Source organism: Stenotrophomonas sp. S4, from assembly GCF_054187805.2.
Genome location: NZ_CM196188.1, coordinates 3,094,626 through 3,205,338, shown reverse-complemented (window position 1 = coordinate 3,205,338; position 110,713 = coordinate 3,094,626). Strand labels below are relative to the sequence as shown.

105 protein-coding genes, 2 tRNA genes and 2 pseudogenes (2 of these 109 only partly in view) are annotated in these 110,713 nt (G+C 67.0%); 45 read left to right on the top strand and 64 right to left on the bottom strand.

Features of this window, described 5'->3' with window-relative positions; all coding sequences use genetic code 11:
* Window positions 1–708, top strand: partial view of a glutamate 5-kinase gene (gene proB, locus ACUZUJ_RS15070; protein WP_049442784.1) — the 3' portion only. The gene continues 450 nt to the left of window position 1, outside the view; 708 of the gene's 1,158 nt are visible here — the last part of the coding sequence; its start codon lies beyond the left edge, outside the window; the stop codon is at window positions 706–708.
* Complete coding sequence (locus ACUZUJ_RS15065; protein ID WP_049442785.1) at window positions 705–1,976, top strand: glutamate-5-semialdehyde dehydrogenase; 1,272 nt, start codon at window positions 705–707, stop codon at window positions 1,974–1,976. The genes proB and ACUZUJ_RS15065 overlap by 4 nt, the downstream gene beginning before the upstream one ends.
* A 95-nt stretch (window positions 1,977–2,071) precedes the next feature.
* Here ACUZUJ_RS15065 and pgaD read toward each other — a convergent pair whose 3' ends face one another.
* From pgaD to ACUZUJ_RS15015, 10 genes are all read right to left on the bottom strand, one after another.
* The gene (gene pgaD, locus ACUZUJ_RS15060) at window positions 2,072–2,542 is read right to left on the bottom strand and encodes a poly-beta-1,6-N-acetyl-D-glucosamine biosynthesis protein PgaD (RefSeq protein WP_049442786.1); all 471 of its coding nucleotides are present in this window, start codon (window positions 2,540–2,542) and stop codon (window positions 2,072–2,074) included.
* A complete protein-coding gene (gene pgaC / locus ACUZUJ_RS15055; RefSeq protein WP_049442787.1) occupies window positions 2,539–3,795 on the bottom strand; it encodes a poly-beta-1,6-N-acetyl-D-glucosamine synthase in 1,257 nt (418 codons plus the stop codon). The genes pgaD and pgaC overlap by 4 nt, the downstream gene beginning before the upstream one ends.
* A 1-nt stretch (window position 3,796) precedes the next feature.
* Complete coding sequence (gene pgaB, locus ACUZUJ_RS15050; RefSeq protein ID WP_049442788.1) at window positions 3,797–5,683, bottom strand: poly-beta-1,6-N-acetyl-D-glucosamine N-deacetylase PgaB; 1,887 nt, start codon at window positions 5,681–5,683, stop codon at window positions 3,797–3,799.
* Window position 5,684: 1 nt separating this feature from the next.
* The gene (gene pgaA, locus ACUZUJ_RS15045; protein WP_049442789.1) at window positions 5,685–7,712 is read right to left on the bottom strand and encodes a poly-beta-1,6 N-acetyl-D-glucosamine export porin PgaA; all 2,028 of its coding nucleotides are present in this window, start codon (window positions 7,710–7,712) and stop codon (window positions 5,685–5,687) included.
* A 341-nt stretch (window positions 7,713–8,053) separates the two neighbouring features.
* The gene (locus ACUZUJ_RS15040) at window positions 8,054–9,259 is read right to left on the bottom strand and encodes a CynX/NimT family MFS transporter (RefSeq protein ID WP_014037847.1); all 1,206 of its coding nucleotides are present in this window, start codon (window positions 9,257–9,259) and stop codon (window positions 8,054–8,056) included.
* 221 nt (window positions 9,260–9,480) lie between these two features.
* Window positions 9,481–9,557 (bottom strand) — tRNA-Pro (locus tag ACUZUJ_RS15035).
* Window positions 9,558–9,697: 140 nt separating this feature from the next.
* A tRNA-Pro gene (locus ACUZUJ_RS15030) sits at window positions 9,698–9,774 on the bottom strand.
* Window positions 9,775–9,829: 55 nt separating this feature from the next.
* The gene (gene cydX / locus ACUZUJ_RS15025) at window positions 9,830–9,946 is read right to left on the bottom strand and encodes a cytochrome bd-I oxidase subunit CydX (protein ID WP_005410354.1); all 117 of its coding nucleotides are present in this window, start codon (window positions 9,944–9,946) and stop codon (window positions 9,830–9,832) included.
* A gap of 58 nt (window positions 9,947–10,004) precedes the next feature.
* Window positions 10,005–11,156 (bottom strand): cytochrome d ubiquinol oxidase subunit II, encoded by a 1,152-nt coding sequence (gene cydB / locus ACUZUJ_RS15020; protein WP_014037846.1) that lies wholly within the window; start codon window positions 11,154–11,156, stop codon window positions 10,005–10,007.
* Between the two features lie 15 nt (window positions 11,157–11,171).
* Window positions 11,172–12,761 (bottom strand): cytochrome ubiquinol oxidase subunit I, encoded by a 1,590-nt coding sequence (locus tag ACUZUJ_RS15015; protein WP_014037845.1) that lies wholly within the window; start codon window positions 12,759–12,761, stop codon window positions 11,172–11,174.
* Between the two features lie 227 nt (window positions 12,762–12,988).
* On the opposite strand from ACUZUJ_RS15015, the gene cydD reads away from it, so the two are divergent.
* Together cydD and cydC are read left to right on the top strand one after the other, a co-directional pair.
* Complete coding sequence (gene cydD / locus ACUZUJ_RS15010; RefSeq protein ID WP_049442790.1) at window positions 12,989–14,734, top strand: thiol reductant ABC exporter subunit CydD; 1,746 nt, start codon at window positions 12,989–12,991, stop codon at window positions 14,732–14,734.
* The gene (cydC, locus tag ACUZUJ_RS15005) at window positions 14,731–16,404 is read left to right on the top strand and encodes a thiol reductant ABC exporter subunit CydC (protein ID WP_458220749.1); all 1,674 of its coding nucleotides are present in this window, start codon (window positions 14,731–14,733) and stop codon (window positions 16,402–16,404) included. The genes cydD and cydC overlap by 4 nt, the downstream gene beginning before the upstream one ends.
* Window positions 16,405–16,502: 98 nt before the next feature.
* Here cydC and ACUZUJ_RS15000 read toward each other — a convergent pair whose 3' ends face one another.
* The 11 genes from ACUZUJ_RS15000 to ccmA all read right to left on the bottom strand — a co-directional run bounded on the left by ACUZUJ_RS15000 (window position 16,503) and on the right by ccmA (window position 25,051).
* On the bottom strand, window positions 16,503–16,847 hold the full coding sequence (locus ACUZUJ_RS15000) for a DUF1294 domain-containing protein (RefSeq protein ID WP_101765807.1): 345 nt from the start codon (window positions 16,845–16,847) through the stop codon (window positions 16,503–16,505).
* Window positions 16,848–17,960, bottom strand: coding sequence for a homoserine O-acetyltransferase MetX (gene metX, locus ACUZUJ_RS14995; RefSeq protein WP_119006534.1), 1,113 nt, complete (start codon window positions 17,958–17,960; stop codon window positions 16,848–16,850).
* A gap of 152 nt (window positions 17,961–18,112) precedes the next feature.
* The gene (locus tag ACUZUJ_RS14990; protein ID WP_119006533.1) at window positions 18,113–19,102 is read right to left on the bottom strand and encodes a tetratricopeptide repeat protein; all 990 of its coding nucleotides are present in this window, start codon (window positions 19,100–19,102) and stop codon (window positions 18,113–18,115) included.
* Complete coding sequence (locus tag ACUZUJ_RS14985; protein ID WP_014037839.1) at window positions 19,096–19,545, bottom strand: cytochrome c-type biogenesis protein; 450 nt, start codon at window positions 19,543–19,545, stop codon at window positions 19,096–19,098. Before ACUZUJ_RS14985 ends, ACUZUJ_RS14990 begins: the two co-directional genes overlap by 7 nt.
* Before the next feature lie 4 nt (window positions 19,546–19,549).
* Window positions 19,550–20,167 (bottom strand): DsbE family thiol:disulfide interchange protein, encoded by a 618-nt coding sequence (locus ACUZUJ_RS14980; RefSeq protein WP_458219959.1) that lies wholly within the window; start codon window positions 20,165–20,167, stop codon window positions 19,550–19,552.
* Between the two features lie 8 nt (window positions 20,168–20,175).
* Entirely contained in the window at window positions 20,176–22,095 is a 1,920-nt protein-coding gene (locus ACUZUJ_RS14975; RefSeq protein WP_458219958.1) for a heme lyase CcmF/NrfE family subunit, read from the bottom strand.
* Window positions 22,096–22,557 carry a cytochrome c maturation protein CcmE gene (gene ccmE / locus ACUZUJ_RS14970; protein ID WP_014647764.1) on the bottom strand — a complete coding sequence of 154 codons (462 nt, stop codon included), beginning with the start codon at window positions 22,555–22,557 and terminating at the stop codon, window positions 22,096–22,098. It abuts the gene before it with no gap.
* The gene (locus tag ACUZUJ_RS14965) at window positions 22,554–22,742 is read right to left on the bottom strand and encodes a heme exporter protein CcmD (protein WP_049442657.1); all 189 of its coding nucleotides are present in this window, start codon (window positions 22,740–22,742) and stop codon (window positions 22,554–22,556) included. The genes ccmE and ACUZUJ_RS14965 overlap by 4 nt, the downstream gene beginning before the upstream one ends.
* On the bottom strand, window positions 22,739–23,509 hold the full coding sequence (ccmC, locus tag ACUZUJ_RS14960) for a heme ABC transporter permease CcmC (protein WP_049442658.1): 771 nt from the start codon (window positions 23,507–23,509) through the stop codon (window positions 22,739–22,741). The genes ACUZUJ_RS14965 and ccmC overlap by 4 nt, the downstream gene beginning before the upstream one ends.
* 43 nt (window positions 23,510–23,552) lie before the next feature.
* A complete protein-coding gene (ccmB, locus tag ACUZUJ_RS14955; protein WP_006456616.1) occupies window positions 23,553–24,248 on the bottom strand; it encodes a heme exporter protein CcmB in 696 nt (231 codons plus the stop codon).
* Window positions 24,245–25,051, bottom strand: a complete 807-nt coding sequence (gene ccmA / locus ACUZUJ_RS14950) for a heme ABC exporter ATP-binding protein CcmA (RefSeq protein ID WP_458219957.1) — start codon at window positions 25,049–25,051, stop codon at window positions 24,245–24,247. The genes ccmB and ccmA overlap by 4 nt, the downstream gene beginning before the upstream one ends.
* Before the next feature lie 10 nt (window positions 25,052–25,061).
* On the opposite strand from ccmA, the gene ACUZUJ_RS14945 reads away from it, so the two are divergent.
* From ACUZUJ_RS14945 to ACUZUJ_RS14935, 3 genes are all read left to right on the top strand, one after another.
* Window positions 25,062–26,210, top strand: coding sequence for a pyridoxal phosphate-dependent aminotransferase (locus ACUZUJ_RS14945; protein ID WP_458219956.1), 1,149 nt, complete (start codon window positions 25,062–25,064; stop codon window positions 26,208–26,210).
* A 14-nt stretch (window positions 26,211–26,224) separates the two neighbouring features.
* A complete protein-coding gene (locus ACUZUJ_RS14940; RefSeq protein ID WP_049442659.1) occupies window positions 26,225–27,031 on the top strand; it encodes an amidohydrolase in 807 nt (268 codons plus the stop codon).
* Window positions 27,032–27,134: 103 nt separating this feature from the next.
* On the top strand, window positions 27,135–27,569 hold the full coding sequence (locus ACUZUJ_RS14935) for a hypothetical protein (protein ID WP_014037831.1): 435 nt from the start codon (window positions 27,135–27,137) through the stop codon (window positions 27,567–27,569).
* Here the strand turns inward: ACUZUJ_RS14935 and ACUZUJ_RS14930 are convergent.
* Both ACUZUJ_RS14930 and ACUZUJ_RS14925 read right to left on the bottom strand, forming a co-directional pair.
* Window positions 27,556–27,849: a hypothetical protein gene (locus tag ACUZUJ_RS14930; RefSeq protein WP_014037830.1), complete on the bottom strand. Its 294-nt coding sequence runs from the start codon at window positions 27,847–27,849 to the stop codon at window positions 27,556–27,558. The genes ACUZUJ_RS14935 and ACUZUJ_RS14930 overlap by 14 nt on opposite strands.
* 95 nt (window positions 27,850–27,944) lie before the next feature.
* Window positions 27,945–29,072 carry an MFS transporter gene (locus ACUZUJ_RS14925; protein ID WP_049442660.1) on the bottom strand — a complete coding sequence of 376 codons (1,128 nt, stop codon included), beginning with the start codon at window positions 29,070–29,072 and terminating at the stop codon, window positions 27,945–27,947.
* A gap of 90 nt (window positions 29,073–29,162) precedes the next feature.
* Here ACUZUJ_RS14925 and ACUZUJ_RS14920 point away from each other — a divergent pair, with 90 nt between their 5' ends.
* Entirely contained in the window at window positions 29,163–29,951 is a 789-nt protein-coding gene (locus tag ACUZUJ_RS14920; protein WP_049442661.1) for an AraC family transcriptional regulator, read from the top strand.
* A gap of 122 nt (window positions 29,952–30,073) precedes the next feature.
* Here the strand turns inward: ACUZUJ_RS14920 and ACUZUJ_RS14915 are convergent, their stop codons facing one another.
* The 3 genes from ACUZUJ_RS14915 to ACUZUJ_RS14905 are packed head-to-tail and all read right to left on the bottom strand — an operon-like array spanning window position 30,074 to window position 33,498.
* On the bottom strand, window positions 30,074–31,711 hold the full coding sequence (locus ACUZUJ_RS14915; protein WP_075677275.1) for a pseudouridine synthase: 1,638 nt from the start codon (window positions 31,709–31,711) through the stop codon (window positions 30,074–30,076).
* Window positions 31,704–32,579, bottom strand: coding sequence for an SMC-Scp complex subunit ScpB (scpB, locus tag ACUZUJ_RS14910; RefSeq protein WP_049442662.1), 876 nt, complete (start codon window positions 32,577–32,579; stop codon window positions 31,704–31,706). The genes ACUZUJ_RS14915 and scpB overlap by 8 nt, the downstream gene beginning before the upstream one ends.
* Window positions 32,580–32,592: 13 nt before the next feature.
* Window positions 32,593–33,498 carry a segregation and condensation protein A gene (locus tag ACUZUJ_RS14905; RefSeq protein WP_006456456.1) on the bottom strand — a complete coding sequence of 302 codons (906 nt, stop codon included), beginning with the start codon at window positions 33,496–33,498 and terminating at the stop codon, window positions 32,593–32,595.
* Between the two features lie 376 nt (window positions 33,499–33,874).
* Between ACUZUJ_RS14905 and ACUZUJ_RS14900 the strand changes: the two genes are divergently transcribed.
* From ACUZUJ_RS14900 to ACUZUJ_RS14855, 10 genes are all read left to right on the top strand, one after another.
* Complete coding sequence (locus tag ACUZUJ_RS14900) at window positions 33,875–34,174, top strand: YciI family protein (RefSeq protein ID WP_049442759.1); 300 nt, start codon at window positions 33,875–33,877, stop codon at window positions 34,172–34,174.
* Window positions 34,171–34,446 (top strand): BolA family protein, encoded by a 276-nt coding sequence (locus ACUZUJ_RS14895; RefSeq protein WP_014647753.1) that lies wholly within the window; start codon window positions 34,171–34,173, stop codon window positions 34,444–34,446. Before ACUZUJ_RS14900 ends, ACUZUJ_RS14895 begins: the two co-directional genes overlap by 4 nt.
* A gap of 148 nt (window positions 34,447–34,594) precedes the next feature.
* A complete protein-coding gene (locus ACUZUJ_RS14890; protein WP_042358849.1) occupies window positions 34,595–35,632 on the top strand; it encodes a LacI family DNA-binding transcriptional regulator in 1,038 nt (345 codons plus the stop codon).
* Window positions 35,633–35,708: 76 nt separating this feature from the next.
* Window positions 35,709–38,765: a TonB-dependent receptor gene (locus ACUZUJ_RS14885; protein WP_049442663.1), complete on the top strand. Its 3,057-nt coding sequence runs from the start codon at window positions 35,709–35,711 to the stop codon at window positions 38,763–38,765.
* 250 nt (window positions 38,766–39,015) lie between these two features.
* Complete coding sequence (locus tag ACUZUJ_RS14880) at window positions 39,016–40,620, top strand: glucoamylase family protein (protein ID WP_049442664.1); 1,605 nt, start codon at window positions 39,016–39,018, stop codon at window positions 40,618–40,620.
* Window positions 40,621–40,624: 4 nt separating this feature from the next.
* Window positions 40,625–41,965, top strand: coding sequence for a sugar ABC transporter substrate-binding protein (locus tag ACUZUJ_RS14875; protein WP_458219955.1), 1,341 nt, complete (start codon window positions 40,625–40,627; stop codon window positions 41,963–41,965).
* Entirely contained in the window at window positions 41,962–42,843 is an 882-nt protein-coding gene (locus tag ACUZUJ_RS14870) for a carbohydrate ABC transporter permease (protein WP_005410323.1), read from the top strand. Before ACUZUJ_RS14875 ends, ACUZUJ_RS14870 begins: the two co-directional genes overlap by 4 nt.
* A complete protein-coding gene (locus ACUZUJ_RS14865; protein WP_008264935.1) occupies window positions 42,840–43,676 on the top strand; it encodes a carbohydrate ABC transporter permease in 837 nt (278 codons plus the stop codon). Before ACUZUJ_RS14870 ends, ACUZUJ_RS14865 begins: the two co-directional genes overlap by 4 nt.
* A complete protein-coding gene (locus ACUZUJ_RS14860; RefSeq protein WP_458219954.1) occupies window positions 43,673–46,840 on the top strand; it encodes a discoidin domain-containing protein in 3,168 nt (1,055 codons plus the stop codon). The genes ACUZUJ_RS14865 and ACUZUJ_RS14860 overlap by 4 nt, the downstream gene beginning before the upstream one ends.
* A gap of 2 nt (window positions 46,841–46,842) precedes the next feature.
* Window positions 46,843–47,730: an endonuclease/exonuclease/phosphatase family protein gene (locus ACUZUJ_RS14855; RefSeq protein WP_101765800.1), complete on the top strand. Its 888-nt coding sequence runs from the start codon at window positions 46,843–46,845 to the stop codon at window positions 47,728–47,730.
* A gap of 184 nt (window positions 47,731–47,914) precedes the next feature.
* On the opposite strand, the gene ACUZUJ_RS14850 is transcribed toward ACUZUJ_RS14855, so the two are convergent.
* Complete coding sequence (locus ACUZUJ_RS14850) at window positions 47,915–51,178, bottom strand: Rne/Rng family ribonuclease (protein WP_119006525.1); 3,264 nt, start codon at window positions 51,176–51,178, stop codon at window positions 47,915–47,917.
* 407 nt (window positions 51,179–51,585) lie between these two features.
* Between ACUZUJ_RS14850 and ACUZUJ_RS14845 the strand changes: the two genes are divergently transcribed.
* Window positions 51,586–52,560: an RluA family pseudouridine synthase gene (locus ACUZUJ_RS14845; RefSeq protein WP_049401092.1), complete on the top strand. Its 975-nt coding sequence runs from the start codon at window positions 51,586–51,588 to the stop codon at window positions 52,558–52,560.
* 87 nt (window positions 52,561–52,647) lie between these two features.
* Here the strand turns inward: ACUZUJ_RS14845 and zupT are convergent, their stop codons facing one another.
* The 3 genes from zupT to ACUZUJ_RS14830 form a co-directional block, all read right to left on the bottom strand.
* On the bottom strand, window positions 52,648–53,457 hold the full coding sequence (zupT, locus tag ACUZUJ_RS14840) for a zinc transporter ZupT (RefSeq protein ID WP_014037815.1): 810 nt from the start codon (window positions 53,455–53,457) through the stop codon (window positions 52,648–52,650).
* A 98-nt stretch (window positions 53,458–53,555) separates the two neighbouring features.
* Complete coding sequence (locus ACUZUJ_RS14835; RefSeq protein WP_014037814.1) at window positions 53,556–53,972, bottom strand: energy transducer TonB; 417 nt, start codon at window positions 53,970–53,972, stop codon at window positions 53,556–53,558.
* On the bottom strand, window positions 53,969–54,319 hold the full coding sequence (locus ACUZUJ_RS14830; RefSeq protein WP_100440645.1) for a 4a-hydroxytetrahydrobiopterin dehydratase: 351 nt from the start codon (window positions 54,317–54,319) through the stop codon (window positions 53,969–53,971). Before ACUZUJ_RS14830 ends, ACUZUJ_RS14835 begins: the two co-directional genes overlap by 4 nt.
* A gap of 90 nt (window positions 54,320–54,409) precedes the next feature.
* Between ACUZUJ_RS14830 and ACUZUJ_RS14825 the strand changes: the two genes are divergently transcribed.
* Both ACUZUJ_RS14825 and ACUZUJ_RS14820 read left to right on the top strand, forming a co-directional pair.
* Entirely contained in the window at window positions 54,410–55,009 is a 600-nt protein-coding gene (locus ACUZUJ_RS14825) for an NfuA family Fe-S biogenesis protein (protein ID WP_014037813.1), read from the top strand.
* Window positions 55,010–55,019: 10 nt separating this feature from the next.
* Window positions 55,020–56,780, top strand: a complete 1,761-nt coding sequence (locus ACUZUJ_RS14820) for a hypothetical protein (protein WP_458219953.1) — start codon at window positions 55,020–55,022, stop codon at window positions 56,778–56,780.
* A gap of 132 nt (window positions 56,781–56,912) precedes the next feature.
* Here the strand turns inward: ACUZUJ_RS14820 and ACUZUJ_RS14815 are convergent, their stop codons facing one another.
* On the bottom strand, window positions 56,913–57,326 hold the full coding sequence (locus ACUZUJ_RS14815; RefSeq protein ID WP_053495370.1) for a barstar family protein: 414 nt from the start codon (window positions 57,324–57,326) through the stop codon (window positions 56,913–56,915).
* Window positions 57,326–57,778 carry a guanyl-specific ribonuclease gene (locus ACUZUJ_RS14810; RefSeq protein WP_458219952.1) on the bottom strand — a complete coding sequence of 151 codons (453 nt, stop codon included), beginning with the start codon at window positions 57,776–57,778 and terminating at the stop codon, window positions 57,326–57,328. The genes ACUZUJ_RS14815 and ACUZUJ_RS14810 overlap by 1 nt, the downstream gene beginning before the upstream one ends.
* Before the next feature lie 219 nt (window positions 57,779–57,997).
* Between ACUZUJ_RS14810 and ACUZUJ_RS14805 the strand changes: the two genes are divergently transcribed.
* Entirely contained in the window at window positions 57,998–58,609 is a 612-nt protein-coding gene (locus ACUZUJ_RS14805; RefSeq protein WP_101765797.1) for a superoxide dismutase, read from the top strand.
* Between the two features lie 103 nt (window positions 58,610–58,712).
* Here the strand turns inward: ACUZUJ_RS14805 and ACUZUJ_RS14800 are convergent, their stop codons facing one another.
* The gene (locus tag ACUZUJ_RS14800) at window positions 58,713–59,561 is read right to left on the bottom strand and encodes an endonuclease/exonuclease/phosphatase family protein (protein WP_101765796.1); all 849 of its coding nucleotides are present in this window, start codon (window positions 59,559–59,561) and stop codon (window positions 58,713–58,715) included.
* 162 nt (window positions 59,562–59,723) lie between these two features.
* Between ACUZUJ_RS14800 and ACUZUJ_RS14795 the strand changes: the two genes are divergently transcribed.
* Together ACUZUJ_RS14795 and ACUZUJ_RS14790 are read left to right on the top strand one after the other, a co-directional pair.
* On the top strand, window positions 59,724–61,289 hold the full coding sequence (locus tag ACUZUJ_RS14795) for a POT-type proton-dependent oligopeptide transporter (RefSeq protein ID WP_014037808.1): 1,566 nt from the start codon (window positions 59,724–59,726) through the stop codon (window positions 61,287–61,289).
* A 7-nt stretch (window positions 61,290–61,296) separates the two neighbouring features.
* Entirely contained in the window at window positions 61,297–61,923 is a 627-nt protein-coding gene (locus tag ACUZUJ_RS14790) for a rhomboid family intramembrane serine protease (RefSeq protein ID WP_014037807.1), read from the top strand.
* 43 nt (window positions 61,924–61,966) lie between these two features.
* On the opposite strand, the gene ACUZUJ_RS14785 is transcribed toward ACUZUJ_RS14790, so the two are convergent.
* Complete coding sequence (locus tag ACUZUJ_RS14785; RefSeq protein WP_014037806.1) at window positions 61,967–62,128, bottom strand: hypothetical protein; 162 nt, start codon at window positions 62,126–62,128, stop codon at window positions 61,967–61,969.
* A gap of 209 nt (window positions 62,129–62,337) precedes the next feature.
* Between ACUZUJ_RS14785 and ACUZUJ_RS14780 the strand changes: the two genes are divergently transcribed.
* From ACUZUJ_RS14780 to cfa, 3 genes are read left to right on the top strand one after another with little or no spacing between them, the layout of a single operon-like run.
* Entirely contained in the window at window positions 62,338–62,640 is a 303-nt protein-coding gene (locus ACUZUJ_RS14780; protein ID WP_005417588.1) for a GNAT family N-acetyltransferase, read from the top strand.
* 37 nt (window positions 62,641–62,677) lie between these two features.
* Window positions 62,678–63,559: a PdaC/RsiV family protein gene (locus ACUZUJ_RS14775; RefSeq protein ID WP_049444810.1), complete on the top strand. Its 882-nt coding sequence runs from the start codon at window positions 62,678–62,680 to the stop codon at window positions 63,557–63,559.
* A 19-nt stretch (window positions 63,560–63,578) separates the two neighbouring features.
* Entirely contained in the window at window positions 63,579–64,694 is a 1,116-nt protein-coding gene (gene cfa, locus ACUZUJ_RS14770) for a cyclopropane fatty acyl phospholipid synthase (protein ID WP_119006523.1), read from the top strand.
* A gap of 175 nt (window positions 64,695–64,869) precedes the next feature.
* Here the strand turns inward: cfa and ACUZUJ_RS14765 are convergent, their stop codons facing one another.
* Window positions 64,870–67,038 carry a M3 family metallopeptidase gene (locus ACUZUJ_RS14765; RefSeq protein WP_119006522.1) on the bottom strand — a complete coding sequence of 723 codons (2,169 nt, stop codon included), beginning with the start codon at window positions 67,036–67,038 and terminating at the stop codon, window positions 64,870–64,872.
* Between the two features lie 130 nt (window positions 67,039–67,168).
* Here ACUZUJ_RS14765 and ACUZUJ_RS14760 point away from each other — a divergent pair, with 130 nt between their 5' ends.
* Entirely contained in the window at window positions 67,169–67,648 is a 480-nt protein-coding gene (locus ACUZUJ_RS14760) for a glutathione peroxidase (RefSeq protein WP_458219951.1), read from the top strand.
* A gap of 80 nt (window positions 67,649–67,728) precedes the next feature.
* Here ACUZUJ_RS14760 and ACUZUJ_RS14755 read toward each other — a convergent pair whose 3' ends face one another.
* The 4 genes from ACUZUJ_RS14755 to ACUZUJ_RS14740 form a co-directional block, all read right to left on the bottom strand.
* Window positions 67,729–68,508 (bottom strand): ferredoxin--NADP reductase, encoded by a 780-nt coding sequence (locus ACUZUJ_RS14755; protein ID WP_049444779.1) that lies wholly within the window; start codon window positions 68,506–68,508, stop codon window positions 67,729–67,731.
* 80 nt (window positions 68,509–68,588) lie between these two features.
* Window positions 68,589–70,460 (bottom strand): ABC transporter ATP-binding protein, encoded by a 1,872-nt coding sequence (locus ACUZUJ_RS14750; protein ID WP_101765793.1) that lies wholly within the window; start codon window positions 70,458–70,460, stop codon window positions 68,589–68,591.
* A 237-nt stretch (window positions 70,461–70,697) separates the two neighbouring features.
* The gene (locus ACUZUJ_RS14745) at window positions 70,698–71,147 is read right to left on the bottom strand and encodes a carboxymuconolactone decarboxylase family protein (protein WP_014037799.1); all 450 of its coding nucleotides are present in this window, start codon (window positions 71,145–71,147) and stop codon (window positions 70,698–70,700) included.
* A 36-nt stretch (window positions 71,148–71,183) separates the two neighbouring features.
* The gene (locus ACUZUJ_RS14740) at window positions 71,184–72,080 is read right to left on the bottom strand and encodes an RNA polymerase sigma-70 factor (RefSeq protein WP_049444775.1); all 897 of its coding nucleotides are present in this window, start codon (window positions 72,078–72,080) and stop codon (window positions 71,184–71,186) included.
* Window positions 72,081–72,227: 147 nt separating this feature from the next.
* Between ACUZUJ_RS14740 and ACUZUJ_RS14735 the strand changes: the two genes are divergently transcribed.
* The 3 genes from ACUZUJ_RS14735 to ACUZUJ_RS14725 all read left to right on the top strand — a co-directional run bounded on the left by ACUZUJ_RS14735 (window position 72,228) and on the right by ACUZUJ_RS14725 (window position 74,896).
* Window positions 72,228–73,745 carry a fumarate hydratase gene (locus ACUZUJ_RS14735; RefSeq protein ID WP_008268808.1) on the top strand — a complete coding sequence of 506 codons (1,518 nt, stop codon included), beginning with the start codon at window positions 72,228–72,230 and terminating at the stop codon, window positions 73,743–73,745.
* 122 nt (window positions 73,746–73,867) lie between these two features.
* Window positions 73,868–74,203, top strand: coding sequence for a hypothetical protein (locus tag ACUZUJ_RS14730; RefSeq protein WP_135966650.1), 336 nt, complete (start codon window positions 73,868–73,870; stop codon window positions 74,201–74,203).
* Between the two features lie 57 nt (window positions 74,204–74,260).
* A complete protein-coding gene (locus tag ACUZUJ_RS14725) occupies window positions 74,261–74,896 on the top strand; it encodes a glutathione S-transferase family protein (RefSeq protein ID WP_049444771.1) in 636 nt (211 codons plus the stop codon).
* A gap of 73 nt (window positions 74,897–74,969) precedes the next feature.
* Here ACUZUJ_RS14725 and arsC read toward each other — a convergent pair whose 3' ends face one another.
* The 3 genes from arsC to ACUZUJ_RS14710 form a co-directional block, all read right to left on the bottom strand.
* The gene (gene arsC / locus ACUZUJ_RS14720) at window positions 74,970–75,311 is read right to left on the bottom strand and encodes an arsenate reductase (glutaredoxin) (RefSeq protein ID WP_049444769.1); all 342 of its coding nucleotides are present in this window, start codon (window positions 75,309–75,311) and stop codon (window positions 74,970–74,972) included.
* Window positions 75,311–76,465, bottom strand: a complete 1,155-nt coding sequence (locus ACUZUJ_RS14715) for a phospholipase A (protein WP_014037794.1) — start codon at window positions 76,463–76,465, stop codon at window positions 75,311–75,313. The genes arsC and ACUZUJ_RS14715 overlap by 1 nt, the downstream gene beginning before the upstream one ends.
* A gap of 118 nt (window positions 76,466–76,583) precedes the next feature.
* Window positions 76,584–77,069 (bottom strand): DUF456 domain-containing protein, encoded by a 486-nt coding sequence (locus ACUZUJ_RS14710; protein WP_014037793.1) that lies wholly within the window; start codon window positions 77,067–77,069, stop codon window positions 76,584–76,586.
* A 235-nt stretch (window positions 77,070–77,304) separates the two neighbouring features.
* Between ACUZUJ_RS14710 and ACUZUJ_RS14705 the strand changes: the two genes are divergently transcribed.
* Window positions 77,305–77,514, top strand: a complete 210-nt coding sequence (locus tag ACUZUJ_RS14705) for a cold-shock protein (protein WP_014037792.1) — start codon at window positions 77,305–77,307, stop codon at window positions 77,512–77,514.
* 72 nt (window positions 77,515–77,586) lie between these two features.
* Here ACUZUJ_RS14705 and ACUZUJ_RS14700 read toward each other — a convergent pair whose 3' ends face one another.
* Both ACUZUJ_RS14700 and ACUZUJ_RS14695 read right to left on the bottom strand, forming a co-directional pair.
* Window positions 77,587–78,081: a glycine zipper 2TM domain-containing protein gene (locus ACUZUJ_RS14700; protein WP_005410289.1), complete on the bottom strand. Its 495-nt coding sequence runs from the start codon at window positions 78,079–78,081 to the stop codon at window positions 77,587–77,589.
* A gap of 136 nt (window positions 78,082–78,217) precedes the next feature.
* Complete coding sequence (locus ACUZUJ_RS14695; protein ID WP_049444767.1) at window positions 78,218–78,652, bottom strand: cytochrome c; 435 nt, start codon at window positions 78,650–78,652, stop codon at window positions 78,218–78,220.
* Between the two features lie 79 nt (window positions 78,653–78,731).
* Between ACUZUJ_RS14695 and ACUZUJ_RS14690 the strand changes: the two genes are divergently transcribed.
* Window positions 78,732–79,559 carry a tRNA threonylcarbamoyladenosine dehydratase gene (locus ACUZUJ_RS14690; protein ID WP_049444765.1) on the top strand — a complete coding sequence of 276 codons (828 nt, stop codon included), beginning with the start codon at window positions 78,732–78,734 and terminating at the stop codon, window positions 79,557–79,559.
* Window positions 79,560–79,636: 77 nt separating this feature from the next.
* Here ACUZUJ_RS14690 and ACUZUJ_RS14685 read toward each other — a convergent pair whose 3' ends face one another.
* Together ACUZUJ_RS14685 and ACUZUJ_RS14680 are read right to left on the bottom strand one after the other, a co-directional pair.
* On the bottom strand, window positions 79,637–80,410 hold the full coding sequence (locus ACUZUJ_RS14685) for a TatD family hydrolase (protein WP_119006515.1): 774 nt from the start codon (window positions 80,408–80,410) through the stop codon (window positions 79,637–79,639).
* A complete protein-coding gene (locus tag ACUZUJ_RS14680) occupies window positions 80,407–80,622 on the bottom strand; it encodes a DUF6116 family protein (RefSeq protein WP_014037787.1) in 216 nt (71 codons plus the stop codon). Before ACUZUJ_RS14680 ends, ACUZUJ_RS14685 begins: the two co-directional genes overlap by 4 nt.
* 163 nt (window positions 80,623–80,785) lie before the next feature.
* Between ACUZUJ_RS14680 and ACUZUJ_RS14675 the strand changes: the two genes are divergently transcribed.
* The 11 genes and pseudogenes from ACUZUJ_RS14675 (at window position 80,786) to ACUZUJ_RS14625 (ending at window position 94,469) form a co-directional block, all read left to right on the top strand.
* On the top strand, window positions 80,786–81,631 hold the full coding sequence (locus ACUZUJ_RS14675; RefSeq protein WP_014037786.1) for a glycine zipper 2TM domain-containing protein: 846 nt from the start codon (window positions 80,786–80,788) through the stop codon (window positions 81,629–81,631).
* Window positions 81,632–81,757: 126 nt separating this feature from the next.
* Window positions 81,758–82,300 carry a GNAT family N-acetyltransferase gene (locus ACUZUJ_RS14670; protein WP_458219950.1) on the top strand — a complete coding sequence of 181 codons (543 nt, stop codon included), beginning with the start codon at window positions 81,758–81,760 and terminating at the stop codon, window positions 82,298–82,300.
* Between the two features lie 176 nt (window positions 82,301–82,476).
* On the top strand, window positions 82,477–83,133 hold the full coding sequence (locus ACUZUJ_RS14665; RefSeq protein WP_049444808.1) for a glutathione S-transferase family protein: 657 nt from the start codon (window positions 82,477–82,479) through the stop codon (window positions 83,131–83,133).
* A gap of 78 nt (window positions 83,134–83,211) precedes the next feature.
* A pseudogene (locus ACUZUJ_RS14660) lies at window positions 83,212–85,490 on the top strand (thiamine pyrophosphate-dependent enzyme).
* Between the two features lie 3 nt (window positions 85,491–85,493).
* Window positions 85,494–87,434 carry an asparagine synthase (glutamine-hydrolyzing) gene (asnB, locus tag ACUZUJ_RS14655; RefSeq protein WP_119006512.1) on the top strand — a complete coding sequence of 647 codons (1,941 nt, stop codon included), beginning with the start codon at window positions 85,494–85,496 and terminating at the stop codon, window positions 87,432–87,434.
* A 66-nt stretch (window positions 87,435–87,500) separates the two neighbouring features.
* The gene (locus ACUZUJ_RS14650; protein ID WP_101765781.1) at window positions 87,501–88,061 is read left to right on the top strand and encodes an NADPH-dependent FMN reductase; all 561 of its coding nucleotides are present in this window, start codon (window positions 87,501–87,503) and stop codon (window positions 88,059–88,061) included.
* Window positions 88,062–88,407: 346 nt separating this feature from the next.
* Window positions 88,408–89,838 carry a replicative DNA helicase gene (locus tag ACUZUJ_RS14645; RefSeq protein WP_075677331.1) on the top strand — a complete coding sequence of 477 codons (1,431 nt, stop codon included), beginning with the start codon at window positions 88,408–88,410 and terminating at the stop codon, window positions 89,836–89,838.
* Between the two features lie 173 nt (window positions 89,839–90,011).
* Window positions 90,012–92,255, top strand: coding sequence for a TonB-dependent receptor family protein (locus tag ACUZUJ_RS14640; RefSeq protein WP_188485321.1), 2,244 nt, complete (start codon window positions 90,012–90,014; stop codon window positions 92,253–92,255).
* Window positions 92,255–93,844 carry an alkaline phosphatase D family protein gene (locus ACUZUJ_RS14635; protein ID WP_458219949.1) on the top strand — a complete coding sequence of 530 codons (1,590 nt, stop codon included), beginning with the start codon at window positions 92,255–92,257 and terminating at the stop codon, window positions 93,842–93,844. The genes ACUZUJ_RS14640 and ACUZUJ_RS14635 overlap by 1 nt, the downstream gene beginning before the upstream one ends.
* A 167-nt stretch (window positions 93,845–94,011) precedes the next feature.
* Window positions 94,012–94,224, top strand: a complete 213-nt coding sequence (locus ACUZUJ_RS14630; protein WP_049438118.1) for a hypothetical protein — start codon at window positions 94,012–94,014, stop codon at window positions 94,222–94,224.
* Entirely contained in the window at window positions 94,221–94,469 is a 249-nt protein-coding gene (locus ACUZUJ_RS14625) for a hypothetical protein (protein WP_101765777.1), read from the top strand. The genes ACUZUJ_RS14630 and ACUZUJ_RS14625 overlap by 4 nt, the downstream gene beginning before the upstream one ends.
* Window positions 94,470–94,494: 25 nt before the next feature.
* On the opposite strand, the gene gstA is transcribed toward ACUZUJ_RS14625, so the two are convergent.
* Window positions 94,495–95,097 (bottom strand): glutathione transferase GstA, encoded by a 603-nt coding sequence (gene gstA / locus ACUZUJ_RS14620; RefSeq protein ID WP_101765776.1) that lies wholly within the window; start codon window positions 95,095–95,097, stop codon window positions 94,495–94,497.
* A 123-nt stretch (window positions 95,098–95,220) separates the two neighbouring features.
* Between gstA and ACUZUJ_RS14615 the strand changes: the two genes are divergently transcribed.
* Window positions 95,221–96,117: a LysR family transcriptional regulator gene (locus ACUZUJ_RS14615; protein ID WP_458219948.1), complete on the top strand. Its 897-nt coding sequence runs from the start codon at window positions 95,221–95,223 to the stop codon at window positions 96,115–96,117.
* A 353-nt stretch (window positions 96,118–96,470) separates the two neighbouring features.
* Here the strand turns inward: ACUZUJ_RS14615 and ACUZUJ_RS14610 are convergent, their stop codons facing one another.
* The 17 genes and pseudogenes from ACUZUJ_RS14610 to ACUZUJ_RS14530 form a co-directional block, all read right to left on the bottom strand.
* Complete coding sequence (locus ACUZUJ_RS14610) at window positions 96,471–96,716, bottom strand: DUF2274 domain-containing protein (RefSeq protein ID WP_104656775.1); 246 nt, start codon at window positions 96,714–96,716, stop codon at window positions 96,471–96,473.
* Window positions 96,713–97,984 (bottom strand): TraB/TrbI/VirB10 family type IV secretion system protein, encoded by a 1,272-nt coding sequence (locus ACUZUJ_RS14605; RefSeq protein ID WP_104656776.1) that lies wholly within the window; start codon window positions 97,982–97,984, stop codon window positions 96,713–96,715. The genes ACUZUJ_RS14610 and ACUZUJ_RS14605 overlap by 4 nt, the downstream gene beginning before the upstream one ends.
* A gap of 2 nt (window positions 97,985–97,986) precedes the next feature.
* Window positions 97,987–98,991 carry a P-type conjugative transfer protein TrbG gene (trbG, locus tag ACUZUJ_RS14600; protein WP_104656777.1) on the bottom strand — a complete coding sequence of 335 codons (1,005 nt, stop codon included), beginning with the start codon at window positions 98,989–98,991 and terminating at the stop codon, window positions 97,987–97,989.
* Window positions 98,988–99,692, bottom strand: coding sequence for a conjugal transfer protein TrbF (gene trbF, locus ACUZUJ_RS14595; protein WP_104656778.1), 705 nt, complete (start codon window positions 99,690–99,692; stop codon window positions 98,988–98,990). Before trbF ends, trbG begins: the two co-directional genes overlap by 4 nt.
* Before the next feature lie 18 nt (window positions 99,693–99,710).
* Complete coding sequence (gene trbL, locus ACUZUJ_RS14590; protein ID WP_104656779.1) at window positions 99,711–101,063, bottom strand: P-type conjugative transfer protein TrbL; 1,353 nt, start codon at window positions 101,061–101,063, stop codon at window positions 99,711–99,713.
* Entirely contained in the window at window positions 101,060–101,374 is a 315-nt protein-coding gene (locus tag ACUZUJ_RS14585; RefSeq protein WP_104656780.1) for a hypothetical protein, read from the bottom strand. Before ACUZUJ_RS14585 ends, trbL begins: the two co-directional genes overlap by 4 nt.
* A gap of 11 nt (window positions 101,375–101,385) precedes the next feature.
* Complete coding sequence (trbJ, locus tag ACUZUJ_RS14580) at window positions 101,386–102,141, bottom strand: P-type conjugative transfer protein TrbJ (RefSeq protein WP_059400476.1); 756 nt, start codon at window positions 102,139–102,141, stop codon at window positions 101,386–101,388.
* Window positions 102,138–104,597 (bottom strand): conjugal transfer protein TrbE, encoded by a 2,460-nt coding sequence (gene trbE, locus ACUZUJ_RS14575; protein WP_104656781.1) that lies wholly within the window; start codon window positions 104,595–104,597, stop codon window positions 102,138–102,140. The genes trbJ and trbE overlap by 4 nt, the downstream gene beginning before the upstream one ends.
* A gap of 14 nt (window positions 104,598–104,611) precedes the next feature.
* The gene (locus ACUZUJ_RS14570; protein ID WP_104656782.1) at window positions 104,612–104,884 is read right to left on the bottom strand and encodes a VirB3 family type IV secretion system protein; all 273 of its coding nucleotides are present in this window, start codon (window positions 104,882–104,884) and stop codon (window positions 104,612–104,614) included.
* Window positions 104,881–105,267, bottom strand: coding sequence for a TrbC/VirB2 family type IV secretion system protein (locus ACUZUJ_RS14565; protein WP_458219947.1), 387 nt, complete (start codon window positions 105,265–105,267; stop codon window positions 104,881–104,883). Before ACUZUJ_RS14565 ends, ACUZUJ_RS14570 begins: the two co-directional genes overlap by 4 nt.
* The gene (gene trbB, locus ACUZUJ_RS14560) at window positions 105,264–106,262 is read right to left on the bottom strand and encodes a P-type conjugative transfer ATPase TrbB (protein ID WP_425602039.1); all 999 of its coding nucleotides are present in this window, start codon (window positions 106,260–106,262) and stop codon (window positions 105,264–105,266) included. The genes ACUZUJ_RS14565 and trbB overlap by 4 nt, the downstream gene beginning before the upstream one ends.
* A 47-nt stretch (window positions 106,263–106,309) precedes the next feature.
* The gene (locus ACUZUJ_RS14555; RefSeq protein ID WP_041104112.1) at window positions 106,310–106,774 is read right to left on the bottom strand and encodes a ribbon-helix-helix protein, CopG family; all 465 of its coding nucleotides are present in this window, start codon (window positions 106,772–106,774) and stop codon (window positions 106,310–106,312) included.
* Complete coding sequence (locus ACUZUJ_RS14550) at window positions 106,771–108,783, bottom strand: conjugal transfer protein TraG (protein ID WP_104656783.1); 2,013 nt, start codon at window positions 108,781–108,783, stop codon at window positions 106,771–106,773. The genes ACUZUJ_RS14555 and ACUZUJ_RS14550 overlap by 4 nt, the downstream gene beginning before the upstream one ends.
* 216 nt (window positions 108,784–108,999) lie before the next feature.
* Window positions 109,000–109,227: an EexN family lipoprotein gene (locus tag ACUZUJ_RS14545; RefSeq protein ID WP_104656784.1), complete on the bottom strand. Its 228-nt coding sequence runs from the start codon at window positions 109,225–109,227 to the stop codon at window positions 109,000–109,002.
* 25 nt (window positions 109,228–109,252) lie between these two features.
* Entirely contained in the window at window positions 109,253–110,167 is a 915-nt protein-coding gene (locus ACUZUJ_RS14540) for a LysR family transcriptional regulator (protein ID WP_104656785.1), read from the bottom strand.
* 103 nt (window positions 110,168–110,270) lie between these two features.
* Window positions 110,271–110,324 (bottom strand): annotated as a pseudogene (locus ACUZUJ_RS14535) (hypothetical protein); the annotation flags it as partial.
* A 140-nt stretch (window positions 110,325–110,464) separates the two neighbouring features.
* On the bottom strand, window positions 110,465–110,713 hold the 3' portion of the coding sequence (locus tag ACUZUJ_RS14530; protein ID WP_478446223.1) for a TolC family protein. Its footprint extends 1,008 nt past the window's final position; the window shows 249 of its 1,257 coding nt (coding positions 1,009–1,257); its start codon lies off the right edge, out of view — the gene reads right to left on this strand; it ends in the stop codon at window positions 110,465–110,467.

Here is a 110,713-nt window from a genome sequence, read left to right as displayed (position 1 = left end):
GACACCGTGTCGGTGGACGAACTCAAGCTCGGCGACAACGACAACCTTGCCGCGACCGTGGCCGCACTGGTCGATGCCGATGCGCTGTTCATCGCCACCGACATCGACGGCCTGTACAGCGCCGACCCGCGCACCGTGGCCGACGCGCGGCCCCTGCACGACGTACCGGAACTGAGTGACGATGTGCTGGCGATGGCCGGTGGCGCTGGCTCGCGCGCCGGTACCGGCGGCATGCGGACCAAGCTGGAGGCGGCGGCCAAGGCGGGCCGTCTTGGCATCGAGACCTACCTGTTCAACGGCCGCAGCAGCGACGTGGTGCGCGCGCTGGCGCAGGACCGCCTGTTCGGCACCCGCATCCATGCCGCACGCAGCCGCGAGGCCGCCCGCAAGCACTGGTTGCGGCACGCGCCGCTGGCCGAGGGCGCGATCATCATCGATACCGGTGCGGCACAGGCGATGCGCGAGAAGGGCGCCTCGCTGCTGCCCGGTGGCATCACCGGTGCTGAGGGCGCGTTCCGCCGCGGTGACATGGTGCAGGTGTGCTGGATCGCGCCGCAGGGGCGTGTCTGTGTCGCCCGCGGCGTCAGCCAGTACGCCGCCGATGACGTGCGCCGGATCGCCGGCCACCATTCGCGCGACATCCAGGCCGTGCTCGGCTACAACTACGGCGGCAGCGTCGTCCATCGCGACGACCTGGTGCTGCCATGAACGGTTTGAAGGACACCCCGATGAGCGAAATCGAAGCGCAGGTGCGCGCCTGCCGCGATGCGGCGCAGATCGTTGCCGGCCTGGACAGCGCGGCGCGGCGCACGCTGCTGCTGGCGATGGCGCAGGCACTGGAAGTGAATGCAGGGCTGATCCTGGCCGGCAACGCGCGGGACCTCGCCGCCGCGCGTGACAAGGGCGTTGGCAGTGCCATGCTCGATCGCCTGGCGTTGGACCCGGCGCGCCTGTTCGCGATGGCCGAAGCGGTACGCGAAGTGGCGGCACTGCCCGATCCGGTCGGCCAGGTCACCCGCGACGAGGTACGTCCGAACGGCATCCGGGTGCAGAAGGTACGCGTTCCGCTGGGGGTGATCGCGATGATCTACGAAGCCCGCCCGAACGTGACCGCCGAAGCGGCCGCGCTGTGCCTGAAGGCGGGCAATGGCGTGATCCTGCGCGGTGGTTCCGAAGCGATCCACTCCAACACCGCCATCGCCCAGGCGCTGGCCGGTGCATTGAAGGCCAACGGCGTACCGCCGGCGGCGGTGACCGTGCTGACCGACCTGCGCCGTGAAGCGATGCTCGAACTGCTGCAGCTGCATGAGCTGATCGACCTGGCCATTCCGCGCGGTGGCGAAGGACTGATCCGCTTCGTTGCCGAGCATGCGCGCGTGCCGGTGATCAAGCATTACAAGGGCGTCTGTCACCTGTTCGTGGATGCCAGTGCCAACCTCGGCAAGGCCATCGACCTGCTGGTGGACGGCAAGTGCAGCCGTCCTGCGGCCTGCAATTCACTGGAGACGCTGCTGGTGCATCGTGATGTGGCCGAAGCGTTCCTGCCGCGCGTGGCGCAGGCGCTCGGCGAGCGCGGCGTGCAGCTGCGTGCCGATGCACTGGCGCAGCCGCTACTGCCGGGCAGCATATTGGCCACCGAAGACGACTATGCCGCCGAGTTCCTTGATCTTGTGCTGGCGGTGCGCGTGGTTGACGATCTCGACGCTGCCATCGCGCACATCCGTACCTACACCTCCGACCATACCGAAGTGATCGCCACCGAAGACGCGGGCAACGCCGAGCGCTTCGTCACTGCACTGCGCTCGGCGGTGGTGATGGTCAACGCTTCGTCGCGTTTCTCCGACGGTGGCCAGCTGGGCCTGGGCAGCGAGATCGGCATTTCCACCACGCGCCTGCACGCCTACGGCCCGATGGGGCTGGAAGCGCTCACCGTCGAACGATTTGTCGTGCGCGGGGAAGGGCAGACGCGCAAGTAGATCCACGCCATGCGTGGATGCTCTTCGCGGTAGACCCCGGTGCCGACCAAGGTCGGCACCCACCAGAGAGAACGCCGACCAAAGTTGGCATCGGTCTACACCACCTCGCGGCGGATGCCGATCGGCCGCGCGTGATCGTCCATGTGCAGCGTTGCGGCCTTGCAGCCCAGCAGGCGTTCGGCCAGCCCGGTGCTGGCGCCCAGGTCGGCGGCCACCTCGTTGAGGCTGGCCAGCGGCCGCGGCAGGCGGCGCTCGCGGCCACGGAAACGGGCGCGGTTGTACTCGGCCCAGCCGATCAGCAGCACGCTGGCGCACAGCAGCATCAATGGCAGCGCGACCAGCACGTACGGGTCGAACTGGTTCTGCCGTTCGTACAGTTGCCGCCAGGCCAGCTGGCCACCGATCAGCCACGAGAGCAGGGTCACCAGGGGCGCCCACAGGTAGAAGTAGAAGCCCCAGAACGCCAGGGTGACGAAGCCCCAGGCAGTGCGCTGGAAGCGTGGCTGGCGGTGCGGCTTGCGGATCATCCGCGAGTCGAAACGGTTGGACGGGCGTTGCGCGTTCATCGGATCCCCCGGTCAGGGCTGGTCCAGGTGGCCCGCTTGCTGCGACGGCGCAGCAGCGTCTTCGGCAGCGCCACCAGGGTGGTGGAAAGGCTGATCAGCCAGTACGCCATCGGGTACCAGATGACCCAGAAGTAATTGCGTCCAATCTGTGTCTCGTAACGCCGGTCGATGATCAGGCTGCTGGCGAACTGCAGCAGGCAGACCAGTGCCAGGATCACGCCATGCCACTCCGGCAGCAGGCTGGCGATATGCAGCTGCGGCGGCAGCTCGATGAACTTGCCGAGTGCCCACAGCAGCACGATGAACAGCATGGTGTAGGCCCACACCACGCTCAGCACGTACTCCAGCAACACGCCCCACATGCGGCGCTCTTTCCAGTGCAGCAGCGAGCGCGCGTGGCGCAGCATCACCTCCACGCCACCCTGGGCCCAGCGCAGGCGCTGCCGCCACAGCCCCTTGAGCGTTTCCGGCATCAGGATGAAGCACAGCGCGTTGGGTTCGTAGCGGATATCCCAGTGCGCGCGCTGCAGGCGCCAGCTGATGTCGATGTCCTCGGTCACCATGTCATCCGACCACCAGCCGACCTGGTGCAGGGCGGTGCGGCGGAAACCGGCGATCACGCCGGAGATGGTGAAGATGCGCCCGTACACCCGCTGCGCCCGCTTGATCATGCCGATGATCGAGGAGAACTCGGCCACCTGCAGGCGCCCGAGCAGGGTGGAGCGGTTGCGGATGCGCGGGTTGCCGGTGACCGCGCCGACCCGGTTGCCACTGACCAGGTGCCAGATCATCCAGTGCAGCGCGTGTTCTTCCAGCATTGCATCGCCGTCGATGCACACAAGATATTCCGAGCGTGCCGCCAGCGCGCCCATGCGCAGGGCGTTGGCCTTGCCCAGGTTGCGATCCAGGTGCAGCACGCGCAGCCGCGGGTACTTCGCGGCCAGCGCATCCAGGCGGGCACCGGTGTCGTCGCTGCTGCCATCGTCGATGGCGATTACCTCGTAATCGGCCGGATAGCGCTGTGCCAATGCCGCACCAAGCGTGTCGCCCAGGTTCTCCGCTTCGTTGTGGCAGGGAATCAGCAGGGTGGCGAACGGTGGATCGATCATCAGCGGTGGATCGTTGCGTGGCCGCGAATGCCGCTCGCGCCGGAAGTAGTAGTAGAGGCCACCGGACATCCAGAAGAACGCCATCACCATCGGGTAGTAGAAGGCGAACTGGAACAGGACCTGCAGCAGCGGATGCATGTCCATGTCACTTCTCCGGGTACGGGAAGTTGCCGGCGGACATCGCCGCGCGGGCATCGCGGGTGGAGGGCTGGTCGGCGATGAAGTCATCCGGGTACCAGGCGAAGTGGTGCACGCCCTGCGCCTGCAGCTGGCGGATCTGCGCACGCAGGCGCTCGGCGGGAATCGGCTGCCCGCTGCGCCAATCGACGGTCTGCAGCTCGAACAGCGTGTGCTGAAGCTGCGGGTCGTGTGTGCGTACCGCGGCCAGCAACTGATCGAGCCAGCGCTCGGGGTGCTTGCTGCCTTCCATCCACGGCATCGCCATCAGCGCCGTCTGGTCGTAGGCCTTGTTGAACAGGTCCAGGCGCTGCGCGAACCAGGCTTCGCTCTGCGGGCGGAGTACCGGCTCGGCATACAGGTTGCGCACCGTTGCCAGTTTCGGCCGCCAGCGCTGCGCGCTGTCGCGCAGGGCCAGGGTGAAGTCGATCAGTGCCTGGGTACGTGCGCTGCCATCCTCGCCGGCCGCCAGCGCGGGCAGCTCGGTGTCGCGCAGGTAACCGTCGTCATGGAACAGCAGGCCTTCGAAGTAGGAATTGACCGCCAGATCCTCGTAGATGTCGAGCATGATCTGCCTGGCCTTCGGGTTGGTGAAATCCAACCGGTACATGCCGTCGGCATCACCATTTCGGATCGCCAGCGCCTTGCGCTGCACCGGGTCGGGCAGCTCGAAGCCGAGCACCGGCAGCCACGCGTAGACCTTCACCCCGGCGCGGGATTTCAGCTGCCAGGCGACGCGGCTGAACAGGTCCGCCCGCATCGGCATGTGCCGGTTCGGGAAATACAGCGCATCGGCGGTGTTGTTGCCGTCCGGGTCGGCGAAGGCCTGCAGATAGACATGGGTCGGCGCGATGCGCTTGACCCGCTCGATCAATGCATCGAGATTGCGTGCCTGCTGCGCCGGATCCGGGTCATATACATCGTCCAGGTCGATCTGCAGGGCGCGGATGCCATCGAGCGCGATATCACGGCGCAGCTCATAGGCCAGGCCTTCCACCGTCGGGTTGTCGCTCACCAGCAATCGCGCCAGCCCGTGCAGGTCGCTGGCCACCGGGGTGCTGCGGCCTTCCAGGTCGAACGAGACCGGCATGCCCAGCTGCTCGGCGATGTCGTTGCTCAACTGGTTGTAGGCCGCGTACGGCCAGACGATCGCGCGCGGACGTACGCCGAGATGCTGTTCGATGCGCTGCGCGCTGCGTGTGAGGTCGGTGCGCAGGCGCTGCTCATACTGCGCCTCGCTTTCGTAGCTGTGCGTGGCGGGGGTGTAGATGCGGGTGACCACGGCGGGCGTGGAATTGCCCTGTGGGTTGGCAATCACGCCGTGGTGCAGGTCGTCGGTATGGCTGGCCACTTCGATCAGGCCGCTGTCGTGCATCTGCTTCAGCTGCGCCCAGGTGACGAAATCATCGTGGCCGAACGGGCGGTAGCCGTAGTCGATGGTGCGGCCCGGTGCCATGTCCACGTAGTCGGTGATCACCGCCACCAGGGCCGGGTAATGGTAGGCCTGCAGCAGCGGGAAGGCCTTGTCGTAGACGCTGCGCAGGCCATCGTCGAAGGTCAGCAGCACCGGTTTCGGCGGCAGCGTGGCACGGCCCTGCGAGGCTTCGATCACCTGCGACAGCGAGACCGGGTGATAGCCATGCGCGCCCAGCCAGTCCAGGTGCGCGGCGAAGTTCTGCGTGCTCACCGCATAGGTATCGGCATCGCCCTTGGCGGCCACCTGGTCGCGGATGTCGTGGTAGCTGAGGATCAGCAGGCCGTTGTCGATCGCATCAAGATGCAGGGGTTGCTGCGCGAACGCCGGCGGCACGCTGGCCAGCAGCAGGAGCACGATCAGTCGCAGGATGCGGGCCATGTCAGTCTCCCCAGCGCAATGCGGCTTCGAAGCCGATATGGCGTTCGCGATGGCCGTCGTAGACCGGCCGTGACCAGCGCACGCCGTACTCGAACACGCGGCCGGGGCCCAGCTGCCACTCATGCATGTAGGACACCGACGGCACCAGTGCGCTGCCGAAGCCGTCCTGCCAGTAGTCGCCCAGCGAGACGGTCAGCCGGTGCCGGAAGTGGCGCTCGTAATGCCGCCACAGCTGCTGGTCGATGCGCAGGCCGATCTCGACCATGCGGTCGCGTTTCGGGTTGAAGTAGGGCGCATCGTCGCGGCTGCCACGACTGGTGTAGGCGCTGGCCAGGCCATCGATCAGCCAGCGGGGGCGGGTCAGCAGGCGCTGTTCCAGGCTGGTGCTGAACAGCTCGCGATGGTTGCCATCGTCATAGCGGAAGCGGCTGGCGCCGAACATCCAGTGGGTGAGCTCGCTGCGCCGGTAGTCCACCTGTGCGCTCACGCTGTCGGCGGTGATGCCGGCCGCGCGCGCCTGCATCGAGGCGTCCGGATCATTGCGCGCGGCCACCACGCCGGCATGCCAGTAATCGTTGAACTGCCAGCCGACACCGGCGCGCAGGCCGGTATCGCCGATGTGGTCGTTGGCGCGCAGTACGGCTGCTTCTGCGTCCAGCCGCCCGAAGCGGTAACGCACGCCCGCGCCCAGCCACAACGGATCAATGCGCTGGTCCTGGAAGTCGGTCGAACGCCGGTCGGCGAGGGCGAACAACCGCCAGCGGTCATCAAGGATCGGCGTCTCCACTTCCACGCCGTAGTGGCGATCGTTGTTGCCCAGTGGCGAGGTGCCACCGCCCCCGGAGCTGTGGCCGATGTCGGTCCATGCCTTCAGCTGCCAGCCGCGATGCGCACGCCAGGCCTGGTCCATGCGTTCGACCGCCGGCTGGGTGGGATAGCGCGCGACCAGGTCATCGTGCAGCGGTCGCGCCAGGTCGTCGCGCTGCAGGGCAACGTAGGCTTCTTCCATGCCCAGTCGCGGTTCGATGTCACGCGGGTCCAGCGCGTGCGCCATCTGCTGGCGCTGCAGCGCCCTGCGTGGCCAGCCGCGCATCATGTAGACGCTGCCCAGCGCACTCTGCAGCCCGCCGTTGCCGGGTGCGATCTCGACCATCGACTCCAGGTCGTGCTGCGCGGTGTGCAGGTCACCGCTGTAGGCGCGCACCATCGCCAGGTTGAGGTCGGCCTCGTAGCGCGACCAGTTCGCGTAGGGCGACTTGCCGTTGCTCCAGCGCCAGGCCGGCTCCTTGTCACGCCATGCCTGCAGCAGGTCGATGGCCTTTTCCTGCTGCTCGCTTTCCAGGTAGGCGTAGGCCAGCTCCGAATGCGAGGCGTCGCGTGTCGGGTCGCCGGCCACGGCGGCCTGCAGCACCGGAATGGCTTCCTCCGGGTGCAGGGTGCCCATCAACGAATCGCCCACTGCGGGCAGCACGTAGTCGGGCAGGGTGTGGCCTTCGGCCTGCAGTGCCCGGGCTTCCTCGCGGACCTGTGCATGGCGGCCCAGCCGGTTGAGCAGGATCAGGCGGTCCATGCGGATCCGCAGCGGTGCCTGCGCGGGCGGCGTGCCTTCGCCGCCAAGGTAGCGCTGCATGCGGGCCAAGGTCGATTCGGCCTCTTCCAGGCGGCTGTCCTCGCTGCTGCTGTAGGCCAGGCTCCAGACCACCAGCTTGGCCAGGTAGTCGCCTTCAAGGCGCTGTTTCTGTGCATCGTCGAAGAGTTGCGGGCGCTGCTGGTACAGCTCCCACGCGCGCCAGGCGTTGCCGATGTCGCCCAGCGTCAATACGCGCAGCTTGAACAGCAGGTCGTCGTTGGGTTGCTGCTGGCTGGCGCGCTCGATCGCGCCCAGGGCGTCCAGCCAACGCGCCTGGTCTCGATAGCGGCCGATCTCGGCCAACGCCGCGTCGCGGTCGGGCGGGGCAGCGCTGCTGGCCCAGGCCAGGGCGGTGCAGGCAAGGCCGACGCAGAGCGCCAGCCGGCGGTGGACAACCATTGGGGACCCCCTTGGCTTCCGAACCAGACAACCTGTGAAAATGTGACGCACATCACATGCCAGATTCTGGGATGGCCGTGGCCTGCGTCACTCCCTTCGTGCATGCCGCCCAGCAAGGGCGGGTACAACCCGGACAGCGACCTGCAATGTCTTGTCTGAAACGAAAGTCCCCCGCACACCGAGTGGTGTTCCGGGCGGCGACGCCGCCCCCATGCCCGATGCCGGCACGCGGCAAGGATGGGCATTCACCGGCACTATCCGCCCGGAATTGTCAGTCCAGCGTCAAGATGCGTGTGAAGACGGATGGCGGGTCGACGAGGCCGGCAGGCGGCCCCGGCCGCTTACCAGAGATCTTCCAGCTTGCGCGGCTTGCAGGCCACCCACGAGGCGCACAGCATCAGGGTGGCGCAGCCGAACAGGAAGCTGAACGGGAGGGTCCAGCCGTCGCTGACCGTGTGCAGCCAGCCCACCAGGAACGGGCCCAGGCAGCTGAAGCTGTAGCCCACGCCCTGCATGAAGCCGGACAGCGCCGCCGAGCCGGTCGGGGTGCGCGTGCGCAGGTTGATCAGCGTCAGTGCCAGCGGGAAGGTGGACGGGCCGACACCGAGCAGGCAGGCCCACAGCAGTGGCGCCTTCATCGGTGCCAGCAGCAGGCCGGTGAAGGCGATCACGAACGAGAAGAAGCCGATCAGCACCAGCGGGAACGGGTTCTGCAGACGCACCGCCATCGATGGAATGACCAGCGACGGCAGCAGGCCCAGCGCCGAGAACACGGCGACCATCACGCCACCGAACGCGGGCGTGCCACCGGCCTCGACCACGATGCGCGGCAGCCAGGTGAACATCGAGTAGGTCATCAGCGAGGTCATGCCGAACATCAGCGTCATGCTCCAGCCCAGCGACGTGCGCCAGACCTTGCCGTGCGGCTGCGCGGTCGGATCGGACGCGTCGGTCTGCGGCTTCGGCGCGCGCGTGGCCAGCACCAGCCACGGCAGTGCGGCAGCCAGCGCCAGCAGCGCCCACATGCCCAGCGAGACGCGCCAGCCTGCGGCGTTGGCCACCGGCACCGCCAGCAGCGCCGGCAGCATCGTGCCCAGCTGCAGCACGCTGATGTAGAGCGTGCTCATGGTGCCGACCTTGTTGGCGAAATAGCGCTTCACCAGCGGTGGCACCACCACGTTGCCGATGCCCATGCCGGCCAGTGCCACCACCGAACCCAACAGCAGCGTGCCGACGTTGCCGGCGCTGGAGCGCAGCAGCAGGCCGGCCATCGCCATCACCATCGCCAGCAGCGTGGTGCGCTCCAGCCCGAGGCGCCGCGCCAGTGCCGGCGTGGCGACGCCGAACAGCGCGAACGAGGCGGTCGGCAGCATGCCCAGCACGCCGGTCATGGTGGTGCCGAAGCCGAACTGCTGGCCGAGCACGTCCAGCAGCGGGGTGATCGAGGTGACCGCGGTGCGCAGGTTGATCGCTGCCAGCAGGATCGCAGCGAACGCGAGGACGCGCCCGTGCAGCAGCGACGGCGAATCGGAAGTGGAGGAACTCATCGGTGGTCCTTGCAGGTGTCGCACGCCGGGGCAATGGCATGCAGCGCCGGCATCGGTCTACGCCGAAGCGGCAGGTGGGGGAGGGGCTGCTGGCGGGCCGGCAGCGCGGCCATTGTACGTGCGGGCTCCGGCAAGGTCCCGTCATGCGGGCGGCCGGGTGCCTGATACAAAAAAACCCGGAGGACAGTGATGTCTTCCAGGCTTCTTGGTGACCACCGAAGTGGTCGGGGAGACAGGATTCGAACCTGCGACCTCTACGTCCCGAACGTAGCGCTCTACCAGACTGAGCTACACCCCGAAGGGAGCCGCCTATTCTAGCGATTTACCCCGATGGCGGCAAGGGGTAAATGCCGTTTTCTTCACACTACCGAAGCAGTGCCACTTCAGGGAACAAAAAAGCCTGGACGACTTCACCAGGCTTCAATGCGACCACCGAAGTGGTCGGGGAGACAGGATTCGAACCTGCGACCTCTACGTCCCGAACGTAGCGCTCTACCAGACTGAGCTACACCCCGAAGGAGCCGCCTAAGATACCGTGTGAAGGCCAGGGCGGCAAGGTTTTTTTACAGCTCAGCGACGATTTTCTTTCTCGATGCGGTTCTGCTCGCGGGCTTCGAACCACATGCCGTTGAGGATGGCCACCGTCGAGGCGAGGCCGGCGCCGAGAATCCAGGCGAAATACCACATGATCAGTCTCCTTCATTCCGGGTAGGTGCCGACCGTTGGTCGGCACACGTGCAGGCGATCAATACGCGTTCGGGTTGTTGCCCATTTCTTCAGTGGTGGTCTTGCCCTTCAGCACGCGGTACACCCAGGTGGTGTAACCGATGATGATCGGCAGGAACACCGCCGTGGCCAGCAGCATGATCCACAGGGTCAGGTGGCTGGACGAGGCATCCCACACGGTCAGGCTGGAGGTGGGCTGGCTCGAGGACGGCAGCAGGAACGGGAAGATGGCGAAGCCGACGGTCAGGATGATGCCGGCGATGGCCGCACCGGAGGCAATGAAGGCCAGGCCGCCGCGACGGGCACGCAGCAGCACCGCACTGGCCAGCAGGCCGGCCAGGCCGAGCAGCGGGGCCAGGATCGTGGCCGGCATCGTGCTGTAGTTGCGCATCCAGCCACCGGCGGCGCCGAGTTCGGCGGTCTTCAGCAGCGGATTGGTGGCGCCATCGGTGACCACCTGCGAGGTGATCTGGTAACCCGGCAGGCCGAAGGCCACCCAGGCGCCACCGACCGCGAACAGCACGAAGGCGATGATCGCGGCGATGCTGCCGAAGCGGGCCGCACGCTCGGCCACCGGGCCATCGGTCTTCAGCACCAGCATGGCGGCACCGTGGGCGACCAGCATCGACACGCTGAGCAGGCCGGCCAGCAGCGCGAAGGGCATCAGCAGGCCGAAGAATGAGCCGGTGTAGAAGATGCGCATGCTGTCATCGAAGTGGAACGGCACGCCCAGCACCACGTTGCCCACCGCCACGCCCATGATCAGCGCCGGGATGAAGCCACCGATGAACAGCGCCCAGTCCCAGGTGTTGCGCCAGCGTTCGCTGGGCATCTTGCTGCGGAACTTGAAGCCGACCGGACGCAGGATCAGGGCGAACAGGATCACGAACATCGCCAGGTAGAACCCGGAGAAGCTGACCGCATACAGCGGCGGCCAGGCGGCGAAGATCGCACCGCCACCGAGCACCAGCCATACCTGGTTGCCTTCCCAAACCGGGCCGATGGTGTTGATCACCAGCCGGCGCTCGGCATCGTTGCGGGCGACGAAGGGCAGCAGGGTGCCCACGCCCAGGTCGAAACCATCCATCACGGCGAAACCGATCAGCAGGATGCCGAGCAGCAGCCACCAGATCACGCGCAGCGTGGTGTAGTCCAGAAGAATGAAATCCATCTTGGTTCTCCTGCCTCAGGCCTGGCCGGCGGCCGGCGCCGAGGCATTGTGGGAAGCATGCGGCTGGGGCGACTGCAGCGACGGCAGCACCTCGTCCGGACCCTTGCGGATCGCCTTGAGCATCAGCTTGATCTCGACCACGATCAGCGCGGTGTAGATCGCGGTGAAGCCCGCCAGGGTCAGCACGATTTCATGCAGGGCCAGGCCCGATGCCGCATAGAAGGTCGGCAGCACGCCGTCGACCGCCCACGGCTGGCGACCGTATTCGGCCACGAACCAGCCACATTCGATCGCGATCCACGGTGCCGGCAGCGTCCACAGGGCCAGCTTGAGGAACCAGCGCTTGTCCTGGAAGTTGTTGCGGCAGGAGTAGTAGAAGGCCAGCGCGAAGAAGGCGATCAGGTAGAAGCCCAGGCCGGCCATCACGCGGAAGGTCCAGAACAGCGGCATCACGCGCGGCACGGTGTCCATCGCCGCCTGCGAGATTTCCTGCGGGGTGGCGTTGAGGATGTCATCGCGGTAGCGCTTGAGCAGCAGGCCATGGCCCAGGTCCTGCCAATGGCGGTCGAACATCTCGCGCGCCTCAACGTCGTTCTTGTTGGCGCGCAGGCGTTCCAGTGCACCGTAGGCCAGCTGGCCACCGCGCACGCGGTGCTCGGCACGATCGACCAGTTCCAGGATGCCCGGGATCGGCTGGTTCAACGAACGGGTGGCGATCAGGCCCATCAGGTACGGGATCTTCACCGCGTAGTCGTTCTGGTGGGTTTCCTGGTTCGGGATGCCGAAGGCGGTGAAGTCGGCCGGTGCACGCTCGGTCTCCCACATCGCTTCGATCGCGGCCAGCTTCATCTTCTGGTGTTCGCTGGCGGCGTAACCGCTCTCGTCACCCAGCACCACCACCGACAGCGACGACAGCAGGCCGAAGGCTGCGGCCACCGCGAACGAACGGCGGGCCAGGTCCTTGTGCTTGTTGCGCAGCAGGAAGAGGGCGCTGATCGCCATCACGAACACCGCACCGGTCACGTAACCGGCACTGACGGTGTGCACGAACTTGGCCTGCGCCACCGGGTTGAACACCACGGCCATGAAGTCGACGACTTCCATGCGCATGGTTTCCGGGTTGAACACCGCACCCGTCGGGTTCTGCATCCAGCCGTTGGCGATCAGGATCCAGATCGCCGACAGGTTGGTGCCCAGCGCCATCAGCCAGGTCACCATCAGGTGCTTGACCTTGGTCAGGCGGTTCCAGCCGAAGAAGAACAGGCCGACGAAGGTGGCTTCCAGGAAGAACGCCATCAGGCCTTCGATGGCCAGCGGCGCACCGAAGATGTCACCCACGTAGTGGCTGTAATAGGACCAGTTCATGCCGAACTGGAATTCCATGACGATGCCGGTGGCGACGCCCATGGCGAAGTTGATGCCGAACAGGACGCCCCAGAACAGGGTCATCCTGCGCCAGATCTCCTTGCCGGTCATCACGTACACGCTCTCCATGATGGCCACCATGAAGGACAGGCCGAGGGTGAGCGGTACGAATAGGAAGTGGTACATCGCGGTCAGCGCGAATTGCAGCCGCGACAGTTCTACGACTGTCTGATCAATCATGGCCTGGCTACCTCGTGGATAGTGCCGTTGCAGGTGGCGGGAAGGGTGGTCTACGACGTGAATGATGTGACCGACTACTTCAAACAGCCTTGATCCAGATCAATGTATGAACAGGTGTGCGAAGGGATCGTATGCGAACCTGATGAAGACTGCGACCGCCGGCCGCAGGGGCCGGCTATTGCCTGTGCCTACAATGCCGTGTCTCCCCCGTTGCCCGTGAAGACCTCTTGAGCGCTGCCGAAACGACCCCTGACGGCCTGTCCCCGGAAGCTGAAACCGCCCGCCAGCGGCGTGTGCGCACGGCCTGGCTGGCCGATCTGGCACGCTCCGCCCGCGGCCGCCAGCGTCTGGCCGCGCTGTGCATCAGCCTCTCCGGCGCGCTGTTGATCGGCCAGGCCGCCGCCATCGCCTGGCTGGTGCAGCAGGTGCTGGTGGAGCACGCGCCGCTGGCCTCGGGGCTGCCGGTGCTGGCGGGACTGGCGGTGATCCTGGTGCTGCGCACCTTGCTGGGCAGCGCCACCCAGGCCGCTGCCGGCGATGTGGCCGACGCCGCCCGCCTGGCACTGCGCGAACGCGTGTTCGCGCGCCTGCTGGGCCATGGCCCGCTGTGGCTGCGGCAGCGCCGCACCGGTGAACTGGGCGAACTGATGCTGCATCACGGTGATGCGATCGAGAGCTATTACAGCGGCTTCCTGCCGGTGCGCACCGAAGTGGTGGTGGTGCCGCTGCTGATCCTGGCCGCGGTGGCCTGGGTGGACTGGGTGGTGGCGCTGATCCTGCTGTTCACCGCGCCGCTGGTGCCGTTCTTCATGATGCTGGTGGGCTGGGGCGCCGAAGCCGCCGGGCGCGCGCAGCTGGGTGAACTGGCGCGCATGAGCGGCCATTTCGCCGACCGGATCAAGGGCCTGGGCCTGCTGCGCCTGTATGGCCGCGGTGACGCCGAGCTGGAGGGCATCGAGGCCGCCGCCGAAGGCGTGCGCGTGCGCACGCTGAAGGTGCTGCGCATCGCGTTCCTGTCGTCCACGGTGCTGGAATTCTTCGCCTCGGTCAGCGTGGCGATGGTCGCGTTGTACCTGGGCCTGAGCTATCTGGGCATGATGTCGCTGCATGCAGCGGTGCCGACGCTGGGTGCGGGCCTGTTCTGCCTGTTGCTGGCGCCGGAGTTCTATGCGCCGCTGCGACGGCTGGCCGCGCACTACCACGATCGCGCCAATGCACTGGCCGCCGCCGCCGAAGTGGAGCGCCTGCTGCAGTCGCTGCCGGACGAGCAGGGCCTGATCGAGAACGAGGTTGCACCGCTGGCGGTGGAGCCGGCCGAGGCCGCCTTGCCGCCGCTGCAGGCACAGGGGCTGGTGTTGCGCCCGCTGGGCGCGCCGCAGGATGTGTTGCAGGATTTGGACCTGCTGCTGGAGCCGGGCCAGCGCCTGGCCCTGGTCGGTCCCAGCGGGTCCGGCAAAAGCACGCTGCTGGAGGCGCTGGCCGGCTGGTTGCCGCCGCGCGCCGGCAAGCTGCAGTTGCGGCCCGGCGTGCAGGTGGCCTATGCCAGCCAGCGACCGTACCTGTTCCACGGCAGCATCGCCGACAACCTGCGGCTGGCCGATCCCGGTGCCAGCGATGCGCGGCTGCGCGCGGTGGCCGAGGCCTCGCAGGTCCTGCAGTTTGCCCAACGCCTGCCGCAGGGGCTGGACACGGTGATCGGCGAGCGCGGCTTCGGACTGTCCGGTGGCGAAGCCCGCCGCATCGGCCTGGCCCGCCTGTTGCTGCGTGATCCGCAGGTGCTGCTGCTGGACGAGCCCACCGCATTCCTCGATGCCGATACCGAAGCGGCCCTGCTGCGCAGCCTGGCCGCGTATGCACGCGGGCGCAGCGTGGTGGTCGCCACCCACAGCCCGGCGGTGATCGCGTGGGCTGACCGTTGCCTGCTGTTGCCGGAAGGCCGCCTGGTGGAACCGGCACAGGCGGTGCGCGCATGAGCCGTTCGCCTGATTCGCTGCGCGCGGTGTTCCTGCGCCACCGGCCGCGCCTGTTGCTGACCATGCTGCTGCTGTGGATCACGATGCTGGCCGGCACGGCGCTGCTCGGCCTGTCCGGTGGTTTCCTCACGGCGGCTGCGCTGGCCGGTGCGGCCGGCCTCGGCCAGGGCTTCAATTTCTTCTCACCCTCGGCCGGCATCCGTGGCCTGACCATGGCGCGCATCGTGTCGCGCTACTTCGAAAAGCTGGTCGGCCACGATGCCACGCTGCGCATCGCCCGCGACCTGCGCGTGTGGTTCTTCCGCCGCGCGCTGCCACTTGCCCCGGCACGGTTGGGGGCCACGCGTACCGGCGAGCTGCTGGCGCGGCTGCTGGGGGACATCGGCAAAGTGGATGGACTGCTGGTGCGTGCGATCGGGCCGCTGGTGGCGCTGGGTGCGCTGTCACTGGTGGCGGTCGCCTCGGCAGCGCTGATCCTGCCCTCGGCAGCGGTACTGCTGGCGGTGCTGGCGCTGCTGATCGCCTTCGGCGTGCCGTGGCTGGGCGTGCGTGGCCATGACGACGAAGAGGCCGATCGTGCCGCGCATCGTGCCGCATTGCGTACCGCCGCATTCGAAGGGCTGGAAGGTGCCGGTGATCTGGCCGCGCTGCATGCCGATGCGGCCTGGCAGCTGAAGGTGCGCGTGGCTGCCAAGCAGCTGGCCTCGCGTGATCGTCGTCGGCGCTGGCGCCTGATCGCGGCCTCGACCCTGCACGGCCTGGTCGCCGGGCTGGGGCTGGTGGCGATGCTGGCGTTGGCGCTGCACGCCGCCGAACAGCAGCACATCGCGCCGGAAATGGCCGCGGGCCTCGTGTTCCTGACCGTGGCGCTGATCGAACTGTGGGCCGGCATGGGCCTGGCCTGGCAGTCGCTGCAGTCCGGGCGCATTGCGGCCGATCGCCTGCAGGCCATCGTCGAACAACCGCCGACGGTGCAGGATCCGCAGGCGCCGCAGCCGGTGCCGCAGGCGGCGCGCGTGCATTGGGATGACGTGCATTTCCAGTGGCCGGGTGCCGCGCGGCCGGTGCTGTCCGGCCTGCAGCTGACCCTGGCGCCGGGCGAACGCATCGCGATTCGCGGCGACAGCGGCAGTGGCAAGACCACGCTGTCCAGCCTGCTGCTGCGGCTGTGGGATCCGCAGCAGGGGCGAATCACCTATGGTGGACGCGACCTGCGCGACGTCGCCCAGGCCGAGTGGCACCGCCAGCTGGCCTGGCTGCCGCAGAACGCACCGGTGTTTGCCGGCACGGTGGCCGAGAACCTGCGGCTGGGTGATCCCGACGCCAGCGATGCCGCGTTGTGGGCGGTGCTGCGCCGCGTTCGCCTGGGTGACTGGGCCGAGCACAACGGTGGCCTGCAGGCCTGGGTCGGCGAGAACGGCGCGACGATGTCGGCAGGCCAGGCGCGACGGCTGGCGCTGGCGCGCGCGCTGTTGCGCGATGCGCCGATCCTGCTGCTGGACGAACCGACCGAAGGCCTGGACGTGGATACCGCACGCGCGCTGTTGCAGGACCTTTCCGGGTTGCTGGACGGGCGCAGCCTGCTGATGATCACCCACGACGACCTGCCCGACGGCGTGGTCGATGTGCAGTACCGGTTGCGTGATGGGGTGTTGGAGCGCGAAGCGTGAAAACATCCCGGTAGTGCCGGCCGCTGGCCGGCAACCTCATGGCGTTTCACGCGGATACCTGATTGCCGGCCAGCGGCCGGCACTACCGATTGCGAGGGTTACCGCGAGAACTCGCGCAGCATCACCGCGATCGAGGCGACGTTGGCCAGCACGCACAGCCAGAACACCCACTGGAATCCGGTTTTGCGGTGCTTGTGGCGGAACAGCGCCTGGCCCAGCAGCGCGCCGGGCCAACCGCCGGCGAAGGCCAGCAGCTGCAGGGTGCGCTCGGGAATCCGCCATTGCTTTCGCTGTGCCGCGCGCTTGTCGTGGCCATACAGCCCGAAGGACACCGCGCTGGCCAGCAGGCACCAGCCACCCAGCCACAGAGGCAGCACTCCGCTGATCATCAAGGCGGCCAGCGCGCCGAATGCGGCCAACGCGAGATTACGCCGCCATGCCACTTACAGCGCGTCGAGGAAGCCGCGCACGGCCGGGCCGAAACGCTCGAAATCGACGAGGAAGGCGTCATGGCCCTGCGGCGATTCCAGTCCGACGAAGCGCGCATCGGCACCGCCGGCACGCAGGCCGTCGGCGACCTGTTGCTGCTGCTGCACCGGGAACAGGATGTCGGTGTTGGCGCCGATCGCCAGTGCCTTCTCCACCCGGATCTTCGCCAGCCCGGCCAGCACGTCGCCGTCGGCGTACTCGGCCAGGTCGAACCAGTCCATCGAGCGGCTCAGGTACAGATAGCAGTTCGGATCGAAGAAGCGCACGAAGCGCCGTGCGTGGCCTTCCAGATAGCTTTCCACCTGGAATTCGAGGCCGAACGGATCGTCGTCGGCCTGGTCCGAATCCAGCCGCACTCGGCCGAAACGGCCATCCCATTCCAGGGCCGAGCGGTAGGTGATCACGCCCAGCTTGCGCGCCATGCGCATGCCGGACTCCGGGTACTCGGCATCGTCGTAGCGACCGCCATTCCAGCGCGGATCGAGACGGATCGCCTCGCGCTGCAGCGAGCGGATCGCGATCGAGAACGGCAGTGCCTGCGCACTGCCGGAAATGTTGACGTGGCTGCGCGCGATGCCCGGGTGCAGCATCAGTACCGCCAGTGCGGTCATGCCGCCCATTGAATTGCCGACCACGCAGGCCAGCTGTTCGATGCGCAGTGCACGCACGACTTCGATCGCGGCGCGTGCGCCGTCTTCGATCGACAGCTCGGGGAAGTCCAGGCGATAGGGCTCACCGCTCGCCGGGTTGAGCGAAGCGGGGCCGGTCGAGCCCTTGCAGCTGCCCAGCGAGTTCACGCACACCACGAACCAGCGATCGGTATCGATCGGCTTGCCGGGGCCGACCATGCCTTCCCACCAGCCCGGTGCCGGGTTGGCCTCGTTGGCCGCTGCATGCGCGTCCGGCGACAGGCCGGTCACGATCAGGATCGCATTGCTGGCGTCCGCCGCCAGCGTTCCCCAGGTTTCATAGGCCACGCGTGCGCCATGCAGGGCGCCACCGCGCTTGAACGGGAATGGCGAGGGCAGCGCGTGGAAGCGGGTGCCGGGCGGGATGAATTCGGTCATGCAGTCATTCTAGCGGGGCCGCATGTGGAGCTGGCGACACGCTGGTTTCCATCGGCGATGCACCCGGTGGTGCCGGCCGCTGGCCGGCAACCTCATGAACCGTGATGCGCCCGCGTGGCTGCCCGCCAGCGGCCGGCACTACCTGCGGAGCGTCAAGGGAACCGCAGTTCCACCACGCCTTCATGCGGCAGGCTCACCTTCACCGGAACGCTCTGCAGGTCATCCTCGCTGCGGTTGGCGCTGCCGCTGCGCGAGATGCGTGCCAGCACTTCCACCTCACGATGGGCCGACAGCGGTGCGGTCGGCATCGGGCTGTCACCGTCGCCCAGCCCGACCATGGCCGGGAAACCGGCCAGGGGCAGCTTGCGCGCGGCCACCGGCATCGGCGGTCCGCCTACGGCGCGGGCCAGTACGAACACCTGGGTGCTGGCGGGCCATTCGGTGTTGTTCAGCGCAGGCAGCTGCACACGCACCTGCAGCAGCGCCTCTGGCGCCGCAGCGGCAGCATCGGGCGCCTGGCCGGCGGCTTCACGGGCGATGGCGATCTGCGCCTGCAGCGCCTGCGCGGCGACGGGTTCCAGCCGTGGCAGCAGGCCACTCCACACATCCGCGGCCTCGGCATTCTTTCCGCGCTGGCGCAGGGCGATGCCCAGCAACCAGCTGGCGCGCTCGGCATCGGGTGCCTGTGCACGGGCCTGGTGCAACCAGGCCATCGCGGTGTCATCGAACTGCTTGCCGGCATCGGCCTGCGCGCGCGCCTGCGCGGCCTCCACCAGCACGCCCGGATCATCCGGTGCCAATGCGGCGGCCCTCGCGAAGGCGTCTGCCGCGGCCGAGACATTGCCCAGCTCGGCCTGTGATCGGCCCAGCAGCGCCCAGCCATCAGCCCGCTGCGGGTCGCGCTTCAGTGCATCCTGCAGGGCCTGCACGCCATCGCGCAGGGTGGCTACCGATGGCGTCGGTTGTACCTGTGCTGCACGCGGATCACCGACCAGCAGATACAGGCAGGCACCGGCCACCCCCAGCGCGAGCACGCCCACCACGAAACCGCGGCGCCCCTGCTGGCGCAGTGGCCACAGCACCAGCGCCGCCATCAGCGCGGCCACCAGCCCAGCCAGCATCGGCAGCCAATGGCTCACCATCCATCTCCCTCATCGGCCTTGCTGGCCGGCACGGCGGCGACCGCGCGGCCACGGCGGCGGACGATGCCCAGCACCACCAGTGCGCCGGCGCCGAGCACCAGCAGCGGGCCACCCCACAGCAGCCAGGTACCCGGCTGCAACGGTGGCTGGTAGAGCACGAACTCGCCGTAGCGGGCGACCAGGAACTGCTTGATCTGCGCGTCGTCGTGGCCCTGCTGCATCAGCTGCAGCACCTCGCGGCGCAGGTCCTGGGCGATCTGCGCGTTCGAGTCGGCCAACGACTGGTTCTGGCACTGCACGCAGCGCAGCTGCGCAGCCAGGTCATGGAAGCGGCGCTCTTCGGCGCCATCGCGGAACTGCAGCGGCTGCGGATCGTGCAGCGGCTGCTGGGCCAGCACGGCCAGCGGCAGCATCAGGAGCAGCAGCGCCAGCAGCCAGCGCATGGGCTCAGGGCGCCGTATGCAGGGTGTTGCCGGCACTGGCCTGGGCCTTCTCGATCTTCTGCAGCGCCGGGATCAGTTTCTCGTCCACCACGCTCTGGGTCATCGCGCCACTGTACTTCCAGCGCACGATGCCGCTGCCATCGACCAGGAAGGTCTCCGGTGCTGCGGTCACGCCCCAGTCGATCGCGGTGCGGCCTTCAACGTCGCTGAGCACCACCATGAACGGGTTGCCCAGCTGTTCCAGCCAGTGCAGCGCGTCGGTCGGGTCGTCCTTCCAGTTGTAGCCGATCACGCGCACGCGCTTGCTCTCGGCGAACCGGGTCAGCACCGGGTGTTCCTCGCGGCAGGCCGCGCACCAGCTGCCCCACACGTTCAGCAGGTAGGGCGCGCCGCGCAGGTCATCGCTGTGCACGATCATTTCCGGGTCGTGCAGCACCGGCAGGGCGAAGGCCGGCGCCGGCTTGTCGATCAGCGCCGACGGCAGTACGTCGCGCTGCGGATCACCCGATTTCATCACCCCGTAGATCATCAGCCCGAGCAGGCCAAAGAAGAACAGCACGCCGATCACGATGGCTACCGGCGGCAGCGGGCGGGAGGGGCGCGGGGCGGGGGACTCGGACATGGGAACTCCTACGGACGACGGAAACGGCGGTCGGCGGCGGTGATGAATCCGCCCAGGGCCATCAGCAGCGCGCCCAGCCAGATCCAGCGCACGAACGGCTTGATGTGCACCCGGACCGCCCATGCATTGTTGCCCAGCGGCTCGCCCAATGCCACGTAGACATCACCATCGAAGCGTGCATCGATGCCGGCCTCGGTCATCACCTGGCCACCGCTGGCGTACTGGCGCTTCTCCGGGTGCAGCAGCGCCAGCTCGCGGCCGTTGCGGAACACGCGCAGGTGCCCACGGTCGGCGATGAAATTCGGCCCTTCGCGATGGTCCACGCCCTCGAAGCGCACTTCATGGCGGCCGACTACCAGCTGCTGGCCCGGTGCCAGTGCCACCTCGCGCTGCACGTTCAACGCTTCCACCAGCAGTGCGCCGGCCAGGAACACGGCGATGCCGGCATGGGCGACGATCATGCCGAGCATTTCGGCGGTGAAGCGGCCATTGCCGCGCAGGCGCTGCCAGACGAAGCGCGCGGTACCCAGCCCGACCCACGCCGCAGCGGCTACGCCGATGCCGGCCTTCCAGCCGTTCTGCGGCGCCTGCCACCACGCCAGCGCGCCCAGCAGCAGCGCCAGGCCCAGCCACGGTGCCAGCAGCGCGAACGCGCGCGAGGGCTGGTCGCGTTGCCACTTCACCAGCGGGCCGAACGGCAGCAGCAGGATCATCGGCGCCATCAGCAGCAGGAACAGGCTGCCGAAGTAGGGCGGGCCGACCGAGATCTTGCCCAGCGACAGCGCATCGGCCAGCAGCGGGTACAGCGTGCCGAGCAGCACCATCGCGCAGGCGGTGGCCAGCAGCAGGTTGTTGGCCAGCAGCAGGGTCTCGCGCGAGGTGGCGGTGAAGCCACGGCGCGGATCGTCGGCGTCCACGCTCAGCTGGCTGGCACGCAGCGCATACAGCAGCAGGCTGCCGCCCACCAGCACCGACAGGAACACCAGGATGAACAGGCCGCGCGAGGGATCCGCGGCGAACGAATGCACGCTGGTCAGCACGCCTGAGCGCACCAGGAACGTCCCCAGCAGCGACAGCGCGAAGGCGGCGATCGCCAGCAGCAGGGTCCAGCTGCCGAAGGTGCCACGCTTTTCGGTGGCGGCCTGCGAATGGATCAATGCCGCACCGACCAGCCATGGCATGAAGCTGGCGTTCTCCACCGGGTCCCAGAACCACCAGCCGCCCCAGCCCAGCTCGTAATAGGCCCACCAGCTGCCCAGCGCGATACCCAGGGTCAGGAAGCCCCAGGCGACGTTGGTCCATGGCCGCGTCCAGCGCAGCCAGCGTGCATCGACGCGGCCTTCCAGCAGTGCGGCCACCGCGAACGCGAATGGCACCGCGAAGCCGACATAGCCCAGGTACAGCATCGGCGGATGGATGATCAGCCCCGGGTCCTGCAGCAGCGGATTGAGGTCGCGGCCTTCCAGCGGCGCCGGGTTCAGGCGCAGGAACGGGTTGGAGGTGAAGATCAGGAAGGCGAGGAAGCCGACGCTGACCACGCCCATCACCGCCAGTACGCGCGCCTGCACCGGCGCCGGCAGGTGCCGCGAGAACAGCGCCACCGCGCCGGTCCACAGCGCCAGCACCAGCGCCCACATCAGCAGCGAGCCCTCGTGCGCGCCCCAGACCGCCGAGTAGCGGTAGACCATCGGCAGCAGCGAATTGGAGTTCTCGGCCACGTAGCGCACCGAGAAGTCCTGCTGCACGAACGCGGCGGTCAGCACGGCGAACGCGCCGGCGACCAGCAGCAGCTGCGCGAACGCGGCAGGTCGTGCCACCGCCATCCACGCGGTGTTGTTGCGCTGCGCGCCGACCAGCGGCAGGCCGGCCTGCAGCAGCGAGGCCAGCAACGCGCACAGCAGCAGGATCTGACCCAGTTCGGGCAACACTCAGCGCACCTCGGGTGCCGTCACCGGCACGTCGTGCTTGCGATGGGCGTCGCCCATCTTGTCGGCCACTTCCTTCGGCACGTACTTCTCATCGTGCTTCGCAAGCACCTCGTCGGCGACGAAGGTGCCGTCCTGCAGTCGGCCGCTGGCGACCACCGCCGTGCCTTCGGCGAACATGTCCGGCAGGATCCGCGACGTGGTCACCGCCAGTTGCGCGTCGCCGTCGGTCACTTCAAATCGTGCCTCCAGCGAGCCGACCGGTCGGTTGAAGGAGCCTTTCACCACCATGCCGCCGAGGCGGAAGCGCGATTGCGCATCGACATCGCCGCGCAGCACTTCCGAAGGCGTGTACAGGTAGGCGATGTTGCGCTCCAGTGCCATCGCCACCAGCGCAGTGGCCAGGCCGGAGGCGAGCAGGGCCAGCAGCACCCACACCAGGCGGCGACGCTGTACCGGGGTCATCGTTCCAGCTCCGTCGACAACGGCGCCGCTGCGTCCTGCCTGCCGGCGCGGGTCTGTTGCCGTTGCTGCCGGGCCAGTGCCAGCCGGCGCGCCACGCGCAGGCGCAGCCACGAACCGACGGCATCGGCGCTGAGCACCAGCACGAACACGGCGTAGGCGCCGATCACATAGGGCAGGTGGGTCATGGCTGGGCCTCCCGGGCCGGGCGTTCGGCATCGACGCGGCCACCGACCCAGGCTTTGCCGGCCTCGCGGTCGAGATTGTCGGCGCGGGCCTTGGCCAGCACCGAACCGGCGAACCAGAACTTGGTGCCGATCACCATCCACCACAGCGGCGCGATCATCGCGCTGCTGATCGCCGATTCACCGAACACGCTGATCGACTGGCGCTGGTGCAGGCCGCCCCACCAGTCCACCGAGTAGCGGATCACCGGCAGCAGGCTGACGCCGACGATGGCCAGCAGCCCGGCCGCGCGCGCGGCGCTGCGGCGGTCCTCGATGGCGTGGTACAGGCCGATCACGCCCAAGTACAGGAACAGCAGCACCAGCTCGCTGGTCATGCGCGGGTCCCAGTCCCACCAGGTGCCCCAGGTGCCCTTGCCCCAGATGCTGCCGGTCAACAGGGTGATCAGGGTGAAGCCGGCGCCCATCGGCGCACAGGCCATGGCCAGGATCTCGCAGACCTTGATCCGCCAGATCAGCGCGATGGCCGCATACAGCGCCATCAACGCGAACACGAACAGGCTCATCCAGGCACTGGGCACGTGGATGTAGAGGATGCGGAAGCTGTCCAGCTGCTTGGCTTCCGGCGGTACCACCAGCAGCGCCTGCCACATGCCGACCAGCAGCACCGGCACCGCCGCGAGGTAGAACACCCGCGACCAGCGGGCAGCGAAACGGTCGAACGTGGGGGGCGAACCGAGTTGGTGGAACCAGCGGACAATCGGATTCATGCGTGGCGGCTATCCAGCAGGGGTGGATTGGCTCTCAGCTCGGTCAACTCAGAGAAATACGTATTGCAGCGGCAGTGGCCAGCGGCGCCAGCACCAGCGCGACCAGCAGGCCAGCGCCCAGCATCAGCAGCGCACCGACCGGATCCTGCCCGCGTCCGGCTGCCGCCAGGCTGCCTGCACCGAACACCAGCACCGGCACGTACAGCGGCAACGACAGCAGCGCCACGAGAATACCAGAGCGTCGGATGCCTACGGTCAGCGCGGCGACCACGCCACCGATCAGGCTCAACAATGGTGTTCCCAGCAGCAACGATGCCAGCAACATCGGCAGCTGGTCATGCGGCAGATGCAGCATTTCGGCCAGCAGCGGGCTGACCACGATCAGCGGCAGCGCAGTGGTGGCCCAATGCAGCAGCACGCGCACCAGCACCAGCCAGGCCAGCGGTACCGGCGCCAGCAGCCATTGTTCCAGCGAGCCGTCCTCGGCGTCGGAACGGAACAGCGAATCCAGCGACAGCTGCCCCGCCAGCAGCACGGCCAGCCACAGCACGGCGCCGGCGGTGGCGGCCAGCAGCTGTGGTTCGCGGCCCTGGGCCAACGCGAACAGCACCACCACCAGCACCGCGAACAGCAGCGGCTGCAGCGCATCGCCGCGGCGGCGCCAGAGCAGGCGCAGGTCGCGCTTGAGCAGGGCGCCCGCGGTCTGCCACAGGCCCGGCTCCGTACCCGGCGCGATCATGCGGCACCGCCGAGGTCGAGCTGGCGGGTACGCACCGGCGGTGCGGCATAGGCGCCATGGGTGGTGACCAGCGCAGCGCCTCCGGCGCGCAGGTGTGCCGAAATCATCCGGTTGACCAGGGTGATGCCCTCCAGGTCGAGGTTGGCATAGGGTTCGTCCAGCAGCCACAGCGGCGCCGGCGACAGCCAGATGCGCGCCAGTGCCAGCCGCCGCTTCTGTCCGGCCGACAGATGCCGTACCAGGGTGTCCTCATAACCGGCCAGGCCGACGATGGCCAGCGCGTTGCCGGGCATCTGCCGCGCACGCCGTCCGTGCAGGCCACACAGGAAATGCAGGTTTTCCAGCGTGCCGAGGTCTGGTTTCAGGGCCGGCAGGTGGCTGAGGTAGGCGACATACCGCGCGCGCTCGGCATTGCTGGCCGGCTTGCCGTCGATCCGCACCTGGCCAGCACCGGGCCGGGCCAGGCCGGCCAGCACGCGCAGCAGGGTGGTCTTGCCAGCGCCATTGCCGCCCTGCACCAGCAGGGCTTCGCCGGCGTCCACATGGAAGTCCAGCGGGCCGAACACCGGCTCGTCATTGCGGGAGAAGCTCAGGCCGCTGGCGGCCAGCAATGCAGGGGTGTTCAAGGGGCAAAGGTCTTCATGCCGGAGTGCGGCGGCAATTGTAGCGGTGAATTCACAGGGTAGTGCCGGCCGCTGGCCGGCAGGCGCGACCCAGCGTCGCAGATCGTCCCGGGTTGCAGGCCGGCGGCCGGCACTACCGAGGCAGGGATTGCGTAAACTCAGGGGTCTGTCTCCCCACATCCCCAGGCCGATGCAACCCACCACCAAGCTGCCCAAGGTCGGTACCACGATCTTCACCGTGATGTCCCAGCTCGCCGCCGAACATGGCGCGGTCAACCTGGGCCAGGGTTTCCCGGACTTTTCGGCGCCGCAGCGCCTGATCGACGAGACCGCCAGGGCGATGGCCGCCGGGCTGAACCAGTACCCGCCGATGACCGGCGTGGCGCCGCTGCGCCAGGCCATCGCACAGAAGGCGCTGGACTGCTACGGCGCGCAGGTCGATGCGGACAGCGAGATCACCGTCACCAGCGGCGGCACCGAGGCCATCTTCAACGCCATTCACGCCGTGGTGCGTGCCGGCGAGGAAGTGATCGTGCTCGACCCGGCGTATGACTGCTACGAACCGGCGATCGACCTGGCTGGCGCCAAGGCCGTGCATGTGTCGCTCGATCCGCAGACGTTCGCGGTCGACTGGGATCGCGTGCGTGCAGCGATCACCCCGCGCACCCGCATGCTGATCGTCAACACCCCGCACAACCCGTCCGGCGCGATGCTGTCCGCGCAGGACATGCAGGCGCTGGCCGAGCTGCTGCGCGGCACGCAGATCTACCTGATCTCCGATGAGGTGTACGAACACATCATCTACGACGGACGCCGCCACGAATCGGCGCTGTGCTACCCGGAACTGCGCGAGCGCGCGTTCGTCATCTCCAGCTTCGGCAAGACCTACCACTGCACCGGCTGGAAGATCGGCTATGCGATCGCCCCGCCGGCGCTGACCGCCGAGTTCCGCAAGGTGCACCAGTACAACACCTTCACCAGCTTCGGCCCCGCACAGTACGGCTTCGCCGCGATGATCCGTGACGAGCCCGAACACCACCTGGAGCTGGGCGCGTTCTACCAGGCCAAGCGCGACCGCTTCCGCGAGCAGCTGGCCGGCACCCGGCTGAAAGCACTGCCGGTGCCGGGCGGTTACTTCCAGCTGGTCGACTACTCGGCCATCAGCGACCTGCCGGACCATGAGTTCGTGAAGTGGCTGACCATCGAGAAGGGCGTCACCGCCATTCCGCTGTCGCCGTTCTACGAGAATCCGCCGGCCGGCCAGCGCCTGGTGCGCCTGTGCTTCGCCAAGAATGAAGCGACCATGGACGCGGCGATCGAACGCCTGCGCCTGCTGTGAGCGGAGACACGGACATGCAGGACCTGCGCATTTCCCTCGTCCAGGGCGACACCCGCTGGCATGACCCGGCGGGCAACCGCGCCTACTACGGTGCGCTGCTGGCACCGCTGGCCGGCACCACCGACCTGGTGATCCTGCCGGAGACCTTCACCAGTGGCTTCTCCAACGACGCCATCGCCCAGGCCGAAGGCATGGACGGTCCGACCGTGGCCTGGGTGCGCGGACAGGCCCAGGCCTTGAACGCGGCGGTGATCGGCAGCGTGCAGCTGCGCGAGGGCGACGGCGTCTACAACCGCCTGCTGTTCGCCACCCCTGATGGCGACCTGCAGTACTACGACAAGCGCCACCTGTTCCGCTACGGCGGTGAGCACGAACGCTATGCCGCCGGCCGTGAGCGCCTGAGCGTGGAATGGAAGGGCTGGCGGATCAATCCGCAGGTCTGCTACGACCTGCGTTTCCCGGTGTTCTGCCGCAATCGCTACAACGTGGAGCGTCCGCAGCAGCTGGATTTCGACCTGCAGATCTTCGTCGCCAACTGGCCGTCGGCGCGCGCCTATGCGTGGAAGACCCTGCTGCGTGCGCGGGCGATCGAGAACCTGTGCTTCGTCGCGGCGGTGAACCGCATCGGCGTCGATGGCAACCAGCTGCACTACGCCGGCGACAGCGCAGTGCTGGATTTCCTTGGCCAGCCGCAGGTGGAGATCCGCGAGCGCGAACAGGTGGTCACCACCACCATCTCGGCCGAGGCGCTGGCCGCGCACCGCGCGCGTTTCCCGGCGATGCTCGATGCCGATGCCTTCCACCTGGACGAACAGGCCTGAGCGACGGCCTGAACACTGCCGCACCAGCGCGCGCGCCTGCATCCAACGTGCACGCGCGCGCTGCTAGATTCGCCGGCAGTCCGACCGAACTGGAAGTCCCGCCATGAACAAGCCCTTCGCCCTGCTGCTGGCCCTGTCCGCTGCAACGCTGGCCCCGGCCGCGCACGCTGCCGGCAACCTCGATTGCCAGCTGCGCTACAACCTGTCCGGTTGGTCACTGATCTACAAGACCGCCTCCGGCAATGGCACGGTCAGCTGCAGCAACGGCACCAGCCTGCCGGTGCGCATCGAAGTGAAGGGCGGCGGCCTGACCGTGGGCAAGTCGAAGATCACCAATGGCCGTGGCAGCTTCACTGGTGCCGTGAGCGTCAACGAGCTGCTGGGTACCTATGCCTCGGTGGGCGCACATGCGGGCGCAGTGAAGTCCAGCAATGCGCAGGTGATGACCAAGGGCGACATCTCGCTGGCCCTGTCCGGCACCGGCAAGGGCTGGGACCTGGGCGTGGATGGCGCCGCCTTCACCATCAGCCGGCGTTGAGTGGGGCCGGCTGGGTCCCTTCCCAGCTGATGCGGATGTAATGCTGCTCGGCGTCGCTGGGCAGTTGTTTGACCTCGAAGCCATTGTTCAGCAACTGCGCGACGACGCCCTCGACGAGCCGCTCGCTGGCCAGTGCCTGGCTGAAGCCGAACACGATGTAGCGGCGACCATTCTCCGAGCCGGCCCGGATCGACGTGTCGAGATCGCGGTAGTACTGGTCGATGGGACGCGTAGCGGCATCGGCGTTGGCGCGCGCCTGTTCGGCGGTAATGGTGACCATGGGCATCTGCCTCGTTGGGGAGAACGCGCACGATAGCCAGCGCAGTGGCGTTGATTCCGGAAGCAGCGCACAGTGCGCGGTCTTTGCAGCAATTCCTAGACCGTAACCGGGCGCGGCCGCTGCAACCACAATGCAAGCAGGCCGCACACGATGAGTGTCGGTGCCAGCAGTTGCAGTGTACCGACCACCGCCATCGCCACGCCGATCAAGAGGTAGTAGAGCAGTCCGAACAGGGCGCCCGCGCTGCCCAGGCAGTGCGGATATCCGCGCAGGGCCTGGCCCAGCACATTGGGGATGGCTAGGCCAAACCCGGCCACCACCGGTACCATCGCCGCGACCAGTGCCGGTTGATTGCGCAGCAATGCAGCCAACAGCCCGCCGGCCAGCACCAGTCCTGCGGCGAGCCGGATGCGCGTGGCGGAGGCAATGCCTGCGCGCAGCAGGCGACCATTGCCCCATGCGCCCAGCGCCGAACCCAACGCCAGCACCGCGCCGCTTGCGCCGAACCAGGCCAGCGGCCAGTGCAGGCGTTCGAACACGAACGGGCCCAGCGCGTACCAGCTGTACATGGCCACGTTGAACGCCATCACCAACAGCGCTTGTGACCAGATCCAGCGATCACGCAGCAGTTGTCGCAGCAGTGGCAGCAGGGGCGTGTGCGCGACTTCGGCAGGGCGGCTCTCCTGCAGGCCGGATGCGCATCCGAGCATCAGCAGGATGACAATCAGCAGCAGGCCGGCCTGCACGCCGGCATAGCCGTGGTTGGCAACCAGCAATGCCCCCAGTGCCAGCCCGATCGCCGGGCTCAGGGCCAACGCCATGCCGATCCACGAGAACGCCTGCGCCAACGCGGGTCCCTTCAGGTGGTCGCGCAGTACGGTCTGGGTGACCACCGAGGCCGTCGCTGCACCCAGCGCGGCCAGTGCCTGGGCCAGCAGGACCTGGCCGAACGTGCTGGCCAGCAGCCCGCCGCAGGCCGCCAGTGCGAACACGGCCAGGCCGCAGAGCAGGGCAGGGCGACGGCCGATATGGTCGGCCAGCCGCCCCCATAGCAGGACACCGGCGGCGAAACCGAACAGGTACAGGCTCATGGCCTGGCTGGCGGCGCTGGGGGGCAATGCGAAGCGCCCGGCCAGATCGGCCAGGGCAGGGCTGTACAGGGTCTGCGCAAGCTGGGGGAACATCAGCAGCGCGATGGTGAGCAACAACAGGCGGCGCGACATGCGGGCGCTCCAGGAACAGGGCCGCGCATTGTGGTCGCGTCCCTGATGGCGCACCCTGTCTATCCTGTCATTGAATGGATGAAATCAGACATGGCCTGGTTGCAGCCGGATGCGCACTTCGATGCCGATGCCTGGAGCGCGCCGGTGTTGGGGATCGCGGCCTCACTGGCGGATCACGACTCGGGTTGGCACCAGCATGCACGCGCGCAGTTGCTGTACACCCGGCAAGGCTGTACGCGCCTGACCTACGGTGACCGCATCAGCCTGCTGCCGCCCGCGCGCGCGGCGTGGATTCCGGGTGGGCTGCGCCATCGCGCGCAGATGCGCCAAGCGGTCGACTACCGTTCGTTGTACTTCGAGGCCACCCTGTCGGCCCAGTTGCCGCAGCAGCCGGCGATCGTCGGCGTGGGTCCCCTGCTGCAGGCATTGCTGGAGCCAATCGCGCAGGCGCCGTTCGACCATGACTGGCGGGTGCCGCGTGCGCACCACCAACTGGCGTTGTGCATGCTGGAGATCGCAGCCGCCCCGGTGGCCCCGATGGACCTGCCGCTGCCACGCGACCCACGGATCGCGCGCTGCCTGCCAGTGGCCGAGCAGTTGCCGCCCGAACTGGGCGAGCTGGCCGAGCGTGCGGGCTTGAGCGTGCGCACCGTTGGCCGGTTGATGCAGCGTGATACCGGCATGGGCTACCAGGCTTGGCGCCAGCAATGGCGACTGATGCGGGCCATGGAGTTGCTGCTGCTGGGCCATCGCGTTGCGCATGTGGCGCAGGACACCGGCTTTTCCGCCGAGAGCCCGTTCATCGCATTCTTCCGCAGCATGACCGGTACCACGCCCGCCGCCTTCCAGCGCCACGCAAAAGGGGACGGAGGGGATTAAGTCGCTTTCGCCTCAAAGGGGCAAAAGCGACTTAATCCCCTCCGTCCCCTTTTCCCTCCATCCCCCTTTCAAAGAAAAACCCCGGCTTGAGCCGGGGTTTTTCGTTTCAGTCGGACCGCCGATCAGCCGCCGCGCGGGCCGCTGCGGCGCGGGCCGCCGGGACCGCGGTTGCCGCCGGGGCCGCCCGGGCCTCGGTTGCCACCCGGACCACCGGGACCACGGTTACCGCCCGGGCCACGGTTGTTGCCGCCGCCCGGGCCGCGACCGCCCGGACGGGCGCCCTGCGCGGGCTTGGGGCTGCCATACGGATTGAAGCCCGGCGTGGCGTGGTCGGACGGGAAGCTCGGGGCATTGCCCGGATGGCCGTACGGATGCTTGTTGCCCTGGCCCTGCGAGCGGTTGCCCGCACCGGCCGGACGACCCTGGCCGCCTGCGCCGCCACGGCCTTCACCACCGAAACCGCCACGGCCCTGGCCGCCACCGGCGCCTGCACCCGGACCCTTCGGCTTGCCGTACGGACGGCCCTGGCCGCCCGCACCCGGACCACGGGCACCGGGGCCGCGTGCGCCCGGACCGGCGTTGCGATGGCCGCTCGGGCCGGTGCTCACGCCATCCGGCACGTACCAGGTGCGGAACGCCGCCGGATTGCCTTCCGGCAGCGAGCGATCGTTCTTCTGGGCGCGCTGCTTGAACGGCTTCTGCGACTGCTTGGCTGCCGCTTCACCGCTGACCGTCAGGCCGCCCTTGAAGCCGCCACCCTTGCCACCGCGACCACGGCCGCGATCTTCGCGGACGTTGTCGAAACGACGCAGCTCGCGGCCTTCGTCAGCGGTGTTGTGGCCGTTGACGTAGGCGTTGCCACGGCCACCTTCGCGCACGCGCACGGTGGTCTTGGCGGCGCGGCGCTGGCCGATCACCGGCTGCAGCGTCAGTGCCGACGGTGCGCCTTCTTCCAGCTTCAGCTGGGCGCGCAGGGCTTCAACCTGCGCGGTGCCCAGTTCCACCGAATGGCCGCGGGCCAGTTCGCGCGGCAGGCTCACCTTGCCATAGCGGGTGCGCTTCAGGCGGCTGACCTGGCAGCCCTGCGATTCCCACAGGCGGCGCACTTCGCGGTTGCGGCCTTCCTTCACCACGACGCGGAACCAGTCGTGCGAATCGGTGCCGCCGATGCGTTCGATCTCATCGAACTTGGCCGGGCCGTCTTCCAGCGCGACGCCACGGGTGAGGCGGTCTACGATGGCGTCGGAGACCTTTTCCTCGCCTTCCGGCGCACGCACGCGCACCACGTACTCGCGCTCGACCTCGAACGACGGATGCATCATGGCGTTGGCCAGCTCACCGTCGGTGGTGGCCAGCAGCAGGCCGGTGGTGTTGATGTCCAGGCGGCCGATGGCGATCCAGCGCGCGCCCTTCAGCGGCGGCAGCGACTCGAACACGGTCGGGCGGCCTTCCGGATCATCGCGGGTGGTCACTTCGCCTTCCGGCTTGTTGTAGACCAGCACGCGCGACGGCTCGGCCAGGGCGGTGGCGACGAAGCCACGGCCATCCAGTTCGATCTTGTCGCCGCTCTTGACCGACATGCCGGTCTGCGCGACTTCACCGTTGACCTTGACCAGGCCTTCGGCGATGCGCTGTTCCAGCGCGCGGCGCGAGCCGAGGCCGGCCTGGGCCAGCACCTTGTGCAGGCGCTCTTCCAGCTTGAACTGTTCGGAGGTGGCTTCGCGCTTCAGCGAGAGCTTGTTACGGGGGGTGTCACTCATCAGTTTTGCTCCGGCCGACGGTTTCGAGGTCGGCCTCTGGTTCGGAATCGGCTTGGTCAACAGCCACGGTCGTCATCGCGACGGCGTTGTCTTCGCGTTCGTTCACTGGCACCGCGCGCTCGCCCGGCGCGGAATCGGGGTGCCCATCATCGAGGGGCGAAGGTGCTTGCTCATCGGTGGCCGACGCAGGGGCTGCATCGGCGGAATCAGGGGTGTCACTGCCGGCCAGGCCGGCGTCATCGTTCGCGGCAGCGCCGTCGGCGCCGGCCGAGATGTCCGGACCGTCGGCACTGGCGGCCGCCGGTGCATCGCGGTCCAGGGATAGCTGCGGTTCCAGCTCGCCCAGGTCCTTCAGTTCCGACAGTGGCGGCAGCTCATCCAATCGCTTCAGGCCGAAATAATCCAGGAAGCCCTTGGTGGTGCCGAACAGCGCCGGCTTGCCAGGCACGTCGCGGTGGCCGACCACGCGGATCCATTCGCGTTCTTCCAGCGCCTGGATGATGTTGCTGCTGACCGCCACGCCGCGCACCTGTTCGATCTCGCCGCGGGTGATCGGTTGCCGGTAGGCGATCAGCGCCAGGGTTTCCAGGGTGGCACGGGTGTAGCGGGTCTTGCGCTCGGTCCACAGCCGGCTGATCCAGCCATGCACTTCGCCGGTGACCTGGTAGCGGAAGCCGGAGGCGACCTCGACCAGTTCCACGCCGCGGCCTTCGCAGGCTTCGCGCAGGCGTTCCAGCGCGCGTTCGATGCTGCCTGGCGGTGCCGGTTCCTCTTCCGGGAACAGGTCCTTCAGCTGGGCCAGGGTGAGCGGCTGGCTGGAAGCCAGCAGGGCACCCTCGACAATGCGGTTGATCAGCGATTGATCCATCGGCAGTCAGCGCTCACTCGTCTGCATTGGCGGCGTCGTTGTCGTCGAACTCGCTGCTGAACTGCAGCGGGGCGTTGGTGTTGCCGGCCGCCAGCGACTTCACGTAGATCGGCGCCAGCGGTTCTTCCTGGACGATGTCCAGCAGCTGTTCCTTGGCCAGTTCCAGCACCGCCAGGAACGTGACCAGCACGCCCAGCTTGCCTTCTTCCGCCGTGAACAAACCTTCAAAACGATAGAACTTGCCGTCTTCCAGGCGTCCCAGCACTTCGCCCATGCGTTGCCGCACGCTCAGTGCCTCACGCTTGATGGCGTGGCCGCTGAACAGCTCGGCGCGCTTGAGCACGTCGTGCAGGGCCAGCAGCATTTCCTTCAGGTCCACCGGCGGCGGCAGCTTCACCGTGGCGCGTTCGGGCATGAAGGCGTGTGCCAGGCTGGTATCGCGGTCCTGGCGGGGCAGGGCGTCGATGTCCTCGGCGGCCTGCTTGAATCGTTCGTACTCCTGCAGCCGGCGCACCAGCTCGGCGCGCGGGTCGGCCTCGTCGCCTTCCTCGCTGACCGGGCGCGGCAGCAACATCCGCGACTTCACCTCGGCCAGGATCGCGGCCATCACCAGGTATTCGGCCGCCAGCTCGAAGCGCAGCTCACGCATCACGGTGATGTATTCCACGTACTGCCGGGTGATCTCGGCGACGGGAATGTCCAGTACATCCAGGTTCTGGCGGCGGATCAGGTACAGCAGCAGGTCCAGCGGGCCTTCGAAGGCATCCAGGATGACTTCCAGCGCGTCCGGCGGAATGTACAGGTCCTGCGGAATCTGCAGGACCGGTTGCCCATGCACCACGGCCAGCGGCATTTCCTGCTGCTGGGGGGCGGGCGGCCGGGTTGGCGGGTTCGCGTCGAGCGCGAGTTCGGAAGTCATCTAATGGAGATCAGGATTGCAACGGACCAGTCGCGGCACCGGGTTCGCCGGGCCAACGCCACGGAGCCCCAGGGCACCAGACACGCCGGGATCGGCGCGATTCCACACATATCAAACAGCAGGACGCGCCGCAGTAAACGGCAGCGACAGAACTACGGGGAGGTTGTCTACGTGGCCCGGCCGGGTGGTCCGGTTTGAAGCAGCGGGACGGTCGTCGGGGGCTGCGTTGGCCGCAAAAACCGACGGGCTGCTGCATCCAGCCACGTGCAATGGAGTCTAGGGTAAGCCTTTGCCGCGCCAGTGTCCAGCCGGGGCCGGGACAGGGTCGGCATTGGCTAGAATCTGCGGACCCGACAACGCAAGCGAGGAAATGCCGGTGTGGTATGTGATCGAAGGGTATGACGGCCAGGATGTGCTGGCGCAGCGGCTGCAGGCGCGGCCGGAACACCTGGCGCGGCTGCACGCGCTGCGCGACGAGGGACGCCTGCTGCTGGCCGGGCCGTGCCCGGCGGTGGACAGTGAAGACCCGGGCCCGGCCGGTTTCAGCGGCTCGGTGGTGATCGCGCAGTTCGAGTCGCTGCCGCAGGCCCAGGCCTGGGCCGATGCCGACCCGTACGTGGCTGCCGGCGTCTACACCCGCATTCAGGTGCGCCCGTTCCGCAAGGTCCTGCCGTGAACGCGGAACGGATCGAGCGGATCCGTGATGCGCTGCAACAGGCGCTGGCGCCCAGCGTGCTGGAGATCGAGGATGACAGCCATCGCCATGCCGGCCATGCCGGTGCCCGCGACGGGCGCGGCCATTTCAACGTGCATGTGGTGAGTGAACGCTTCGCCGGATTGGCTCCACTGGCCCGGCATCGCGCGGTCTATGCCGCGCTGGGGTCGATGATGGACACCGATATCCACGCGCTGTCCATCCGCGCACATACCCCGTCAGAACAGGGCTGAGCCCTTGTCCCGCACTGTCCTGGCCGGTCCGCACGGGCCTCGCCACGGACAGATTTTCATGTCCATTTCGGGACATTCGCCTAACGGACTGTTTACAAGCCCAGATGGAAACGCTTACATTCCGCGCCAATGCTGGTAGGTCCAAGCCGTGGAGGGCGGCTTCGTGAACAAGGCAGCTATCACAATCAAAGACGTCGCACGCGAAGCCCGGGTCTCCGTGGCCACGGTTTCCCGCGCGCTCAACGGGCATGAAAATGTCGCCGAACCGGTCCGCCAGCTCGTGCTGGAGGTGGCCGCACGGCTGCGTTACACCCCGCACGCCGCCGCCCGCAGCCTGAGCAGCCGCCGCACCAATACGGTGGGCGTGGTGCTGCCTGACCTGTACGGCGAATTCTTCTCCGAACTGATGCGCGGCATCGACGGGGTGGCCCGCAACCGCCGCCAGCACCTGCTGGTGTCCAGCTACCACGGTGACCAGGAACAGCAGGGCGCGGCCCTGCGTGCCATGCGCGGCCGCGTCGATGGCCTGCTGGTGCTCTCGCCCTATGCCGAGAGCCCGGGCTTCCTGACCGACAACCTGCCGCAGTCGTTGCCGACGGTGTTGATCAACACCTATCTGCCCGGGCAGGACCATCCGGTGCTGAGCATCGACGACCACGCCGGTGCGATGGCGATGACCCGCCACCTGCTGGACGCCGGCCATCGCCGCATTGCCTTCATTTCTGGCCCGGACCTCAACTTCGACGCGCGCGAGCGCCTGCGCGGCTTCCGTGACGCGCTGGTGGCGTTTGGCAGTGGCGCCGAGGGCATCGAGCTGCCCGGTGATTTCGACGAAGCTTCCGGCCATCGCGCCGGTCAGGAGTTGCTGGCAGCCGGAGCGCTGCCCGATGCCGTGTTCGCCGCCAACGACATGATGGCCCTTGGCTGCCTGTATGCGTTCACGCAGGCAGGGGTCCGTGTCCCGGCCGATGTGGCCCTGGCGGGTTTCGATGACATTCCACTGGCGCGTTTCGTCCACCCGTCGCTGACCACCATGCAGGTCAGCATCGCCGAGCTCGGCGACCGGGCCATGACGCGCCTGCTGCAGTTGATGGACGGCACCTCCACGGATGGGACAGGGGACAAGCAGACCCTGGTTCCCCGCTTGATAGTTCGCGATTCCACCACTCCGCCATCGGGCCGTTGAAGCCAGAGGCGTTCCTTCTTTTTTGATTGATCGCAGGGACCGCGCAAGCGGTTACCGCCACCCGGAGATTGAGTTGATGATGCATACCACCTTCCGCACGCCGGCACGCCGGCTGCTGAGCACCGCGCTGGTCAGCTGCCTGATGCTGGCTGCTGCTCCGAACGTCATGGCGCAGTCGGCCAATGCCAGCCTGCGCGGCCAGGTTTCCGGCGCCCAGGCCGGCGCCGAAGTCACCGCCACCAACGTGGCCACCGGCACCGTCCGTCGCGGCACCGTCCGTGCCGATGGCAGCTACTCGCTGATGGGCCTGGACCCGGGCACCTATGACGTGGTCGCCAACGGCCAGTCGCAGAAAGTCACCGTCACCGTGGCCTCGACCGCGACCCTGAACTTCGCCGGCGCGGCCAGCAGCACCCCGGGTGCGACCGCGGCCACCAACCTGGACACCGTCAACGTCGTCGCGCCGACCCTGCTGCAGGAAGTGCGGACCTCCGAAGTCGGCAAGACCGTCAGCCTGCAGCAGATCCAGACCACCCCGCAGGTCTCGCGCAACTTCCTGGAGTTCGCCGACGCGGTGCCGGGCATGATCTTCACCCGCGACGCCAAGGGCAACACTTCGCTGCGCGGCGGCGCCACCAACTCTGACGGTACCAACGTCTACATCGACGGCGTGGGCCAGAAGAGCTACGTCAAGGGAGGCGGCGTGGCCGGTCAGTCCGGCAGCGCCGGCAACCCGTTCCCGCAGCTGGCCATCGGCGAGTACAAGGTCATCACCGGCAACTACAAGGCCGAGTATGGCCAGGTGTCCAGTGCTGCAGTCACCGCGGCGACCAAGTCGGGTACCAACGAGTTCAAGGGTGAAACCTTCTACCGTTACACCAACGACAGCATGCGCGCGATGACCCCGGCCGAGCGCCAGCCGGGCAAGGGCAAGGAAGATTCGGCCGAGAAGGAATACGGCTTCGCCCTGGGTGGTCCGATCATCCAGGACAAGGCCCATTTCTTCGTCACCTATGAGGCCAAGCGCTTCGACCTGCCGGTGACCATCGCCCCGCATGGCGCGGTGACCAGCAAGGCCGACCGCGTTCCGGCCGATGCGCAGGCCGGCCTGGGCCCGGCCAGCCAGCCGTTCCAGCAGGACCTGATTTTCGCCAAGGTCGACTTCGAGCCGACCGACAACGACCGCCTGGAGCTGACCTTCCAGGATCGTGACGAAACCCAGCAGCAGTTCTCGGACCAGACCGCGCCGATGCACGGCAAGGAAACCAAGAACACTGACCGTCGTTACGCGCTGCGCTGGAACCACAGCGGTGAGCGTTACTACAACGAGCTGATGGTCACCCACGAGGATTCGTTCAACAACCCCAAGCCGCTGAGCATGGGTAACGGTTTCAACTACACCGCACCGGACGGCAAGAGCGAGGAGCGCGCCATTGTCTCGATCGGCGGCTCGTCGGCGATGTCGTCGCAGGTGAAGGGCCAGAAGGGTTGGTCGATCGAAGACAACCTGACCCTGGACGGCATCGAGTGGGCGGGTGACCACACCATCAAGATGGGTGCCAAGTACAAGCAGATCGATCTGTACGCTTCCGACGCGGCGCAGATCAATCCGCAGTTCTACTACACCATCGACAATCCGGCCTTCCCGGACAGCATCCCGTACAAGGCACAGTTCGTGAAGCCGGTCACCGGCGTGTCCGGCGTGTCCGGTGAAGTGCGCTCGAAGGTGAAGCAGATCGGGCTGTTCATCCAGGACGACTGGCAGGTCAACGACCACCTGCAGCTGAACCTCGGCCTGCGTTGGGACTACGAGAAGAACCCGTCCTACCTGGACTTCGTGACGCCGCCGGAAGTGGTCAATGCGCTGTTCGCGCAGGATCCGCGTGCCGCCGCTGGCCAGAGCTACGCCGATACGCTGGCGTTGAGCGGTCTGAATATCAACGACTACATCAGCAACGGCCACAACCGCAAGGCGTTCAAGAATGCCTGGCAGCCGCGCCTGGGCTTCTCGTATGACATCAACGCCGACGAGCAGCACGTGATCCACGGCGGTGCCGGCCGTTCCTACGACCGCGACCTGTTCGACTACCTGCAGCTGGAAACCACCAAGCTGGCCCTGCCGCAGCCGACCATCTACTTCCGCAATCCGGCCACCGGCCAGTGCTTCCAGGGCAACGCCGCGTGCTATGACTGGAACCCGAACCTGCTCAACGGCATCGGCAACCTGCAGAGCCTGGTCGGTTCGACCAGCAATGCCGGCCTGGAAGTCGACCTGCTGAACAACAACCTGAAGGTTCCCTATGCTGACCAGTTCAGCCTGGGCATGAGCAACCAGATCGGCGACTGGCTGACCGACGCCACCATTTCGCGCACGCTCACCTACGATGGCTTCGCCTTCACCCTGGGCAACCGTTACCCGACCGGCAATTTCTTCGATGACCCGCGCCTGTGCGGCGGCACCGAAGCCGGCCTGAGCCAGGCCTGGAGCTGCAACGTGCCGGGCTTCGGCAGCCTGATCATCGGCCAGCAGGGCATCAAGACCCGTGCGACCCAGATCCTGCTGTCGGCGCAGAAGCCGTTCACCCAGGAAAGCGGTTGGGGCACCTCGATCGCCTATACCTGGACCACCGCCCGCCACAACCGTGACATCAACGAGCACTACGCATTCGATCGTGGCGTGATCGGTGACTACCCGACCATCCGCTCCAACGGCGCACCGCGCCACCGCCTGGTGGTGACCGGTTCGTACGCGGGCTTCTGGGGCATCACCTTCGGCGGCAAGATCACCCTGGCTACCCCGACTGCGATCAACGACTGGTACGGTGTGCCGCAGGCCAACGGCTTCGATCTGCCGACCCCGATGGCGGCGGTTCCGGGTGGCAACGGCCGGTTCCTGCTGGGTGGCAAGATCTTCGGTTACCGCTCGGTCGACCTGCAGGCCACGAAGACGTTCAAGATGCCGGGTGATACCGAGCTGTATGCCCGTATCGACATCATCAACGTGTTCAATTTCGACAACTTCTCGAACTACAACTACTACAAGAACGGCAAGTTGACCGCGAGCTACAACGAGACCGGCGACATCGTCGGCACGCCGCGCCAGGTCAAGGCGGAGGTGGGCTTCCGCTTCTAAGCGGAGCCGCCTGATGCAGTACCCCGATGCCGCCGGTCCGCCGGCGGCATCGGGCGCGTGAAAACGGCAATGGCCGGCCCCGCGCCGGTCCATTGCCCACGCCGCTGCCGGGCAGGGGGCAGCGGCGTGGGCAATGATCGCGGTGTCAAACCACGTTTTTCGTGGTTTTTTCAGGACGCACCTTGTAAACGATTTCAGATCATTGGACGTTATGCTTTCCCATCGATCAGACCACCGGAGGAATCGCGCCATGCAGGCACGCCATCTGTTGTCCGCCGCGGCGTTGAGCCTGGCCGTTGCTGCCTGCCAGCCGGCCCAGCAGGAGCCTGCCAAGCCTCGCCCGCCGGTGATCCTGATCGAGGCCGACGCACCGCCGCGGCCGATGAAGCCGGAGCTGCCGCCGCTGTTCGATGACATCGAGCGCCGCACCTTCCAGTTCTTCTGGGATACCACCAACGAGATCAATGGGCTGACCCCGGACCGCTATCCGTCGCGGCCGTTCGCCAGCATCGCCTCGGTCGGCTTCGCGCTGACCGCCTATCCGATCGGCATCGAGAACGGCTGGGTCAGCCGCAACCAGGCGATCGACCGCACACTGACCACGCTGAAGTTCTTCCGCGACGTGCCGATGGGCCCGCAGCGCACCGGCAAGGCCGGTTACAAGGGCTTCTACTACCACTTCCTGGACATGCAGGAAGGCCGTCGCTACGACAGCTGGGTCGAGCTGTCCTCGGTGGATACCGCGCTGCTGATGATGGGCGTGCTGTTCGCGCAGTCTTACTACGACGGTGACGATCCGCGCGAGAAGGAAATCCGCCAGATCGCCGATACGTTGTACAAGAAGGTCGACTGGCCGTGGCTGCAGCAGCGTGCACCGCTGATCTCGATGGGCTGGTTCCCGGAGAGCGGTTTCATCGACCATGACTGGATGGGCTACAACGAGGCGATGATGGTCTACATCCTCGCCCTGGGCTCGCCGACGCACCCGGTCAGCCCGGATGCGTGGACGGTGTGGACGCGTACCTACGACAACGACTGGGGCGTCTACCAGGGGCAGGAATACCTGTCCTTCGGCCCGCTGTTCGGCCACCAGTACAGCCACGTCTGGATCGACTTCCGCGACATCCAGGACGCGTACATGCGCGAGCGCGGCAGCACCTATTTCCTCAACAGCCGCTCGGCCGCGCTGGCCCAGCGCGAGTACGCCATCGCCAACCCGATGCAATGGAAGGAGTATGGCGAGAACGTGTGGGGCCTGACCGCCAGCGATGGTCCGCAGAACACCACGCAGGACTACCGTGGCGAGCAGCGCCAGTTCCGCCACTACTCTTCGCGCGGCGCTGGCCTGCGCGAGAACTTCGATGACGGCACCATTGCCCCTACCGCCGCGATCGCCTCGGTGGTGTTCGCCCCCGAGCAGGTGATCCCGGCCACGCTGGAGATGCACAAGCGCTTTGGCGATTACATCTATTCCAGCTACGGCTTCCTGGATTCGTTCAACCCCAGCTTCAACTACGACATCCCGATCAAGACCGGGCGCCTGGTTCCGGATCGCGGCTGGGTCGCCAGCGACTACATCGCCATCGACCAGGGGCCGATCCTGACCATGATCGCCAACTACCGCGATGACTTCGTCTGGGAAGTGATGAAGAAGAACCCGTACATCCGCAAGGGCCTGGAGCGGGCCGGGTTCAGCGGTGGCTGGCTGGCGCCGGAAGGCTCGTTCCAGCCGCTGGAACTGCAGAAGGACGAAAAGGCCGCGGCGGCACGCGCGGTGGGTATCGCCGAATCACGCGCGGCTGCCGCGCAGGAACAGAAGAACAATGCCAACCGCACCACAGGCCAGGGCAAGTAACCCGATGCCGAACTGGATCGACCGCCTGCGCCGCTGGGCGCTGCCTGCCCTGGCCGCACTGGCCGTGGCCGGCTGCGCCCGTACCGAACCGGGCACCACCACCGTGCGCTTCTGGGCGATGGGCCGCGAAGCCGAGGTGGTCAGCGAACTGATCCACGAATTCGAGTCCGAAAACCCGGGCATCAAGGTGGATGTGCAGAACATCCCGTGGACCGCCGCGCACGAGAAGCTGCTGACCGCGTTCGCCGCCGACGGCCTGCCGGACGTGTGCCAGCTGGGCAACACCTGGGTGCCGGAGTTCGCCGAACTCGACGCGCTGACCCCGCTGCAGCCGTTCGTGCAGCGCTCCGCCGTGGTCGACCCGAAGGACTACTTCCAGGGCATCTGGGATACCAACGTGATCCACGGCGAGCTGGTCGGCGTGCCGTGGTATGTCGATACGCGCCTGATCTACTACCGCAAGGACCTGCTGGCCAAGGCCGGCTACGACCACCCGCCGCGTACGTGGCAGGAATGGGAGGAGCAGATGGCGGCGATCAAGCGCATGCAGGGCCCGAACCGCTATGCGGTGCTGATGCCGATCAACGAATTCGAGCAGCAGCTGTCGCTGGCCCTGCAGCAGCCCGATCCGCTGCTGCGCGACGACGACACCCGCGGCAATTTCGCCAGCCCGGGGTTCCGCCGCACGCTGGCCTTCTACGCCAACATGTTCGAGCAGGGCTGGGCGCCGAAGATGTCCGAAACGCAGATCTCCAACGTCTGGGACGAATTCTTCCGCGGCTTCAACGTGTTCTACATCTCCGGCCCCTGGAACATCCGCGAGTTCAAGAAACTGCAGCCGAAGGAACTGGAAGGGCAGTGGGGCACCGCCGCGCTGCCGGGGCCGGACGGCCCGGGCGCGGGCATCGCTGGTGGCACCAGCCTGGTGATCTTCCGCAAGTCGCAGCAGAAGGAGGCGTCCTGGAAGCTGATCGAATTCCTGTCGCGGCCGGAGATCCAGGCGCGCTTCCATTCCATCATCGGCGACCTGCCGCCGCGCCGCAGTGCCTGGAACGCGCCGTCGCTGGCCAATGATCCGCTGGCAGCCGCGTTCCGTGATCAGCTGGAGCGGGTCAGGCCGACGCCGAAGGTGCTCGAATGGGAACGCATCGTGCAGGAAATGCGCATCGTCACCGAGAAGGTGGTGCGTGGTGGCCTGGCGCAGGACAAGGCCGTGGAAGAGCTGGACCAGCGCGTGGACAAGGTGCTGGCCAAGCGCCGCTGGATGCATGAACAACAACGCCTGCAGGAGCGCGCGCCGTCGCCGCAATCGAGCAGCGCCGTGGCCGCCGGGAGCGCGCAATGAAACGTACTTCGCTGGCCGGCTGGATCTTCGCTGGCCCCTCGCTGATCGTGCTGGGCGTGTTCTTCGGCCTGCCGGTCGCTTCGGCGCTCGCGCTGAGCGTGACCGACTTCGACCTCTATGCGCTGGCCGACAGCAGCAACCTGCGCTTCGTCGGCCTGGGCAACTACATCGACCTGCTGCAGACGCCGATGTTCTGGAAGTCGCTGTGGAACACCACCTACTTCGTGCTGATCGGCGTGCCGTTGTCGATCGGCGTGTCGCTGGGCGCGGCGATGCTGCTCAATGCGCCGGCCGCGCGCTTCAAGGCCCTGTTCCGCACGGCCCTGTTCGCACCGGTGGTGACCACGCTGGTGGCGGTGGCGGTGATCTGGCGCTACCTGTTCCATACCAGCTATGGCCTGGTGAACTACGGCCTGGGCCATCTGGGCATCAGCCCGATCGACTGGCTGGGTGATCCCAACTGGGCGATGCCGACCATCATGCTGTTCGCGGTGTGGAAGAACTTCGGCTACAACATGGTGATCTTCCTGGCCGGCCTGCAGGCGATCCCGCATGACCTGTACGAAGCGGCGCGCATCGACGGCGCCTCGCGCTGGAAGCAGTTCCTGCACATCACCCTGCCGATGCTCGGCCCGGTGCTGCTGGTGGTCGGCGTGATTACCGTGTCCGGCTACTTCCAGCTGTTCGCCGAACCCTACGTGATGACCCGCGGCGACCCACTGCAGAGCACCGTCAGCGTGCTGTATTTCATGTTCGAGGAAGGCTTCAAGTGGTGGAACCTGGGACGCGCCTCCGCCGTGGCGTTCCTGCTGTTCCTGATCATCCTGGCGGTGACCACCGTGATGCTGCGTTTCGGCCGCAAGAGGCAGTTGGTATGAGTCGTGAAATCGGCCAGTCGCGCTGGTACCCGTGGATGATCAATGGTGCGTTGCTGGTGCTGGCCCTGGTCAGCCTGGCACCGCTGCTGTGGATGCTCTCGGTCTCGTTCATGCCGCAGGGCGAGGCCAGTCATTTCCCGCCGCCGCTGCTGCCGTCGAGCATCACCACGCACAACTACCATGAGCTGTTCGCGCGCACCGGCATGGGCGGCAACTTCGCCAACAGCCTGCTGGTGTCGCTGGGCATCACGATCGGTTCGTTGCTGCTCAACACCATGGCCGGTTATGCGTTCGCCAAGCTGAATTTCGTCGGCCGCGAGCGCCTGTTCCAGGTACTGATGGCGGCGCTGGTGATTCCGGCGCAGGTGGCGATGCTGCCGCTGTTCCTGCTGATGAAGCAGCTGGGGCTGGTCAACAGCTTCGGTGGCGTGATCGTGCCGGCGCTGGCCAGCGTGTTCGGCATCTTCCTGGTACGCCAGTACGCGCGTTCGATCCCGGATGAACTGCTTGAAGCGGCCCGCATCGACGGGGCAGGGGAGCTGCGCATCTTCTTCCAGATCGTGCTGCCGATGCTCAAGCCGGTGCTGGTGACCCTGGCGATCTTCACCTTCATGGGCGCATGGAACGATTTCATGTGGCCGCTGATCGTGTTGACCGATCAGGAGCACTACACTTTGCCGGTGGCGCTGGCCACCCTCTCGCGCGAACACATCATGGACGTGGAAATGATGATGGCCGGCGCGGTGGTCACCGTGGTTCCGGTGCTGGCGCTGTTCCTGGTGCTGCAGCGGTACTACATCCAAGGTCTGTTGCTGGGGAGCGTCAAGGGATGAAGCGAGCGATCGCCGTTGGACTGGGACTGTTGTGGACCTCCCTGGCGATCGCCGCACCACCGGCACTGCCGGCGACGAAAGTGCTGGACGACTTCGACGATATCGGCGCCTGGAAACTGGTGCTGTCCGACCAGGTCAGTGGTTCGCTGCGGCCGGTCAGCGGCGCCGGCGGTGGCCGCGCGCTGTGCCTGGACTACGATTTCCACAAGGTCTCCGGCTACGTCGGCATCCGCCGCGCGCTGAACATCGAGTACCCGGTCAACTACCGTTTCGGCTTCCAGCTGCGCGGTGATTCGCCGGCCAACGACCTGCAGTTCAAGCTGATCGACGCCAGCGGCGACAACGTCTGGTGGGTCAACCGCCCGGGCTACAGCTTCCCCAAGGCGTGGACGCCGGTCGAGTACCGGCGTCGCCAGATCGACAAGGCGTGGGGGCCGTCGCCCGAGAAGGAGATGGCACGCAGCGCCGCGGTCGAGTTCACGATCTACAGCAAGGTCGGTGGCCGCGGCACGGTGTGCTTCGACAAGCTGACCCTGCAGGGCCTGCCGCCGCAGGATGATTCGGCGCTGGTGCCATCGGTGATCGCCGACACCGCCACCGCGCTGCAGGACCGCATGATCGATGGCAAGGGCGACACGTTCTGGATCAGTGGCGGGGTCAAGCAGCAGACCATCAGCCTGGATCTGCACAAGAGCCGCGAGATCGGTGGTGCGGTGATCGACTGGCTGCCGAACCTGGAAGCCAACCGTTACACCGTGCGGACCTCCGAGGATGGCCGGGACTGGCGCACTGTGCGCGAGGTGACCGGCGGCGCGGGCGGTCGTGACTGGCTGGCACTGCCGGATACCGATGCACGCTACGTGCGCTTCGACCTGCTCGATGGCCCGAACTGGCGCTACGGCATCCGTGACATCGCGCTCAAGCCGCTGGCCTTCGCCGCCACGCCGAATGCGTTCCTGTCTTCGGTGGCGGCCGATCTGCCGCGCGGGTCGTTGCCGCGTGCCTATGTGGGCGAACAGCCGTACTGGACCCTGCTCGGCCTCGATGGCGGCCAGGAACAGGCGCTGATCAGCGAGGATGGCGCGCTGGAGCCGGCCAAGGGCAGCTTCAGCATCGAGCCGTTCATCCGCCTCGACGGCAAGCTGCTGGACTGGTCGAAGGTGGCCATCACCCAGTCGCTGCAGGATCACTACCTGCCGATCGCCAACGTCGACTGGGTGCACGAGAAGGCCGGCCTGGCGGTGACCAGCTTCGTGCAGGGCACGCCGGAGCGCGCGCAGCTGATCGGCCGCTACCGGCTGAGCAATCCGGACAAGGTGGCGCACGAATACACCCTGGCGCTTGCGATCCGCCCGTGGCAGGTCAACCCGCCGACCCAGTTCCTCAACACCGTTGGCGGCTTCAGCCGCATCGATGCGCTGGATGTGGGCGAACAGCTGGTGCGCATCAACGGCGAGCCGCGCATCTACCCGCTGCAGGTGCCGGATGCCCGCTTCGCCAGCACGTTCGATGGCAAGCTCGATGCGATGCATCTGGCGTCCGGAAAGTACCCGGCCAGCACGGCGGTGAAGGACAGCACCGGCATGGCGTCCGGCGCGCTGCTGTATACGATCAAGCTGGAACCCGGCCAGAGCCGCGAAGTGGCGGTGGTGCTGCCGCAGACCGGCGGCTGGGCGCCACAGGCGCTGGACGTGGCCAAGGCGCAGGCGCAGGTGGCCGAGCAGTGGCGGCAGAAGCTGGGCGTGGTCTCGTTGCAGGTGCCGGCTGCGGGCCAGGCACTGGTCGACACCCTGCGCACCGCAGTGGCGCACATGCTGATCTCGCGGGTTGGCCCACGCCTGCAGCCGGGCACGCGCTCGTACGCGCGCAGCTGGATCCGCGATGGCGCGATGATTTCCGAGGGCCTGCTGCGCATGGGGCGCAGCGATGCCGTGCGTGACTACATCAACTGGTATGCGCCGTACCAGTTCGAGAACGGCAAGGTGCCGTGCTGTGTCGATGCACGTGGCAGCGACCCGGTGCCGGAGAACGACAGCCATGGCGAGCTGATCTACAGCATTGCCGAGTATGGGCGTTATACCGGTGACAGCACCTTCGCCGAGCTAATGTGGCCGCATGTGCAGGGCGCCTACAGCTACATGGAGCAGCTGCGCGCCAGCGAGCGCACGGACGAGAATCGTGCGCGCAATCCGGCGTTCTACGGGATGATGCCGGCCTCGATCAGCCACGAAGGCTATTCGGCCAAGCCGATGCATTCGTACTGGGATAATTTCTGGGCGTTGCGCGGCTACAAGGACGCGGCATCGCTGGCGGCCCAGCTGGGCAAGGTCGAGGCGATGCAGATCGCCGAATCGCGTGACCAGTTCCGTGATGACCTGCAGGCTTCGCTGCTGTCGGCGATGCAGCAGCACAACATCGATTACCTGCCAGGCTCGGCCGAGCTGGGCGATTTCGATGCGACGTCGACCACCATCGCGCTGGCCCCGGGCGGTGAACAGGGTCGCCTTCCGCAGCAGGCGCTCGATGCCACCTTCGAGCGCTACTGGAAGGAGTTCGTGGCCCGTCGCGATGGCAAGCGCGAGTGGAAGGACTACACGCCCTATGAGTGGCGCAACGTGGCCGCCTTCGTCCGCCTGGGCTGGCGTGATCGCGCCTGGCAGGCGACCGAGTTCTTCTTCAAGGACCGTGCGCCGCAGGCCTGGAACCAGTGGGCCGAAGTGGTTTCGCGCACGCCACGCAAGCCGTTCTTCGTCGGTGACCTGCCGCATGCCTGGGTGGCCTCGGACTTCGTGCGCTCGGCCTTGGACATGTTCGCCTACAGCCGAGACATGGACGATGCACTGGTGCTTGCCGCCGGCATTCCGACCGCCTGGCTTCAGGGCGAGGGCATCGCCGTGCAGGGCCTGCGCACGCCGCAGGGCCAGCTCAACTACCGCCTGCAGCGCAGCGACAAGCAGCTGGTGCTGGAGGTGAAGCCGGGCCTGGTGCCACCGGTCGGTGGCGTGGTGCTGCCGTGGCCGTATGCGGGCGATCCGGGCGAGGCGACCATCAACGGCGAAGCGGCCAAGTGGGTCAACAAGGAACTGCACGTGCACCAGCTGCCGGCGCGGGTCGAGATCGACGTACCGAGCGCGGTGCGCCGCGCCGAACGCAAGGGGCAGTAACGATGAAGCAACAGGGGGCAGGGGTGCGCGCGACGGTGCGCGCCCTGGGGCTGGCCATTGCATTGGCATTGCCGGGCGTGATGATGGCGGCCGAACCGGCTGCCACGACCGCGGCGTCCGACGTCGCCAGCGCGCCAGGCATGAGCATGGTGACCTTCAACCTGCATCATGACCGCGAAGACTGGCCGAGCCGGCGCCGCACCATCCTGGCCGAGCTCAAGCGCCTGCAGCCGGATGCGGTTGCCCTGCAGGAGGTGATCCAGCGTCGCAACGTGCGCAACCAGGCGCAATGGCTGGCCAGCCAGCTCGGCTACAAGTACGTGTTCGTGTCCACCGATCCGGTGGGCGCACCGAAGCGCTACGGCAATGCGTTGCTGACCCGGCGGCCGATCCTCGCCCAGGGAGATTATCTGCTGCAGCCATTGAATGATTACCGCACGGTGGCCCACCTGCGCATCGACGTCGACGGCACGCCGGTGAACGTCTACGCCACGCATCTCAACGAGCGCAACGACGAGAGTGGTCAGCGCATTCGTCGCAGCCAGGTCGAGGACCTGCTGCGCTTCATCACCGCTACCTCGGCCGGCGCGCCGGTCGTGATCGCCGGCGACTTCAACGCGCTGGTGGACGCAGGCGACCTGAGCGAGCTGCGCAGCCATTACGGCGACAGCTACGGCAGCGTGCACGTCAACACCGACCTGGCCGGCGTCAGCACCTTGAACCGGCACTATTACCAGGCGCCCTCGCGCATCGACCACATCTTCTTCCAGCAGGACCGGATGGTCGCGCGCGAAGCGAAGCTTCTGTTCGACCAGCCCGATGACAGCGGTCGCTGGGCGTCGGATCATTACGGGGTCTGGACCCGCCTGCAGTTCGCCCCGGCGCGCTGACGCTGCGGGGCCTCATGCTCTGGTAGGTGCCAACCTTGGTTGGCACGGGCGTGTCCACGTGCATTGAATCAACGGCGCCAATCAAGGTTGGCCTCTACCAGAGCGCTGCACGCGCTGTCCGCACAAACAAAAACGGCGGGGATCATCGATCCCCGCCGTTTCGTTCTACCCGATCAAAGAACGATCAGTTCGCCGGTGGCGTGCGCTTGGCGGCTTCTTCGTCTTCGTCCGATGCCTGGGCATCCGCGGCCTGGCTGGCCGAATCGGCATGGCCATCGGCAACCGGATCGATCGACGGCGTCACCACGGCTTCGGCCACCGGTGCGGCAGCTTCGATCGGCGCGGCTTCGACGGCCACCGGCGCTGCCGGCTGCTCGACGACCGGTGCGGTTTCGACCACCGGGGCGGCCTCGATGACCGGCTTCGCTTCCACCACCGGAGCGACATCGGCCACGACCGGAGCGGCTTCAACCACCGGGGCGGCTTCAGCAATCACCGGCTTGGCTTCGACGACCGGAGCCACTTCCACCACCGGAGCGGCTTCGACGACCACCGGTGCCGGCGCGGCCACTACGGCGGCCTCTTCGACCACCGGCTTGGCTTCAGCCGCCGGAGCGACCGGTGCTTCCGGCTGGGCCGGGGTTGCAGCGTCGATCTGGTCCAGCATGCTGGTCTGCACCGGCTGCGGGGCCGGCTCGGCCTTGATGACCGGTGCCGGGGCCGCCGCTTCCTGCGGAGCGACTGCTTCGACCACGGCGCTGCTCACGGCAACCACCGGGGCGGCAGCGGCAACAGCGACCGGTGCACGGACGGGCTTTTCAGCTTCCACGGCCACCGGCTCGACTTCGTCATCGAAATCGAACTCCGGCTGCGAGCGCGACGGCGGCGCGGCGGCGGCCGGAGCGGCCTCGGCGGCAGTGTCGGCAGCCTGGTCGGCGCTGTCATTGTCATCGCCTTCGTCACCGTCGTCCTGGTCATCGCCCAGGCCGTCGTTGCCGACAGCGTTCTCGGCGCCACCGCGACGACGGCGACGGCCACCACGACGGCCACGGCGGCGGCGGGTCGCGCCTTCACCGGCCTGCTCGCCGTTGGCGTCGAGGGCAGCCTCTTCACCGGTCACGGCAATCGCCTCGGCCTCGTTGCCGGCGTTGGCAGTGGTGTCGGCCGGTGCGGCGGCCTCAGGCGAAGCGGCAGCCAACGGTGCAACCGGCGCCACCGGCGCGGTCGCTTCCTGAGCGGTCACCACGTTGGCGGCGACCGCCGTGGCGGCCACGGCGGCAGCCGCGGTCACGGCCTCGGCCGGTGCCTCGGCGGCGCTGCGCTGCGGCTTCTCGGCCGGCTTGTCACCGTCCTGCTGCTGGCGCGGCTGCTTGGGCTGCTTCAGCTTCGGCTGCTGCTGGTTCTGGCCCTGCTGCTCGTTGCGCGGCTTGTTCTGCTGCTGCGGCTGCTGGCCGTCCTTCTGCTGCGGTTCCTTCTGCTTGCCCTGCTGCGGCTGCTGCTGGGCATTGCCGTTGTTGCCGCCCTGGCGACCGTCCTTGCGCTGCTCACCACGGTCCTTGCGGTTGCCGCCGTCCTTCTGCTGCTGGGCATTGCCGTTGCCGCCGTTGCCACGGCTGTCGTCGCGACGGTCCTTGCGATCCTTGTTGCGATCCTTGTTGCGGTCCTTGCGGCCGCCATCCTGCTGCGGCTGGCGGGCTGCCGGGGCCGGAGCGGGGGCCGGAGCCGGCTCGCCACCGAAGATGCGCTTCAGCCAGCCGACCACGCCACCACTGGCGGCCGGTGCCGGGGCAGCGGCGACCGGTGCCGGGGCCGGAGCGGTCACCGGTTCGGCTTCGGCACGCACCGGGGCCGGTGCAGTGTGCTTGACCTGGGTCACGGCCGGCGGCGGGATGTTCAGCTGGCCCTTGGTCAGGGCGTGCACCGGCAGCTTGCGCGGGGTGCCACGCTGGTAGCTCGGCTTGTTGCTGTCTTCACCCAGCTCGTTCTCGCGCAGGCGGGTCACGTTGTAGTGCGGGGTGTGCAGCTGCTCGTCGGCGACGATCACGATCGGCGCCTCGTGGCGCTGTTCGATCTCGCGCAGGGCGCTGCGCTTTTCGTTCAGCAGGTAATTGGCGATCTCCACCGGGGCCTGCACCAGCACCTGCCCGGTGTTCTCCTTCATCGCATGCTCTTCGGCAACGCGGATGATCGACAGCGACAGCGACTCGACGCTGCGCATGCGGCCGTGGCCGTCGCAGCGCGGGCAGACGATCTGGCTGGATTCACCCAGGCTCGGGCGCAGGCGCTGGCGGCTCATTTCCAGCAGACCGAAGCGCGAGATGCGGCCGACCTGGACGCGGGCACGGTCGTACTTCAGCGCGTTGGCGAGGCGGTTCTCGACTTCGCGCTGGTGCTTGTTGGAGGCCATGTCGATGAAGTCGATCACCACCAGGCCGCCCAGGTCGCGCAGGCGCAGCTGGCGGGCCACTTCCTCGGCCGCTTCCAGGTTGGTCTGGAACGCGGTGTCCTCGATGTCGCTGCCCTTGGTGGCGCGCGAGGAGTTCACGTCGACCGCGGTCAGCGCTTCGGTCTGGTCGACCACGATCGAGCCGCCCGACGGCAGGCGCACGTTGCGCTCGTAGGCACCTTCGATCTGCGATTCGATCTGGAAGCGGTTGAACAGCGGGATGTCGTCCTTGTAGTGCTTGAGCTTGCGCAGGGTCTGCGGCATCACCTGCTGCATGAACTCGCGGGCGTGCTCGTACATCTCCTCGGTGTCCACCAGGATCTCGCCGATGTCGGCGCGCAGGTAGTCACGCAGGGCGCGCACGATCAGGCGCGATTCCTGGTAGATCAGGAACGGGGCCGGCTTGCTCAACGCGGCTTCGGCGATGGCGCGCCAGACGTTGAGCAGGTAGTCCAGGTCCCACTGCAGCTCTTCCGCATCGCGGCCGACGCCGGCGGTACGGATGATCACGCCCATGTCGTCGGGGATGTTCAGCTTGTCCAGGGCGTCCTTCAGCGCGGCCCGGTCTTCGCCCTCGATGCGACGGGAGACACCGCCGGCGCTGGGCGAGTTCGGCATCAGCACCATGTAGCGGCCGGCCAGCGAGATGAACGTGGTCAGGGCGGCGCCCTTGTTGCCACGCTCTTCCTTGTCCACCTGGACGACGATCTCCTGGCCTTCCTTCAGCAGCTCGCGGATGCCGGCCTTGTTGTGGTCGACACCGGCCTGGAAGTAGTCGCGGGAGATTTCCTTCAGCGGCAGGAAGCCATGGCGGCCACCGCCGTACTCGACGAAGGCGGCTTCCAGCGAGGGCTCGATGCGGAAGATCCGGCCCTTGTAGATGTTGGACTTCTTCTGTTCCTTCGACGGCTGTTCGATGTCGATGTCATACAACGACTGGCCATCCACGATGGCAACACGCAGCTCTTCAGCCTGCGTGGCGTTGATCAGCATTCGCTTCATTGTTGCGTTCCTCGCAAGCGGCTACCGCGCGGAACGCCATGGGGTTTCGCCTCTGGACACGGTTCGCCGCCCATTCGCGCAAGCGCGGGGAGGGCGGCTTGGGTTTCCAGCGCTACGACACCACGGCAGGCCGCGGGAGCGCTTCACTCTTATGGGTTTTGGGGTGTTACAGGCCGCAGGCAGCTGTCAGCCAGGCTGGAGCGCCACGCGGGACATGTTCAGCACGGTTGCGTGTCAGGCATCCGGCGATGGCCGGGAAGGCCGGTGAGCCGCTAACATGGCCGCCCCGCGGGCGGTGGTCGCGCACTGTGCCGGATTCGTCGGAAGCTGGGCTTCTGGCCCTGAGTAACTTCCAACGAAATCAATCCCTTATCTCGCCCCCCGAGTGTAACAGAATAAACAGCCTGATGACTGCCCAAGACCCCACCAAACCCGCTGGCGACAAGCCTTCCGTGCGCATGATCACCGTTCCCGCCGACCGCGCCGGCCAGCGCCTGGACAACTTCCTGCTCGGCCAGCTGAAGGGGGCCCCGCGCAGCCTGGTCTACAAGCTGGTGCGCAGCGGCCAGGTACGGGTGAATGGTGGCCGCGCCAAGGCCGAACGCAAGCTGGAGGCGGGTGATGAGGTGCGTGTGCCGCCGGTTCGTCTCACCGAAGAGGGAGACAAGGCCGGTCCGCCGGAGGCGTTCATGCGCCGCCTGGAGCAGGCCATCGTCTTCGAGGATGCCCGCCTGCTGGCCCTGAACAAGCCGACCGGCGTGGCCAGCCACGGCGGCAGCGGCATCAGTTTCGGTGCCATCGAAACCCTGCGTGCCCTGCGCCCGGGCCAGACCCTGGAGCTGGTCCACCGGTTGGATCGCGACACGTCGGGTCTGCTGATCGTCGCCAAGAAGCGCTCGGCGCTGAGCGAGCTACAGGCGCTGCTACGTGAAGACCATGGCGCCGGCATCCGCAAGCGCTACCTGACCCTGCTGGCCGGGCGCATGCCCGACGGTGTGATGACGGTCGACGCGCCGCTGCACGTGGGCCTGCGCCAGGGCGGCGAGCGCCATGTGCAGGTCAATGCGATCGGCAAGGAATCGATCAGCCACTTCCGGGTGCTGGAGCGTCGCGGTGGTCATTCCTACTGCGAGGTGCGCATCGAGACCGGCCGTACCCACCAGATCCGCGTGCATGCCCAGCACCTGGGGCATCCGGTGGCCGGTGACGACAAATACGGCGATCCTGCGGTCAACAAGCGGCTTCGTGAGCAGATCGGGCTGAAGCGCCTGTTCCTGCACGCGGCCTCGCTGGAGTTCGCGCTGGACGACGGCAAGAGCCCGTACGTGCTGAACGCGCCGCTGGCCGACGAGCTGGTCGAGGCGCTGGATCGTCTGCGCTGACAATGACCGGGTAGCTCCGGGGCATGCCCGGTCGTTGTCTTGTCTGGGTAGATCCACGCCATGCGTGGATGCGCCCCTCTGGGCCCCTCACCACTTGAACAGCACCAGGCTGATCGCCAGCGTGCCCATGCCTGCGACCAGTCCATAAACCGTCTCGTGGCCCTTCGCATAGCGCTTGGCCGCCGGCAGCAGCTCGTCCAGCGCCAGGAACACCATCACGCCAGCGATCAGCCCGAACACCCAGCCGAACGTGGCGTGCGACAGCGATCCGGACAGCAGCCAGTAGCCCAGCGCCGCGCCTACCGGTTCGGCCAGGCCCGACAGCAGACTGGCGCTGAACGCGTAGAACTTGTTCTGGGTGGCGAAGTACACCGGCACCGCAATGGCGATGCCCTCGGGGATGTTGTGGATGGCGATGGCGAAGGCCAGCGGCATGCCCACCGACGGGCTCTCCAGCGTCGCGAAGAAGGTTGCCAGCCCTTCCGGGAAATTGTGCGCGGTGATTGCGATCGAGGTCAGCAGGGCGACGCGCTTCAGGTACTCGCGGCTGTTCTCGCGGAATGCCGGGTCCTGCTTGTCCAGGCTGTCATGCGGGTTGGGAATGAAGTGGTCGATCAGCACGATCACGATCACGCCCAGCAGGAAGGCCAGGGTGCCGTAGGTGAAGCCGGTGCGCTCGCCATAGGCCAGGGCGAACGACGCAATGGACTTGTTGAGGATCTCCGACAGCGACACATACACCATCGCGCCGCCGGCGAAGGCCAGGCCAAAGGCCAGCAGGCGCGGATTGGGCCGGCGCGAGAACAGCACCAGCAGGCTGCCGATCGCGGTGGCGAGGCCGGCCGCAAGGGTGACCGCCAGCGCGATCCAGATGTTTTCGGGGGGAATCTGCAGCATCTACCGACGCAGTCCTGGTCAACAGACAACCGCCCCGGGCAGTGCCGGGGCGGCGAGGGCGAGGCGGGCGTCGGCTGGCCTCGTCGGGGTGCGCGCGATCAGCCGCCGCGGCGCAGGCGTTCTTCGATGGCGAAGCACTGGTCCGGCTTCGGCTGTGGCGGGTTGAAGCTGACCGGTACCTGGATGGTGGCCGGCACCGGCTGGCCGTTGCGGGTGGCGGCATTGAACTGCCAGCCCTGCACGGCGGTCTTGGCCAGCTCGTCCAGCTGCGGGTTGCCGGCGCCGGTGAGCAGGGCGACCTCGCTCGGCTTGCCGTCGGTGCCGATGGTCACCTTGAAGGTGCTGGTGCCACCCACGCCCATGCAGGCCAGTTCCAGCGGATACTGCGGCGGCGGCGTCTTCACCGCGGCCACTTCGGTCGGCGGCGGCGGTGGCGGTGCCGGCGGTTCGGACGTGCCGCAGCCGGCCAGGCCGGTCGCAGCGATCAGGGACAGGCTCAGCAAGCGTACGTTCATGGCAGTTGCTCCGTCAGGGCCGAAGTCTTTGCCGCGCAGATGAAGTCGTTCTCGCTCAGGCCGCCCACGTCGTGGGTGGAGAAGCGCACGACCGCGCGGTCGTAGTGCACGCCCAGGTCCGGATGGTGGTCCTCGCGGTGGGCAATCCAGGCCAGCGCGTTCACGAAGGCCATGGTGGCGTAGTAATCCTTGAAGCGGAAGGTGCGCAACAGGGCCTGGCCACCCTCGCTCAGCTCCCAGCCGGGAATCTGCGGCAGCAGTTCGGCCAGGCGGGCTTCGCCGAGCTTGTGGTCGCTGCCTTTGCGTGGCACGCAACGGGCCTGGGCCAGTGGAATCAGGTCGGCCATGGGAATCTCCACCTCGTGTTGACTGAACAATGCGCCGGACGGTGTATAAACCGAATGAGCGGCTGACGCTTACTTGGCTAGAATAGCCTGATGATCCAGATCTCCGACACTGCCCAGACCCATTTCCGCAAGTTGATCGAACGCGAGGGCGTGCCCGGCATGGGCGTGCGCCTGAGCGCGGTCGACCCCGGTACGCCGCGCGCCGATGCCCGGCTGGAATTCGCCGAACCGACCGACCTGCTCGGTGACGAGTGGGCGGTGGACTGCGATGGTTTCACCCTCTATGTGGACGCCGGCAGCGTTGGCTGGCTCGATGGCGCCGAGATCGACATCGTCGCCGGCACCGCCGGTGCCCAGCAGCTGACCATCAAGGCGCCGCGCATCAAGGGTGAAGCGCCCGGTGACGCCGCCTCGCTGGTCGAACGCGTGCACTGGGTGGTGGAGAACGAAGTCAATCCGCAGCTGGCCTCGCATGGCGGCAAGGTGGCCGTGCAGGAAGTCTCGTCCGACGGCGTGGTGCTGCTGCGCTTCGGTGGTGGCTGCCAGGGCTGCGGCATGGCTGACGTGACGCTCAAGCAGGGCATCGAAAAGACCCTGATGGGCCGCGTGCCGGGCGTGACCGCCGTGCGCGACGCGACCGACCACGACAGCGGCCACGCGCCGTACATTCCGCGCGGCAACGTCGCCTGATCGCTGACGCGTGCCTCTGACCCGGGCCGAGCAACTCATTGACCTGCTGCTGGCGCGCCAGCAGCCCCGCGCCGTCCTCGAGAAGACCACGCGCCTGCCCTATGGCTGGGCGCTGTGGCTGCGCTCGCTGGGGCCGCTGCCGCGGCCGTTCCATGCCCGCGACGTGATCGCAGTTTTCCTGCCGCGCCCGCTGCCGGGCCCGCCCGGCCAGTCGCCGCGGCTGTCGCCGTGGCAGGCGCTGCGCCGTTTGTTCTGGCAGGACTGGGACGCTGCGCCGCGCGACCAGCGCTGGATGCGCTGGACCTCGGCACTGGTCAGTGCACTGCTGCACCTGCTGTTCTTCATGCTGCTGCTGTGGGTGGCGGTGATCCGTACCACCGCGCCGGACGAAGAGGGCGCCGAGGGCGAGCGCGTGCAGGTGGAGTTCGTCGGCCGCGCCACCCAGGAAGGCGGTGGCGATCAACCGGGCGCCGAAGCGGCTGCGGCTGCGGCGGCGGGTCGGGTTGCGACGGGCCAGGAAGCGGGCGCTGCCACGGCCCCTGCACCACGTCCGGTTGCTGCCGAAGCCGCCGCCTCATCCCCGGCATCCGCGCCGACCGTCAGCGTTCCACCACCGCCGGCCGAAGCGGAGCCGGCGCCGGTTGCCGCGCCGCCGCCTTCGCCTGTCCAGGCCACCGAAGTGGCGCAGGCCAGCACCGATTTCGTGGTGCCGCCGGTCAGCGTGCCACGTACCGAAGTGAGCGTCGTGCCGCGTGACAGCACACCCGTTGTGCGCGAGCGCAGCGTGCAGCCGGTGCAGGCGCCGCCGACGCCAAGCCAGGTGCGCACCCCGGAACTGGCCGTGCGCACGCCGCAGGTGCGTGACATCCAGGTGCGCGAACGCGAAGTCAGTACGGTCGATGCGCCGGTCGCACCACAACCGTTGCGCAGCGCGGAAATGCAGGTGCGCGTGCCGCAGCAGGACGTGCAGGTGCGCGAACGTGAAGTGCAGGCCGTGGCCGATCCGCAGGTGCGGATGGCGGCGGTGGCCGGACGTGAGCCCGCCGTACGCGCGCCCACCGGCCGCGACGTGCAGGTGCGCGAACGGGAGGTGGCCTCGGCACCGGTGGCAGCACCGGCATCTTCCAGTGGCAGTGCCACGGCGGCCCCTGCAACTACGGCCCAGGGCAGCGCGGCGCAGGCGAGCAGCAGCACGCGTCCGTCAGCATCCAGCAGCACACCCGCAAACGCGGGAGCGCGCCCGGCACCCGATCCAGGCAACTGGGCGACACCTGCCAAGGGCGATGACTGGGGGTCTTCCAGCCGCAACCGTGACGGTGCCAGCAGTGGCGCCCGCCAGGCCAGCACTGCCGGCAAGGGCAGCGGCCTGTTCAATGCCGATGGCAGCGTGCGCGTGCCGGGCCAGGACGGCGGTGGCCACGCCGAGCGCGGTGCGCCCGGTGGGGCCAATGACGGCTGGAGCAAGGAGCGCATCGCGCAGTCCGGCACCTGGCTGAAGCGCCCGCCGTACGACTACACACCGACCTCGTTCGACAAATACTGGGTGCCGCAGGAATCGCTGCTGGCCGAATGGGTGCGCAAGGGCGTCAAGGCGATGGAGATTCCATTGCCGGGCACCAACACGAGGATCTCCTGCGTCATTTCAATCCTGCAGGCTGGTGGCGGCTGTGGTCTGACCAACCCCAACATGCAGGACCAGCCGGCCGTGGCACGCCCGCCGCCGGACATCCCGTTCAAGAAAGAGCTGCAGGAAGACAACGGGAGCCGCTAGGACGGCGCATCCACGCATGGCGTGGATCTACTGTGCATCCAGCTGCGCCGGGTAGATCCACGCCATGCGTGGATGATCCATGCGGGGACACGCCCATGCCGACCTGGGTCGGCCTCTACCAGGGCGTTGCCCTTACGCGCTCTGCGACAGGAACACCCAGAACGGTACGTCGCGGCCGACCCAGTCGCGGCTGGTCTCGTCCATCACGTCCAGCAGGGTGTCGAAGTCCTTCTGCGCACCGGCGCGCAGCGCGTCCACGTCGGCCAGGAAAAGCGCGTAGCCATTGGCCGGCAGCCATTGCAGGTCGCGCAGGTTGTCCGACAGCGCATCCCAGTTGCCGCCGAAGCCGGCCGGGAAATCCAGCTGTGCGGCCAGCCGGGCGAGCAGGGTGCGCTTGTCCGCGACGCCCTCCAGATCGATGCGGATCACCTTCAGGCCGGCATCGCGCATCGCCGCGGCCAGTGCGCCGATGTCGTCGCTGTCGATCGCGTAGACGCCGGCATTGTTGATGTCGTGCAGGCCGAGGCCGAAATCATCGTGGCTCATCACTGCGCTCCCTGGGCCGGTACGGTGAAGCTGCGGAATGACGCGTAGTGGTCGTCGGTGTAGTACCACGCTTCCGGCGGATCGCCGCCGGTGACGATGCGGCGCGTGCCACGGGTACGCGCGCCGGGGGTGTCGACGGTGTATTCGCGGTAGTAGCCGCGCGCGCGCTGCGGCAGTTGCTGCTCGCGGTTGCCGAAGGTGCTGCCGTCCTGGCGGTGCGGGAACGGACCGCCATGCTGGATCAGGGCGATGGTCGCGCGCGCTTCGGCGGGCAGGAACGCGGGAAGTCCGCTGTCCTTGCCGGGCGAGGCGGTGGCCGGCGCGCGTGCGGCGGGCGTGCCCTGCAGGTCGGGCGCGAACTGCGGCGCCGGCGGCCGCTGCAGGAAATGGTTGGCGACCAGGCCGAGCAGCAGCAGGGCGATGGCGGTGATCAGCAGCCGGGGGTTGCGCATGGGCAGGGGCGGGCGAGGGTGGTGCACGCACTGTAGCGCCTGTGCGCTGCACGGTGCATGAGGAGAGCGCTGCGTCACTGCTGCGTAACAATTGCCGTCGTGCTCACTGGCAGGACGCAATTTCCTTTACATCCCCCTTGGTAATCTGGCGGTCTGTCCCCATCATTCACCGCGCACCGCCCGACACCGTCGGGTGCCCTCGCAATCAGGAGATGCATCATGGCCTACACCCTGCCCAAGCTGTCCTACGCCTACGACGCGCTGGAACCGCATATCGATGCGGCGACGATGGAAATCCATCACACCAAGCATCACCAGACCTACATCAACAACGTCAACGCGGCGCTGGAAGGCACCGAGTACGCTGACCTGCCGGTCGAAGAGCTGGTGAAGAAGCTCAAGTCGCTGCCGGAGAACCTGCAGGGCCCGGTGCGCAACAACGGTGGTGGCCATGCCAACCACTCGCTGTTCTGGACCGTGATGGCCCCGAATGCCGGCGGCAACCCGGTGGGCGGCGTGGCCAAGGCCATCGACAAGGACCTGGGCGGCTTCGACAAGTTCAAGGATGCCTTCACCAAGGCAGCGCTGACCCGTTTCGGCAGCGGCTGGGCGTGGCTGAGCGTGACCCCGGACAAGAAGGTCGTGGTCGAGAGCACCGGCAACCAGGACAGCCCGCTGATGGAAGGCAACACCCCCATCCTCGGCCTGGACGTGTGGGAACACGCGTACTACCTGAAGTACCAGAACCGCCGCCCGGAATACATCGGCGCGTTCTTCAACGTCATCGACTGGAACGAAGTCGAGCGCCGTTACCAGGAAGCGATCGCCTGATCGCGGTAGCGGGATGAACTGAAGAGGCCGGGGGAGACCCCGGCCTTTTTTGTTTGCCAGCGTCTGGACGCCGGGCAGGACCTGGTGGGTGCCGAAGGCGGGGCTATTCGGCCGTCGCCGTGATGCCCTGCAGGCGAAGGGTGGCCAACACGCCCAGGCGCAGGCCGGGCAGGTCGCCGTCGGCCGGCAGCAGGATCGGCTGCTGGCGGATGCCGCCGAAGTGCTTGACCTGGAACAGCACATCCAGGCCGTGGCCGCTGCTGCCACCCCCACTGGCGGCCGGCGCTTCGGCGCGGCCGCCGGGATTGCGCCGGGCCGGCTGGAAACCCGGCGTGCTGCGCACCAGTTCCACCGTGTTGGCCGAGAAATCGCCGGCAATCAGGCTGGGCATGCCTTCGGCGGTGGCGCCGATCCAGGTCATCAGGTCGCTGGTCTGGTGCTGGCGGGCGGTGGCCTCGTCCGGGTCCGGACGCAGCCGCGCCACATAGATGTTGACCAGCGCCTCGCCCAGCTTCAGCCGCATCATGCCGGCCGCGCTGAAGGTGCCGGGAGGATGCAGCAGGGTCACGCCGTCCTCGCTGACCGGCAGCCGGGTCAGCATGGCGTTGCCATGCCGCAGCGGCTGGCTGGGCGGATCGGCGGTAACGAAGTCGCAGCTGTAGCGCAGCCGGCTGGCCAGCCAGCAGGCCGGGTTGCGGCCCTGCTGCTGCAGCACCTGCTGCACCGAGATCACGTCCGGTTGCAGCTCGGTCAGCAGCTGTGCGACCTGCTCGCGGCGCTGCTTCCATTGCGCGTCATCGCGGCTGGGCAGTTCCAGCGCGGCCACGGTCAGTTGCCGGGGCTCGCTCTCGCTGGCGGCGGCGGTCGGCGCCTGCGGGCGGGCCTGTGCCTGCAACGCCAGCAGCAGCAAGAGACAGCTGAGCAGGAGGCGGGCGTGGGCGAGGGGGCGCATAACGATAAGTTTACGCTTTTGTCGTGCAGGTGCCGTGACTTCCGGCACGGCCGGGATGGCCTGCCACGGATTGGCACCGTTGTCATGCAGCCCTGCAGCGTGCTTCGCAAGCCCCGGTTCCGGTAACCTTGCGCCTTTCGCTTTGCAGGAATGCCTTACAGGATGAGCCACGACGCAGTCGCCCCCATCGCCGGCCAAGGAAAGATGCCGCGCCAGATTCCGTACATCATCGGCAATGAGGCCTGCGAACGGTTCAGTTTCTACGGGATGCGCAACATCCTGGTGCAGTTCCTGATCACCTCGCTGCTGCTGCAGGAAATCACTGCAGAAGGCCGTGCCGGTGAAGCCAAGGACATCATGCACAGCTTCATGATCGGCGTGTATTTCTTCCCGCTGCTCGGTGGCTGGCTGGCCGACAGGTTCTTCGGCAAATACCACACCATCCTCTGGTTCAGCCTGGTCTACTGCGCCGGCCACCTGTGCCTGGCGCTGTTCGAGAACAGCCGCGAGGGCTTCTTCCTCGGCCTGGGCCTGATCGCGCTCGGCGCCGGTGGCATCAAGCCGCTGGTGGCCTCGTTCATGGGCGACCAGTTCGACCAGAGCAACAAGCACCTGGCCAAGATCGTCTTCGACGCCTTCTACTGGATCATCAATTTCGGCTCGCTGTTCGCCTCGCTGCTGATTCCGCTGGTGCTGAAGAACTGGGGCCCGCAGTGGGCGTTCGGCATCCCGGGTATCCTGATGTTCATCGCTACCTTCGTGTTCTGGCTGGGCCGCAAGCGCTACGTGCTGGTGCCGCTGCCGCCGAAGGATCCGCACTCGTTCGCCAACGTGGTGCGCACCGCGCTGACCGCGCGCGTGGCCGGCCAGGGCCGTCCGGGCCTGGTGATCGCCGTGCTTGGCCTGGTGCTGGCGGTGGCCTCGTTCGGCCTGGTCGGTTCGCTGGGCATCGTGATCTGCCTGTGCCTGGCGCTGGTGGCCATCCTTGCCGGCATCGGTGGTGGCACCTGGCTGCAGCTGGACCGCGCCCGTGGCCAGCATCCGGCCGAAGCCGTGGAAGGCGTGCGCTCGGTACTGCGCGTGCTGGTGATCTTCGCGCTGACCACGCCGTTCTTCTCGCTGTTCGACCAGAAGGCCTCGACCTGGGTCCTGCAGGGCCAGCAGATGCAGATGCCGAGCTGGTTCACCGCCTCGCAGATGCAGGCGCTGAACCCGCTGCTGGTGATGATCCTGATTCCGTTCAACAACCTGGTGCTGTACCCGGCCCTGCGCCGCTTCGGCTTCGAGCCGACCGCGCTGCGCCGCATGACCGCCGGCATCGCCTTCAGTGGCCTGGCCTGGATCGTGGTGGGTGGCATCCAGGTGGTGATGGACGGCGGCAACGCCATGTCGATCTTCTGGCAGATGCTGCCGTACGCGCTGCTGACCTTCGGTGAGGTGCTGGTCTCGGCCACCGGCCTGGAGTTCGCCTACAGCCAGGCGCCGCAGGCGATGAAGGGCGTGGTGATGAGCTTCTGGAACCTGACCACCACCATCGGCAACCTGTGGGTGCTGCTGTCCAATGCGGCGGTGCGCAACGACACGGTGACCCACCAGATCGCCGGCACGGGCCTGAGCGAGGCGGCGTTCCTGATGTTCTTCTTCGCCGGCTTCGCCTTCGTCGCGGCGTTGGCCTTCGGTTGGTACGCGAAACGCTATCGTATGGTCGACAACTACCGTAGCGCCTGAGCCTGACATGACCCCCGTCAATCTGCTGTTGATCGCCATCACCGCCATCCTGTCGTGGATGGCGTTCAACAACCGCAAGCTGGCCGACCGCCTGATCCTGTGGCCGCCGGCCATCGACCGTCACCGCCAGTACGACCGGCTGGTGACCTATGGCTTCATCCATGCCGACTGGTCGCACCTGATCTTCAACATGATCACCCTGTTCTTCTTCGGGGGATTCATCGAGAGCGTGATGGTGCAGCTGACCGGCAGCTACCTGACCTACCCGGCGTTCTATATCGGCGCGCTGCTGGTCTCGATCCTGCCCAGCTACCTGAAGAACCAGAAGAACCCGAACTACCTCAGCCTCGGGGCGTCCGGGGCGGTGTCGGCGGTGCTGTTCGCCTTCATCCTGATCAAGCCGTGGTCGATCATCCTGGTGTTCTTCATTCCGGCACCGGCGATCATCTATGCCGCGTTCTACGTCGGCTACAGCATCTGGATGGACAAGCGCGGCGGCGACCGCATCAACCACAGCGCGCACCTGGCAGGCGCGGCGTTTGGCGTGATCTTCATGCTGGCCATGCAGCCGAGCATCTTCAACCACTTCCTGCGCGAGCTCTCCAACCCGACCTTCCGCCTCGGCGGCGGTTGATGCAGGTAGCGGGGCGGATCGGGTCCGATCCGCCCCGGCCGGGTCAGGCCGCGGTCTGCTGGCCGTAGGTATCCAGCAGGCGGGCGAACACTTCCTCGCCGATGCGCTGGAAATCCTGATCCTCGGTCTGCCCTTCCACCGCCAGTTGCAGCAGGCCCTCCAGCAGGGCGCGGTCGGTATCGGAATGGGAATTGCTGGCGTGCATGGGGGCCTCCACGGTGGTGCGCATGGTCAACGGTCGCAAGGGTCGTGCCAGCCTGGCCGTACCCCTCCATAGGCGATAGCGGCCGGCCCGCCTCCAGCTTGAGGGGCGAAAACTGACGTGAATGGACTGGACTTGCCCCTGTTCAGGCTTCACGCGATCATGGCGCCCGGCTGCGCACCATCCACGCAGTCGCTGCAGGAGACAGTTCCATGGCTTCGGTCACGCCCCCCGGTCTGGCCTACGAGGTCGAACACGACCTGGCCAACCACCGCTTCACCGCCCGTGTGCGAGGACAGCTGGCGGTGCTGGACTACCAGATCAAGCGCAAGCGCATGGTCATCACCCACACCGAGGTACCCGAGCCGATCGCGGGCCGTGGCATCGCCGGTGAGCTGACCCGTGTGGCGCTGCGTTTCGCCCGCGAGCAGAAGTACAAGGTGGTGCCGGCATGTTCCTACGCCGAGGCCTTCCTGCAGCGGCACGAGGAGTACCACGACCTGCTCGTTGGCTGAATGCCAGCGGGCCACGCTTCAGCCATGGCAGGCGATGATGTACAAACATGAACAGGGGATCCCGATGAAGATTGGAAACAACCGGCCACTGCACGGCAGCGTGCTGGCCGGCGTGGTGGGCGTGCTGTTGCTGGCCGGTTGCCAGCGTGAAAGCGAGCCGGCACCGGCGACCGACGCGGCGCCCGCCGCCGAAGCCACCGCCGCAGGCGAAACGCCGGCCACGGAAGCGCCGCTGGACCTGCGCGACGTGATCGAGAACAACGAGCGCGAGGTGGTGGGCATCAGCTACCCGGCCGGTATCGACCGTTATCCGGGCCTGGCCCGCGCGCTGCAGAGCTATGCGACGAGTGCGCGCAGCGACCTGCAGCAGGCGCTGGACGGGCTGGGCAACGACAAGCCGACCATGCCGTACGAGCTGTCGCTGAGCTTCGAGAAGCTGCTGGAAACCCCGCAGCTGGTGGTGATCAGTGCCGATGGCAGCCGCTACACCGGTGGCGCCCACGGCGAGCCGCTGGTGGCCCGCTTCGTGTGGCTGCCGCAGCACCAGCAGATGCTCAGCGCCGAAAAGCTGGTGGCTGATGCCAAGGGCTGGAAGGCGATCAGCGATTTCGTCGCCGACCAGCTGCGCGAACGCGTGGCCACGCGCCTCAGCGGCGAGGACATGGATCCGGCCCAGCTGCAGGAATCGCTGCGCAACGCATCGCGCATGATCGCCGACGGCACCGGCCCGCAGGCCGACAATTTCAGCCAGTTCCAGCCGCTGACCGACGACAAGGGGCAGATCACCGCGCTGCGCTTTGTTTTCCCGCCGTACCAGGTGGGTCCATACTCGGACGGCACCCAGACCGCCGATGTACCGGCGGCGGTGCTGTTGCCGCACGTGGCCAGGGACTACGTGGAGCTGTTCGCACGCGGTTGACCGCAGTCGAGGAGGTGGCGTGGATACAGGGTTGCAGGAGCGGGTCGCCGGCCTGCTCCACGAAGCCGGGGTCCGCATCGGCGGCACCCAGCCACAGGACATCCAGGTGCATGACCCGCGCTTTTTCGCGCGGGTCATGGGCCACGGCTCGCTCGGCCTGGGCGAGAGCTACATGGAAGGTTGGTGGGATGCCAACGTCCTGGATGAATTCCTCGTCCACCTGATGCAGGCGCATCTGGATGAGCGGGTGCACGGCTGGCGCGAAGTGGCGGACGCGCTGAAGGCGCGCCTGTTCAACCTGCAGGTGGGGCAGGGCAGCTACGAAGTCGGTCGTCGCCATTACGACCTGGGCAATGATCTCTACCAGGCCATGCTCGGCCAGCGCCTGGTCTACAGCTGCGGCTATTGGCGCAACGCTGATGACCTTGATGCAGCGCAGGAGGCCAAGCTCGACCTGGTCTGCCGCAAGCTGGGCCTGCGCCCGGGCCAGCGCGTGCTGGACATCGGCTGTGGTTGGGGCGAAGCCCTGAAGTTCGCCGCCGAGCGCTACGGTGTCAGTGGCGTCGGCGTGACGATTTCGCAGGAGCAGGCCGAGTTCGCCCGCGAACTGTGTGCGGGCCTGCCGATCGAGATCCGCCTGCAGGACTACCGCGAGCTGGACGAACCGTTCGATGCGATCTTCTCGATCGGCATGTTCGAGCACGTCGGTGACAAGAACTACAGCAGTTTCTTCGAGGTGGCCAAGCGCTGCCTGTCACCGCGCGGCCTGCTGCTGTTGCACAGCATCGGCACCAACATCTCCCGGCATCGCACCGATCCGTGGATTGCGCGCTACATCTTCCCCAACTCGATGCTGCCATCGGCGGTGCAGATCACCAGGGCGTTCGAAGGCCGTTTCGTGCTGGAGGACTGGCACAACTTCGGCACCGACTACGACCTGACCCTGCAGGCGTGGCGACGCAACGTGGAAGCGGCGTGGCCGCAGCTGGATGCGCACTACGACGAGCACTTCCGGCGCATGTGGCGTTTCTACCTGGCCGGGTCGATGGCCACCTTCCGCTGCCGGCACGCGCAGCTGTGGCAGCTGGTGCTGTCGCCGGAGGGCGTGCCCGGTGGGTACGTGGCACCGCGTTGACAGACAGTAGATCCACGCCATGCGTGGATGGACGATACCGGGGTTCATGGCCCGGAAGGATCGTGCCGACCAACGGTCGGCACCCACCCGTAGATCCACGCCGTGCGTGGATGATCAACAAAAAAAACCGCCCGGTCTCCCGGGCGGTTTTCGTTTCAGGCCACTGCGCTGGCGATCAGTTGCCGGCGCCGGTCAGGCCACGCTTTTCCAGCAGCGGTTCGATCTGCGGCTCGTGGCCGGCGAAATCGCGGAACAGCTGCATCGCGTCGACGCTGCCGCCCTTGGACAGCAGGGTGGCGCGGAAGTGGTCGCCGTTCTTGCGGCTCAGGCCGCCGTTGTCCTTGAACCACTTCTGGGTGTTGGCGTCGAGCACTTCCGACCAGATGTAGGCGTAGTAGCCGGCCGAGTAGCCGCCCATGATGTGGCTGAAGTACGGAGTCTTGTAGCGCGGCGGAACCGGCGCATAGTAGATGCCGTCCTTCTCCAGCGCGGCGCGCTCGAAGGCCATCACGTCCTTGGCCGCCGGCACCTGGTCCGGGCCGATCTGGTGCCAGTTCTGGTCCAGCATCGCCGCACCCAGGTATTCGGTGGTGGCAAAGCCCTGGTTGAACTTCGATGCGGCAATCACCTTGTCCAGCAGCGCCTGCGGCATCGCCGAGCCGTTCTGGTAGTGCTTGGCGTAGTTCTTCAGGATGACCGGGTTGTCCGACCACATTTCGTTGACCTGCGACGGGAACTCGACGAAGTCACGCGGCACCGAGGTGCCCGAGAAGTACGGGTACTTCACGTTGGAGAACATGCCGTGCAGGGCGTGGCCGAACTCGTGGAAGGTGGTGTTCACCTCATCCCAGGTCAGCAGGGTCGGCTGGCCGGCCGGCGGCTTCGGGATGTTCAGGTGGTTGGCGACCACCGGCTTGAAGCCGGTCAGCTTGGACTGCGAGACGTAGGAGTTCATCCACGCACCGCCACGCTTGGAGGCGCGCGCATACGGATCGAAGATGAAGATCGCCAGCTGGCTGCCATCGGCGTCGAACACGTCGTAGACGGTGACGTCATCGTGGTAGACCGGCAGGTCGGTGCGCTGCTTGAAGGTCAGGCCGAATTCCTGGCCGGCAGCGTAGAACACGCCGTTTTCCAGCACGTTCTTCAGTTCGAAGTACGGCTTCAGCTGCGACTCGTCGAAGTTGTACTTGGCCTGGCGCACCTTCTCGCTGTAGAAGGCCCAGTCCCACGGTTCCAGCTGGAAGGTCGGCTTGCGCGCGGCCTTCTGCTCCTTGTCGATCATCGCCTGCAGGTCGGCGGCTTCGCGCTTGGCATTGGCCACCGCGGCCGGGGCCAGCTTGCCCAGCATCGCGTTGACCGCTTCCGGGGTCTTGGCGGTCTGGTTGGTCAGGTTGTAGGCGGCGAAGTTCGGGAAGCCCATCAGCTTGGCCTTGTCGGCACGCAGCTGCATGATGCGCGAGACCAGCGCGGTGTTGTCGAACTCACCGCCGCGGCTGCCGCGGGTGGTCGAGGCTTCGTAGATCTTCTGGCGCAGGGCGCGGTTGGCCAGGTTGGTCAGCGGCGGCTGGCCGGTGGTGTTGAGCAGGGTGATCACGTACTTGCCTTCCAGGCCACGGGCCTTGGCGGCTTCGGCGGCGGCGGCGATCTGCTCCTTGGACAGGCCGGCCAGCTCCTTGACGTCGTCGACGGTGATCGCCGAAGCGTTCACTTCCGACTGCACGTTCTGGCTGAACTTGGTGCCCAGGTTGGCCAGCTCGGCGTTCATCGCCTTCAGCTTGGCCTTGTCGGCCTCGGACAGCTTGGCGCCGGCGCGCACGTAGTTGTCGTAGTACTTCTCGACCAGGCGCACGCCTTCGGCGTCCAGGCCCAGCTGGCTGCGGGTGTCGTACAGCGCCTGGATGCGGGCGAACAGTTTGCCGTTCAGCGCGATCGCATCGCTGTGCGCGGCGAACTTCGCCGAGTAGTCGGCCTGCAGCTTCTTGCGGGTGTCGTTGGTATCGGCGCCGACCAGGCTGAAGAACACGGTGGTCGCACGGTCGAGGATGTCACCGCTCTTTTCCAGGGCGATGATGGTGTTGTCGAAGGTCGGCTTGGCCTTGTTGTTGGCGATCGCCTCCACTTCCTTCAGCTGCTGCGCCATGCCGGCGTCGAAGGCCGGGGCGAAGTCGCTGTCCTTGATCTTGTCGAACTGCGGGAAGTGCAGCGGCAGCGGGCTTTCGGCGAAGAACGGGTTGGCCTGCTGGGCATTGGTGCTGGCAGCCGGGGTGGCGGCGCCGGCCGAGAAGGCGGGCAGGGCAAGGCCGAGGGACATGGCCACGGCAAGGGCAAGTCGAGTGGTCAAGGTAGAAGCTCCGGTAAGGCAAACAAGGGCCCGAGGGTAACCCGGCCGGCGGCGCCTGCACTTGTGTCAAAAGGCATGTTGCCGGGGCCGGGCGCGGGTACCATGCAGTCACCGCCCACGGCCCGCCATCATGACAACCGCCTACGATTTCAGCTTCCGTGACCTCGACGGCCAGCCGCAGGCGCTGGCCCGGTACCAGGGCCATCCGATGCTGCTGGTGAACGTCGCCAGCCGTTGTGGCTTCACCCCTCAATACACCGGGCTGGAGCAGCTGTGGCAGGAGTACCGCGAACGCGGCCTGGTGGTGATCGGCTTCCCGTGCAACCAGTTCGGCGCGCAGGAGCCGGGTGATGCCGCGCAGATCCGCCAGTTCTGTTCGCTGGACTATCCGGTCAGCTTCCCGCTGTCGGAAAAGATCGAGGTCAACGGCGACGGTGCCGACCCGCTGTGGGCGTGGCTCGCGCGCGAGAAGCGTGGCCTGCTCGGCAGTGCCCGCATCAAGTGGAATTTCAGCAAGTTCCTGGTCGACCGCGAGGGGCGGGTGGTGTCGCGGCATGCGCCCACCACCAGGCCGGAGCAGCTGCGCGGCGAGATTGAAGCGCTGCTGTGAAGGGTGGTAGTGCCGGCCGCTGGCCGGTAATCCCGTAGCGCACGGAGAGCCGGCCAGCGGCCGGCACTACCGTTGCAGCCTTATTTCTCGACGAACGCGCGCTCGAACACGTAATGGCCCGGCTGGCCGATGCGCGGCGAAACCTGGAAACCGCGAGCATCGAGCACAGCGCGCAGGTCGGCCAGCATCTGCGGGCTGCCACAGATCATCGCGCGGTCGTTTTCCGGGCTCAGCTCCGGCAGGCCGAGCGTGCGCTGCATCTCGCCGCTTTCCATCAGCTGGGTCAGGCGGCCCTGGTTGGCGAACGGCTCGCGGGTGACGGCCGGGTAGTACAGCAGCTTGTCGCCGATCATCTCGCCCAGGAACTCGTGCTCACGCAGTTCCTTCTCGAAGTAATCGCGGTAGGCCAGGTCCTTTTCGTAGCGCACGCCGTGGCACAGGATCACCTTCTCGAAGCGCTCGTAGGTTTCCGGGTCCTTGATGACCGACAGCCACGGCGCCATGCCGGTGCCGGTGCCCAGCAGGTACAGGTTCTTGCCCGGGTGCAGGTCGCTGATCAGCAGGGTGCCGGTGGGCTTCTTGCCGACCAGCACCTTGTCACCCGGCTTGATGTGCTGCAGGCGCGAGGTCAGCGGGCCGTCCTGCACCTTGATGCTGAAGAACTCCAGGTGCTCTTCCCAGTTGGCGCTGGCGATGGAGTACGCGCGCAGCAGCGGCCGCGCCTCGGTTTCCAGGCCGATCATCACGAACTGGCCGTTCTCGAAGCGGAAACCGCTGTCGCGGGTGAGGGTGAAGCTGAAGTAGGCATCGGTCCAGTGACGGACCTCAAGCACCGTTTCGGCGCCAAAAGCGGAGGACATGGGCGTATCTATCGGAAGTCGTCGGGGGTGATTCTATCTCAAATGAGACAGGTTCTCATTAGGCGGAACGAGAGGCGTTCTCAGCGGTAACCGGCCGCCTGCAGCTCGAACAGCTCGGCGTAGCGGCCGCCCTGGGCCATCAGCTGCTCATGGGTGCCGCTGGCCTCGATCCGGCCATCGGCCAGCACCAGGATGCGATCGGCCATGCGGACCGAGGAGAAACGGTGGGAAATCAGCACTGCGGTGCGATTATCCGCCAGCTCCCTGAACCGCTGGAACACCTCGAACTCACTGCGCGCATCCAGCGCTGCCGTTGGCTCATCCAGGATCATCACCTGCGCATTGCGCATCCATGCGCGGGCGATGGCGATCTTCTGCCACTGGCCACCGGACAGGTCCACGCCCTGCTTGAAGCGGCGGCCGATCAGCTGGTCGTAACCGCCGGGCAGGTCGTCGATCACTTCCTCGGCCATGCCGCGCCGTGCGGCGTCGGCGATGCGCGCCTGATCGGCCATCGCCTCGACCTGGCCGACGCCGATGTTCTCGCCGGCACTGAGGTTGTAGCGCACGAAGTCCTGGAAGATCACCCCGAGGTTGGCGCGCAGGTCGTCCAGGTCGTAATCGCGCAGGTCGCGGCCATCGAGCAGGATGCGGCCCTCGTCCGGTTCGTACAGCCGCGCCAGCAGCTTCACCAGCGTGGTCTTGCCGGCGCCGTTCTCGCCGACCAGGGCCAGTACTTCGCCGGCCCGCAGCTGGAAATCGAGGTGGCGCACGGCCCATTGCTCGGCATCCGGGTAGCGGAAGCCGACGTTCTCGAACACGAAGCCCTGGCGGATCGGCTGCGGCACGCGCACGGCGCCTTCGCGCGAGTGGATTTCCGGCTGGATCTGGAAGAACGAGAACAGGTCATCCAGGTACAGGGCCTGGCTGGCCACCTGCGAGAACCCGATCAACAGGCCTTCCAGCAGCTGGCGCAGGCGCAGGAAGCTGCCGGCGAGGAAGGTCAGGTCGCCGATCGAGAAGTCGCCGCGCACGGTGCGCCACGCGATGTAGGCATAGGCGGTGTAGTAGCCCAGCGTGCCCAGTGCGGCCAGCAGCGTGCCCCAGAACGCGCGGCGCCGGGCGAGGGCGCGGTTGGCCTGGAACAGCGCCACCGACAGCCGCCGGTAGCGCTCCACCAGGAAGCGGTGCAGGTTGTAGATCTTCACTTCCTTGGCCGTTTCCACACTGGCACCGAGCTGGCGCAGGTAGTCGAGCTGGCGGCGCTCGGGCGTCCACTGGAAGTTGAGGCTGTAGCCGGCCGCGTTGAAGTGCGATTCGCCGATGAAGGCCGGCACCAGTGCCAGCGCCAGCAGCAGGATCAGCCACGGCGCGTAGACCAGCAGGCCGACTGCGAGGCTGGCCACGGTGATCGCGTCCTGCACCTGGCCGAACAGCTGGCTCATCAGGTTCATCCGGCCCATGGTCTGGCGTCGCGCACGGTCCAGCTTGTCCTGCAGGTCCGGGTCTTCGAAGTCCTCCAGATCCAGCGTTGCGGCGTGTTCCATCAGCCGGATGCTGGTGACGTTGGCGAACAGTTCCGAGAGCAGGGCATCGGCGTAGCTGACCAGCCGGCCGAGCAGATCCGAGGCGATGGCCAGGCCGAATTCCAGCGCCAGCAGGCCCAGCAGTGGATTCAGCACACCACTCGACAGTGCCTCGCCCAGCGGCGGGAAGCCGGCATCGTGCTGGCTCAGGTGCAGGGCGCTGTCGATGATCAGCTTGCCGACGTAGAGCATCGCCACCGGCAGCAGGGCGCGGATCAGGCGCAGCCCCAGGCTGGCCAGGGTGAGCGCGGGGCTGGTCTGCCAGACCATGCGCAGGAACGGCGGCAGGTTGCGCATCGCCCTGAAGCGCTGGCGCAGGCTGGGTTTCTTCGCGGCGGCAGCGCCAGCGGTGGGGGAAGCAGGCATGCGCGTATTGTGCGCGCCCGACGCGTGCAAAGGGGGTCAGTGCAGCCGTGTGGCCGCGCCGGGGTCAGATCCCTTTGTGGCGCAAAGGGTGCTGACCCCATCAGCCCGGATTGGGTCAGAGCCCTTCGCGTGGCGAAGGGATCCGACCCTGCCGCATCCACGCATGGCGTGGATCTACCGTGTCGACCAAGATCGACACCTACCAACCGTTGCAGGAACCCGCCCGGCCAGCCCCCGTTACGGCAGCGGCGGCAGCAGGCCCGCGCCCAACCGGTTCCAGGCATTGATCACCGCAATGCCCATGCTCAGGTCACTGATGCCCTTCTCATCGAAGTGCGGTGCCAGTGCGTCGAACGCTGCCTGCGACGGCGCACCGTCGGTCAGCCGGGTCAGCGCCTCGGCCCAGCCCAGCGCCGCGCGTTCGCGCGCATCGAAGAAGCGGCTTTCGTGCCACGCGGGCAGGGTGTCCAGCTTGCGCGGCTCGATGCCGCCCTTGCGCAGCGCGGTGCCATGCATGTCCATGCAGTAGCCGCAGCCGTTGAGCTGCGACACGCGCAGGAACAGCAGTTCCATCAGGGTCGGATCAATCGAGCTTTCATGCACCGCCTTGCTGGTGGCCAGCAGGCCCTTGAAGGCCTCGGCGGCCAGGCGGGTATAGGGAACGCGGGGAGAGGCGTGGTCGGACATTTTCGGCTCCACGGCGGCCACGATGGCCACCTTTCACTACCAGGACGCCGCACCGTCATCGCGCGTGACAACACCCGGCAGCTTTTCCGGATTCAAAACGCTGTACACGTTGGCGATGCGGCCATCGACCACCTCGATGGTGGTGACCGAGTGCAGGCGATCGCCCTGGAAACGCAGGATCGCCGGTTCGCCATTGACGTAGCCCAATTGCGCCGGATGCACCGCGCCGCGGCGGGCGATGGCCCAGAACAGGCGGCCAATGCGTTCGGCGCCGAGCAGGGGCCGCACCGCCGCAGTGACCACGCCACCGCCGTCGGAAACCAGTACCGCGTTGGCGTGCAGCAGGGCCTGGATCGCTTCACTGTCGCCGCGCTGCGAGGCGTCCATGAAGCGTGCGAGCAGCTGCCGGTGCTGGCTGGCGTCGGCGTTGAAGCGCGGCCGCCCGGCCTGCAGGCGCTGCCGCGCGCGGTGCACCAGCTGCCGGCAGTTGGCCTCGCTGTGGCCGAGCAGGTCGGCGATCTCGCGGTAATCGTGATCAAAGGCCTCCTTCAGCAGGAACGCGGCGCGTTCCTCAGGGCCGAGCTGTTCGAGCAGGGTCAGGAAGGCCACCGAGACATCGTCGGCCAGCGCATGCAGCTGCGCCGGACCGGGTGCCGGGTCGGGCTCCAGGGTGACCGCCAGCGGTTCGGCCAGCCATGGGCCGACGTAGTGCACGCGCTCGCGCTTGGCCGCGCGCAGCCGGTCCAGGCCGAGCCGGGTGGTGGTGGTGACCAGCCAGGCTTCGGGGTCGCGGACGGCCGCCGGGTCGGCGCCGGACCAGCGCAGCCAGGCATCCTGGACCACGTCTTCGGCGTCGGCGCGGCTGCCGAGCAGGCGGTAGGCCAGGGCCATCAGGCGCGGGCGGTGGGTCTGGAAAGCGGTTTCGGCGTTCATGTGGGCAAGGACGCCGCAGTGGCGCATGGCGTGACAGAGGGCGTGTGCGGATATTGCCGGCCAGCGGCCGGCACTACCACCCTGGGGCCGGGGGAGGGGGTAAAATAGGCGGATTACCCCCGCCAGCCTCCAGCAAGCGAGCAAGTCGTGACATCGATCAAGCAGGAAGACCTCATCCAGTCCATCGCCGACGCGCTGCAGTACATCTCGTACTACCACCCGGTCGATTACATCAAGAACCTTGCCGCCGCCTACGAGCGCGAGGAGTCGCCGGCCGCGAAGGAAGCGATGGCGCAGATCCTGATCAATTCGCGCATGTGCGCCGAAGGCCACCGTCCGATCTGCCAGGACACCGGCATCGTCACCGTGTTCCTGGAAATCGGCATGGACGTGCGCTGGGACGACGCCACCATGGGCGTGGAAGACATGGCCAATGAAGGCGTGCGCCGCGCCTACATGCACCCGGACAACAAGCTGCGCGCCTCGGTGCTGGCTGATCCGGCCGGCAAGCGCATCAACACCAAGGACAACACCCCGGGCGTGGTCAACGTCAAGGTGGTGCCGGGCAACACGGTCGATGTGATCGTCGCCGCCAAGGGTGGTGGTTCGGAAGCCAAGACCAAGTTCGCGATGCTCAACCCGTCCGACTCCATCGTCGACTGGGTGCTGAAGACCGTGCCGACCATGGGCGCCGGCTGGTGCCCGCCGGGCATGCTCGGCATCGGCATCGGTGGCACCGCCGAGAAGGCGATGCTGCTGGCCAAGGAAGCGCTGATGGAGCCGATCGACATCACCGAGCTGCAGGCTCGCGGTGCGTCCAACCGCATCGAAGAGCTGCGCCTGGAGCTGTACGAGAAGGTCAATGCGCTCGGCATCGGTGCGCAGGGCCTGGGCGGCCTGACCACCGTACTCGACATCAAGATCAACGATTACCCGACCCATGCGGCCAACCTGCCGGTGGCGATGATCCCGAACTGCGCGGCCACCCGCCATGCGCACTTCACCCTGGATGGCAGCGGCCCGGTGATGCTGGACCCGCCGTCGCTGGAAGACTGGCCGAAGCTGACCTACGACGCATCCAAGGGCACCCGCGTGGACCTGGATACGATCACCCCCGAAGACGTGGCCAGCTGGAAGCCGGGCCAGACCCTGCTGCTCAACGGCAAGCTGCTGACCGGCCGCGACGCCGCGCACAAGCGCATGGTCGACATGCTCAACAAGGGCGAGCAGCTGCCGGTCGACCTGAAGGGCCGCTTCATCTACTACGTCGGCCCGGTTGATCCGGTGCGCGACGAAGTGGTGGGCCCGGCCGGCCCGACCACGGCGACCCGCATGGACAAGTTCACCCGCCAGGTGCTGGAGCAGACCGGCCTGCTGGGCATGGTCGGCAAGGCCGAGCGCGGCCCGGCGGCGATCGAAGCGATCCGTGACAACAAGTCGGCCTACCTGATGGCGGTTGGCGGTTCGGCCTACCTGGTGTCCAAGGCGATCAAGGCGGCCAAGGTGGTCGGCTTTGCCGACCTGGGCATGGAGGCAATCTACGAGTTCACCGTGCAGGACATGCCGGTGACCGTGGCGGTCGACTCCACCGGCGAATCGGTGCACAAGACCGGCCCGCGCGAATGGCAGGCCCGCATCGGCAAGATCCCGGTGGTGGTGGAGTAAGTCCTCCCGCTCCGTCCCAGACAACGGCGCCTGTGTGGCGCCGTTGTTGTGTGCGGGCCGGATCAACGATCCTGCAATCGTCCGCCTGCTAGTCTCGGCGCGACCTCACACAGGATGTGTCCATGACCCTGCTTCGATCCATCATGGTTGGCGTCGTGCTGGCGCTGGCCGGCTGCAGCACCCCGGCATCGTACGAAGGTGCGGATTTTTCCGCGTCCTCGCAGTGCCGAATGCAGTGCCAGGCAGGCTACCGCAGTTGCATGGCACAGGGCAGTACCGGCAACAGTGCCTTCAGCTGCGAGCAGCAGGTGGTGCCGGCACCAGACAAGCGCTGCAAGGATGTTGCCAACCCCGAGCTGCGCCGCGCCTGCGAGCTGAAGGCGCATGACTGCACAATGCGCGCGCCGATGATGTCCTGTGGCGAACGCCGCGATACCTGCATGAGCAGCTGCGGCTGAGCAACGGCGCTCGCACGGGCGCATAATCGGCCGGTCCACCTGCACAGGATCCGCCGCATGAGCACCACGCTGTATGGTTCGACAAGCACCGCCGCCCTGGTGGTGCACTGGCTGCTGATCGAGCTCGGCATCGAGCATGAGTTGGTGCTGCTGGATTTCGACGCGCGCGAGCACAAGTCGGCGGAGTACCTGGCACTGAATCCCGCCGGCGTGGTGCCGACGCTGCTGATCGACGGCCTAGTAATGACCGAAGCGGCGGCGATCGCACTGTACCTGGCCGACCGCCATCCGGACGCCCACCTGCTGCCCGCGCTGGGCACGCCGCAGCGCGCCGATGCCTACCGCTGGATGTTCTGGTGTGCCAATACGTTGCAGCCGGCCTATCGCGCCTGGTTCTATCCGAACGAGGTGGCGGGCGAGGCAAACGTGGAGGCCAGTCGCGAGATGGCGCGGCAGCGCCTGGAAGCGGCCTGGCAGCATGTGGCCACGCACCTGCTGGCGCATGGGCCCTATCTGCTGGGCGCAACGCCCTGCGTGGTCGACTACATGCTGGTGATGCTGATGCGCTGGTCGCGCAACATGCCCAGGCCCAGTGACACCTGGCCGCCACTCAAGGCGCATGCCACGGCGATGAAGGCGCGCCCGGCGTTCGCAGAGGTGTACCGCCGCGAAGGCATCACCGACTGGCGGTAACCGAAAAAGGGGACGGAGGGAATTAAGTCGTTTGTGCACAAGCGACGTAATTCCCTCCGTCCCCTTTTTGGGGTTACAGGATCTCCAGCACCGTTTCCGGTGGGCGGCACAGCCGCGTGCCCTTGGGGGTGCGCACCACCGGACGGTTGATCAAGTGCGGGTATTCGGCCATCGCGGCTAGCAGCGTGGCCTCGTCGGCATCTTCCAGCCCGAGTTCGGCGAACTGCGCTTCCTTGCTGCGCACCAGATCGCGCGCGTTCAGCGCCGACTCGGCCAGCACCTGGCGCAGCGTGGCCGCGTCGGGTGGGTTGCCCAGGTACTCGATGACCACCGGATCGAAGCCCGCATCGCGGATCAGCTTCAGTGCGCCGCGCGAGTTGCTGCAGGCCGGGTTGTGCCAGATCGTCACGTCCATCAGAACCACTCCAGCAGCGACACGCCCACGCCCACATAGGTGGCCTTGTGGTTGTAGTCGATCATGCTCTCGCCATAGCCGTCGAAGATCTGCACATGGCCACGCAGCAGGTTGCTGATCGGGAAGCCGTAGTCCAGCTGCAGTGCACCGTGGGAGCGGCTGCCGGTGCGCAGCGAATGGCGCGCCATCAGCGCGACCTCATGCCCGTTGCGGTTCCAGATCAGGGTCGCGTCACCGCGGCCCATGTAGTCCTCGATGTCCGGATTGTTGTCTTCGCTGCGGCTTTCCGGGATGCGGTACCACGGGCGGAGGACCAGCGCCCAGTTCTCGCGATCCAGGCCGATGTTGAGCATGACCCGGTTCCAGCTGCGCGAGAGCGGATCGGCCCGTCCGTTGGACTGGTGGTTGAGGCTGATGCCGGTCATGCGCCCGCGCCAGCCACCGATCGAGTAGCCGTTGCGGAACACCATCATCACTTCCGGTTCGTAATTGGTTTCGCGGAACGGGCGCGAATCCTCGCTGTTGTAGGCCTGCCAGCGCGAACTCTGGGTGTAGCCGGCCCAGATATCACCGTTGTCGCCGAACAGGTTCTCGGCGATCTTGGTCTTGAAGCTGATCTGGAACTTCAGTTCGGCACTGTCGAGCACCTGCGGGGTCGTTACGCTGTTGGCCGGGTTCGGCGAGTGCGGCATGGTGTTGCGGTCGCTGGTCCAGAACGCGGGCAGCAGGTACACCGGCTTGTAGGCGCGCAGCTGGAACGGGCCCAGCTTGGAGTCCTCGGCCAGCTCCCAGCGGCTGTCCAGCAGCGAACCGCGGCCGGCGTTGGCCAGCGCGCTGTCCGGTGCCGCCGGGCGGAACAGGTCGCTGACCCGTTCGCGCAGTTTCTCTTCGCCCTGGCTCACACGTGCGGTCTGGCGCTCTTCGCGGCGGGCCTGCGCGGCTGCCTCGGCAGCGGCGTCGGCAGCGGCGGTGGCCTGCGGGGTGTGCGCGAACAGGCGGTCATAGCAGGCCAGGCGCGCCGCGTCGGTGGTGATCGCCGCGCAGGCGGCCGGCGAGGTGTCGGTGCTGGGCACGAACTCCTGCGCGGCCAGCGGTGCACTGGCCAGGGCAAGCGCCAGCGGCGCCAGACGGGGAAGCAGCGTGGGGAGGGTCATTGCAGCAGGCCCTTCGGTGGATACGGGAATCGCACAGTGTGGCGGCTGCAACGGATCGCGGCCAGCCCCACGGTTTATGCACGGCCCCGGCGTGCGCGTGGCGTGAAGGCCAGGTGGCTCAGAAGAACCAGGCGAACGCGAACAGGCCCAGCATCGCGATCACCACCGCCAGTTTCAGTGCCAGGCCGAGCAGGATGCCGAGCCAGGTGGCCAGGCCGACCTTGGTCGAGCGGCCGAGTTCGCGGGTGTGCCAGTACTCGCCGAGCAGGGCGCCGATCAGGGGGCCGGCAAACAGGCCGATGGGCATGAAGAACAGGCCGACGATGCTGCCGACGAAGGTGCCCCACAGGGCCTTGCGGCTGGCGCCGACGCGCTGTGCCCCAACCACGGTGGCCAGCACGTCCACCAGCAGTGAAAGCAGGGTCAGTACGCCCAGCGCGACCAGCGTGGGCCAGCCGACATGGGCGAAGCCGTCGGCCCAGGCCGCCAGCAGCAGTCCGATGAATACCAGCGGGATGCCCGGAAGGGCTGGCAGGACGATGCCGGCGATGCCGATCAGGACAAAAATGACCGCTAGCAGATATAAGATGAATGAGAGTCCCATGCTGTCCCGTATGGTGTCCGTTTTGGGGTTGACAGTGAAAGATTTTGCCAGTTGATTTTTCGTTTTGGGCGGGTTAAGTTGCAGTCGCTGAGCTTGGCAAGGTCACCGTGGATCGTGGCCTGATGAAGCAAGATCTTTCCGATCCGCTGCATCGATGCACCTCGCTTCCCCCTTGCTTGTCAGCCGCCCACCGGGCGTTTCCAACAACAAGAGAGAGTCAAAGGGAGTTAGTGAGATGGCTGAGCGCGAGACCGGTACCGTAAAGTGGTTCAATGATGCGAAGGGCTTCGGCTTCATCAGCCGGCAGAATGGCGAGGACGTGTTCGTGCACTTCCGCGCCATCGAGACCCAGGGCTTCAAGAGCCTCAAGGAAGGCCAGTCGGTGACCTTTGAAGTCGTGCAGGGCCAGAAGGGCCTGCAGGCTGACAAGGTGCAGCCGGTGTAATACCCGCCGCCCGTCGGCATGAAAAAGGCCCGCGCAAGCGGGCCTTTTTCTTTGCCGTTGGCCCGGTGCAGGTCAGCGCAGGATGACCTTGCCATTGACCACGCGCACGTAGGTGTTCTCGCGGATGCCGCCGAGATCGCGCTGGTTGACCACGATGGTACGGCCATCATCCATGCGCACGCTGATGTCATAGGTATCGCTGGTGACGTTCTTCTGGATCTGGTTGCCGGCCAGGGCGCCACCGACCGCGCCTGCAGCGGCGGCGATGTTCTTGTTGCCACGGCTGCCACCGGTGTGGTCGGAGATTTCATGGCCGGCCACGGCGCCGACGATGCCGCCGAGGATCGCACCGGTCGCGCTGGGCGCGGTGCGGCCCGAGGGCACGGTGTTGATGCGGGTGACGATGCCGCAGTCGGCGCAGCGGCCCTGGTTGTAACCGCCATTGTTGCCGTAGCCGCCGTTGTTGTAGCCGTTGTTGTAACCACCGCCGCCGTAACCGGGCGAGGTGGCACAGCCGGCCAGGGCGAGGGTTGCGATGGCACTGGCAGCGATGAGCTGGATCTTCATGAGGCGTCTCCTGGCCGTGAAGGCGGGTGCGTTGGGTGGTACTGCGTCATGCAGCAGGGTGGACGAATCCTCTCCTTTCGAACGTGAACAACGCGCCAACCGTGCGTGCCCTGACCGGCTGCAGGATGAATGCGCGTCAGCGGAAGTCCTGGTGGCAGGCACGGCAGTCCGCCTGCAGTGTTTCCACCACCTGGGCGAGGGCTTTGCAGTCGCCTGGCGGTGAGGCCAGCGCCGTGTTGAGGTTGCCGCGCAGCTGGCTGGCGTGCTGCTGGAACTGCGCACTGTCCTTCAGCCCGGGAAAGGCCAGATCCAGATCGTTGGACAACAGGCGTATGGCCTGCAGGCGCGGCACGCTGTCGGCCAGGCTGCAGCGGTTCTGCTGCTGGGCCTGCTGCAGCAGCTGCGACTGCCGCTGCATCACCTGCATGAGGCTGTCCGGGAACGGGTCACGGCGGGCCTGCAGGGCACGGCTGACCATCACCGTGGCGATCAGGCCGATCAGCAGGCCCAGGCAGAGCACGAACAGGTAACGATGGGCGGTGGACAGGCGGCGGGGCGGGCTGGCATTCATGCGGGCTCTCCGGGCTTGCAACGGTGGGTTCGATGCCGGCGTACTGCGGGCGCCGGCACCTGCACGTTAAAATAGCCCGATGAACGAACAGGTCAAACAACGCTTCGCCGGCATCGAACGGCTGTATGGCGTGGGCGCGCTCGAGCGCCTGCAGGGCAGCCGCGTGGCGGTGGTGGGCATGGGCGGCGTCGGCTCGTGGGTGGTGGAGGCGCTGGCCCGTTCGGCGGTCGGCCACCTGACCCTGATCGATGCCGACGATATCTGCGTGTCCAACACCAACCGGCAGCTGCCGGCGATGGAAGGCAACTACGGCCGCAACAAGGCCGAAGCAATGGCCGAGCGCTGCCGTGCGATCAATCCGGACATCGAGGTCGACGCCGTGCAGGCGTTCCTGACCGTGTCCAACATGGCCGAGCTGCTGGACCGGGGGTTCGATCTGGTGATCGATGCCTGCGACAGCTTCCGGGTCAAGGTCGAGACGATCGCCTGGTGCCGCCGCCGCAAACTGCCGTTGCTGACCGTGGGGGCAGCCGGTGGCCGTACCGACCCGACCCTGGTGCGTATCCGCGATGTCTCGCGCACCGAGCACGACGCCATGCTGGCGCTGATCCGCAAGAAGCTGCGCAGCGAATTCAACTTCCCGAAGAACGCCAAGCGCTATTTCGGCGTGCCGGCGGTGTATTCGCTGGAGAATGTGAAGTACCCGCAGGCCGATGGCAGTGTGTGTGGCCTCCGCCCGAACCTGGGCGCCGATGCGGCGTTGAAGCTGGACTGTGGCGCCGGCCTGGGCGCGGCGACCCACATCACCGGCGCGTTCGCCTTCGCGGCGGTGGGCAAGGCGCTGGAGATGCTGCTGGAGCCGAAGAAGGTGAAGGCTGAAGTGGTCGAGGATCACGCCGACGCGTGATGGTAGTGCCGGCCGCTGGCCGGCAACGCCGGAATGCTTGAATCAGCGCAGATGCCGGCCAGCGGCCGGCACTACCGCTATAGCGCCGGCAGCGTGAACAGCCGCCGCGCATTCTCCGTCGTGGCCTGGGCCACGGCATCCAGCTCCATCCCGCGCAGCGCGGCCACATGGCGGGCAATGGTCGCCAGCCGCGCCGGTTCGTTGCGCTGGCCGCGGATGCCGGCATCGGGCTGGTCCGGTGCGTCGGTTTCCAGCAGCAGCTGTTCCAGCGGCATCTCACGTACCAGCCGCTGCAGTCGTTGCGCGCGGTCGTAGGTCAATGGGCCGCCGAGGCCGAGCAGGAAGCCCTGCCCGTGCAGTTGCGCGGCCTGTTCGGGGCTGCCGGAAAAGCTGTGCACCACGCCGCGCAGGCCGCCGATGCGGCGGATGGCGGCGATCACCGCATCCACCGCACGTCGCGCGTGCACGATCACCGGCAGCTCGAATTCACGGGCCAGTTCCAGCTGGCCGATGAAATACACCTGCTGAGCCTCGGCATCCAGTCCTTCGACGAAGAAGTCCAGGCCGCATTCGCCGATCGCGCAGGGGCGTTCGCGCTCGATCCACTCGCGCAGCAGCGGCAGGTGCCCAGGCTGGTGCTCGGCCAGGAACATCGGATGCAGGCCGTAGGCCGGGTACAGACCCGGTGCCTGCCGGCAGACCTCGCGCAGCTTCGGCCAGCTGGCTGCGGTCACCGCCGGTACCACCTGCAGGCGCACACCAGCCGCCTGCGCACGCTCGACCACGGCGGTGCGGTCACGGTCGAACTCGCTGGCGTCCAGATGGCAGTGGCTGTCGACCAGCACGCTCAACGCTGTTCCAGCGGCGGGGGCGTGATGGCGTTGCGGCTCTTCCAGTTGGCCAGCAGCAGGGTGCCGAAGCCCAGCACCAGCTCATCGACGAACGGAATCGGGTCCGGGATGAACAACGTCAGCACGAACAGGCCGGCGGTGAGCTTGAACAGGGTCGGGTAGCGCAGCCGGCGGGCCCATTGCAGTACCGGCAGCAGCATCGGGTTGGCCATGGCGGGAATCCTCGTGGGGAATATGCAAACGCTACCACGGGCCCAGCATTTCCCGATGCTGAATGGGTTACAGCAATGAGCAGGAAATGTGGAGATTCCGTTCAGGCAGCGCATGCTGCAATCTGGTCCGAGAACGTTGCGGATGGTCCGCAAGGAGCAGGTCATGAAAAGCACAACTACAACTGTCCTGGTCGCAGCGGGCGCGCTGCTGGTCGGTGGCATCGCCACCGCCGCCTTCATGAAGAGTGGCGACAAATCGCCCGATTCCATCAGCGCCGCAACCCCCAATGGCGAGTCGCGCCTGGTCGATGGCAGTGCCACCGACGATGGCGCGCGTGGTGACAAGCTCGACCCGTCCGCACCGCGCGGCCTGGAGTACGCCGATGTGCTGAAGGTCGATCCGATCACCGAAAAGCAGAAGGCGTATGCCACCGTGATCGGCACCGATCCGGTCCGTGAGACCTCCACCACCCAGACCCCGCACGAGGTCTGCCAGGACGTGACGGTGCAGGAACGCCTGCCGGAGCGTGATGGCAATGTCGGCGGCACCGTGGTCGGCGCTGTGGTCGGTGGCCTGCTCGGCAACCAGGTGGGTGGTGGTAACGGCAAGAAGGCCGCGACCGCAGCCGGTGCCGTGGCCGGCGGCTTCATCGGCAACCAGATCGACAAGCGCCACGTGGGCGGCCGCGTGGTCAACCGTACCGAACGCCAGTGCCATACCGAGACCGCCACCTCCGAGTCGAGCCGCGTCACCGGCTACAACGTGACCTACCGCAACGAGGACGGCACCACCGGCACCATGCGCATGGCCAGCAAGCCGGGCAACCGCATCGCCATGGGCAACACCGATGTGGTCAAGGGCTACAACGTGACCTACCGCTATGACGGCGCCGAGAAGACCGTGCGCATGGACAACAAGCCGGCCAGCGATCGCCTGCCGGTGGTCGATGGCCAGCTGGTCACGCAGACCGCTGCCGCCGGTGCCACTGCCGCAGCCACGCGCCAGTAATCCCGGCGCAGCCTGCAGTACCTGACGGGCCGGCGCATGCCGGCCCGTTTCGTTGCGGCCGGCGATATTCATCCGCGCAGGGAAGCAATCCTCCATCATGGATGCCCCCTTCGACATGGAGCCGGCATGAGCATCTTCGACCTGCGCATCGAAACCGAGCGGCTGATCCTGCGCCCGCTGTTGCGCGAGGACTACGAACCATACCTGGCGTTCTGCGCCGACGAGGACACGATGCGCACCCTCGGTGGCGTGCAGCCGCCCTCGGTGGCCTGGCGCGGTTTCTGCAGCCTGGCTGGCGCCTGGCAGTTGTTCGGCTTCTCGATGTTCAGCGTGATCGAGAAATCCAGCGGCGACTGGATCGGGCGGATGGGACCGTGGCAGCCGCAGGACTGGCCGGGTACCGAGGTCGGTTGGGGCATCCGCCATGCCAGTTGGGGCAGGGGCTATGCGCCGGAGGCGGCGGTCGCGGCGATCAACTGGGCCTTCGACACGCTGGGCTGGGAGGAGGTGATCCATACCATCGCCGAGAACAGTGACAACTCCCGGGCCGTGGCACGCAAGCTCGGCAGCACCCTGCTGCGCATGGGCGAGTTGCCGGCGCCGTACAACGACAAGCCCATGCAGATCTGGGGCCAGTCGCGCGAACAGTGGCGGCAGCGCACACGCTGAACATTGCCCGGTAGTGCCGGCCGCTGGCCGGCAATCTATTTGCAGCAGGATTCATGCGAGTGCCGGCCAGCGGCCGGCACCACGGTGTAGCCATGCTGCACCCGCGCTTGGCATTCACCGGCGTGCTTGCCAGACTGCATGCAGCCGGCCGCCGGCCGGATCCGAGGGAGCAGGCAATGGTGGAAGAGCGCGTCCCGTTGACGGTGCACGGCATGTCGGTGTCAGGCAATTGCCACAAGGTCCGCCTGCTGCTGGAGCAGCTCGGCAGCCGCTACCGCTGGGTAGAAGTGGACAGTGCCCATGGCCAGACCCACACCCCTGAGTTCCTCGCGCTCAATCCCAATGCGAAGGTGCCGCTGATCGTCCGCGACGATGGTCGCGTGCTGACTGAATCCAACGCGATCCTGTTCTGGCTGGCCGAGGGCACGCCCTACCTGCCCACCGATGGCTGGGAGCGTGCGCAGGCACTGAGCTGGATGTTCTTCGAGCAGTACACGCACGAGCCGTGCGTAGCGGTCGCGCGCTTCATCCGCGGCTGGACCCCGCCTGAGTCGCCGCGCCGCGCAGAACTGCCACGCCTGCACGAGCGCGCCGCCACCGCGCTGGCGGTGATGGAGCAACATCTGCGTGAAGCGCAATGGTTCACCGGCAGCGGGTACGGCATCGCCGACATCGCGCTGTTCGCCTATACCGACGTCGCAGGCGAGGGTGGAATCAGCCTGCAGCCATTCCCGGAGGTGCGTGCCTGGCTGCAACGCGTGCGCGGGCAACCGCGCTTCCTGCCGATGCCGGCAGTGACCGCCGAGGTGCGCGCACGCTTCGAGGCCGCGTGACTCTCACCAGGGTGACCCCCACAGGGTAGCGCCTGGCCAACGCCGGGCGGAATGCAGCAACGACACGGAGGGTGTTCGATGTTCGCTGTGGTTCCAGATCCGATTCCCGCACGCATGCGCGTGCTCAACCGCGCCGACGTGTGCGATGCCAATTTCCTCGACGCGGTACGTGGCTGGCGCGGTACCCCGCGTCCGCGCCCGGCGCCGGATGCGCCGATCCTGCCGGGCAGCACGCTCACTGCCGCCGCGTTTGGCGAGCTGTTCGATTCGCAGCTGGCCAGCCGCCAGCTGGACCTGATGGCGCGCGTGCTGCGCGTGCAGAACAAGGTCTTCTACACCATCGGTTCGTCCGGCCACGAAGGCAATGCGCTGTTGGCGCGGGCCTGCCGGCATACCGACCCGGCATTCCTGCATTATCGCTCCGGAGCCTTCATGGCCGAGCGTTCGCGCCAGGTGCCGGGGATCGACCCACTGCGCGATGCCGCGCTGTCCTTTGCTGCCAGCGCCGATGACCCGGCCAGCGGGGGGCGCCACAAGGTGTGGGGCAGCAAACCGTTGTGGGTGCTGCCGCAGACCTCGACCATCGCCTCGCATCTGCCGAAAGCGCTGGGCACCGCGCTCGCCATCGAAAGCGGCAAGCGGCTGGGCCAGGAACTGCCGATTCCGGCCGACAGCATCGTGCTGTGCTCGTTCGGCGACGCCTCGGCCAACCATGCCACCGCGCAGACCGCGTTCAATACCGCGATGTGGTCGGCCTACCAGAAGCTGCCGGCGCCGATCCTGTTCGTCTGCGAGGACAACGGGCTGGGCATTTCGGTGAAGACGCCGGAAGGCTGGATTGCCGAACGCTTCAGCCGCCAGCCGGGGCTGGACTATTTCTTCGCCGATGGTCTGGACCTGGCCACCGGACACGCCCAGGTGCAGGCGGCGGTGGAGCACTGCCGGCGTACGCGGCGGCCGACGTTCCTGCATCTGCGCACCACGCGCCTGATGGGGCACGCCGGTACCGACTTCGAGGTGGAATGGCGCGCGTTGCCGGAGCTGTGTGCGGCCGAGGCGCAGGACCCGCTGCTGCGCTCGGCACAGATTGCGATGGAATCGGGCTGGATGGATGCGGCCGCCATCGAGGTGGCCTACGAGACGATGCGTGCGCGCTGCATGGCCGCCGCCGCCGATGCCGAAGGACGCCCGAAGCTGCAATCGCTGCGCGAAGTGATGGAGCCGCTTGCGCCCTATACGCCGGCTGCGGTGCAGGCCGAAGCACGGCGCGAGGTGCCCGCCGGGACACGCGAAGCGCTGTATGGCGGTGCGGAGGCCTTGCCCGAACGGCAGGCGCCACGCCACTTGGCGATCCAGATCAACCATGCCCTGCAGGAACTGCTGGCGAAGTATCCGCAGAGCCTGCTGTTCGGTGAGGACGTCGCACAGAAGGGCGGTGTCTACACCGTCACCAAGGACCTGCTGCGCCGCTTCGGCCCACGCCGGGTGTTCAACACCCTGCTGGACGAGACCATGATCCTGGGCATGGCGCAGGGTCTGGCCAACCTGGGCATGCTGCCGATTCCGGAGATCCAGTACCTGGCCTACCTGCACAACGCCATCGACCAGGTGCGCGGCGAAGCGTGTTCGCTGCAGTTCTTCTCCAACGACCAGTACCGCAACCCGATGCTGGTGCGGGTGGCCGGCTGGGCTACCAGAAGGGCTTCGGTGGCCACTTCCACAACGACAACTCGATCACCGCGCTGCGCGACATCCCCGGGCTGGTGGTGGGCTGCCCGTCGCGTGGCGACGATGCGGTGATGATGCTGCGCACGCTGGCCGCACTGGCGCGGGTGGATGGACGCGTGGCGGTGTTCCTGGAGCCGATCGCGCTGTACATGAGCAAGGACCTGCACGAAGCGGGTGATGGCCAGTGGCTGTTTGACTATCCGGCACAGGGCCAGGCACTGGTGCCGGGCGAGGGCCGGGTCTATGCGCCGGAGGCCGGCGACCTGGTGATCTATACCTATGGCAACGGCGTGCCGATGGCATTGCGCGCATCGCGGGCGCTCGAGCAGCAGCTGGGCTGGCAGGTACGGGTGGTCGACCTGCGCTGGCTGGTGCCGCTGGACGCCGGCTTCATCGCCGCCCAGGCTGCCAGCGCTCGGCGGGTGCTGGTGCTGGACGAAGGGCGCCACAGTGGCGGGGTGGGGGAGGGCGTGGTCACCGCGCTGGTCGAGGCGGGGTTCGGCCATCTGCCGTTGCGCCGGGTCTGTGGTGCCGACACCTACACGCCACTGGCGGGGGCAGCAATGTTCGGGCTTCCAAGCGACAATGCGGTGATTGGCGCCGCCCTCGACCTGGCGCAGGAACCCTGATGCATGTGTGGATTGGCGGGAATGTTGTTGCCGGCGCCGCTGGCGTCGGCCGAGGCGCTGCAGGCGCAGGCCCTGGCCATGGGCCAGGCGCTGCACCACCGGGGGCCGGATGATGGCGGCAGCTGGGTCGATGCCGAGGCGGGCATCGCGCTGGCGCATCGGCGCCTGAGCATCCTCGACCTGTCCCCGCTGGGCCACCAGCCGATGGCCTCGGCCGACGGCCGCTACGTGATGGCCTACAACGGCGAGGTCTACAACTTCGCCGCCCTGCGTGAGGAACTGGAGCCGCTGGGGCATGCCTTCCGCGGCCATTCCGACACCGAAGTACTGCTGGCGGCGATCCTGCAGTGGGGCGTGGAAGACACCCTGCAGCGCTGCAACGGCATGTTCGCCATCGCGCTGTGGGACCGCCAGGAGCGTTGCCTGTGGCTGGCCCGCGACCGCGTCGGCAAGAAGCCGCTGTACTACGGCTGGGCCGGCGACACGCTGGTGTTCGGTTCGGAACTGAAGGCGCTCTGGCAGCACCCGGCGTTCGACAACGACATCGACCGCGATGCGCTCACATTGCTGCTGCGGCTCGACTACATTCCCGCGCCGCACAGCATCCACCAGCGCTGCTACAAGCTGATGCCGGGCCGCGTGCTGCGCCTGGACGCGGCGGCTGTGGCTGCAGGTGCCGCAGCACATCGCCCGGAACAGGCACAGCGCCCGTACTGGGATGCGCGCGCGCGCATGCAGGCGGCGTTGGCCGCTCCGTTCCAAGGCCGCATCGAGGACGCCGAGGAGCAGCTGGACACGCTGCTGCGCGACGCGGTGGCGCTGCGCATGGTGGCCGACGTGCCGGTTGGCGTGTTCCTGTCCGGTGGCACCGATTCATCGCTGGTGGCGGCGCTGATGCAGGCGCAGAGCGGGCAGCCGGTGCACAGTTTCAGCATCGGCTTCACCGACTCGGGGCATGACGAAGCGCCGCTGGCCAGGGAGCTGGCGGCCCACCTGGGCTGTGATCACACCGAGCTGTACGTCAGCGGTGCCGACGCGTTGGCGGTGGTGCCGCAGTTGCCGGCGATGTTCGACGAGCCTTTTGCCGATGCGTCGCAGGTGCCGACCGCGCTGGTCGCCCGGCTGGCACGGCAGGGGGTGACCGTGGCGCTGTCCGGCGACGGTGGCGATGAGCTGTTCTTCGGCTACACCCGGTATGTACGCGCGCTGCGCAACTGGCAGATGCTCGGCCGCGTGCCGGGGCCGTTGCGGCGCTGGATGGGCGCACGCGCGCAGCAGGGCGAGTCCTCGCGGACCGGTGGCCTGGCCGCGCTGCTGGCCGAGACCGGCGCACGTGGCATCGGCGACGTCTACCGCAACCGCATCTCGCGCTGGCGCGACCCGGCCGCGGCGGTGCCCGGCGCGCAGGCCGCCGGCAGCTTCTACGACCTGGCCGATCCGCTGCACGGCGCGGGGACGCCGGCCGACGCGATGATGCTGGCCGATTTCGTGACCTACCTGCCGGATGACCTGTTGTGCAAGGTCGACCGCACCTCGATGGCAGTCAGCCTGGAGGCGCGCGCACCGCTGTTGGACTGGCGCGTGGCCGAGTTCGCCTGGTCGCTGCCGCTGGGCTTCAAGCGCAGTGAGACGACCAGCAAGGTGTTGCTCAAGCGCGTGCTGGGTCGTTACGTGCCGCATTCGATGGTGCACCGTCCCAAGCGCGGTTTCGGCGCACCGGTCAGCGATTGGCTGAAGGGTGACCTGCGGCCCTGGGCCGAGGACCTGCTGCAGCCGGCGCGGCTGGAGCGTGAGGGCGTGCTGTCGGCGGCGGCGGTGCAGCCGTTGTGGCAGCAGTTCCTGGGAGGGCAGCGCAAGTGGCATACCCATCTGTGGAACGTGCTGATGTTCCAGGCCTGGCAGGCGCATTGGCGGCAGGTGCGCGCGACCGTCACGGGCGGTTGATCTTCACCGGCCTGCACGGGCCCGGCGACTAGGCTGGGCCTCCCGCACCGTGAGGAGTATGTCCCGATGTCCGTCCCCACCATCGCCGTGTTCGTCGGCAGCCTGCGCAAGGACTCCTGCAACCGCAAGCTGGCCCATGCGCTGGAGAAGATCGCCGGCGATCGCGCGCGCTTCCAGTACGTGCAGATCGGCGACCTGCCGCTGTACGACCAGGACTTCGACGCGCACTATCCGCCGCAGGGTACCCGGCTGAAGAACCAGGTGCGCGCCGCCGACGCGGTGCTGTTCGTGACCCCCGAGTACAACCGGTCGGTGCCGGGCGTACTCAAGAACGCCATCGATATCGGCTCGCGCCCCTACGGTGACAGTGCGTTTGCCGGCAAGCCGGCGGCGGTGATCGGCGCCTCCATCGGCCAGATCGGTACCGCCGTGGCCCAGCAGCACCTGCGCAACAGCCTGGCCTTCCTGGACATGCACGTGCTGGGCCAGCCCGAGGCGTTCATCCACTTCAAGGATGGACTGATCGATGCCGACGGCACGATCCACAACGAGGGCACGCAGAAGTTCCTGCAGGGCTACGTGGACCGGTTCCTGGCGCTGATCGCGGTACACGTGAAGGGCGATTGAGACCGATGGGGTCAGAGCCCTCTGCTTCGCAGAGGGATCCGACCCCAGCCATGCCCGGGGTCGGATCCCGTCGCGCAGTGGCGGGTTCTGACCCCACGCCCAGCAGAGCGGGCCAGAGCCCGTATGTTGCACGGGTTCCGACCCGGGTCGCCTGATCTGCGATAATGCTCCGCTCGGGTGCCGCAATGGCGCCTGTCGCAGGCAGTGCGACGCCCCCACGCCAGTCTGGCCAGGCGCCGGCGGATATCCCCGTTTCTCCACGGCTTATCCACAGGCTTGTCCATGGCCGCCGGGGTCGGCGCATGCCTACACTCGTCTGGCCCACTTTTGCAGGAAACACCGCAGCATGTCCGCTCGTCCCGGCTTCCGTTCCAACCGCAGAGAGCGCGGTGATGGCTTCGATCGCGATCGCGACGAGTCGCGCATCGACCAGTTGCGGGTACCGCCGCATTCGGTGGAGGCCGAGCAGGCGGTGCTGGGTGGCCTGATGCTGGCGCCCGAGGCGTATGACCGGGTCAACGACCAGCTGACCGAAGGCGACTTCTATCGTCGCGATCACCAGATGATCTACCGGGCGATCCGCGAGCTGTCCGAGCGCGAACGGCCGTTCGATGCGGTGACCCTGGGCGAGTGGTTTGAATCGCAGGGCAAGATGGAACTCGTTGGCGACGGCGCCTACCTGATCGAACTGGCCAGTACCACGCCGTCGGCCGCCAATATCGTGGCCTACGCCGAGATCGTGCGCGACAAGGCGGTGCTGCGGCAGCTGATCCAGGTCGGCACCGACATCGTCAACGACGGTTTCCAGCCCGAAGGGCGTGACAGCAGCGAGCTGCTGGCCTCGGCGGAAAAGAGCGTGTTCGCCATCGCCGAACAGGGCGCGCGTGGCCGTACCGATTTCGTGGCCATGCCGGGTGCACTGAAGGATGCCTTCGAGGAGCTGCGCAACCGCTTCGAGAACGGCGGCAACATCACCGGCCTGCCGACCGGTTACAACGATTTCGATGCGATGACCGCCGGCCTGCAGCCGACCGACCTGATCATCCTCGCGGCGCGCCCGGCAATGGGCAAGACCACCTTCGCGCTGAACATCGCCGAGTACGCGGCGATCAAGTCGAAGAAGGGCGTGGCGGTGTTCTCGATGGAAATGTCGGCATCGCAGCTGGCGATGCGCCTGATTTCCTCCAATGGCCGCATCAACGCGCAGCGCCTGCGTACCGGCCAGCTGGAAGACGAGGACTGGAGCCGCGTCACCAGCGCGATCAAGATGCTGAAGGAAACCAAGATCTTCATCGACGATACGCCGGGCGTATCGCCGGAAGTGCTGCGCTCCAAGTGCCGCCGCCTCAAGCGCGAGCATGATCTCGGCCTGATCGTGATCGACTACCTGCAGCTGATGAGCGTGCCGGGCAACAGCGAGAACCGCGCGACCGAAATCTCGGAGATCTCGCGTTCGCTGAAGGGCCTGGCCAAGGAACTGAATGTGCCGGTGATCGCGCTGTCACAGCTCAACCGCTCGCTGGAAACGCGTACCGACAAGCGCCCGGTGATGGCTGACCTTCGTGAGTCGGGCGCAATCGAGCAGGATGCGGACATGATCGTGTTCATCTACCGCGATGACTACTACAACAAGGAAAACTCGCCGGACAAGGGCCTGGCCGAGATCATCATCGGCAAGCACCGTGGTGGCCCGACCGGTTCGTGCAAGCTGAAGTTCTTCGGCGAGTACACCCGCTTCGACAACCTGGCCCACGATTCGGTCGGCTCGTTCGAGTAACCGTAGTGCCGGCCGCTGGCCGGCAACCACCCCACGGCCGGTAAACCATCCGAAACGCCAAAATTCCGTATGTGGCGTGTAAATGACATGTAACGCGACGCTTCTACGATTCCGCCGCTGCTGCCCTTCGACGCCGCCCTTCGGCGTCCAGCGTGCCCAAGGAATCCGCCTCCATGCCGTCCCACGCTCCGCTTCGCCGCAATCTGCTGGCCCTGCTGGTCTGTGCTTCGCTGCCGTCGCTGGCTGCCGCTGAAACCGCCCCCGCCACCGACGCACCGTCGGCCACCACCCTCGATTCGATCTCGGTGATCGGCCGCGGCGAAGCCCGCCAGGTGCAGCGCGTGACCGCCGAGGACATGAAGATCCTGCCGCCCGGTGCCAACCCGCTGAAGTTGCTGGCCAGCAAGCCGGGCGTGCACTTCGAGTCGGCCGATGCCACCGGCGCCTACGAATGGTCCACCACCATCAGCCTGCGTGGCTTCAACCAGAACCGCCTGGGCTACACCCTCGATGGCATCCCGCTGGGCAACATGGCCTATGGCAACAGCAACGGCCTGCACATCAGCCGTGCGGTGATCAGCGAGAACCTGGGCGGTGCCGAAGTGTCCACCGGCATCGGCGCGCTGGGCACGCCGTCCACCAGCAACCTCGGTGGCGTGTTCCAGTTCTATTCGATCGATCCGTCCACCGAGTACGGCGTGGTGCTGGCGCAGGGCTTCGGCAGTGACAGTGCGCGCCGCAGCTATGCGCGCCTGGAGACCGGTGAGCACCAGGGCTTCGCCGCCTACCTGTCCGGCGTGTATTCGGAAGGCGACAAGTGGAAGGGCAAGGGCTCGCAGGAGCTGAAGCAGTTCAACGGCAAGGCCACCTACAACTTCGGAACAGACAGCAGGATCACCGCGTTGTTCAACGCTTCGCGCCGCGTCGAGGCCGATTACCAGGACCTGTCGCTGGAGATGATCGATCGCCTCGGCTGGGACTGGGACAACTACGCGCCGGACTGGGATCGCGCCGTCGCCGCGGCACGCGGGAAATTCAGCGGCGGCGTCAACAGCCCGTGGGATGCGTACTACTCCGGCCACGGCCTGCGCAACGATGACCTGTCCAGCATCGCCGGCGATTTCGGCCTGAACGAGTCGATGCGGTTGAAGGTCAATGTCTACAACCACAGCAACCGTGGCCAGGGCCACTGGTTCAGCCCGTCCAATCCGTCCAACCCGGGCACCAGCCGCGAGATTCCGATCTCGATCCGCACCACCGAGTACGCGATCGACCGTACCGGCGTGACCTCGGCGTTCACCTGGAACGTTGGCGGCCACGAACTGGAAGCCGGTCTCTGGTACGAGGACAACGGCCACAGCGTGCAGCGCAACTTCTACTACATCGACGGCCCGATCACCGACGACTTCTTCCTGCGCAACCCGGACCAGCGCGTGTGGCACCAGCGCTACACCACCATCACCCGCCAGTTCTACGTGCAGGACCGCTTCCGCCTGTTCGATGACCGGCTGACCATCGACATCGGTGCGAAGTCGCCGCACACCCGCACCAGCGTGCGCACGCCGCTGGGCAGCTATGCCAACAACAGCAGCCTGACCTCGAAGAAGGGCTTCCTGCCGCAGGCCGGCTTCAACTTCAAGCTCAACGAAGGCAACGAGATCTTTGGTTCGTTCGCCAAGAACATCGCGGCCTATGCACTGGGCGTGGGCAGTCCGTTCAACGTGCCGCAGGCCGCCTTCGATGCCAGCGCGCAGAACCTGAAGCCGGAACAGTCGCGCACGATCGAGCTGGGTTGGCGTGGCTACGGCCGTGGCTATGAAGCCTCGGTTGCGGTGTACGACGTCAAGTTCGACAACCGCCTGCTGGCGATCGCACAGTGCGTGGGCATCCTCGGTTGCCCGGCGCTGTTCTCCAACGTGGGTTCGGTGACCAGCCGTGGCGCCGAGGCGACGCTGCAGCTGAAGCCGATGCAGGACCTGTCGTGGTCCAACGCGCTGTCCTGGAATGACAGCACCTATGACAACGACTACGTGAACAACGGCGTGGTGCCGACCCGCGGCAAGAAGACCGTCGACACCCCGGAATGGATGTTCGCCAGCACCCTGGCCTGGACCCCGGGCCCGTGGGACATGCGCCTGTCGGCCAACCACGTGGGCAAGCGCTACGTGACCTACACCAATGATGTGTCGGTGCCGAGCTACTGGCTTGTCAACGCTTCGGTGGCCTATGACTTCGGCAAGCTCGGCCCGGCGCAGAACCTGACCGTGGCGTTGAACCTGACCAACCTGACCGACAAGCGCTACCTGTCCTCGATCAACACCAACGGCACCTACGCCGCCGACCCGACCCGCAGCCTGGCGACCATGCAGGTCGGTGCGCCGCGCCAGGTGATGGCTACCGCCACCGTGCGCTTCTGATGCGCGGGCCTGTCGATCCGGAACGCCGTCGTCGTCTGCTGCGCATGGCGTGGCAGGGCACGGGGGCGGCGATCGCGCTGGCGGCGATGCCGGGGCTGGCCACGGCCGGCCCACGGCCGCGGCTGGGGCGCGATCCGTTCACCCTCGGTGTCGCCGCCGGTGATCCGGATCCACAGGGGGCCGTGTTGTGGACGCGGCTGGTACCGGACCCGCTCAATGGCGGCGGCATGCCGTCGCGGGCGGTGCCGGTGCGCTGGTTCGTGGCCGAAGACCCCGGCATGCGCCGGCTGGTGCAGCGGGGGACTGCGGCCGCGGTGCCCGAGCTGGCCCACTCGGTGCACGTGGAGGTCAACGGACTGCGCCCAGGCCGCGACTACTACTACCGTTTTGCCTGCGACGGCGATGAGGAAAGCGCGGTCGGCCACTTCCGCACCGCGCCGCTGCTGGACACGCAACTGCAGCAGCTGCGGCTGGCCCTGTGCAACTGCCAGGCCTGGAACAGTGGCTACTACCCGGTCCTGCGCGATATCGCGAAGAGTGATGTTGACCTGGTGCTGCATGCCGGTGACTACCTGTACGAGTACAGCCCGCTGCAGAACGCGCGTGGTCGCGCGCTGGATGCTGAGCGCTTCAGCGGCGAGACCGTCAGCCTGGAGCGCTACCGTGACCAGTACGCGCTGTACAAACTCGATCCGGATCTACAGGCCGCGCACGCCGCACACGCGTTCGCGGTGATCTGGGACGACCATGAAGTGCAGAACGATTACTCCGGCATCCACCCGGAAAAGCCCGGCGTATCGACCGAAGATTTCATCGTGCGTCGTGCGGCAGCCTATCGCGCGTTCTACGAACACCTGCCGATGCGCAGCTCGCCAGCGGGCAATGGCGGCCTGCGCGTGCACCGGCGCCTGCGCTATGGCGACCTGGCACAGCTGACGCTGCTCGATTGCCGCCAGTTCCGCCCTGCCAATCCCTGTGGCGTCGGCGAGTCGCCACGCTGTGATGCCGCACTGGACCCGCGCATGAGCATGCTCGGCGTGGGCCAGGAAGCGTGGTTCGCGCAGTCGATGGCCGCCGCGCAAGGCACGCGCTGGAACGTGGTGGTGCAGCAGCTGTTGATGGCGCAGCTGCGGCTGGACGGCGGCACGCCACGCGAGCGCTTCTGGAACGACGCCTGGGATGGCTATCCCGCCGCACGCAACCGGTTGCTGCAGGCGATGCAGGCGGGCGGGCAGGGCAATGCCATCGTGCTGGGCGGTGACTGGCATTCCTCTTTCGTCAACGATCTGAAGCTGGATTTCGACGCGGCCAGTGCGCCGGTCGTGGCCACCGAATTCATCGCCCCGGCAATCAGCAGTGGCGGCGACGATACGCCCTATGGCCCGTACTACGGGCCGTCGATTCCGCAGAATCCGCATATCCGCTATTTCGACGGCGACCGCCGTGGCTGGTGGAAGCTGCAGCTGAACCGGCAGACCATGGACGCCGAGCTGCGCTTCGCCGACAGCGTGCTGCGCCCGGATGCGGCGGTGCGTACGGCGGCGCGTTTCCAGGTGACCCACGGCCGCCCGGGCGCAGTCCCGGTGTGAATCCGATCCTGATCGATGGCGGGTAGTGCCGGCCGCTGGCCGGCAACCGCATTAACCACTGGTTTCATCGCTCCCAGCCCGGGTTTCGTCGCAAACCGTTTGCGGGCGGCCTGGGCGGGGCGCCAAGGTGTCCGCAGGCGGCAGGGTGCCGCCCCAAGGAGACCGTGATGAAAACCCTGTTCGCGCTCGGTGTGTGGTGCCTGCTGTTCGTGCTGTGCTGGCCGCTGGCGATCCTCGCCCTGATCGCCTGGCCGTTCGTGTGGCTGCTGAGCCTGCCGTTCCGCCTGGTCGGCATCACCTTCTCGGCGCTGTTCGCCTTCCTGCGCGCGCTGTTCATGCTGCCGGCGCGGTTGCTCGGTGGTCGGGTGGTTCCCGCATGAGGAGGGTGCTGCTGGTCGGTCTGGCCCTGTTGGCGGCCCCGGTACTGGCCGCACCTCCAGCGCCGCCCTCGGTGTGGCTGGAACGCCAGCAGACCGCCGCTGCCGATGAGGCGAACGCTGCAGCGGTCTCTGTGCAGAAGGCCAAGGAGCGCTGCAGGGTCGCGAAGGAATGGAAGGTCGGCGATACGGTTGTGCAGCACAGGGTCTGTGAGGATCCGCCGAAGAAGCCCACTGGGAAGGTGTAGAGCCGAGCCCATGCTCGGCTCCACCTCATGCTGCCTCGGCACGCAGCGCCGCCTGCACGGCCGGTCGTGCGTTGATCCTGCGGACATAGGCAGGCAGGGCCGGCCACGGCGCCAGATCGATGGAGAAGAAGCGGCACCAACCCAGCACCGTAAACAGGTAGGCATCGACCACGCTGAAGTCGGGCCCCATCAGGAAGTCCTGCGTTGCCAACGTCTCCTGCAGCAGGTCGAAACGCTTGAACAGCTTCTGCCGGAAGAAGGCTTTGGCCGCTTCCGGCAGATCGGCGTTGAACAGCGGCGCCGAGCCGGCGTGGATCTCGCTGGTCACGAAGTTCAACCACTCCTGCAGTCGCACCCGCTCCCAGCTGCCGGCGGGCGGCGCCAGCGCGCATCCGGGTTTCAGGTCGGCCAGGTACTGGACGATGGCCGGGCCTTCGGTCAGCACCTGCCCGTCATCCAGTTCCAGCGCCGCGACATAGCCTTTGCGGTTGATGGTGCGGAAATCGCGGCCATCGGCGGTCTGCTTGCTGGCGTTGTCGACCTTGATCAGCTCGAAGGGCAGGCCGAGCTCACGCAGCACGATATGGGGCGACAGCGAGCAGGTGTAGGGCGCGTAGTACAGCTTCATGGACGGTCTCGAGGGGGAAAGGACGGCTGGGCCAGCCGATGCGAGGCAGTCTGCTGTGCGAGCGGTATCCGGTAAAATCAATCTTCGATTTTCTTGCCATAAGCTGGGCTACTGCCAGTCATGATGAATCTTGCCCATTGGCGCCTGCTGGTTGCGGTGGCTGACGAGGGAACCATCTCGCGCGGCGCTGACCGGGTCGGCATCAGCCAGTCCGGTGCCAGCCAGGCCCTGGCCCAGCTGGAATCCTCATTGGGGTTTGCGGTGTTCGTGCGCGAGCGGCGCCAGGTGGAGATCACTGCGCTCGGGCAGCGGGTGATCGAACACGCACGCATCATGCTGGGCGGCCTGCAGGCGATCCGTGCGCTGGCCGATGACAGCCAGGGGTTCAGTGGCGCACGCATCCGTCTGGCGACCTTCCCGTCACTCGTTTCCAGCGTGCTGCCAGCGCTGCTGCGGGATTTCCAGCGCCGCCACCCGGGCATCGAGGTGGTGATCGTGGAGGGTACGGACGAGGAGGTCGAGCGCTGGCTCGAATCGGGCACGGTCGATGCCGGCGTGGTGATGAACCCCGCTGCCGATCGCGTCCCGTTGATGCTGGGCAGCGATGGGTGGATGGCGGTGCTTGCGCCGGCGCATCCGCTGGGCCGTCGCGCCACCGAAAGCGGAGTGGCCTTGAGCGAGCTGGCGGGCGAACCCTTCATCCTCGCAACAGGGGGCTGTGCGGTGAACGGTCAGCGCCTGATGGCGGACGCTGGTCTACAGCTGAGCGACGTACGGGTGACCGTGCGCGACTGGGCCAGCGCGTGCGTGCTGGCGCGCGAGGGACTGGGCGTCTCGCTGGTGCCGGAATCGACGTTGCCGGACGATCTCCACGGCCTGCGCGTGCTGCCGGTGAGGCCGGCCATCCGTCGATTGTTTGGCCTGGTCTGTTCGCCCACGGGTCGCGCATCGCGTGCAACGCAGGTCTTCATGCAGGAGCTGGCCGCGGCCGTTGCGGGCAGTACGTCTGGATCAGCGTGAGCCCGTTACCGGCGGGGAGCCCGAGCGTGGGGCGTCAGCTGCCCGGAAGGGTTGCGGGCAACAAAAAAGTGCCGGTGTCAAGTTTGTCGTGCAAAGCACGTAGGACTTGAAACCGTATATGAGACAGCAGGTTAGCTCTTTTCGGGGCCGCTTTGAAGGATTGCGGCTTGGTGGGCTAGGTGCCACATAAGAGCGTCGGAAGAGAAAGCCGGATCGCACTTGATCGTGCTGAGTTGCCGGGAGACGGCGGGCTTGTTACTCCATGATAGCCCAAGAGGCTTCGCAACATCCAGAACGAAGAACGCGCAGCCTGGGGCTGCGCGTTCGACGGATGCCATTGGTACGCAACGCCATCATGTTGGCTTCGTTGGCGCGCTCCGTGTCGCCGTGCCCTTCCTGAATCCCCGATCCCCCGCCATGAACGCCTCCAGCATGTGCGGAATCAACGTCGTTGCATCGACCGCCTCGCCATACGCCTGCGCGTGCAACGCGGCGTAGCGGTCGAGATCGGCTTTCAGGCTGGCCGGGCAAGCGAAGGTCAGCTTCACATTCTCGGTCTTGGGCAGCGGGCCGAGCCGCAGCTTCTTGGTCGTGCTCATTGCATTGCTCCCCGCTGGAAGAACATCGGCTGGTACGGCCGCAACACCAGATCGCGGTTGACGATGATGCGAACCGGCAGGCCCGGCCGTTCGGTCAGCGTCGGCTGGATGTTCATGTTGCGCCGGGTCATCTCCTGTCCGACCTGATTGATGCTGTCCTGTGCGCTATCGCGCCCAGCGATCACGATGCGATTGCCGTTCTGCCGGTTCTCCGGCGCGGCCAGCTCGGCGCCCACGCCCAGCAGCGTCGTCAGCGCCGCACCGGCAAAGACGCGATCCCAATGCCAATCGACGCCATCCTCCAGGCCGGCGTAGCCGGCAGGGTCGGTGCCCGCCAGGTTGTCGAGCTTCAGCGATGACGTGTCCGGCAGGATGACGCGGTTCCACACCACTTGTACGCGGCTCTGCCCATAGCTGACCTGGCTGTTGTACTTGCCCAGGATGCGCGATCCCTGCGGGATCAGCAGGAACTTGCCTGTGGCCGTGTCATAGACCGGCTCCGTCACCGTGGCGATCACGTCGCCCGGCAAGTCCGACTTGATGCCCGTCACCAGCGCCCCGGCGATCACTGTTCCCGCCATGACCTGATACGGCGAGGACGGCATTTGCAGATTGCCGGAATTGCGGGTTTCCGTAGAGCCGCCTTTCAGGAACGCCTCTTTCTGGTCTTGCCGGTTCTGCACGGCGGTCGGGTCGGATGGCTGGGCCGCCGTCGAAGCCGGGCCAGCGGCCAGCGGGTCGAAACCCGCCAAGGCACTGCCGGGCGCAGCCGCAGCGGCTTGCGCCGTGACCGGCGCGGTGGCCTTGCCTTGGTTGCCCGAGCGGAAGAACACCGACGAACCCGCCGCCGCATCGGCCTCCTTGCGCCGCGCATCCTCCGGGTCGTGGCCCGGTGGTGCATACGTCGGCGTCACCGGCTGCTGCGACTTCACGATGGCCGGGCCGAGATCGCCCGGCAGCGGCGGCCCCAGCTCGGGCACCTTCGGCGGCAGCTTCGAGTAGTCGGCCGGCAGGCCGTCCAGCCCTTCGGACTTCGAGACACGATCCACGTTGTAAAGCTCGGTCTGCTCGCCCGCGCCGCGCCGATGCGGCTGCAATGACCAGATCGTGGCTCCGAGCACGGCGACCGACAGGCCGCCGACGAGGATGGCCAGCGTGCGCCGGTTCAGGCGCGTGACCGGGCGCGGCTGGGCGCGCAGCGCCACCGCCTCGGGCGCGACCTTGCCCGCCTGTGGCGCGGCAAGGTCAGGAGTGTCGTCCTGGCTCATGGTCAGTTCCTCCGCGTGCCACCGGAAACGCCATCTGTGCGCTCTATCCGCACCACATCGCCCTTGTCCCCGCCCAGGCGCAGTTCGGCCGCACCGAACAGGCGATCAACGATGTAGTACGGCGCGCGGAAGCGGTAGTTCACCAGTTGTCCGTCGCCCTGCGCGCCGATCACGAACAGCGGCGGCAGCTCGCCCTGGGCGATGCCTGGTGGGAACTGGATGTAGACCTTCTCGCCATCATCGAAGGCGCGCAGCGGCTTCCACGGCGGATTGCTACCGCTGACGGCGTAGCGGAAACGGATCTTCTCCAGCGACAGGCCGGCATCGACCGGTGCGGCGGCGCTGGCCGCCTGCGACTGGCGCTGCAAGGCCAGCATCTTGTCCTTCGGGTACTCCCAGGACACTGAAGCCATCCACGTCTTCTCGGTCGAGGTCAGCTCCAGCAGGTACGTCCTGCGGCTGGTGGTGATGACGAGATTGGTCTTCAAGCCCGAGCGGATGGGCTTGACCATCACGTTGACGCGCAGCGCATCACCGCTGCCGCTCGATGTGTCGCCCACGATCCAGCGCACGGTATCGCCGGCGGCCACCGTCACCAGTTCCTCACCGGGCTGGAGCGCGATCACCGTCACGCGGCCCACGGCCGCATAGACCTGGTACAGCGCGCCGTCTGTGAAGGGCCACACCTGGATCGCGTTGACGTAGCCCTCGCGCGTGGGCGCGATACGCGCCTCGGCGTTGGCGCGGGTCACGCGCAAGGTTTCATCGGCGGGTTCCGGCGTGGGCTTGGCATCCGGCACAGGTTTCATCTGCGCCGGCATCGGCAGCACCCGCGGCACGGCCACTACTTCCACAGGCGCAGGCGGCTCCGGCAGCGGCTGGGCCTGCACCGGCTCATCGAGCGAAATGGACGGCGGCGGCTTGCCCTGCGAAGCGCAGCCTGCAAACAGGACGGTGGATGCCAGCAGGATCACCGGCAAGGCGGATTTACGGAAATGTGTATTCATGGCTTGGTTCCTTCGTTTCCTTCCAGTTCGCGGCTCCACGACAGCCCGTTGACGTAGATGCCCAAGGGGTTCTTGCGCACCCGCTGCTCGGTGCGCGGCGTCTGCTGCACGATGGAAACCACGGCGTTCCAGCGTTCGGTGCGATCCAGCGCGCCGTTCACAAAGCGCGTCTCCGTCCAGCGCACGTTGAAAGACGTGTCGCTGGCGCGGGTCACGCTGGTGATCTGCACCGTCACCGACTCCTTGCCGATGCGCGCGAACGGATCGTTCACGCGGGCGTACTCGTTGAGCACCACGGCGCCCTTGTCGGTGGTGTAGTCATAGGCATCGAGCCAGTTCTGGCGCACCACGATCGGGTCGATGGACAGCGAGCGCACCAGGCCGATGAAGCGGCCCAGGTGGTACGCGATCTGCGCATCGCTGGGCCGGTACGGCGTGGCGGCTTCGCCGACAGCACGCACCTGGCCCGCGTTGTCCACCTCGATGACGTAGGGCGTCACGATGGACTGCGCCGAACGCCAAACCAGGCCACCAGCCATCAGCACGGCCAGCGTGAGACAGCCAAAGGCCATGAAGCGCCAGTTCTTCGCCTGCACGCGCGCCGAGCCGATGCGCTCGTCCCAGACCTGGGCGGCGGTTTGGTACGGGGTGGCAGGCTGCGGTGTATCGGCATAGCGCACCTGCGGTCTTTTGAATCGCATGGGAGTTCTCCTTGTGGATCAGGAATCGGAATCACGAAGGCTTGGCCCCTGGCTGGAGCTGCCGCCGTCGCCCCCGCGCAGCGTGTGGGCGGCGGTCGTCGCGGCATGGGTGAGCTGCTGCCTGCGATGCAGGCGCTTGGCCCAGGCGGGTTGCGCAGTGGATGGGGTCGGCTCGTTCGCCGCCTGCGCGGCACCGGCCCCCGACGCCGATCCGGCGTCGTCGGGCCGGAAGGCAGCGGCGACACGCTCCTTCATCGAGCGTGCGCCCTCGGCCACCTTCTGCCCGGCTGCCTGCGCGCCGGTCTTGGCGACATTGCCCACGCCAGCGGCAGCGCCCTTGAGGCCGCCGCCGGCGGATGCAGAACCCGCCTGAAACGCTGACCGGGCGCTGCTGGCGGCTCCGGTGGCGGCCCGCGCTCCGCTGCCCGCCAACTTGGCGGCTGCGGGCGCCATGCGCGCCCCGGCGGCTACTGCGCCGCCGACGCCCGTGGCCGCAGCGCCCACGGCAACAGCAGCACCGGCCGCGCCCAGCGCGGCACCGGCCATCGCACCCGCGCCGAGCTGCGGCCCGCCGGACACCAGCCCGGTCGCAATGCCCGGCCCGAAGATGCCCAAGGCCAACAGCGTCAGCGAGGCCAGCATCACGACCACGGAGTGGTCGATGGATGGCTCGGCCGGCTGCACCTGAAACTCGGCGAACAGCCCGGAACCGATGCCCACGATGACCGCGAGCACCAGCACCTTGATGCCTGACGACACCACGTTGCCCAGTACCTTCTCGGCGAGGAACGCCGTCTTGTTCCACAGCGCGAACGGCACCAGCACGAAGCCCGCGAGCGTGGTCAGCTTGAACTCGATCAGCGTGATGAAAAGCTGGATCGCCAGCACGAAGAAGCACAGCAGGACGATCAGCCACGCGAGGAACATCACGACGATGGGCGTGATGTTCACGAACACTTCGGGAAAGCCCGCCATGTCGCCGATCTGTTTCAGGATCGGCGCCCCGGCGTCGATGCCGACTTTCGCCAGCCGGCCCGGTTGCAGGAAGTTCTCCATGCTCAACGTCGAGCCGCTGGCCGTCAGGCCCAGCCCGGCGAATGAGCGGAACACGATGCCGGCCAGCCAGTTGAAGTTGCCGATGATGTAGGCGAAGGCGCCGACGTACAGCACCTTGCGGATCAGCTTGGCAATCACGTCCTCGCCCTGGCCGGCGGCATGGCCCATCGCCCAGAACAGCCCGGCGAGCGTCATGTCGATGACGATCAGCGTGGCGGTCAGAAACGCCACTTCGCCGTGCAACAGGCCAAAGCCCGAGTCGATGTAGCGCGAGAAGGTGTCGAGGAAACGGTCGATGATCGTTACGTCGTTCATGGCGAGTCCTCCTGCCCAGGCGCATCGGCATCGGTGGGTTCATCGAAGCTGGGCGGAATCGGTGGCAGGTCGGCGAGCGTCTGGTACTCGCCCGGCCCGGCCTGGCCGGAGAGAAAGCGCCGCAGGTCGGCTTGAGCCACCTGCGCGCAAAACGCGCCGTCGTGCGCGCCCGTGCGGCACTGCGCGCGCAGCGCGTGCAGCCGGGCCGGGTCGGCGGCGAGCGCATTCACCGGCAACTGCTGCGGCCGGTCACAGCCGGCCAGCACCAGCGCATGAACGGCGAAGGCGAACACGACGGGCGTGCGTTGCATGGCAGCCTCCGTCAGCGGTTGTAGAAATTGACGGGCTGCGGCGTGTACGGCGTGCCTTCGCCCAGGAAGCGGCGCGTCACCTCGCGCCCGCGTTCCGTGGCCGCGGCCTGCCGTGCCAGCTCCAGCGAGGCCGCGCGGTCTTGCGTGATCTGCAGGCGCTGCGTCTGGATCGACTGCTTGGCCTGCAAGGCCAGCAACTGGTTCATGGCCTGCATCGCTTGCAGCGCACCCTCGGCCGATTGGCTCTTGCCCACCAGGTCGGCCAGCACGCTTTCGTCGTCGCTCAGGTTCTGCGACGCCTGGGCCTGCATCTGCATCGTGGTTTGCAGGCCATTGAGCGTGTTCTTCCAACGCTCTTGCGCATCGAGGTACATCTGATTGCCGCTCACCGTGGCGGCGTACTTCTCGGGATACAGACGCGCGAACTCGCGGTCGATGCTCGTCACGTCGTAGGCCAAGCCCTTGGCCTGCGCGATCAGTCGCTGGGTGGTCGCCAGGTTCGCGCGCAACTGGCCGACCACGCTGGACGGCAGGCTGGCCAGATTGCGCGCCTGGTTGATGAGCATTTGCGCTTCGTTCTGGAGCTGGCGGATCTGGTTATTTATCTGCTCCAGTGTGCGAACCGCCGTGAGCGTGTTTTGCACCAGATTGGTCGGGTCGAGCACGATGTCGCCGACGCCGAACAGCGCGTGCGCAGGCTGTGCGATGCCGAAGGCGAGCACGCAGGCGGCGGTCAACGCGGCGAGCTTGGGGGTATGCAATTTCATGGTTGGTTCTCCTGGGGGTGGTCAGCGGTACGGAGGGAACCCGGCGCGAGGCCGGGGAACGAGGGCAGCAGGTCAGCCGCCCAATCGAGGCCGCGATGGCGCAGCCAAGCGCCCGCGAAGCCGGGCACGCCGGCGTCCAGCAGCACGCGGTCTATGTCGCGCTGGTCTTGCGGCGTGGAAGCGCCCGCGAAGGCCAGCGTCGTCGGCCCCAGGTCGAGGTCGAACACGCGGTTGCCGAGGCGGGATTGGTAGTAGTAGTCGCGCTTGGGTTGCGCGGTGGCGACGATCTCGATCTGTCGGCTGTTGAGGCCGAAGCCCTCGTAGATCGTGCGAATCTGCGGTTCGGTCGCTTGTGGGTTCGGCAAGAAAATCCGACTCGCGCAGCTTTCGATGATGGCCGGAGCGATGGCCGAGTCCTTCACGTCCGCGAGCGACTGCGTGGCGAAGATGACGCTGACGTTCTTCTTGCGCAGCGTCTTGAGCCACTGGCGGATGCGCGCCGCAAACACCGGGTCATCGAGGAACAACCACGCTTCATCGAGGATCAGCAGCGTGGGCGCACCATCCAACCGCTCCTCGAAGCGCGCGAACAGATAGCGCAGCACCGCGAGCACAGCGGCCTTGCTGTGCATCAGCTCCTCCATCTCGAACGCCTGCACGTCGGCCGTGCCGAGGCGGTCGTGGTCGGCATCCAGCAGCCTGCCGTGCGCACCGCCCAGGACATAGGGCGCGAGTGCCTGGCGCAAGGTGTTCGATTGCAGCAAGGCCGTCAGGCCCGTGAGCGTGCGCTGCTCCACCGGCGCGCTGGCCAGGCTCCCCAGCGCAGACCAGATGGCCGCCTTCTCGTCCGGGCCGACGGCCGCGCCTTCGTGCAGTAGGCGGCCTTCGACCCATTCGCTGGCCCAGGTGCGGTAGCCCTCGCGGTCGATGCGGGCCAGCGGCTGGAAGGCGATCTCGTCATCCGCGCCCAGGTCGTAGTGCTCGCCGCCCATGCCCAGGATGGCCGCACGGATCGAGCGCCCCATATCGAAGGCGAAGATGCGCGAGCCGCGATAGCGGCGGAACTGCATCGCCATCGTCGCCAGCAGCACCGACTTGCCCATGCCGATGGGGCCAACCACCAGCGTGTTGCCCACGTCGCCGATGTGCGTCACCAGCCGGAACGGCGTGGCGCCGTCTGTGCGCGTGACGATCAGCGGCGGCCCATCGAGATGCGCATTGCGCTCCTGGCCGGCCCATACCGCCGACACCGGCATCATGTGCGCCAGGTTCAGCGTCGAGACGATGGGCTGGCGGACATTGGCGTATGCGTTGCCCGGAATGGACGAAAGCCACGCATCCACGGCGTTGAGCGCTTCGGGGATGGTGACGAAGCCCCGGCCCTGGATGACGCGCTCCACCATGCGCAGCTTCTCGTCGGCCACGGCGGCGTCCGCGTCCATGACGGTGACGGTCGCCGTCAGGTAGCCGAAGGCGACTTGATCGCTGCCCAGCTCCTGCAAGGCAGCATCGGCGTCGGCGGCCTTGTTGTTGGCGTCCGTATCGACCAGCGGGCTTTCCTGCTGGAAGATCGTTTCGCGCAACAGCGCGATGACGTTCTTGCGCTTGGCGAACCATTGGCGGCGCAGGCGCCCCAACTCCCGTTCCGCCTCGGATTTGTCGAGGCACAAGAATCGGGTTGACCAGCGATACGCAAATCCCAGGCGGTTGAGGTCGTCCAGAATCCCCGGCCAGGTCGAGGTCGGGAAGCCCCGTACCGACACCACGCGCAGGTGCTGGTCGCCCAGCATGGGCGCCAGGCCGCCGACCAATGCGGAATCGGTCAGCAGCGCGTCGATGTGGAACGGCACTTCGGGAACGCCGACGCGGTAGCGGCGCGTCGAGACGGTCGAATGCAGGTAGGTCAACGTCTGGCTGTCATCAAGCCATGCGATTTCCGGCATCACGCCATCGAGCAGATCGAAGATGCGATCCGTTTCAGCGACGAAGGCGTGCAGCCGTTCGCGCCAATCCACGCCTTCGGTCGGACGGTTTTCATACAGCAGGCCCGCGGCGCGGGCACGGGATTCCTCGGACGGCAGGTAGGCCAGCGTCAGGTGATAGCCGCTCTCGAAGTGGTTGCCCGAATCCTCGAAAGCGGCGCGGCGTTCTTCATCGACCAGCCAGGACAGCGGTTCGGGGAAATCGGAGTGCGGGTAGTCGGCGGCAGACCGGCGCTCGGCTTCGATGAACAGCGCCCAGCCCGAACCCAGGCGGCGCAGCGCGTTGTTCAAGCGCGCCGATGTGGCGATCAGCTCGCCCTGCGTCGCGCTATCGAGGTCGGGGCCACGAAAGCGCGCCGTGCGCTGGAAGCTGCCGTCCTTGTTCAAGACGACACCCGGCGCCGCCAGTCCGGCCCAGGGCAGCCAGTCGGCAAGCAAGGCCGGGCGCTGGCGGTATTCGGCGAGGTTCAGCATCGCGGCGTCCTCCTCTACACGTCCAGCAGCGGGCGGTGTTTGATGTGCCGCGCGAACACGGCCATGAACTGCGGATCGACGCGCGCGCCCCACATCGCCAGCGAATGGCCGACGATCCAGAGCACGACACCGGGAATCCACAGTTGCAGGCCCAGCCCGACAGCGGCGGCCAACGTACCGTTGGCGATCGCCACGGTGCGCGGTGCGCCGCCCAGCAGGATCGGCTCGGTGAGCGAGCGATGCAGCGGCACCTCGAACCCGGCCGCGCAGGTGTCCGGGGCACTCATACGACGGCCCCGCCCGAGAAGCTGAAGAACGACAGGAAGAAGCTCGAAGCCGCGAACGCGATGGACAGGCCAAACACGATCTGGATCAGCTTGCGGAATCCGCCAGACGTATCGCCGAAGGCCAGCGCCAGGCCCGTGGCGATGATGATGATGACCGCGACGATGCGCGCCACTGGCCCCTGGATGGATTCGAGGATGGATTGCAGCGGGCCTTCCCAGGGCATCGAAGAACCGGCGGCCTGGGCCGTGCCCGCAAGCAGCAGCATCAGCGCCGCGAGCATCAAGCCCTGCATGGCCGGGCGAGCCAGGCCATCCAGCCGCGCGGGACTGTAGCGGCGGGAAAGCGGATTTACAGAAATACGGAAAGCATCAACGTGCGTCATGGCAGTTCTCCAGAAAGGTCGAGGGATGGGGAAGTCGCCGCAGCGGGTGCGGCATCGGGAAGTGGCGGCAGCTCGGGAAACGGTGTTTCCATCGCATCCGCCAGTCGGTAACCCACGCCGTCGAAACCGACGACGCGGGCGATGCTCTCGATGCGGCGCTTGCGTCCGCGCCCGGCGATGTGGATGACCACGTTGACCGCTTCCGCGATCAGCGCACGGGGCGGGTTCACCGCCACTTCGAGAATCAGTTGCTCAAGGCGCAGCAGCGCGCCCAGCGCGGAGCCGGCGTGGATCGTGGCGATGCCGCCCGGATGGCCGGTGCCCCACACCTTGATGAGATCCAGCGCCTCGGCGCCGCGCACTTCGCCAACGACGACGCGATCCGGGCGCAGGCGCATGGACGAGCGCACCAGCTCGGTCATCGACACCACGCCCGCCCGCGTGCGCAGCGGAACGTGGTCGCGGGCCGCGCATTGCAGCTCCACCGTGTCTTCGAGCACCAGCACGCGGTCGCCCGTCGCGGCGATTTCGGCCAGCAGCGCATTGGCGAGCGTGGTCTTGCCGCTGCTGGTAGCCCCGGCGATCAACACGTTCTGCCGCTCGCGCACGGCGCGAACGAGAAAGCCCGCCTGCGCGCTGGTCATCATCCCGTCGATGACGTACCGCTCCAGCGGGATCACTCCGATGGCGCGCTTGCGCAGCGCGAAGGCCGGCCCCGGCGCTGCCGGCGGCAAGATGCCCTCGAAGCGCTCGCCGGTTTCGGGCAGCTCGGCGGACAGCAACGGCTGGCCGCGATGGACTTCTGCGCCAACGTGGGCGGCGACAAGGCGAATGATCCGTTCGCCGTCCGCTTCGGACAGTTCAACGCCCATCGGCGCGCGGCCCGATGAAAGCCGATCCACCCAAAGGGTGCGATCAGGATTGAGCATGACTTCCACCACGTCCGGGTCTTCGAGCGCGGCGGCGATCAGCGGCCCCATCGCCGTGCGGAGCATCTGGATGCGGCGGTCGAGCGAGGTGGCGAAGGACGAGGGAACGGCGCTCATGAGGCACGCTCCTGCGCTTCGGCAACTGCCGCCGCGTCATCCATCCGCATCGGGTCGGGGTGCAGTTCCTCCACCACGTCACGCACCAGGCTGCGCCCGCGCAGCAGGTGGCGGCCCAACTGCTCCACGAACTGCTCGAAGCGCGCCTTGCCCTGGGCACGCGCCGCGTCTTGGTGCGCCTCGGGAACTGGAGTGCTGACCGTGAGGAAGTAGCGGATGAACAGCGCCAGCGTTTCGATCTGGATGTTCTGGTCGCGCTCCAGCCGCTCAGCATGGCGCGACAGGCGATCAAGCCGCTTGGCAATCGCTGCCTCGCGCTGGTCGGCAGCATCGGGCGACAGCCACGATGCGAGCGCCGCTGCGACGATGCTGGATTTCGATACGCCTTTCTTGGCGGCCAGCTCGTCCAGACGCTTGGCGTGCTCCGGCTGGATGAACAGGTTGAGGCGGTAGTGGCTCATAACTCGATTCCGTCGTTGGGGTCGAGGGAAGCCAGCCGGGCCATGCGCTGCATGGCCGGATCAAGCTGGCGAGGAAGGGGAAGCGGCAGGTCGTCGTCGTCATCGAGCAACCCGAGGTCGGCTGCGGACGCGGCCAGTTCGGGGTCGTAGGCGACGGTTTCGGAGAGTTCGGGCTGACGGCGCGGGCCGCCGCCGTCGTCGGCCGAACTCAAGTGCTCCAGGCCATCAGCCGGTGCAGTGGCCGGTGCGGCGGGCACGGCGGGAATCGCCAGCCCGCTCCAGTCGTCGGCCCGCGATGGCGGCACGTCGGCATAGCGCTCGGCCGCAAGCACGGGCGGCGGCAGCACACGCCGCTTGAAATTGCTGTCCGCGTAGTAGCGCAGCTTTTTGGCCTTGATCGGCGCCACGCTGGACACCATCACCACGGCTTCGTCAGGCGGAAGCTGCATCACTTCGCCCGGCGTCAGCAGCGGGCGCGCGGTTTCCTGGCGCGACACCATCAGATGCCCCAGCCACGGCGCGAGCCGGTGGCCCGCGTAGTTGCGCTGGGCGCGCAGTTCGGTTGCGGTGCCCAGCGTTTCGGAGATCCGCTTGGCCGTGCGTTCGTCGTTGGTGGCGAACGTCACGCGGACATGGCAGTTGTCCAGAATCGAATGGTTCTGCCCATACGCCTTGTCGATCTGATTGAGCGACTGCGCGATGAGAAAGCTGCGAATGCCATAGCCCGCCATGAAGGCCAGTGCCGTCTCGAAGAAGTCGAGCCGCCCGAGCGCCGGGAACTCGTCGAGCATCAGCAGCAGCTTGTGGCGGCGTGCGATGCCGTCAGAGCCGTCGAGCGATTCGGTGAGTCGCCGGCCGATCTGGTTGAGGATCAGGCGAATGAGCGGCTTCGTCCGCGAAATATCTGAAGGCGGTACCACGAGGTACAGCGACACCGGATGCTCGGCCGCGATCAAGTCGGCAATGCGCCAGTCGCAACGCGACGTGACTTCGGCCACCGTAGGGTCGCGGTAGAGGCCCAGGAACGACATGGCGGTGGACAGCACGCCCGACCGCTCGTTGTCGCTCTTGTTGAGGACTTCGCGAGCGGCGGATGCCACCACGGGATGCGGGCCATCGCCGAGATGCGGCGTGGTCATCATCCGGTGCAGCGTCAGCTCGAATGGGCAAGCCGGATCGGAAAGGAAGTTAGCGACGCCGCGTAGCGTCTTGTCCTCGCCGGCATAAAGCACATGCAAGATGGCGCCGACCAGCAGCGCGTGCGAAGTCTTCTCCCAGTGATTGCGGCGCTCCAGCGCACCCTCGGGATCGACCAGGATGTCCGCGATGTTCTGCACGTCGCGTACTTCATGCGCGCCGCGCCGCACCTCCAGCAGCGGGTTGTAGGCCGCCGACTTCGCATCGGTGGGGTTGAACAGCAGGCAATGCGAGAAGCGCGATCGCCAGCCCGCGGTGATGCTCCAGTTCTCGCCCTTGATGTCGTGGATGACGGCTGACGCAGGCCAGCTCAACAAGGTCGGCACCACCAGACCGACACCTTTGCCCGAGCGGGTGGGCGCGAAGGTCAGGACGTGTTCCGGGCCTTCATGCCGAAGGTACTGGCGTTCGTGTTGGCCGAGGAACACACCGGCAGGTTGCGTGAGCCCTGCCTTGCGAATGTCGTCCGCGTTCGCCCAGCGCGCCGAGCCGTAGGTCGTGACCAGGCGCGATTGCCGCGAGCGCCAGATCGACATGCCGATGGCCACCAGCACGGCCACCAGGCCGCTACCGCCCGCGATGGCGCCGCCGATGTCAAAGACGCGCGGCGCGTAGGCGTCGAAGAAGAACCACCACTCGAACAGCCGCCAGGGGTGATAGACCGGCGTGCCGAAGAAGTCGAACCAGGGCGAGCCAAGGCGTAGCTGGTAGCCCAGGGCGGCGGCTGTCCATTGTGTGGCTGTCCACACGCCGGCGATCACGATGCCGAATACGACGGCAATCTGACCGAACAGCACGTTCGTCCCTTGCATAACCTCGCCTCCAATCACGGCACACGGAGGTGCCGCAGCACTGAGGATCAAGGCGTGCGTACAGGCCGGTCAAAGGCCGTTATGGCGGTGATTTAGGCCGAAAAAGCCTGATTTCTTGCAGGAGCGAAGACAATAAAAACGCCGCAGACGCGAGCGCGTTGCGGCGTGATGGGGTAACAGTGCGAATTTCGTCGCAGCGAGACGACTGCGATGAAGTTATTTGGACTTCTGTTCAGGTCGATCACCGAAGAAACGCCGATTGGCGGCTTCGGCGGCACGGCGGCAAAGTTCATCGCCAACCTTTGTGCGATCTTCCTTGCATTGCCGTTGAATCTCCTTGATGCGCTCGGGATGAGCCACGAGGAAATCCACGGTTTCCGAAGGTTGAGACGGGCCACATGCGGTCAGTGCGGCGGCGAGTATCAGCAGCATCATTCTGTTCATGATTCCAGTCCTTTCATCGGATGGCTTAGGCGTCGTCGGCAGTGTCGATGCCGTCTGCCGAATCAATGAAGGCCACACGTTCGATGAACCGAGCCAACATCTCGGATGGCTCTGCATCGCGGCGTAGCAGATAGGTCGTGAGCATGGGGGGCTTGCCAGCCAGGCGGCGGGCCACGACACCTGGCTCGCGACTGGAAGCGATATGCGCCTCGCCCGCCAGACCCAAGGCCAAGCCAGCAGAAACCAAAGTCATCATCACGTCGAAGGTTGCCACGCGCTGCGCGATCAGCGGCTCCTGATCGAGCTTGCGCAGGAAACGATCGACCTGCCGCGCGTGGCCTTCGCAGACTGCCGGATCGCCCAACGCCAGCGGGTAGCGCAACACTTCTTTCAACGGAACTTGTTTGAAGGCGAGCACGGGATGGCGGGCCGGCACCGCCACCATCAACTCGTCATCCCACGCGGGACTGACCACGATGCCATCGCCTGCATCTTCAGCCATCGAGAAGCCAGCGTCATACAGGTCGCTATGAAGTCCCTTAATTTGTTGATCCAGCGACACCTCGAACAGCCGGATTTCCACCTCTGGATTCTCCTCACGACTGCGCGCCAACAGCGCTGGCAAGCGCGACGGCGTGATGCCATCTGACAAGGCAATGCGCAATTGACCATGAAACCCGTTGGCTGCGGCCTTGACGCTATCGCGGGCTTGATCCAGCGTTGCGAAGACACGCGAGACGTGCTCCAGGAACAGTCGTCCCGCGCGGGTCAGTTGCGTGCTGCGCGTGGTGCGAACGAACAGACGCGCGCCGAGTTCCTCCTCCAGTTCCTTGATGGTGCGGGACAGCGGCGACTGGTCGATATGCAACCGCTCGGCAGCACGGGCGAAGTGGAGTTCTTCGGCCACGGCCTGAAAACAGCGTAAATGACGAAGCTCCATCAGCTATCTCCTTGGGCGATGGCACCTCCCGCCGACTCGACCGATATAGCGGTCTTCGCTCGCAACACGCAGGTTGCTCCACATGAAGTCTCTCGGCTGCACGCGCGAAATGAAGCTCTTCGGCCACGGCAAGAAAGCTGCGCAGTCTTAGCTCCATTCCTTCCTCCTTGGCTCACCATCAATGTGGTTTAAGCATGATGTGTGCTGCAGACGGTGCTCTCATCTCACCTGAATGATCTCTGCTGGCCCCGGAATTTCGGGATGCGACTTTCGGTGATTGAGCCGACGCGCCCTCCGTCATGGCGAAACCGCGTGAGCACTGTTTTCACCATGGCCTTCACCCTCCGAGTGCCACATCGCATGCGCATCGATGCGCACCAGCATCGCCGCTTGCAGCGCATCCACCCGCGCCTGTGTTTCCGCCAGGCGGGCCTGCCGTAGGCTGCGCAGGGACAGCAGGTATTCGCCGAGCGGGGCCTCGCCCAGTTCCCAGGCCCGGCGCGTGCGGGTGTTGGCGGCGACCTGTGCAGCCAGCGCCTGCTGGTG

Coding starts and splice junctions, on each gene's coding strand:
- ccmE (WP_014647764.1), bottom strand. CDS start 22,557: ATGACCCCGGTACAGCGTCGCCGCCTGGTGTGGGTGCTGCTGGCCCTG.
- ACUZUJ_RS14540 (WP_104656785.1), bottom strand. CDS start 110,167: ATGGAGCTTCGTCATTTACGCTGTTTTCAGGCCGTGGCCGAAGAACTC.
- ACUZUJ_RS14665 (WP_049444808.1), top strand. CDS start 82,477: ATGGTGGAAGAGCGCGTCCCGTTGACGGTGCACGGCATGTCGGTGTCA.
- ACUZUJ_RS14750 (WP_101765793.1), bottom strand. CDS start 70,460: ATGCCTGCTTCCCCCACCGCTGGCGCTGCCGCCGCGAAGAAACCCAGC.
- scpB (WP_049442662.1), bottom strand. CDS start 32,579: ATGGATCAATCGCTGATCAACCGCATTGTCGAGGGTGCCCTGCTGGCT.
- ACUZUJ_RS14695 (WP_049444767.1), bottom strand. CDS start 78,652: ATGAATGCCAGCCCGCCCCGCCGCCTGTCCACCGCCCATCGTTACCTG.
- ACUZUJ_RS14550 (WP_104656783.1), bottom strand. CDS start 108,783: ATGCAAGGGACGAACGTGCTGTTCGGTCAGATTGCCGTCGTATTCGGC.
- ACUZUJ_RS14885 (WP_049442663.1), top strand. CDS start 35,709: ATGATGCATACCACCTTCCGCACGCCGGCACGCCGGCTGCTGAGCACC.
- ACUZUJ_RS14860 (WP_458219954.1), top strand. CDS start 43,673: ATGAAGCGAGCGATCGCCGTTGGACTGGGACTGTTGTGGACCTCCCTG.
- ACUZUJ_RS14930 (WP_014037830.1), bottom strand. CDS start 27,849: ATGGTCACCATTACCGCCGAACAGGCGCGCGCCAACGCCGATGCCGCT.
- ACUZUJ_RS14740 (WP_049444775.1), bottom strand. CDS start 72,080: ATGAACGCCGAAACCGCTTTCCAGACCCACCGCCCGCGCCTGATGGCC.
- zupT (WP_014037815.1), bottom strand. CDS start 53,457: ATGCTGCAGATTCCCCCCGAAAACATCTGGATCGCGCTGGCGGTCACC.
- ACUZUJ_RS14850 (WP_119006525.1), bottom strand. CDS start 51,178: ATGAAGCGAATGCTGATCAACGCCACGCAGGCTGAAGAGCTGCGTGTT.
- ACUZUJ_RS14825 (WP_014037813.1), top strand. CDS start 54,410: ATGATCCAGATCTCCGACACTGCCCAGACCCATTTCCGCAAGTTGATC.
- ACUZUJ_RS14725 (WP_049444771.1), top strand. CDS start 74,261: ATGAGCACCACGCTGTATGGTTCGACAAGCACCGCCGCCCTGGTGGTG.
- cydX (WP_005410354.1), bottom strand. CDS start 9,946: ATGTGGTATTTCGCCTGGATTCTCGGCGCCGGCCTCGCCTCGACGGTG.
- cydB (WP_014037846.1), bottom strand. CDS start 11,156: ATGGATTTCATTCTTCTGGACTACACCACGCTGCGCGTGATCTGGTGG.
- ACUZUJ_RS14545 (WP_104656784.1), bottom strand. CDS start 109,227: ATGAACAGAATGATGCTGCTGATACTCGCCGCCGCACTGACCGCATGT.
- trbL (WP_104656779.1), bottom strand. CDS start 101,063: ATGAACGACGTAACGATCATCGACCGTTTCCTCGACACCTTCTCGCGC.
- trbE (WP_104656781.1), bottom strand. CDS start 104,597: ATGCTGAACCTCGCCGAATACCGCCAGCGCCCGGCCTTGCTTGCCGAC.
- ACUZUJ_RS14610 (WP_104656775.1), bottom strand. CDS start 96,716: ATGAGCACGACCAAGAAGCTGCGGCTCGGCCCGCTGCCCAAGACCGAG.
- trbF (WP_104656778.1), bottom strand. CDS start 99,692: ATGCGATTCAAAAGACCGCAGGTGCGCTATGCCGATACACCGCAGCCT.
- ACUZUJ_RS14920 (WP_049442661.1), top strand. CDS start 29,163: ATGGCCTGGTTGCAGCCGGATGCGCACTTCGATGCCGATGCCTGGAGC.
- ACUZUJ_RS14605 (WP_104656776.1), bottom strand. CDS start 97,984: ATGAGCCAGGACGACACTCCTGACCTTGCCGCGCCACAGGCGGGCAAG.
- ACUZUJ_RS14615 (WP_458219948.1), top strand. CDS start 95,221: ATGAATCTTGCCCATTGGCGCCTGCTGGTTGCGGTGGCTGACGAGGGA.
- ACUZUJ_RS14880 (WP_049442664.1), top strand. CDS start 39,016: ATGCAGGCACGCCATCTGTTGTCCGCCGCGGCGTTGAGCCTGGCCGTT.
- asnB (WP_119006512.1), top strand. CDS start 85,494: ATGTGTGGATTGGCGGGAATGTTGTTGCCGGCGCCGCTGGCGTCGGCC.
- ACUZUJ_RS14780 (WP_005417588.1), top strand. CDS start 62,338: ATGGCTTCGGTCACGCCCCCCGGTCTGGCCTACGAGGTCGAACACGAC.
- ACUZUJ_RS14745 (WP_014037799.1), bottom strand. CDS start 71,147: ATGTCCGACCACGCCTCTCCCCGCGTTCCCTATACCCGCCTGGCCGCC.
- ACUZUJ_RS14835 (WP_014037814.1), bottom strand. CDS start 53,972: ATGAACGTACGCTTGCTGAGCCTGTCCCTGATCGCTGCGACCGGCCTG.
- ACUZUJ_RS14800 (WP_101765796.1), bottom strand. CDS start 59,561: ATGCGCCCCCTCGCCCACGCCCGCCTCCTGCTCAGCTGTCTCTTGCTG.
- ACUZUJ_RS14570 (WP_104656782.1), bottom strand. CDS start 104,884: ATGAGTGCCCCGGACACCTGCGCGGCCGGGTTCGAGGTGCCGCTGCAT.
- ACUZUJ_RS14785 (WP_014037806.1), bottom strand. CDS start 62,128: ATGCACGCCAGCAATTCCCATTCCGATACCGACCGCGCCCTGCTGGAG.
- ACUZUJ_RS14640 (WP_188485321.1), top strand. CDS start 90,012: ATGCCGTCCCACGCTCCGCTTCGCCGCAATCTGCTGGCCCTGCTGGTC.
- ACUZUJ_RS14905 (WP_006456456.1), bottom strand. CDS start 33,498: ATGACTTCCGAACTCGCGCTCGACGCGAACCCGCCAACCCGGCCGCCC.
- ACUZUJ_RS14625 (WP_101765777.1), top strand. CDS start 94,221: ATGAGGAGGGTGCTGCTGGTCGGTCTGGCCCTGTTGGCGGCCCCGGTA.
- ACUZUJ_RS14650 (WP_101765781.1), top strand. CDS start 87,501: ATGTCCGTCCCCACCATCGCCGTGTTCGTCGGCAGCCTGCGCAAGGAC.
- metX (WP_119006534.1), bottom strand. CDS start 17,960: ATGACCGAATTCATCCCGCCCGGCACCCGCTTCCACGCGCTGCCCTCG.
- ccmC (WP_049442658.1), bottom strand. CDS start 23,509: ATGAATCCGATTGTCCGCTGGTTCCACCAACTCGGTTCGCCCCCCACG.
- ACUZUJ_RS14585 (WP_104656780.1), bottom strand. CDS start 101,374: ATGCAACGCACGCCCGTCGTGTTCGCCTTCGCCGTTCATGCGCTGGTG.
- ACUZUJ_RS14690 (WP_049444765.1), top strand. CDS start 78,732: ATGAACGAACAGGTCAAACAACGCTTCGCCGGCATCGAACGGCTGTAT.
- ccmB (WP_006456616.1), bottom strand. CDS start 24,248: ATGATCGCGCCGGGTACGGAGCCGGGCCTGTGGCAGACCGCGGGCGCC.
- ACUZUJ_RS14705 (WP_014037792.1), top strand. CDS start 77,305: ATGGCTGAGCGCGAGACCGGTACCGTAAAGTGGTTCAATGATGCGAAG.
- ACUZUJ_RS14865 (WP_008264935.1), top strand. CDS start 42,840: ATGAGTCGTGAAATCGGCCAGTCGCGCTGGTACCCGTGGATGATCAAT.
- gstA (WP_101765776.1), bottom strand. CDS start 95,097: ATGAAGCTGTACTACGCGCCCTACACCTGCTCGCTGTCGCCCCATATC.
- ACUZUJ_RS14700 (WP_005410289.1), bottom strand. CDS start 78,081: ATGAAGATCCAGCTCATCGCTGCCAGTGCCATCGCAACCCTCGCCCTG.
- ACUZUJ_RS14870 (WP_005410323.1), top strand. CDS start 41,962: ATGAAACGTACTTCGCTGGCCGGCTGGATCTTCGCTGGCCCCTCGCTG.
- ACUZUJ_RS14845 (WP_049401092.1), top strand. CDS start 51,586: ATGACTGCCCAAGACCCCACCAAACCCGCTGGCGACAAGCCTTCCGTG.
- ACUZUJ_RS14945 (WP_458219956.1), top strand. CDS start 25,062: ATGCAACCCACCACCAAGCTGCCCAAGGTCGGTACCACGATCTTCACC.
- ACUZUJ_RS14645 (WP_075677331.1), top strand. CDS start 88,408: ATGTCCGCTCGTCCCGGCTTCCGTTCCAACCGCAGAGAGCGCGGTGAT.
- ACUZUJ_RS14985 (WP_014037839.1), bottom strand. CDS start 19,545: ATGCGCTGGCTGCTGGCGCTGCTGCTCCTGATGCTGCCGCTGGCCGTG.
- ACUZUJ_RS14675 (WP_014037786.1), top strand. CDS start 80,786: ATGAAAAGCACAACTACAACTGTCCTGGTCGCAGCGGGCGCGCTGCTG.
- ACUZUJ_RS14710 (WP_014037793.1), bottom strand. CDS start 77,069: ATGGGACTCTCATTCATCTTATATCTGCTAGCGGTCATTTTTGTCCTG.
- ccmA (WP_458219957.1), bottom strand. CDS start 25,051: ATGTGGGGAGACAGACCCCTGAGTTTACGCAATCCCTGCCTCGGTAGT.
- ACUZUJ_RS14875 (WP_458219955.1), top strand. CDS start 40,625: ATGCCGAACTGGATCGACCGCCTGCGCCGCTGGGCGCTGCCTGCCCTG.
- ACUZUJ_RS14635 (WP_458219949.1), top strand. CDS start 92,255: ATGCGCGGGCCTGTCGATCCGGAACGCCGTCGTCGTCTGCTGCGCATG.
- ACUZUJ_RS14805 (WP_101765797.1), top strand. CDS start 57,998: ATGGCCTACACCCTGCCCAAGCTGTCCTACGCCTACGACGCGCTGGAA.
- trbG (WP_104656777.1), bottom strand. CDS start 98,991: ATGAATACACATTTCCGTAAATCCGCCTTGCCGGTGATCCTGCTGGCA.
- ACUZUJ_RS14760 (WP_458219951.1), top strand. CDS start 67,169: ATGACAACCGCCTACGATTTCAGCTTCCGTGACCTCGACGGCCAGCCG.
- ACUZUJ_RS14925 (WP_049442660.1), bottom strand. CDS start 29,072: ATGTCGCGCCGCCTGTTGTTGCTCACCATCGCGCTGCTGATGTTCCCC.
- pgaA (WP_049442789.1), bottom strand. CDS start 7,712: ATGGTTGTCCACCGCCGGCTGGCGCTCTGCGTCGGCCTTGCCTGCACC.
- cydC (WP_458220749.1), top strand. CDS start 14,731: ATGAGCCGTTCGCCTGATTCGCTGCGCGCGGTGTTCCTGCGCCACCGG.
- ACUZUJ_RS14790 (WP_014037807.1), top strand. CDS start 61,297: ATGACCCCCGTCAATCTGCTGTTGATCGCCATCACCGCCATCCTGTCG.
- ACUZUJ_RS14940 (WP_049442659.1), top strand. CDS start 26,225: ATGCAGGACCTGCGCATTTCCCTCGTCCAGGGCGACACCCGCTGGCAT.
- ACUZUJ_RS15040 (WP_014037847.1), bottom strand. CDS start 9,259: ATGAGTTCCTCCACTTCCGATTCGCCGTCGCTGCTGCACGGGCGCGTC.
- ACUZUJ_RS14830 (WP_100440645.1), bottom strand. CDS start 54,319: ATGGCCGACCTGATTCCACTGGCCCAGGCCCGTTGCGTGCCACGCAAA.
- arsC (WP_049444769.1), bottom strand. CDS start 75,311: ATGGACGTGACGATCTGGCACAACCCGGCCTGCAGCAACTCGCGCGGC.
- ACUZUJ_RS14555 (WP_041104112.1), bottom strand. CDS start 106,774: ATGAGCCACTACCGCCTCAACCTGTTCATCCAGCCGGAGCACGCCAAG.
- ACUZUJ_RS14670 (WP_458219950.1), top strand. CDS start 81,758: ATGAGCATCTTCGACCTGCGCATCGAAACCGAGCGGCTGATCCTGCGC.
- ACUZUJ_RS14990 (WP_119006533.1), bottom strand. CDS start 19,102: ATGGTGAGCCATTGGCTGCCGATGCTGGCTGGGCTGGTGGCCGCGCTG.
- ACUZUJ_RS14815 (WP_053495370.1), bottom strand. CDS start 57,326: ATGAGCCACGATGATTTCGGCCTCGGCCTGCACGACATCAACAATGCC.
- ACUZUJ_RS14855 (WP_101765800.1), top strand. CDS start 46,843: ATGAAGCAACAGGGGGCAGGGGTGCGCGCGACGGTGCGCGCCCTGGGG.
- trbJ (WP_059400476.1), bottom strand. CDS start 102,141: ATGAAATTGCATACCCCCAAGCTCGCCGCGTTGACCGCCGCCTGCGTG.
- ACUZUJ_RS14980 (WP_458219959.1), bottom strand. CDS start 20,167: ATGTCCGAGTCCCCCGCCCCGCGCCCCTCCCGCCCGCTGCCGCCGGTA.
- pgaB (WP_049442788.1), bottom strand. CDS start 5,683: ATGGCCCGCATCCTGCGACTGATCGTGCTCCTGCTGCTGGCCAGCGTG.
- ACUZUJ_RS14795 (WP_014037808.1), top strand. CDS start 59,724: ATGAGCCACGACGCAGTCGCCCCCATCGCCGGCCAAGGAAAGATGCCG.
- pgaD (WP_049442786.1), bottom strand. CDS start 2,542: ATGAACGCGCAACGCCCGTCCAACCGTTTCGACTCGCGGATGATCCGC.
- ACUZUJ_RS14630 (WP_049438118.1), top strand. CDS start 94,012: ATGAAAACCCTGTTCGCGCTCGGTGTGTGGTGCCTGCTGTTCGTGCTG.
- ACUZUJ_RS14775 (WP_049444810.1), top strand. CDS start 62,678: ATGTACAAACATGAACAGGGGATCCCGATGAAGATTGGAAACAACCGG.
- ACUZUJ_RS14730 (WP_135966650.1), top strand. CDS start 73,868: ATGACCCTGCTTCGATCCATCATGGTTGGCGTCGTGCTGGCGCTGGCC.
- ACUZUJ_RS14915 (WP_075677275.1), bottom strand. CDS start 31,711: ATGAGTGACACCCCCCGTAACAAGCTCTCGCTGAAGCGCGAAGCCACC.
- ACUZUJ_RS14565 (WP_458219947.1), bottom strand. CDS start 105,267: ATGACGCACGTTGATGCTTTCCGTATTTCTGTAAATCCGCTTTCCCGC.
- ACUZUJ_RS14935 (WP_014037831.1), top strand. CDS start 27,135: ATGAACAAGCCCTTCGCCCTGCTGCTGGCCCTGTCCGCTGCAACGCTG.
- pgaC (WP_049442787.1), bottom strand. CDS start 3,795: ATGGACATGCATCCGCTGCTGCAGGTCCTGTTCCAGTTCGCCTTCTAC.
- ACUZUJ_RS14715 (WP_014037794.1), bottom strand. CDS start 76,465: ATGACCCTCCCCACGCTGCTTCCCCGTCTGGCGCCGCTGGCGCTTGCC.
- ACUZUJ_RS14755 (WP_049444779.1), bottom strand. CDS start 68,508: ATGTCCTCCGCTTTTGGCGCCGAAACGGTGCTTGAGGTCCGTCACTGG.
- ACUZUJ_RS15015 (WP_014037845.1), bottom strand. CDS start 12,761: ATGATTGATCAGACAGTCGTAGAACTGTCGCGGCTGCAATTCGCGCTG.
- trbB (WP_425602039.1), bottom strand. CDS start 106,262: ATGCTCCGCACGGCGATGGGGCCGCTGATCGCCGCCGCGCTCGAAGAC.
- ACUZUJ_RS14680 (WP_014037787.1), bottom strand. CDS start 80,622: ATGGCCAACCCGATGCTGCTGCCGGTACTGCAATGGGCCCGCCGGCTG.
- ACUZUJ_RS15065 (WP_049442785.1), top strand. CDS start 705: ATGAACGGTTTGAAGGACACCCCGATGAGCGAAATCGAAGCGCAGGTG.
- ACUZUJ_RS14810 (WP_458219952.1), bottom strand. CDS start 57,778: ATGCGCAACCCCCGGCTGCTGATCACCGCCATCGCCCTGCTGCTGCTC.
- ACUZUJ_RS14965 (WP_049442657.1), bottom strand. CDS start 22,742: ATGACCCACCTGCCCTATGTGATCGGCGCCTACGCCGTGTTCGTGCTG.